The following is a 115,343-nucleotide window of genomic DNA, read 5'->3' on the forward strand; positions in this document are numbered from 1 at the left end:
CTGGCACTATAACGGCGGAGGCTGCTGTTAAAAACAGATTGGGGTCAATCCCCAGCTTTATAAATTAAAAAATTGCTGCCCATGGGTCTAAGCCCTCAATGGCCATTGGTCTTACTTTTGGTATGGGTTTTTGGTGGATTTTCAACAAATGCCCCGATCTCCCATCCTAAGCCCCAAATGCCAAAACCTATTGTAAATCTTCCAGACTACCCAAGTCATGAGGCTTGGGGAAGGCTGCTTAAAAAACATGTGGATGATTTGGGTAATGTGGACTACCCAGGATTTCAAAAGGAGGTGTCCCAATTGGATGCGTACCTAAAGGAACTCTCCCAAAATGCGCCCAATTCCGAATGGGATAAAAATCAGAAACTGGCATTTTACATCAATTTGTACAATGCTGCTACGGTAAAACTGATTATGGATCATTATCCTGTTAAGAGTATTCGGGATATTCCCAGTAGGTGGAAAAAGAAATGGATCGCATTGGAAGGCAAAGAGGTATCCCTTAACTATATCGAGCACCAGGTGTTGCGAAAAATGGGGGAACCCAGAATACATTTCGCCATAAACTGTGCCTCCTATTCCTGTCCCAAATTGCTCAACGTTCCCTTTACGGCCCAAAGCATGGAACGTCTACTTTCCAAAACGGCGATAGATTTTGTGAACGATCCCAAGAGAAATCGATTTGAGGGAAATAAAGCGCAGCTTTCCAAAATATTTAAGTGGTACAAAGGAGATTTTACGGAAAACAAAAGTTTGTTGGAGTATATCAACACGTATCTGGAGAACCCTGCTCCAAAAAGCGCCCAAATTGAATTTCTTGATTACGATTGGAATTTGAATGAAGCCAAGTAAGACCATAAGTATTGTCATTCCTGTCCTAAATGAGGAAGGTTTCATTGGAAACATCTTAGATCATTTGGCCAAAACCGGAAACTCTGGGCTTATTCAAGAGGTTATTTGCGTAGATGGCGGAAGTCAAGATAAAACCGTACCGGTTTCCGAGGCCCACGGGGCAAAAGTTGTGTTCTCAGACAGAGGAAGGGCCAAACAAATGAACTTGGGAGCCAAAAAAGCCCAGGGTGACATTCTCTATTTTTTGCATGCAGATACGTTTACCCCAAAAGACTTTGATCAAAAAATCTTGAATGCGGTGGCGGAAGGCTATGACTCGGGTTGTTTTCGGATGAAATTTGATACGAAAAATCCATTTCTTCGGTTCTTTGCTTACATGTCCCGCATAAACCACAGGCTTTGTAGAGGCGGAGATCAATCTTTATTTGTCAAAAAGGAACTGTTTCAAAAAACCAAGGGGTTCAACGAGGCTTATTACATCTATGAAGACACCGAATTCATTACACGCCTGTACAAAAAAACGGCATTCAAAATCTTACCGGATGCGGTCATTACCTCTGCTAGAAAGTATCGTGAAAAAGGGTGGGTGAAAGTACAGTTTCACTTTGGCATGATACATTTAAAAAATTACTTGGGTGCCAATCCTGATGAGCTGTATCAGTACTACAAAAAGCACATTCTTGCTTAAGTAAAAGGTCAAAGGGCTACTGCTCTATCTGCAAATCCGCATAATCCTTTAAAATACCATCCGTGATCCAGTTGGCAAATTTCCTTTTGTCCGAACGCACGGGTATGGCATCCACTGCTCTATCTTGGGAACGCTTGTTTACCGTTATCAAGCTAATGGCTGGTAAGGTATTTCTAGCTAAAAAAAGCGTGCTCTTGTCATCAAATGCCTTACTATCGATGTTAGCCTTTTTAACTGTGCTATTTGCCTTAAAAACATGCTGAAGATTCTCCGCCAAGCGCTGTCCTTGTTCACTGTTGCCATGGTGTAAGACCGAAACATCCAGATTCCCCGCCTGCAAAATACCGTTGGCCCGTATGATCAACAGCCGTTGATATTTGCCGTGGTTCTGTAGATATTTTTTATTGATGGCGTCTACATAATTCCCCAACCTCTCTTTGGGGTCCAACGGCGCAATGTTTTCACCCTGATCATCATTTCCCAAGACAAACACAGTGGCGCCTTGCTCCAAAAGTTCTGCCGCCAAGTTTTTGGCAATGTCCGCCACAAACTTATTCTGGGAGGATGTGCTGTCCTCTGTTATTAGGTAATACACGGCATTGTTCAAGGTTTTACCCTCATGTGACATGCCCCCCAACTCCTTGTCAAAAATTGGTTCTTCTGCCTGCTGTGCGGCCAAAACCCGTATCCCTTTGCTTTTATAAGAATCGTTTGTTACTGGGATTCTGTATTCTTTGCCAATCTGCAACAAGCTCCCTTCTTTGATGTTGTTCTTGTTCAGGTCAATAAAAGCTTCGTAATGTTTAACCGGGTCCAAACCTTGTTTTCGGAGCATGGAGAATATTCCATCTCCCTTTTCGGCCTTTACGGTATAAAAGTTGTCTTGGGCAAGAAGCATAGCGTTCATACCCACCCACAACAAAAGTGCTAGTAGTAATCTCATTAATCCAAATGTTGCAGGGGTGCCTCACAAATATTGGAAAAACGCTCGAAAAAGAAAAGAAATTGTAGGAAATTCTTTGTGAAAAACTAAAAATATTGCCCAATACCAAAAACGATACCCTTGGCTCCCATATTGGTAATGCCATGGCCATAGTCTATCCTAAAAATGGCATTGAAAATGCGTTTGTGCATAAACCTAACACCTACTCCAGGGTATATCCTTAGGTTTTGTTCATCACCAAAGTCACTAAAATCACCTCCGGGGTTGCGCCATGTTCCGCCGTCAATAAACACATTGCTCTGCAGCACAAACCAGTCTTTGTCTATCAAGGTATGCCTATACTCTGTATTGAGTACAATGGCCCCGGTGCCCCTATCTATGGTATTGCCCACTCCACGAATATTCAGATTGTTATCCACCGCAAAGGGAGCAAAGGGAGTATCGATATTGCTGGATAACCCCAATCGCAATCTGTTGGCCCAATTTCCCCGTTGCCCCACTCTCACGAAGTAGGTAAAATCATTGAACCCTATAACAAACTCCGGTAGCATTCCGCTGGTACTGTGCACATACTGCAGGTTTAACGTGCTTTTGAATCCAGATAAATACTGATAGTAGTAGTCTATACCATCATAATTGTAGATTAACTTCAACAGGTATTTATCAACTTCCAGGTCTTGTGGAACGTTAGGGTCGGTTTCCCCAAAAAGGTAATCGTAGTTCTCGGTGAAGAAGTTGACTCCAAATTCAAACCTGTTTCTAAAGTTAACCTCAAAGAGACCCAGCACCTCAAAAGATTTATTGTTGTATCTATAGTCGGCCGTACCTGAATCCAAAAACACAGGTTCCTGTGTTCGTAAATCCTGATAACTAATAGCCAATCCTATTTTACTGGAAAACAGATACGGGGCCCTCAGGTGGGCGCCGTAGGAATTAAAGATATCACGTTGATAAAACCCGCCTAAAGTGATGTTGTTCCCCAACAGATTAAATTCCTGCAAGCCCAAGCGGAAGGCAAACTCATCATTGTTGGAGGTATACACATTCGCAAATGGAATCAAGGTGAAGTTCTCCTCAATGCCATAAAACACATTGTATGTCCCTTCCTCCAAGGCGGGAAAAACTTGAAAATAGGCATGGGAAACGGAGGGAAGTCGCTTTAGTCGGTAAACATCCTCTTCCAGGAGGGTGGAATCCAGTTCCATTCCAGGTTTGAGCCGTACAATTTTCTTTATGAAATTGGTTTTGGTCCGCTCATTGCCTTGAATCTTAACATCCACGACATTGTTTTGAGCATATCCAGATACCGCTACCAACAAAAGCAGTATGGACAGAAGTTTTCTCACAGCGGCTTTCAAATTTTGAACTTAAATATAGGCGAATACGTCCTAAAGAGTATCACAGAATCAAAAGTATTGGGAATTAGCATCTTATTCCAGCGTAAAATTTACCTCAGCAAAGAGGTTCACCCAGTTATCTTCGCTGACCGCCAACAATGAGAAGTTGTAATTGTTTCCCAACACAAGGGAAGGCGGCTCTGTCACCGTAATATTTAGCACCACATTGTCCAATTCATAATATTGGAACATTTGATCCATCGTATAAGTTCCCGATAACAACGTATTGTTCTCATCGGAAACTACTTGGAAGTAAATTGCGGTATCGTCAAAAGCGCCATCCTCCCATGAAAAAATGGGCATGACACCGTTGTTGTCAACTGTAACATTTTGAGGCAAATATTCGGTGGGTTTGGCAAGCTGTTTTAGTCGGATTGGATTTGAAAGGTGGACTTTTCCATCTTCTTCAAAGGTGACGATGACCCACTTTTCCTGATCTGGCACAATTTCATACTTCAACAAATAACCATTGAAAACATCGATCAGTTCTGCTGCACCTTTGGTATAGTGAGAAAAATTGTTCTCATCCACCTCCAGATGCTCCGTTTCATAAAAATTTATGTTGGAAGTACCCACTCTTGGGTATAAAAATACGCTGACCACGGAGGGATCCTCGTTGCTCGCTGCACACGCAATGACATTTCCCAAAACTGTCTCTTCATCGACTAAATCGCTAGCCAAGGTTCCATCTAGCGGTAATTCTTCATTATCGGAACTACAGGAAACCATCATCAAGAAAACTGCTAAAAGACTGGAAACAAGACTTCTTTTGATCATCTATTGGGGTATTCTTTACCTAATAGTCGCCATAAAAACTACGAATTACATTTTCTGCGGGTTTGTTTTGGGGAGTGAACCGATTATCCTCGCTTCCTCCAGAATCCTTATGGTGAATAAACCATTTCCAAACAAATCCACCAGCGAACCAGTCTTCCTCCCAAAATTCCTGAAAAACGGCTTGAGTAGCATCGGCCTGGGCTTGTAAATTGACATTCATTTGGTTTCGATCCACCAACCAAGGTTTCTTGGCCGCATAATCCATACTTCTATAACCAAATTCCGTAAAGAGGATAGGTCTGTCCAAGGTTTCTGCCAAATCGGCCAATTTGGTCTTCCAAGGTTGCCATCCTGCCTTTAACCCCTCCAAACTCGGTTTTTGATCTTCCGACAGTGGGAAATAGGCATCCACCCCAATAAAATCCATTTGACCCCAAAAAGGAACCCTTGGATATTCGTCCCAATTGGCAGCATAGGTTAGTTTTCCGCTGTAGATTTTTTTAATTTTTGCTATCAAATCTGTCCAGAAAAGCGGCCTTTGTTTTACAAATTCCTCTAGTTCCGTTCCAATACAATACACCTCGGCCTTGGTTTCTTCCGCCAGTTGAGCATAAGTAAGAGCGAAATCCGAATAGGTCTCCTCAAGAATTTGCCAATCCTCTTCGGACTGCATGGCCATATCCCCGGTAAACTCTCCCCGCCAAATCCAAATTTGAGGCTTCAACATGATCTTGATGCCGTTCTTCCTTAACAGGTCTATATATTGTTTGGCTCCTCGTCTGGTCTCTCCGTACCATTGCCGTTCCGTGTCAAAAATTATTTGAGGTGAATCCAGGCTACGGGCAAACCCAAAGGGCATCACAGCAGCATAATTTGCATTGACCCTAACTACCGGCTCAACATGGGTTTGGGCAACCTTTTCACGAGATCCCACAAAACTCACCCCATTGATTTTTTCCTGCTTTTGTCCGGTACAGGACAATTGGATCAAACAAAGAAAAAGGAGTCCTAATCTTTTCATGGCCAAAAGTTAAGACTCCTAAAATAACCTTTTAGGTCATAGGTTTAAAAAATTGCGCGCAAACCAATGTTAAAAGTTTCGCCCAAACCTGTATTTTCTCCCCTAACAAAGTTGGTGTACAAGGCCTCCACGTTCAAGGCATTGGTCAATTGGTATTTTAATCCACCACCCAAAGCAGTGAAGTTTTGGGTAAAGTCGTTCCCTAAATCCAGACGTTGCGAATGCTGTGCCAAAGCCAAGACTGTAAACTTGGAACTTGGAAAATAACTTAGGAATACGCCAGGGGTCAAATTAAGACTGTTGTTGGCAAAGCTCTTGTCCTTATCCCCAAAGCTCAATTCCGAATTCAATTCGGTAAAAAGTTGCCATTTACCGCCTGGGAAAGTATGATCATAGAAAAATCGGTTTTGCCAGATGTAACCATTTTGGTCCAAGAAAACACCATTGTTTCCATTTACAGGCAGAAAATCTTCGGTCTCATTGTCAACCAAAGGAATAAAAAAGGAACTTTGGATAGAAAAATTGCTTACCGAAGCAATAGGAACAAACTTTACCGAAGGTGCAATAGAGGTGAATCCCGAACGTGCCGTTCCTGTTTCCCCGTCAAATTGAAAGACTTCCAATGCACCTCTGTCCGCAACCACATTGGAACGGAATTCAAAAATGGCCCCAACATTCCATCGTTTGTTGTTTCCAACTCCCGTATAGGCTTCCAAGGTGGACGTGAAAAATGTTTGTCTGGGCTCTGTTCCATCAGAAAATGTACTCTCTGTCTGGGTGTACAAATTGTTGAACCACTTGAGGTCCCACTGTCCTTTTCCAATGAGCTTGGAGGGCGTGTATTGTTGGATGTTACTTTGGTCTTGAGCGTTGGGATCGTTTTGCGAAAACCCTAAAAATACGCTCATGATCATTCCTCCAAAAAGGAGGTAAATTCTCTTCTTTTTCATGCTTAGTTGTTGTTATAATGGATTAATTGGTCTCGTTCAAATTCCAGTCGTATGGGTAGTATCCCACCTTGGATTTTGGGTCAAATTTTTCTTTTCGATATAGGTTTACAAAATCTATCAAAGATTTTCCCCCTTGGGTGAAGTCCCCAGTGTACCATTCAAAAATTTGGGACAGTAGTACCTTCTTCCCTTTTGCCCTTACAAAGTTTGGATTGTTCAATGCAATTTCAGTTTGTTTCTGCAATTGTGCACCCAAGGTGCTTGGTAAATATGCATTGGGTATAATGGGAGGGCATCCCAATCCTGCGCAGACCAGCACAAAGTGAAAACGTGCTTCTTTCGGAAAATTTCCACGAAGCAACTTGTTCTCAATGTCATTTAGGGTAATGTTTTTGCCTCCTACGCTATATGTTATCTTATCAAAAAAACCGCCTTTGTCCAATGGGGATTTTATGGGGTAATTGTTTACAATCCCATGGATTACTGAAAGGTTATAGGTGTTGATCCAGAAAGCTTGATAGGTATTGGCATCAGAAGTAGAAACGGTAATGTTTTGAGCCATGTCCATCAATTCATTTAATCCAGCTGGATTTGACTTAATTTCCTTGTAATTCACTCTGCCATTACTCACATGAGCATTAAAGAAAGCGTCTGCTTTGGTAAAAAAAGTTGAAATGTCCTGTGAAAAGCCTAATTGTACCACAAGAAACAGTACGGTCGAGGTCAGTGTTTTTCTAAATTCCATTTTAAGTTTTAATTGATTCAAACTTTGCTTTCTGTCGTATGCAATTTGGATGCCATACAAGCTCTTGTTGAATTTAAGGATTATTTAAGATTTTAGTAATCAAACACTTAGCCGTTCGAAATTTGGGGTCAAACCTTACCTTTTCTGTTAAAATTTAAAATCTTTCTAAATTAACCTGGGACATTAAGTTCCTATATTTAAGGACGACACATTAGCAACACCAACACAATTTCATGGAGAATATTGTCATTATTGGAAACGGAATTGCTGGTATTTCGGCAGCAAGGCACATTCGAAAACTTTCAGATAAAAGAATCATCGTAATTTCTGGGGAAACAGATTATTTCTTTTCCAGAACCGCGCTTATGTATGTGTACATGGGGCATATGAAATTTGAGCATATCCAGCCCTATGAAGATTGGTTTTGGGAAAAGAACCGCATTGAGTTGGTAAGAGGTTATGTCACAAAAGTAAATCCAGATACAAAACAACTGATCATTGATGGGTCTAGGGCCTTGCATTACGATAAGCTTATTATTGCAACAGGGTCCAAATCCAACAAATTTGGATGGCCGGGACAAGATTTGCACGGTGTCCAAGGACTCTATTCCAAGCAGGATCTCGATTTGCTCGAGGTTAACGCTCCCAACAAGGAAGTGTGCAAAAGGGCCGTAATCGTGGGTGGTGGTTTAATTGGAATTGAATTGGCCGAGATGTTGCGAAGTAGGGATATCCCAGTGACCTTTTTGGTCAGGGAAGACAGCTTTTGGAACGGGGTGCTGCCCAAGGGGGAATCCCAAATGATCAACGAGCATATTTTGGAACACCATATTGATTTACGACTAGGTGCCAATCTCAAGGAAATTGTTAGTGATGGCGATGGTAAGGTTAAATCCGTTATTGTTGCTGAAACTGGGGAAGAAATCCCTTGCGATATGGTGGGTCTAACGGCTGGTGTATCCCCAAATGTCGATTTCCTAAAAGATTCAGGAATAGAGCTGGGACGTGGAGTCAAAGTCAACCGTTTTTTGGAAACCAATGTACCAGATGTATATGCCATTGGAGATTGTGCAGAACAGCATGAAGCCATTGGCAATCGACGACCCATAGAAGCTGTTTGGTACACGGGCCGGATGATGGGTGAAACTGTGGCGCAGACCATCTGCGGGAACAAATTGGAATACAAACCGGGACACTGGTTCAATTCCGCTAAATTTTTGGACATCGAATACCAAACCTACGGCTGGGTGTTTTCAGAACGGGGAATGAAGGAAAATGAAGCCCACTTTCATTGGAGACATCCGCAAGAGAAAATATGCATCACCGTAGCTTTCAATAAAGAATCAGGTCAGTTTTTGGGCATCAATACCTTCGGTATTCGAATGCGACACCAGGTTTTTGACAAATGGTTGACCCAGGAAAAAAGTGTGGATCATGTTATAGAGCACCTGGCCGATGCCAATTTTGATCCGGAGTTTTACAAACACCATGAAACAGATATCGTTTCCAAGTTCAATTCGGACTTTGGGAAGTCCATCACACTAAAAAAGAAAAGTTTAAAAAGAATTTTTGCAATGGGTTAATAGTTGACAACTGATTGTTGTTGGTAGACCATTCGGCGCCACCACTTTCAACTTTCAACTTTTCACCTTCAACTGAAAGATATGAGCATATACGATAGAAGCATGGCCCTAACCGGGCAGCCTCCCAAAATATTGAGTAGAAACCAAAAGATCGCCACCCTGATAGGGATGGGAGGTCTTAGTATTCTACTTTTGGCAGCATTCAATGTAAGTTTCCCCAATAAAGGATTATGGCTTACTCTCTCTTTAATGGCCATTTCTGCAGGGACCATCTGGTTTTCGTGGGATGCCTATACACATAAGTTACCAGGGATTAAGAATGATGGGGTCTGGTTTAAATCCATCTCCAGTAAAGGTTTATGGGGATGGATGGCTGGAATTGCCCTGACCGGATTCTACATTGTGCTGTATTTCTATCCAGAATATTTGGGATTGGTCAAAGATGGGAACAACAAAGGTGTTATTGGACTTTTTGATCCGTTGAGCAGAATGCTCAGTGGCAACCCCGCAAGCCAGTGGTTCGTTTATGGCACCCTTTACACGGTGGCTATTTTGGCTTTTGGCATCAAATTTATGTGGAAGTACCGTCATAACAGATACGAGCGTATCCGGACCATGAGCGTTATGTTCTTTCAAACCGCCTTTGCCTTTATCATTCCCGAATTGATGGCCCGGTTAAATGGTGATAAAATTTTAAATGGTGGAAGCCTGCCCTACTACGACCTCAAAAATGTATGGCCTTTGAACTATTATAATTTTGAGGGATATCGCATCAAAGGCTTTTTAAGCTCCGGGGATATCGGTTTTGCCCTATTGATTTTCGGAATCCTATCCGTATTTGTAATCACCCCAATCTTGACCTATAAGTATGGGAAAAGATGGTACTGCTCTTGGGTATGCGGGTGTGGGGGCTTGGCCGAAACAGCTGGTGACGCCTTTAGGCACCTGAGCGATAAAAGCGTAAGCGCCTGGAAAGTGGAGCGTTGGGTAGTGCACAGCGTAGTGGTTTTTGTTACGCTGATGACCACGGCGGTTATCTATTCCTACCTCGGACATGATACCAGTAAATATTGGCTGACCAAAAGCACTTTCTTGATCGGTGTGGCGTCCTTACTGACGCTTGTTTTTGCTTGGGTGATGTTATTTAAGCGTGACGAGTTCAAAAAAGATGCAATTTATGGTGCCATTGGATACTTTGTAATCATTATGGCCCTTATCGGATTTCATTTCTTTAGTGGAGACGGCAATGTGTTCCTGTTTAAATCCGAAACCCTTCGTAAGTCCTATAGTTTCCTCATCGGAAGTATTTTCTCAGGAGTCATTGGAACTGGGTTTTATCCCATTTTCGGGAATAGGGTCTGGTGCAGATTCGGATGCCCCATGGCAGCTATGATGGGCTTTCAACAACGCCTGTTCTCCAGGTTCAGAATCACTACCAACGGGGGACAATGTATCTCTTGCGGAAATTGTTCCACCTACTGCGAAATGGGAATCGATGTACGTGCCTACGCCCAAAAGGGAGAGAACATTGTCCGATCTAGCTGCGTAGGTTGCGGAATTTGCTCCGCAGTTTGCCCAAGAGGTGTTTTGAAATTGGAGAATGGCCCATTGGAAGGACGTATTGACAGTAACCAAGTGTTGTTGGGCAACGATGTGGACCTTATGACCTTGGTGAACAAGAAATAAGATGCTTCGGTTTGCTTTTTTACTTTCCTTTCTTTTCCTGTTCGGTACGGGAAAAATGTACCATCGCGATTATTACCAGGATGGAAGGCTAAAGGCCGAGGGGTGGATCCTGGGTAATTCCAAGGAAAATTTCTGGAAACACTACCATTCCAACGGCAACCTCATGGCGCAAGGCCATTATAAAAACAATGAACGGGAAGGATACTGGTATTTTCACGACCAACTAGGTAAGCTGGAGATGGAAGGTCATTTTAAAAAAGGGGAAAAGGTAAACTGGTGGCTTTTTTATGATGAAAACGGGAAAATAAACCACAAATGCCAACTCAAGAACGGCATCAAAAATGGGTACTGCCTTAAGTATACTGACGAGGAACTTAAATCGGCAGAAAAATACAAAAACGGGAAAAAGATCAAGGAATGGTTTAGCTTTGGCAGTTTTAGAAAAGAAAATAAGCTTTCCGATTTAAAATAATGGCAGAAATCAAAGTCATCATTCCCGCAGTCAACGAAGGAGATTCCATTGGAAAAGTGGTTGGGGAATTGCCAAAATCCGTTTCCGAAATCATTGTAGTCAATAACGGTTCTGAAGATAATACGGTGGAAAATGCCAAAAAAGCAGGAGCCACTGTACTCACCGAAAACCAACGCGGATACGGTTATGCCTGTCTAAAAGGTTTGGATTATGTTGCGAAACAATCCAAACAGCCCGACGTCATCGTATTTATTGACGGAGATTATTCCGATTATCCAGAAGAATTGGATAAAGTGGTGACACCTATCCTGCAAGATGATGTGGATTTTGTGGTAGGAGCTCGAAAAAAAGCACTTAGGGAACCGGGATCTATGACCCCGCAGCAGGTTTTTGGCAACCAATTGGCCACGTTTTTAATGCGGCTGTTTTTTAGGGCAAAATTTACGGATTTGGGGCCTTTTAGAGCCATTAAATACGAAAAGCTCACAGAACTGCAAATGGAGGACAAAACCTACGGATGGACCGTGGAAATGCAGCTTAAGGTTTTGCGAAAGAAAATGTCATATGTCGAAGTACCAGTGCGTTATAAAAGAAGAATTGGTGTTTCAAAAGTGTCAGGTACGGTAAAAGGTACTATATTTGCGGGCATAAAAATATTGGGGTGGATCTTTAAATACAGTATAAAATAATATGGGACTGACAATCGCTTTTATTATCATCGCTATTTATAGTACGGCCTTAATTTTGATTTTTTTCTACAGCTTGGCCCAACTCAATCTATTGATCAATTATTTGGGCAATAAAAAGCAAAACGAGGAAGCCCCAAAATTCAATCTTCTCGACCCAAAAGAAATTCCGTTGGTGACCATCCAATTGCCCATTTACAATGAGGAATATGTAATGGAGCGGCTATTGGACAACATCTCCAAAATTGAATACCCAAAAAGCAAATTGGAAATTCAAGTGTTGGACGATTCCACGGATGACACCGTAATAGATACCGCAAAAAGAATACAGGAACTTAAAAACGCTGGGCTGGACATTCACCACATAAGAAGGGAAAACCGCCAAGGATTTAAGGCTGGAGCCCTAAAAGAAGGCTTGGAGGTTGCCAAGGGCGAATTCATTGCCATTTTTGACGCTGATTTTCTTCCAGAAAGCGATTGGTTAAAAAAGACTGTTCCCTATTTCAAGGATGAGGAGATAGGTGTGGTGCAAACCCGTTGGGGTCATATCAACAGAGACTATTCCACCTTGACCAAAATCCAGGCTTTTGCCTTGGACGCCCATTTTACCTTGGAGCAAGTGGGAAGGAATTCCAAAGGACATTTTATCAACTTTAACGGTACCGCGGGAATCTGGAGAAAAGAGTGTATTCTGGATGCTGGAAATTGGGAAGGGGATACCTTGACCGAGGATTTGGATTTGAGCTACCGCGCCCAATTAAAAAATTGGAAGTTTAAATACTTGGAGGATGTGGAAACTCCCGCCGAGCTTCCCGTTGTGATCAGTGCTGCACGTTCCCAACAGTTCCGTTGGAACAAGGGTGGGGCCGAAAACTTTAGAAAAACGGTCTGGAGCGTGATTACCGCCAAGAACATCCCTTTCAAAACCAAATTCCATGGTGTAATTCATTTATTGAACAGCTCCATGTTCCTTTGCATGTTCATCGTTGCCATTTTTAGTATTCCCATGTTGTACATCAAAAACTCCTACGGACATTTGGCCTGGGTTTTTGACGTGAACCGATTTTTCATAATCAGTACCATTATCCTGTTTATCTGCTACTGGTTTACCTTTAAGAGTATTCAAGGCAGTAGTTTTGACAAGTTTGTGGACTATATTAAACTCTTCTTTACCTTTTTCTCGGTAGCCCTTGGGTTCTCCCTCCATAATACCGTAGCTGTCTTGGAAGGGCATTTGGGCAAAAGAAGTGAGTTTGTGCGCACCCCAAAGTTCAACATCAACAATCTTACGGATAGTTGGAAAGGAAACAAGTACCTGACCAAAAAGCTGTCTCCAAACATGATTTTGGAATTTGGCCTTATGGTCTATTTCCTATTTGGAATGTACAGTGCGGTTCCTTTGAATGATTTTGGGTTGTTCCCATTCCATTTAATGTTGTTCCTCGGATTTTCCTTTGTTTTCTTTAAGTCTTTGACCTCGAAAGCTTAATCCCATGCTTTCTTATTGGAAACTGCATAAAACCCCTATCCTTTTAGGCATAGGTAGTTTGCTATTCTACGTAGTTTTCGCCCATGATCTAAACAGAGAAGATTTCCCCAAACTCCTGTCCCTATTTGCTGCACTGTTTTTCCTCCATTACAAACTCATCCAATTTGAGAAATGGAATTTTAAGTTTCTGTTGGTTGCGGGTATCTTATTTAGACTGACTTTCTTATGGGCAGAACCCAACCTTTCCCAAGATTTCTATCGCTTTATTTGGGATGGGGAATTGATCAAGAACGGAATCAATCCATACATACACCTCCCCAAAGACCTTATTTCCCAAATTGACCTTCCTATTGCCAATGCTCAAGAGCTTTTTGATGGAATGGGCAGCCTTAGTGCCAGACACTACAGCAACTACCCTCCCGTAAACCAAATTATATTTGCTCTGGCCTCCTTTTTGGGTGGGGGAAGCATTTTGGGCTCTGTTATTACAATGCGGCTTATGATTATTCTTGCCGATATAGGAATCTTGGTGCTGGGCAGGAAGCTGCTTCAAAACCTCAACCGTTCCAATCACGTGGCCTTTTGGTATTTTTTGAATCCTTTGGTAATTATTGAGCTGACGGGAAATTTACACTTTGAAGGTGTCATGCTCTTTTTCTTTATATGGGCCCTGTATTTAATCTCCAATAAAAAATGGGCGATTGCCGCCCCCATCTATGCGGCCTCCATTATGGTGAAACTGGTTCCCATCTTGTTCCTGCCTTTGTTTCTAAGATTCTTCGGATTCAGGAAAAGTGTTTGGTTCTATTTGCTGGTCGTGATTTCAAGTGTGCTCCTACTACTTCCATTTTATTCATCGGTCTTTATAGACAATTATTCCGAAACGGTAGGCCTATGGTTTTCCAATTTTGAATTCAATGCCGGATTCTATAATGCCTTAAAAATTGTGGCCGTGGATTGTTTTGATGCCAAACCCTGGGAATTGGTTAAGATTTATGGCAAATGGGTGGCTGGTGCTGTGGTGCTGGGAGCAATGCTTTTGGCACTGTCCAGAAAAAACCAAACTTCAACACCTTTGATTACCTCCATGCTGATCCTGCTCACTGGGTATTATCTCCTATCCACTACCGTGCATCCCTGGTATCTGGTCTTTTTGATGGGACTTGCCATGTTTACCAAATTCAGGTTTGCCATGCTATGGTCTTTCCTGGTAGTCTTGAGTTATTTTGCCTATTCCAATGTGGATTTCGATGAGAATCTGTGGTTGTTGGCTTTTGAATATCTGCTGGTCATCGGCTATATGATTTATGAAATTATGGGTAGAAGCGGAAAAAAGTTAGATTTCTTCAAAAAATAATGGGCATTTTAGGTCGGTTGAAATTAATTTGTACTTTTATCCCATAATGAAAGGACAAATACACATACTATCTTCTTTGGGCATCACTGCTCCCGTTCGTCCATTCGCTCCACGTCGCCGTCGCCCGTAAGGGTGCACATCAGTTATGGAAATAGGTGAGTCCATTTCCGCAGAAAACCTTCAGATTTCAAATTTTTACCTGTTTTAAACGCCATGCAATGGAAATTGTAATTGCTAACGAATCACATTTTAAGTACGCCCAGATTATCAGCGATACCATCACGGAATCAGCTAAGGTACGAGGCACAGGAATAGCCCAACGGAGTCCAGAATATATCATGAAAAGGTTGGAGAACGGGAATGCCGTTATTGCCTTGGACGACGGGAAGTTTGCTGGCTTTTGTTATATCGAAGTCTGGGGCAACAAGAATTTTGTGGCCAACTCCGGGCTTATTGTTCATCCTGATTACAGAAACCAAGGACTGGCCAAAAAAATAAAGAAGTCCATTTTTGAGCTTTCCAGACAAAAGTTCCCCAATGCCAAAATATTTGGTATTACCACAGGACTAGCGGTCATGAAAATGAATTATGAATTGGGCTATAAGCCTGTCACTTTTTCCGAATTGACTGATGATCCCGATTTCTGGAAAGGCTGCCAAACTTGTAAAAACTTTGATATCCTTACCAGGACAGAAAGAAATATGTGCTTGTGCACAGGAATGCTGTACGACCCAAAGGTCAAAAAGTCCGTATCAAAAAAAATAAATGGAAAAGCGTTTGCCCGGTTGAAGAGCATAAAAGAGCATCTTTTCCTAAAAAAGAAAACAAAATAACATTGTCTGTTCGAGCGCAGTCGAGAACAATTAGACCTCTTCTGTTTACATGGATGGCATAAAATTGAATAAAATAAAAATGAAAAAACTAGTACTAGCCTATAGCGGTGGATTGGATACCTCTTATTGCGCCAAATACCTGTCCCAAGAAGAAGGTTTTGAAGTCCATGCGGTAAGTGTGAACACGGGCGGATTTTCTGCAGAAGAAATCCAAGAGATTGAGCAAAAGGCTTTAGCACTTGGAGCTTCCACCTACACGTCCATTGATGCAGTTTCCAATTTCTATGAAAAGGTGGTCAAATATCTCATTTTTGGTAACGTATTAAGGAACAATACCTATCCTTTATCTGTTAGCGCGGAGCGAATCGTACAGGCCGTGGAAATTGTAAGTCATGCCAAAAAAATTGGCGCAGAGAATATTGCTCACGGAAGTACGGGAGCCGGTAACGATCAGGTTAGGTTTGATATGATCTTTCAAATCATGGCCCCAAATATTAAAATTATCACCCCCATAAGGGATAATAAATTATCAAGGGAAGCAGAGATAGAATACCTTCAAAAAAATGGGATTGATTACTCTTGGGAAAAGGCCAAATATTCCATCAATAGAGGTTTATGGGGCACCTCTGTAGGCGGGGATGAAACCTTGACTTCCCATCTTTCCTTACCGGAAAGCGCTTACCCTAGCCAACTGGAAAAAGAATTGTCCAAAGAACTTAAGCTCACCTTCACCAAAGGCGAATTGACCGCTGTGGATGGGGAATCGGCCTCGCCTGTGGACAATATTGAAAAACTGGAAGCGATCGCATCCAAATATGCCATTGGAAGGGATATCCATGTGGGCGATACCATTATCGGAATCAAAGGAAGGGTCGGATTTGAAGCTGCCGCACCCACTATCATCATCAAAGCACACCATTTGTTGGAAAAACACACCCTGAGCAAATGGCAGCAATATCAAAAAGAACAATTGGCCAACTTCTATGGCATGTTGCTTCACGAAGGCAACTACTTGGATGAGGTCATGCGAAACATTGAAGCTTTCTTGGCAGATACCCAAAAAAATGTTTCGGGAGATGTGTTCGTAACCCTACACCCCTATCGCTTTGAATTGGACGGAATTTCATCTCCACACGATCTAATGAACGCTTCCTTTGGAAGTTATGGGGAGATGAACAAGGGTTGGACCGCAGATGATGCCAAAGGATTCATCAAAATCCTGTCCAATCCCGGAAAAATTGCAAATCATGTAAACCAAGACCATGATTAAGGCTGGAATAATAGGAGGTTCGGGATATACCGGAGGGGAACTGATCAGATTATTGCTGAATCATCCCCAAACCGAAATAGATTTTGTGTTCAGCACTACGCGGGCAGGAAAGCCTGTGTCCTCCGCTCATCAAGATTTGCTGGGGCAAACGGATTTGCACTTTTCTGGAGCTATAAATCCTGAAGTGGATGTTGTCTTTTTGTGTTTGGGACACGGCAATTCTACCAAATTTTTGGAAGAAAATGCCTTTGCTGACCATACCAAGATCATCGATCTGAGCAACGACTTCAGATTACAGGCAGATGCCAGTTGGAATGGTAAAACCTTTGTTTACGGCCTACCCGAATTGAACAAATCCGGAATACAGTCCGCAGAGGCCATTGCCAACCCGGGTTGTTTTGCCACGGCCATCCAGTTGGGATTACTGCCCTTGGCCAAAGCAGGGTTGTTAAACAATGACATACATATTAACGCTGTTACGGGAAGTACGGGGGCTGGTGTTGGCTTATCCGCTACATCCCATTTTAGTTGGAGAAATAACAACGTTTCCTGGTACAAACCTTTTACCCACCAACATTTGGGTGAAATTGGAGAGAGCTTGGAATCCTTCGGAAATGAGGTGGGCAAACTCTATTTTTTACCCAATAGGGGCAACTTTACCAGGGGTATTTTGGCAACCGCTTACACGCCTTTTGATGGACGTTTGGAGGAAGCACAACAATTGTTCAAAGATTTTTATACTGATGCAGTCTATACCCATATCTCGGAGGAACCCATTCACCTAAAACAGGTGGTGAATACCAATCAGTGCCATATTCATTTGCACAAACACGAGGATGTGCTGTTGGTTACATCGGCCATAGATAATTTATTAAAGGGTGCTTCGGGACAAGCGGTACAGAACATGAATTTGATGTTCGGTTTGGAAGAGCAAATGGGATTACAATTAAAAGCAGGAGTGTTTTAAATAGATAAAAAATGAAAATAGCCATTATAGGAGCAGGGAATTTAGGACTGGCCATTGCCAAGGGCATTTTACACAGCAATGGGGCCACCACCATGTACCTGACCAAAAGAAACACCAGCTCCATCAAGGAGTTTGAAAAGTATGGGAATGTTGTGGTGACTTCTGACAATCATGAAGCGGTAAAGCAATCGGATATTCTAATTTTTGCGGTGCAACCTGGGCATTTTGCCAAGATTTTGGATGATGTAAAAGATCTCCTTACGGAGAACCATGTTATAATCAGTACCATCACCGGATTCAGTATTTCCAAAATCGAGGAAATTGTAGGAACGGACAAGTACATTGTACGGAGTATGCCCAACACGGCCATTTCCGTTGGAAATTCCATGACATGCATCTGTAGCAACGAATTGGGCAAGAAACGTATCGATTTGACCAAAGGTATTTTCAACCGTATGGGCCATACTTTGGAAATCCCGGAGGATTTGATGCAGGCGGCCACAGTAATCTGCGCTAGCGGCATTGCTTTTTGGATGCGTTTGATACGAGCCACTACGCAAGGCGCCATCCAGTTAGGTTTTGATGCCAAGGAAGCCCAAGAGTTGGCCATGCACACCTGTAATGGCGCAGCAAGCCTTTTGATTGATTCCGGCAGCCACCCCGAAGAGGAAATTGATCAGGTCACCACTCCAAGGGGATGTACCATTGAAGGCCTGAATGAGATGGAACACCAAGGTTTGAGTTCCTCACTCATCAGGGGAATTGTAACCTCATTTGAAAAAATCAACCAAATTAAAAAAGGATAAAACTTAGTTAGGGTGTCAGGTCGAGCGCCGTGTCTGCCGACAGGCAGGCAGTCGAGACCTCTATATCCATCGACAATAACCTCTCGACTCCGCTCGAGGGACAACTTAACAAAAATGGAACTATTTGACGTATATCCCCTATATGATGTAACTCCGGTTTCGGCCAAGGGCATTGAGGTCATTGATGACAAGGGTCAAAAATATCTCGATTTCTATGGTGGACATGCCGTGATTTCAATAGGGCACACCCATCCGCATTATGTAACGCGATTGAAAGAGCAGTTGGACAATATGGCATTTTATAGCAACTCGGTCCAAAATCCGCTTCAGCAAAAATTGGCGGACAAATTGGGCCAACTATCCGGATGTTCGGATTACAAGCTGTTTATGTGTAATTCTGGTGCGGAGGCCAACGAAAATGCCTTAAAACTGGCTTCGTTTCATACCGGAAAATCTAAGGTTATTGCGTTTAAGAATGGCTTTCACGGACGTACTTCCGCTGCTGTGGCGGCAACGGACAATCCAAATATCAATGCCCCAATCAATCAGCAACAAGAAGTCACCTTTCTTCCTTTAAACGATGCTGATGCCTTTGCAAAAGCCATTGAACATGGAGATTATTGCGCCGTTATTTTGGAAACCATCCAAGGCGTGGGCGGATTGGACGAACCCACCACCCCATTCCTTCAGTTTGTGGCTGAAAAATGCAAGCAAAATGGAGTGGTTCTGATAGCGGATGAAGTGCAATGTGGTTTTGGAAGGAGCGGGAAATTCTTCGCTTTTCAACACCACAATATCCAACCCGATATTATTTCCATTGCCAAAGGCATGGGGAACGGATTCCCGGTTGGGGGAGTGTTGATTCATGAGTCCTTCCAAGCTTCTTATGGACTATTGGGCACCACCTTTGGAGGCAACCATCTGGCATGCGCCGCAGTTTTGGCCGTGCTGGAAGTGATGGAACAGGAGCATTTAACCCAAAACGCAGCTGAACTAGGGACTTATTTTCTGGAGAAGGCCAAGGAAATTCCTGCAGTGAAAAATGTCAAGGGAAGAGGTCTTATGTTGGGTCTGGAGTTTGACTTTGAAGTGGCTTCGCTCAGAAAAAACATGATTTACAATCAAAAAGTGTTTACAGGCGGGGCCAAGGACAAGCACATATTGCGGTTTTTACCTGCACTAAATATCACCAAAAATCAAATTGACTTGTTTTTTGATGCCTTAAAAGCAGAATTGACATGAGTTTACTTTTGAATATAGAAAAGCGAAATGCCGTTTTGCAGCGAATGGGCGTACTGATACAGGAACAGGTCGAAAAGCTGATTGCGGCCAACTCAGAAGATTTAAATGCCTACGATGGTGGGGATTTGGCCATGGCGGACCGTCTAAAAGTGGATGAGGCGAAGGTTACTGGGATGATCCAATCGTTGGAAGAATTGGCTTCGCAACCTGACCCCATTGGCGTTGAGCTTTATGCCTTTACCCATGAAAACCAAATGCAGGTGAGCAATAGAACTGCTCCTTTTGGTACCGTTATGATCATCTATGAATCCAGACCTGACGTAACCATTGAAGCTGCTGGAATCGCATTCAAGTCGGGCAACAAAATCTTGCTGAAAGGGGGAAAGGAATCCCTACGAAGTAATCTGGTGCTGGTGGAGTTATGGCATCAGGCATTGGAAGAAAATGAATGTTCCAAGGATTGGGTCACTTACCTAAATTATTCCCGACAAGAAACCCAAGATTTCTTGGCCAACCCAGATCAGCAAATCGATTTGATTGTCCCCAGAGGTGGCGAACGATTGATTCAATTTGTAAAAGCACATGCCAAATGCCCAGTGATTGTGAGCGGTAGGGGCAACAACTTTTTGTATGTGGCCAAAACCGCAGATACCCAAATGGCCACAGATATCATTGTCAATGCCAAAATTGCCAAAATATCGGCATGCAATGCATTGGACAAGGTGCTTATTGATCAAGAACTGCCTAACAAGGAGGCTTTCGTTTCCGAATTGATCAACACACTTAAAAATAAACAGGTTGCTATTTATTCGGATAAGGCCATCTCGCAACATGGAGATACCGAAGTCATAACTGATGAGAAAATATGGGAAGAGGAGTTTTTGGATTACAAGATCGTGTTGGGCGAAACTTCAGGATTAGAGGACAGTATTGAACGAATCAACACCCATAGTGGAGGACATTCGGCAACCATAATTACCTCAGACCGAGAAGAAGCTTCCCTATTTATGGAATCGGTGGATTCGGCTGCAGTTTACCACAATGCTTCTACCCGTTTTACCGATGGCGGACAATTTGGCCTAGCTGGGGAATTGGCCATAAGCACGGATAAATTACACCAAAGAGGCCCTCTTGGATTAACCCATTTGGTCACCAATAAATGGTACATTAAAGGAAACGGCCAAACCAGATAATGCGATGAAGAAAAGGGTTCTCATAAAAATTGGCTCAAATACGCTCACCAAGGAAACCAATCAGATTTCCAGGGGCAAGATTGAGGATATCGGTAGGCAAATTGCCTTGCTGAAAGAGGAATATGAATTTATTCTGGTCTCTTCAGGCGCCATCGCCACCGCCAAGCAATTTGTTAAACTGGAGCACAATGGACAGGAAATTGATGTAAAACAGGCATTGGCCGCTATTGGTCAACCCCGTTTGATGCATATTTTTCAGGAGAGTTTTAGGGAATTGGGATTGTTCACCTCCCAATGTCTGTTCTCCTATTCCGATTTGGAAAATGAAAAAGCCAGAGTGAACATTGAGAACACCATCAACGTATTGTTGGCCAATGATGTAATCCCCATCATCAATGAAAATGATACTGTGGCCACGGATGAAATCAAATTTGGGGACAATGATAAATTGGCCGCCCTTACCGCAGCCTTTCTAAAAGCGGACCTCCTGTTGATTGCAACCAATACAGATGGCATTTACACCAAAGAATCCTTGGATGGAAAGCTCCCTGAAACGATTCAAGAAGTTGCTTCCATTACCGATTTGGGAAAAGAGGTAAGCAGTGTCAAATCTTCCCACGGAACAGGAGGCATGCAATCTAAAATTGAGGCCGCCAGTATTGCACAAAAAGCAGGAATAGAAACATGGATTGTCAACGGACTGAAAGATAATTTCATCATGGATAGTTTTCAGGACAAAATCCACTTTACAAAGATCAAGGTATGAAGCATTATTTGAGCATTCACGATATTGAAGACCTAGAGGCAGGGGTTGCCGAGGCCATCGAATTGAAAAAAGACCCGATCAAATTTAAATCCCTGGGTAAAGACAAAACTGTTTGTCTCCTTTTTTTCAATAACAGCCTTCGTACGCGCTTGAGTACGCAAAAAGCCGCTATAAACTTGGGAATGGAGGTGATGGTTATGAATTTCGGTAGTGAAGGTTGGCAACTGGAATTTGAGGATGGAACAATCATGGACCAAGGCAAAGCCGAACATATCAAAGAAGCTGCCCAAGTAGTGTCCCAATATTGTGATATTGTGGCCATCCGAGCTTTTGCTGGTCTGGAAAACAAAGCATTGGACGAGGCCGAGGTGGTACTTAGCGGATTTAAAAAGTATGCCACCGTTCCTGTAGTTAACATGGAAAGTTCGGTGGGTCATCCATTGCAGGCATTGGCAGATGCCATCACTTTAAAAGAGTTTGGCACCAAAACCAAGCCCAAAGTTGTACTTTCTTGGGCCCCACATCCCAGAGCATTGCCTCATGCCGTGGCCAATTCCTTTGTGGAAATGATGAAATTACAGGATGCGGATTTTGTGATCACCCACCCTAAGGGCTATGAACTAAACTCTGAAATCACCAGTGGGTGTCAGATTGAATATGATCAGGATAAAGCCTTGGAAAATGCCGACTTTGTTTATGTGAAAAATTGGAGTAGCTATTCGGATTATGGAAAAGTAGTTTCCCAAGACCCCAATTGGATGTTGACCCAAGCAAAACTTGGCACGGCCAAATTTATGCATTGTCTTCCTGTCAGAAGAAATGTGGTGGTAGCCGATGCTGTGTTGGACAGTGATCAATCCTTGGTGGTGGAACAGGCCAACAACAGGACGTATTCGGCACAAATTGTTTTAAAGAAAATTCTTGAATCCCAATAAAATGGAACTAAAGCTTAAGAACAAGGTCGGTATTGTAACTGGAGCAACCAGTGGGATGGGAAAGGCAATTGCAGAAGCCTACCACAAAGCAGGTGCCTCTTTGATCTTATCGGGTCGCAATTTGGAGCGAGGGAACCAATTGGCAGCACAACTGGAAAACAGCGTCTTTGTCCCTGGTAATGTAAATGATGTAGCTTACAACCAAAAATTGGTGACAACTGCCATGGACAGATTTGGAAGGTTGGATATTTTGTCCTTGAATGCTGGGATTCTTGGTTTGGGAAATGTGGTGGACCTTTCCGTTGAAACTTGGCGTGAGACTATCGACACCAACTTGAGTTCCATCTTTTATTGCTCCAAATTTGCCATTCCCTATTTACAAGAGGGGGAAGGAGGAAATATATTGATCAATGCATCCATTGCCGCTTTTAAGAGTTTTCCCAACCATCCGGCCTATTGTGCTTCTAAAGCGGCATCCCTAGGGTTGATGAAGCAATTGGCCGTGGAATATGCACCAAAAATCAGGGTAAATGCCATCTGTCCTGGCCCTGTGGACACCCCTCTGATTTGGGATTCGGCAAAAGCATTTGATCAGCCTGAAGTAGCAGTGGAAGATGCCAAAAATGCCACCTTGCTCAAGCGATTGGGGACTCCAGAAGATATTGCCAAATTGGCACTGTTCTTGGTTTCGGAAGATTCCTCCTGGATAACGGGCTCGGCAATGACCATTGATGGTGGAATTATAAATACATAAAATGGGTGAAAAACTTTCCATAGTAAAAATCGGGGGCAATGTCATTGAAGATCAAAACCAACTGGCCCAAACTTTGGCTCTTTTTTCCAAAATGGAGGGGCATAAAATTTTGGTACATGGGGGAGGAAAAAAGGCCACCGAAATTGGGAACAAACTGGGCATAGAGGCCCATATGATCAATGGCAGGAGAATTACCGACACTCAAAGTTTGGATGTGGCCATTATGGTGTATGCCGGATTGGTCAACAAAAAGATTGTGGCCCAACTGCAGTCCCGTGGAACCGATGCCATTGGAATGAGTGGGGCGGATGCAAATGCCATCCAAGCCCATAAAAGACCTGTAAAAGAAGTTGATTTTGGATGGGTTGGCGATGTGGATGGCGTGAATTCCAATGGGATTTTTAAGCTGTTACAAGCGGGGTTCACTCCCATTTTTTGTGCACTGACCCATGATGGCAAAGGACAATTGTTCAATACCAATGCCGATACCATTGCCGCCGAACTGGCCATTGGAATGTCAGGACTTTTTGAGACTACCTTGTTCTATTGTTTTGAGAAACAAGGTGTTCTGCGAAGTATTGAGAATGAGGATTCGGTCATTCAACACATCAACTCTAAAATCTATGCAACCTTATTGGAAGAGGGAATCATTGCCGATGGGATGCTACCTAAAATGCACAACTGCTTCCATGCCCTTCAAAATGAGGTAAAACAAGTCTGTATTGGAAACCATACCATGCTGGATGCAACAAACTCAAATTTTACGACCTTGACCCTATGAAAACCGATCAGTTAACGTTGACCCAAAAAGCAATTGAGTTGCTGAAGCAACTCATTTCCATCCCCTCATTTTCAGGAGAGGAGGATAAAACTGGCGATGCCATCGAGACTTGGCTCCAAGATTTTGGGGTAAAAACAGAACGGCAAGTCAATAATGTCTATGCTTTCAACAAGTATTTTGATGAGGCCAAGCCAACCCTGCTCCTCAACTCACACCACGATACCGTAAAACCCAATTCGGCTTATACCAAAGACCCTTTTCATCCCCATGTGGAGGACGGAAAGCTCTATGGTTTGGGCAGTAATGATGCCGGGGGCTGTTTGGTTTCCCTTTTGGCTACTTTTGTGCACTTTTATGAAGCCGAAAATCTAAGCCACAACATCATTATGGCGGCAACAGCAGAAGAGGAAAGTGCCGGAGAAAAAAGTCTTAGGGGATTATTACCTATTCTCCCCAAAATTGATGTGGCCATTGTTGGCGAACCTACCCTATTGGATTTGGCCATTGCCGAAAAAGGACTTGTGGTTTTTGATGCCGTGGTGGAGGGAACCCCTTCCCATGCGGCCCATCCCAATACCAACAATTCCATTTATAATACCATTGATGTTTTAAACTGGTTCAAAAATTACACTTTTGACAAGGTTTCGGATGCTCTGGGAGAGGTAAAAATGACCGTGACCCAAATCAATGCAGGGAAGCAGCACAATGTGGTTCCGGCCCAGGTGGATTTGGTAGTGGACGTGCGAGTCAATGATAGATACACCAATCAGGAAGTTGCGGATTTGTTGCAGCGGAAAGCCCCCTGTAAAATGACGCCTCGATCATTGCGATTGAATTCGTCTTCCATTGATCCCAAACACGATTTGGTAAAGAGCGGTATCGCCTTGGGTAGAAAAACCTACGGATCACCCACGCTGTCCGATCAGGCAGCATTGACTTGTCAATCCGTAAAATTGGGTCCGGGGGACAGTACTCGTTCCCACTCCGCAGATGAATTTATTTATGTGAATGAAATTGAGGAAGGAATTGACCTATATATCAAAATCCTAAAAGGATTTTTACAATGAAATTAAAATGTCAGTTCGAGCACCATGTCTGCCGACAAGCAGGCAGTCGAGAACTCATTAATAAGATTCCCACTTTCGTGGGAATGACAAAAACGAAACTATGAAACTCTGGGACAAAGGCTTTAGTACCGATAAAAAAATTGACCATTTTACCGTAGGCAACGATCGGGAATTGGATTTGCTGTTGGCAAAATACGATGTGATCGCATCCAAAGCCCACGCCAACATGTTGGCTCAAGTAGGCTTGATTTCCAAGGAAGAGTCAGAAGCCTTGGTAAAGGAATTGGGTGCTATTGCCAAATCCATTGATAAAGGAACCTTCAACATTGAGGATGATTTTGAGGATATGCATTCCAAGATTGAATTCCTACTTACCGAGAAACTGGGGGATACCGGGAAGAAAATCCATACCGCACGGTCAAGGAACGATCAGGTTTTGGTGGCCATGCAACTGTATTTAAAGAATGAGCTCCGTGAAATTAAGAATGAGGTGAAATCCCTTTTTGACCTTTTGATCAAGCTTGCAGAAAAGCACAAATCCATATTGCTGCCGGGTTATACGCATTTGCAAATTGCCATGCCCTCCTCATTCGGACTTTGGTTTTCGGCCTATGCAGAAAGTTTGGTGGATGATCTGTATTTTGTCCAAGCTGCTTACAGGATTGCCGACCAAAATCCCTTGGGAAGTGCAGCCGGCTATGGTAGTTCCTTTCCCATAGATCGGACTTTTACCACTAAAGAAATGGGATTCGAGACCCAGAAATACAACGTAGTTGCAGCCCAAATGGGTCGTGGGAAAGTTGAAAAGGCCACCGCCTTTGGCATTTCCAGTGTGGCCGCTACGCTCTCCAAGTTGGCCATGGACATCTGTTTGTACATGAGCCAGAATTTCGATTTTATCTCATTTCCGAATGAGCTGACCACGGGTAGTAGTATCATGCCCCACAAGAAAAACCCTGATGTTTTTGAATTGATTCGAGCAAAGTGCAACAAAATTCAGGCAGTGCCCAACCAACTGACCTTGATCACCAACAATCTCCCCAGTGGTTACCATAGGGATTTACAGTTGGTGAAGGAGGGCATTGTTCCTGCCATTCAGGATATTAAAGCATGTTTGGAAATGACCATTTTTAGCTTAAAAGAAATCCAAGTGAACCCAAACATCCTGGATGACCCCAAATACGATTATCTGTTTAGTGTGGACACATTGAATGAGCTGGTCAAAAGTGGAATGCCCTTCCGGGATGCGTACAAAACCATGGGACAGGCCATTGAGAATGGAAATTTTAAACCCAAAAGGGATATCCAACATACCCATGAGGGTAGTTTGGGGAATTTATGTTTGGAGGAAATCAAAGAGAAAATGGAAAAAGTACGCTCTTCCATCTAGTGGATTTTATCTTGACTTCACCCTTTTAAGGGTTGAGATAAAAATGTTCAGGAAATAAAGTCCTTGACCAACAACGAATAATATCAATCCGAAAAACCAGAGGGATTCAATATACTGTATCATCCTAAAATTTTCCATGGTTGGTTTTATATCCATATTGGTTGTTGCAAAGCTTAACGGAAAAAGTACAGTGAAAATCAAATGAAGCCAGAACATCCAGCCAAAAATTTCTATCATTCTGAGCTTTAGAATCCAATACCCAACTCCGCAAAGAATAAACCATGTTCCCAGTACATTGAACAAATGGGCACACGCGATGATAATGTAGGTATCATGAATATTTAAATCCAGGATTGCTTGTGGATAGACCACTGTAAACAAAACTTGTAAGGCGATTAGGAGAATTCCCAATATCCAAAATACAAGATGTGCCTTTTCCTTGATGCTATTCAAAAGAACGTTTACTTAATCATCTTCAAATTCACCACCTCTTGTTCCGTTAAATGGCGCCAATGGCCTCTGGGTAAATCCTTTTTGGTCAATCCCGCAAAAACAACCCGGTCCAATTTGGTGACGTGGTAACCTAAATGTTCAAAAATCCGACGTACAATCCGATTACGACCGCTATGGATTTGAATCCCGACTTCCCTTTTTGGAGCACCTTGGATATAGCTTACGTCATCCACTTCTACCGCTCCATCCTCCAACTCCAAGCCTGCCTCTATTTTTCTTAAATCAGAAAGGTTCAAACTTTTGTCCAAATGTACATGGTAAATTTTCCGAACCCCATGGGTAGGATGGGTCAGTTTTTTGGTCAAATCCCCATCGTTTGTGAACAACAACAATCCTGTTGTATTTCTATCCAACCGTCCAACGGGCAACAATCGATTTTTGGATGCACTGGATACCAGCTCCATCACGGTCCGTCTTCCTTTTTCGTCGTTAGTAGTGGTGATAAAGTTTTTGGGCTTGTTCAAGAGGATGTATTCCTTCTTTTCAGGATTGAGCTTTCTTCCATCAAAACGCACATCATCCGTGAGTTTCACTTTATAGCCCATTTCTGTAATCACTTTCCCATTTACCGAAACACTGCCCGCGGCTATATAGGTATCTGCTTCCCTTCGGGAACAAATTCCGGCATTGGCCACATAGCGGTTCAAACGGATTTCGTTGGGGTTGGATTTTTTTGGTGGGGTATGCGCTTTAGGCTTTGAACCGTATTTTTTGGCAAACGGTTTTCCTTTATTGCTCCCAGGTTTTTGAGAGGATCTCCTATTTCGTGGATTGTCTGATTTCGGCATCAGTCGTAAATTTTTTGCAAAAGTATATAACCTCTTTCTGTTGAGCAAGTTCTATTCCTTTTCTGAAGCCCTGAAAATGCCTTGAATAATTAGGACAGTAGATTTTCAATAAAATATTGCCAAACGTCACCTCGAGCGCAGTCGAGAGGTCATTAAAAGTCAAGACCTTAAAAGGTCTCGACTGCGCTCGACCAGACATTCATAGCCAAAAGACTAGAATTGAACTGTGCCTAATCCCTAATATCTACCGTAGATTGTCTTTCCCTATTGACGGAAAGCTTGGTCACATCAGGGCGGGAATAATGGCCAACAGGATCAAAGTTTTGGCGTTCTTCATAAACCCTATTAAAGTCCAAAGTTTGATAAATCAAGCCTTCTTGGTCCACAATGGGTTCCACAATCCATTCGCCGTCTGGGCCAGCAATACAACTGCCTCCATTGGCCAAAACCTTGGGCGCTTTTTCCAAAATCTTATCCAAGTGAGGGGTCTCCTTTGGAAAATCTGAACTGGTCATCAAAGAGGAAACGGATATGACATAACTCCGCGATTCACGGGCAATAAAACGGGTAATGTCCTTGGTATTGTGCAACCCTCCGGGCCATACCGCCACATGCAGATTTTCTCCCTGACCATAAAGAGCCGTTCTGGGTAAGGGCATCCAATTCTCCCAACAATTAAGTCCGCCTACCGTAAATTGTTTCAGCGGGTGGACTTGTAATCCATTGCCGTCACCAGGTGCCCAGGTGAGCCGTTCATCATAGGTAGGCTGTAATTTTCGGTGCACGGATTTGATTTCCCCATTTGGGTCAATGTAAACCAATGAACAGTACAAACTGTGTCCGCCACGATCCTTGGCGCGTTCCATCATTCCCAAATACAGAGCTATATTGTTTTCTCTCGCCAATGTGCAAATGGAATCCAATTCCCCTGCTTCTATTTGAATGGAATTTCGAGCGTAATGGGCATGCAGTTCTTTGTTGACTTTTAAGTCCCATGCAGCACCTTCGGTGTACGCCAACCAAAAGGGATATCCAGGCAGGAAAGCTTCGCCAAAAACCAGCAGTTCCGATTTTTCCTTGGCTGCTTCCAGAATGGTTGCTTCAATTTTCTGGATGGTAGCTTTTTTATCCAGCCAAACAGGGGCTATTTGCGCCAATGCCACCTTTAATTGATTTTCCATCACAAAATTCGGTTTATAACTAAGTCCACATCAATCAACAAAATACTGATCACTCCGGAAACAATGATGAACTTTAGAATATTATGCAGCCAAACATAGTGCTTTTTGCCACGAGCCCCCCATAACAAAATGATAAAAAGTCCCAACAGAACAATACATGCCATGAAATACAAATACATGTATCCCACGTCAAAACTTTTGATCAACAACAAGGCTGGCGCCAAGGTTAAAACAATAAGAAAACCAATAATGACCTTGGACACTTTTGGGCCATAAAGAATGGGGATGGTCTTATAATTTTGGGCCATGTCCCCTGCCATATTTTCGAGATCCTTGATCATTTCACGGGCCAAAATCAACAGAAAGAGGAATAGGGCATGTACGAATATGACCGTTTCAAAATTGCCATAGTACACAAAAACCACAAAAAAAGGAGCGATGGCCAAGGATGCAGAAACCAGATTCCCAAGCAAGGGAACCCTTTTAAGCTTATGGGAATACAACCAAATGCCAAAAATGTAGCTTGAGAAAAATAAAACCGCCCGAAACGAAATATAACTTGCCGCCAGCACCGCCAGAAAATTCAGGATAAAGTAGGTAGTGAGCTTAAATCGCTGGCTCACCAATCTATCCAGCATACTTTTCCGGGGTTTGTTAATCAAGTCTTTTTCAGCATCGTAAAAGTTGTTGATGATATAGCCACTAGCAATGACCAAGCCCGAAGCGGTCACTATCAAAAATAGATTTAGGTCCAAAACAACTTCCCGTAAGCTGGTTTGAGGGGAAAGAATAAAAATCGAAGCTAAGTATTGGGCCAGGGTAATGACCAAAATATTGTACCCGCGTACCACAGAAAACAAACTCAACAGCTTAAAAAGCAAGAGTCTATTTCTTCTACTAAGCATGACGATTGTGGTTAGAAGTTGTAAACAACTTCCAAATTGTATCCCTTGAGTGCTTTTTTGGCTTTATCCAAATCCTGGGTAAAACCCAAAATATAACCTCCACCTCCAGAACCGCAGAGTTTTAAGTAGTAATCATTGGTCTCAATTCCTTGCTGCCAAAGTTTGTGGAATTTGGAAGGAATCATGGGTTTAAAATGATCCAAAACCACATGCGATAGCTGTTTTAGATTTCCAAACAGGGATTTCATATTTCCGTTCAGGAAATCTTCCACACAGGCATCCGTGTGTTTTACAAACTGATCTTTGATCATGTTTCGGAAACCTTCCTGCTTCATTTTCTCCATGAAAATCTGCACCATGGGGGCAGTTTCTCCAGTAATACCGCTATCCAATAAGAATACCGCACCTTTCCCTTCTGTGTTTTGGGAGGGTATGCTGGTGGATTCAATATTGTCTTTGGAATTGATGAGGATGGGTAAGCTCAAATAACTGTTCAACGGATCCAGGCCCGAGGATTTACCATGAAAAAAGGATTCCATCAAACCAAAAATGGTTTTCAGCTTCAACAATTTTTCCCGGGTAAGATTTTCAAGAACTGTAATCTTATTGTTGGCATATTTATCATAGATAGCGGCAACAAGGGCCCCGCTACTTCCTATTCCATAACCTTGTGGGATGGAACTGTCAAAATACATTCCCTGGTTCACGTCCCTTTCCAACGCCTCCAAATCAAAAGAAACCAAATTCTTTTCCTTTTTCTCCAACTCGCCCAAATACCCTACAAACGCCCTAAGGCCTTCATTGGATTGTTTTGCAGATGGTGCAGGGTTTTGATCGGTCTTCAGGGCACCTTTAAAAAAGTTATAGGGAATGGAAAGCCCCTTGGAATCCTTGATGATTCCGTACTCCCCAAATAGTAAAATCTTAGAATAAAAAAGAGGTCCTTTCATGGTTGCATCTAAAGTACAAACTATTTTGTTTAATTCAACACAAAATTGGTTAAACAAAATGATTTTTCCGTTGAAATCCGGCATTATTCGCCAAATTCAGGACAAATAACGCTAAAATTTTCGCTTGATTACTTTTTAGAGATGATTAATTTTTTGGCTCCCGTCCCAATTCGATCACAAATATAGTGTCCGTTATCGCAATGGGCAACCAATTCATCCTGAACGAATTGTATGACACTCTGCTTGATGGACTCTGGATAAAGCACATGCACATTGGCCCCTGCGTCCAACGTAAAGCAAACCGGCATTCGGGTTTCCTTTCTAAAACCCCATATCTTATTGATGATTTCCAAAGTGTTCGGTTTCATTAAAATAAAATAAGGGTTGCTGCTCATCATCATGGCGTGCAGGGTCAGCGCCTCGCTTTCTACCACCTTTACAAATTCTTCCAAATCCCCTGATTCCAAAATAGACTGCAAAGAAGTCAAGTTTTGATAAGCCTGTTTGAACCGCTCTTCAGCAAATGGATGTCCGTGCATTAGATTGTGACCCACGGTGCTGCTTACCTGTTTTTCGCCCTTATCTACCAGTAAAATGGTGTCATGGTACTGTTTAAAATTATCATGGACTTTATATGGGTACCTTAAACCGAACAAATTGCTGCTTCCTTCAATAGCTTGGTGTTTGCCCCACACCACCAAATCGCCTTCCAAGCTTCTACAGGCACTTCCCGAGCCCAATCGAGCCAAAAAAGAGGCTTTTCTCATGAAAAAAGTAGGATCCATTTGAGGCTGGATTTGTCTCTCCAAGTCCATCAGACACAATGCCAAAGCTGCCATTCCACTGGCGGAGGACGCTATACCACTGCTATGGGGAAAGGAATTGGAAGTCTCTATCACGAAATGATATTTTTTCACAAAGGGCACATATTCGGCAATACGATCAAAAAACACCTCAATTTTAGGCTTAAAATCGGGCTTGGGTTTGCCATCCAAATACAAGTCAAACGAAAACTTGGAAGTTGTCTCCTTTTTTTGATATGAAAGTGTGGTCCTTGTGGCACAAGCATCCAAGGTAAAACTAATGGAGGGGTTGGCCGGGATTTGATTTTTCTTCTTGCCCCAGTATTTAACAAGCGCAATGTTACTGGGTGCTTTCCATGCAACTTTTCCCAATTCGGGTAGAGCTTCAGAATGTTTTGGCAGAAAGTCTTTTTCGGTCATTCAAAAAACTTTTGGCAAAGATAATGGAGTGCAGGGGGTTACAGGGACTTGGATTTAAATAAATTCTTATTTTAGTTGGGAATGCCACTGCCATGAAAAAAAAACTGACCTATATAATCCTATCCGTTCTAATTTGTTTGTTGATAGGTTTTCTGTCCAGTTTTGCCACCCAAAGCTCCGTCAATGATTGGTACCTTGGGCTCAACAAGCCCAGTTTTAATCCCCCAAATTGGATATTTGCCCCGGTTTGGACCATATTGTATATTCTCATGGGAGTAGCTGCCGGCATTGTTTGGTCCAAAGGGTTTCATCATATTTGGGTAAAGACCGCCCTATATCATTTTGGATTCCAGCTCTTGTTCAATGCCCTTTGGAGTATTGTTTTCTTTGGACTTAAAAATCCGTTTTGGGCCTTTTTGGTCATTTTGGTTCTTCTGACCCTGATCGCGCTAACGATCAAGTGGTTCCGTGTAGTAAGCAAGTTGGCTTCTTTCTTGCTCGTTCCCTATCTTCTTTGGGTTTGTTTTGCCACCCTTCTTAATTACAAAATTTGGGAACTGAATTAGGATCGAGCCATTTCCAGTAACTTCATCATCGTCCTATAATTTCGGGTTGTGGCCTGAACCTTCAGCTTGTTTTCAATGAGATTGTTGCTGAGTTTGGCTTTCCCATAGCCTGCCTTACAACAGAGATACACACAGTTATGGTTCACTTGAAACGCTTCATTTTCAAAATGGAGTAGATTAAAACTATCTACTAAATCTTTCTCTGGTTCGGACTTGAGCAACACAAAATACTGGCTCTTTTCCTCTTCCTCCGCAAAGGGATTTTGATCTATTATTAGTTGTAGTTCCTCCTTGGTAAGGGCCAAGGTAGGTACATCAAACCCAAAATGTTTTAGGATTGCCTTATGCACTTCAATTTCAACGTCTTTTGCCGTAAGACCTTCCTTCCGACAACTTAAATTTCCACTTTGAATATAGGTTTCTACATCTTGAAATCCAGCTAGGGTAAGGCATTGCTTTAAGTCTGCCATCTTTATTTTCTTTTGACCACCCACGTTGATTCCCCTAAGGAGTACGATAAAAGTTTTCATCTTTCTTAATATGCATATCGAAACTACACAGATTTATTTTACTAAATTCAGGGGCATCAAAAAAAAAACGTATGGACCAATATATCTTAGCCCTAGATCAGGGAACAACGAGTTCCAGAGCTGTAGTAGTTGATAAAAAGGGCACCATTGTAGCAGTAGCCCAAAAAGAATTTACACAGATTTTCCCGAAACCAGGTTGGGTGGAGCACGACGCAAAGGAAATCTGGGCTACCCAAGCAGGGATGGCTGCAGAAGCTGTTAGCCAGAAGGGATTGAAAGCGGAACAAATATCGGCCATAGGAATTACCAACCAACGCGAAACTGTAGTAGTTTGGGACAAGCGAACGGGGGAGCCTATTTACAACGCCATCGTTTGGCAGGACAAACGAACTGCCGGATATTGTGACGAGCTAAAGTCCCAGGGGAAATCAGAAATGATCAGAAACAAAACTGGATTGGTCATTGATTCCTACTTTTCAGGGACCAAGGTGAAATGGATTCTGGATCATGTGGACGGTGCCAGGGAGAAAGCCAAATCCGGAAATCTGTTAATGGGTACCATTGATACTTGGCTCATTTGGAAAATGACGGAGGGCAACTTGCACATTACAGACGTAACCAATGCTTCACGCACCCTTTTGTTCAATATCAATACCATGGATTGGGATGTAGAACTATTGGAGCTCTTTGGCATTCCCAAAGAAATGCTTCCCCAAGTAAAGCAATCCAGCGAGGTTTATGGGTACACGAGTCCCAACTTTTTTGCGTCCAAAATTCCGATAGCGGGGATTGCGGGCGATCAGCAGGCGGCTTTGTTTGGGCAAATGTGTACTCAGGAGGGTATGGTAAAAAATACCTATGGAACAGGTTGTTTTATGCTGATGAACATTGGGGACCAACCTATTGTTTCCAAAAAAAACTTGCTGACAACGGTAGCCTGGAAAATTGATGGGAAAACCACCTATGCCCTAGAAGGCAGTGTGTTTATAGCTGGTGCAGTGGTGCAATGGCTACGTGATAGTCTCAACATCATTAAGACCTCTTCCGAAGTGGAACAATTGGCGGGTTCCGTGAAGGACTCTGACGGCGTTTACCTTGTTCCTGCTTTTGCAGGTTTGGGGGCGCCCTATTGGAACCAGCATGCGCAAGGTACAGTATTCGGTTTGACCCGTGGTAGCACGGATGCACATATTGCCAGAGCCGCCTTGGACTCCATTGCCTATCAGACCATGGATATTCTAAGAGCAATGGAAGCCGATTCCGGGATTACCATAAATGAACTTAGGGTTGATGGTGGTGCAACGGTCAATAACCTATTGATGCAATTCCAGGCAGATGTACTGGATACCGTTACGGTAAGACCCAAGGTGGTTGAGACCACGGTAATGGGTGCTGCTTATTTAGCTGGATTGGCAGTGAATTATTGGAAAAGTCCCGAAGAAATTCAAGATATTTGGCAGACCGATGTTCATTTTAAACCTTCGAAGGAACGAGAAACCATTGACCAAAAAATTAAAGGCTGGTACAAAGCCATAAGAGCTTTGGAATATTGGGCAAACGAAGCTTAAAACTCAATCCTAACAAATAACCAACCCACTATATATGACTCCTTTTATTTCTGAAATTGTTGGAACCTTTCTTTTAATCCTAATGGGATGTGGCGTTAATGCCAACGTATCCCTTCAAAAAACATATGGTAGCGGTTCCGGATGGATCGTAATAACCACTGGATGGGCCTTGGCTGTATACACAGGGGTGGTCGTAGCAGGCCCTCACAGCGGTGCGCATCTGAACCCTGCGGTTACCATTGGACTTGCGTTGGCCGGTGAATTCTCCATTTATGATGTTCCCAGTTACCTAATCGCCCAACTTGTTGGAGCTATGTTGGGAGCATTTATTGTGTGGATACTCAACAAGAAGCATTTTGACGCCACGGAAGAAGGCGCTACCAAGCGTGGTGTTTTTTGTACCGCACCGGCCATTCCCAACACGGCTCTAAATCTATTTAGTGAACTTGTTGGCACTTTTGTTTTAATATTTGCTGTACTTTATTTCACGGATGCGACAAATACTTCGGATAACACCATAATTGGTCTTGGCTCTCTTGGCGCCCTCCCTGTTGCCCTGATTGTTTGGGGCATTGGACTTTCCTTGGGTGGTACTTCTGGTTATGCGATAAATCCTGCGAGGGATTTGGGCCCTCGAATTATTCATGCCTTGGTTCCCATAAAAAATAAAGGATCTAATGGTTGGGGGTATTCGTGGATACCTATTGTTGGCCCCATTTTGGGTGCCGCTGTGGCAGCCGGATTGGCCATCGCTCTCGCTTAACAGTTATTTTTTGGAACCAATGGCTTTGGCGGCAATATAAGCACCGGTCCAGGCATTTTGAAAGTTAAAGCCGCCGGTAATGGCATCAACATTGATAATTTCCCCGGCAAAGTAAAGGTTAGGGTGTATTTTGCTTCCAAAAGTCTTAAAGTTGATTTCTTTGAGATCAACACCGCCTGCCGTAACAAATTCCTCTTTGAAGGTACTTTTGCCAATTACCCTATAGGTGCCCTCTGTAAGTTCCTTGGCCAGATTTTGCAACATTTCCTTGGTCACCTCAGCCCATCTTACATTGGTCTCTATTCCTGCGGCATGTACCAATTTGGCCCAAAGCCTTTTGGGAAGATTGACGGCTCTTGTTCGAATTACCGTTTTTCTCGCCTCCACTTCCTTGATTTCCCTAAGAAATCCTTCCATGGAACCCAAAGTGTATTCCGGAGTCCAGTTGATCTTGATCTTAAAATTGTATTGGTATTCGTTCAGAATGTTGGCTCCCCAAGCTGATAACCTTAATACGGCCGGACCACTTAGCCCCCAATGGGTCACAAGCACATCGCCTTCTGCTTGTAGCACCGGTTCTTCCCTTGGAGCACTTTTTAGATTTAGGGCCACCTTGGAGGAAAATAGCTTTTTGGGAGGCACCTGTACTGAAGCAAAAGTACTTACTCCCTGGATTTCGGCCAATCTGGAATCCCGAATATTAAAGGTGAACAAGGATGGAACAGGGGGAACAATGGTATGTCCCAATTCTTCCAAAAATCTCCATGCCTTGAGACTGCTCCCAGCGGTAACCAGCAGGCTTTTGCCTTGGTAATGTTTGTTCATGGTGGTCACCTGCCATCTTCCGTTATCTTGAAGTTTTGAAAGTTGCTTTACCGCACTATTTTTCAATACTTGCACACCCAATTTTTGGGCTTCGGTAACCAAGCAATCTATAATGGTCTGGGAATCATCACTAACTGGAAAAACACGACCATCCTCCTCAATTTTGAGAGGTACGCCCCTTTGTTCAAAAAATTCCATGACATCGCCAGGTCCATGCACATGGAAAGGGCCCAATAATTCTTTCTTACCTCTTGGATAGTTGAGAATCAGCTCCCTTGGAGAAAATTCACCATGGGTCACATTGCATCTTCCCCCGCCTGAAACTTTTACTTTAGAGAGCACATTTTTTCCTCTTTCAAAAATGGCAATTTTCAATGTAGGGTCAAGCCCAGCAATATGAATTGCAGCATAGAAGCCTGCGGCACCCCCTCCAACAATGATTACATCGTACATTAATGTACCCGTTCCGGATAGTTTGTGATGATGCCATCCACTCCAAACGTCTTCATTTTCACAATATCCGAAGGTTCATTTACTGTCCATGTATAGACTTTGAATCCCTCACCTTGCATCTCTGATGTATTTTCTTCTGTTAGGGATTTAAAATTGGGATTGATGGCAACAGCATTTAGTTCTTTGGCCACGGGAATTGCTTCCAAGGGGTCGTCCTCTGTAAGGATTGCAATCTGCACATTTGGGTTCAATCTTCTAATTTCCCTTAACTCATCCCATCTAAAACTGGAAATAAGGATGTTATTGGCGGCCCAACCTCTTTCCCTTATGTAATAGTCGGTGATGAAGTTTACTCGATCAGCTGTATCTGCACCCTTTAACTCTATATTTAGTGCCACCTGGTTATTGATCAATTTGAGCACATCCTGAAGCATGGGAATACGATGGTTGCCATCCAAGATAAGCTGCTGCATATCCACAACATTATATTCCTCTATGTTGCCTCCCCCATTGGAAAGTCGCTCCACCCTTTCATCATGGAAAACCACTATCTCGCCACTCTTGATTTTAAACACATCAATTTCAATCATATCAACACCCAAATCCAATGCTTTTTGCACAGAAGCCAAGGTGTTTTCAGTTTCGTGGCCCATAGCTCCCCTATGACCTATGACCAAGGGATTGGATTCAATCATTCCGCAACTATTGATTAGAAAAATTGTAAAAGAAAGCAATAGTAAAGTTTTTTTCATTCTAAGTCATTTTAATAGCTAAAAATACGATTTGAAAATGAAATTTTAGCAGTAAATATGTTCAATAAAATCCTACAAAAAAGCATTGAAATTATGTATTCAACATTTTTGGATGTCACATTTTGTCAATATGTTAAATTTATTTTAATATTTTTATCATATTAATAACCAATAAATTAGCTCGCATGTTTTCAAAATCCAATTTACTGGCTACAGTAGTAGCTACAATTGTTATGTTTCTGCTTGGATACCTCTTATGGGGAATTGCGGCAGAGAGTCTTATGGAAGGTCATGTTATTACGAACATCTTTAAGGAAGAACCCGATTTTGTTTTTATCATTTTGGGAAATCTTGTTTCAGCGTTTGCCTTGAGCAATCTTTATGGTAAATGGGCCAGAGGCCACCACAGCGCCAAGGAAGGTGCACAATTTGGTGCCTGGATAGGACTTTTTGCTGGACTGGGAACAGCTTTAATCCAGTATGCCACTGCCAACATGATGGATTTAACCGGTCATTTAATGGACTTTGTTTTGGCCTTGGTTTACTTTGTGGTAACAGGTGTGGTTATCGCGTTGGTTTATCAAAAAACAGCCGCTAAGGAATAACGATAATTAACCGACCTTTGAACTTTGGCGGCCCACAATGTGGGCCGCTTTTTATTGAACACTAAAAATATAGGATTCCAAAGGCGGGAGTTGTAGGCTAATAAACCCACGTCCTTCTTGGATTTTTAGCGTAGCTTTTTCAATTCCATACAACTCTTCCTTTAAAGCGTAGGCAGAATTTTTCAGATGCCATTTGGCTATCACATCCTCCGGTATCTTTAAGTCCAGGGTATACGTTCTATCCTTGTCAAAATTGGATATGACGATCAACTTCTCCCCATCTTTCCATCGCACAAAAGAGAGTACTTTATGATCATATCCTTCCGTGTGGTCCTTGTTATAAAAATGGATTTCCTCATAGTCTCCCATCAGCGCATTGCTTGAGATCGTAAAATTGAGCAAGCGTTGGTAAAAGTCCCTCAAGTTTTTCTCATCCTCAGTAAGTTGCCCCCCATCAAAATGCCCATTGTTCATCCAACGCTGATGGTGCGGCACACCAACATAGTCAAAAATAGAGGTGCGACTGGGTTTTCCAAAGCCCGCATCCTCCACACCGGGTTCACCCACTTCTTGTCCAAAATAAATCATAGTTGGAGATGTGCTCAAGGTGGCAGAAACTACCATGGCGGGCTTTCCCATTTGTGAACTTCCAGCAAACTCGGGGCTTGCAATTCGTTGCTCATCATGATTCTCCAAAAAATGGAGCATGTGGTGTTCAATATCTGCCATTCCTTTTTGAACCACTGGGATATGATCCGTCCAACCGTAGCCCATCATAACATGCTTTATACTATCGTACAACTCCACCTTGTCATAGAGGTAATCCATTTTTCCTTTATGGATATAATCGCGGTACAAATCTGGGTTGTACACCTCGGCCAACAAAAAAGCATCTGGATTTTTAGTTTTAATATTGGAATTGAGGTAGCTCCAAAACTCTACAGGAACCATTTCGGCCATATCATAACGAAACCCGTCTACACCAAAGTCCAACCAATAGAGCGCAATGTCCTTGAACTTATTCCAAGAGTTGGGGACAGTTTTGTTTTCCCAAAACTGAAAGTGTTCCGCATACCCTTGTTTTTCCATTCCCATGGGGAGTTCCTCAAAATCCTTGGACCCATCGGGTCGCAAGCCATAATTTACCTTAACCGTTTCGTACCAATCGTTGAAGTGGGGTTGTGCCAATCGCGAACCGTTGCCAGTCCATTTTGCAGGGTTCTCCTCAAATTTTCCATCAGCTAAAACCGATTCCTCCCCTCCAAGAGGCAAATACCCATCTTGCCACTCGGGAACTTTAAAAGTGCTTTTGGGTATGTAGTAAAAATTATTATTGACATCATACTCCTTGGAAATATCATCATGAGCACCAAAATCCACGGTGCCTTCAGGGTTGGTCAAGCCTTGGTAGCTTCTGGCCACATGGTTGGGAACAATATCAATGATTACCTTCATTCCAGCTGCATGGGTACGATCAATAAGTGCTTTGAACTCCTCAAGGCGTGTGGCTGGATCAACTGCCAAATCCGGATTCACATTGTAATAGTCCTTTACCGCGTAGGGAGATCCTGCCCTTCCTTTGACCACATCGGGGTCGTCATTGGAAATCCCATAAGCTGTATAGTCATTGACCAAGGCATGGTGGGGCACCCCGGTATACCAAACATGTGTCACCCCCAACTTCCTGATTTCTGCAAGAGCTTTTTCCGAAAAATCATTAAACTTCCCCACCCCATTCTCTTCAATGGTTCCCCAAGTTTTGTTGGTGGTATTGGTATTACCAAAAAGGCGGGTAAAAACTTGGTAAACAACGGCTTTCTTTTTCATGCTTGGTTTTGGATTGGCTTGGTCAGGTTTGGATTCACAGGAAAGCACTGTTCCCATCAGCAATAACAGTACTATTCCCAAGTTACGTTTCATCCTTCTATCTTCTCACCCGGAACCAGTGGCACAAGCTTGCCGTTTACTTGGATTGTCAAGTTGGCTTCTCCTGTTAATTCGAAAACAGAGCTCTTTTTGGACACGGATACGGTAACAATTTGGTTCCGATAGTTAATTTTAAAGGCATAGGAATCCCACTGTTCGGGAATTTGAGGGCTAAAGGACAGCTGGTCATCTGTTATGCGCATTCCGCCAAATCCTTCTACAATGCTCATCCATGTTCCTGCCATTGAAGTAATATGCAGCCCTTCTTCCACTTCTTTATTATAGTCATCCAAATCCAACCGGGAAGTTCTCAGATAGAACCTATAGGCCTGTTCCATCCTACCCAGCTTTGCGGCTTGAATACTATGTACGCAAGGGGACAGTGAGGATTCATGCACCGTAAACGGCTCATAAAAATCGAAGTGCTTTTCCAAGGCATCTTGGCTGAAATGATCTTCGAAAAAATAAAATCCCTGAAGAACGTCGGCTTGTTTGATATAAGGTGAGCGCAAAATTCTGTCCCAACTCCATTTCTGGTTAATGGGGCGTTCCGACTTGTCCAAATCGGACACTTGCACCAAATCCTTATCCAAAAAACCATCCTGCTGTAAAAAGACTTGATGTTTTTCAGAGAATGGAAAATACATTTGGTCTGCAACCCTGGCCCAATCTGAAGTTTCTTCGGAAGTGATTTTGGTCTTGGTCTGAATTCGTTTGAAATCCTCAGGATATTCCTTTTCTACGATTCCTATTTGTTCCAAAGCATATTCCATACACCATTTAGCCAAGTAGTTGGTATACCAGTTGTTGTTTACGTTGTTCTCATACTCATTGGGTCCTGTAACACCCAACATGACATAGCGCTGTTTATCCTCAGAAAAATTGACCCGTTGATGCCAGAATCGGGCTATCCCAATCAGGACTTCCAATCCCATTTTTGGAATATAGCTGTAGTCTCCCGTAAAACGGTGGTAATTGAAAATAGCGAAGCTAATAGCTCCATTTCTGTGTATTTCCTCAAAGGTAATTTCCCATTCGTTATGACATTCCTCCCCATTCATGGTTACCATGGGATAGAGTGCCGCCCCATTGGAAAAACCGAGCTTTTCGGCATTTTCAATGGCCTTCTCCAGGTGGTTGTATCGGTACTCCAAAAGATTCCAGGCCACCCCTTGATTTTTTGTTGCCATATAGAAAGGAAGACAATAGGCTTCTGTGTCCCAATAGGTACTTCCTCCATATTTCTCCCCTGTAAATCCTTTGGGGCCAATATTAAGTCTGGAATCCTTCCCCAGATAGGTTTGGTTCAGCTGAAAAATATTGAATCGGATACCTTGTTGTGCTTTTATATCCCCTTCAATGGTGATATCGCTCATTTCCCAAATTTTGGCCCAGGCTTCCTTTTGTTTTGCGAGCAATACTTCAAATCCCAAATCGGAGCCCTGCTTTAATACCGTTTTGGCGGCATTGATCAACTGGGTTTTATCATGATTTCTTGAAACCGTATATCCCCCCAATTTGGTCAAGGTTATTTTTTCTCCCTTGGCCACCTCCTGATCAAATTCAATGGACGCATAGGTTTCATTTCTTGTTCCTGCTTTTGAGGCAACTGAATTTCCATTGTAAGCTACTTGGGCTTCCATAAAAGTACAGGTGGCAAAATTGGTCTTCATGGTGTGGGCTTCAATAAATGCTTGGTTGCCCATGACATCTAGCTTGGTAGTATTCCAAAACTTATCGTCCCAATTGCTATCCTCATTGGTAATTCCACTGTCCAAATAGGGCACAAACCTGATTTGGGAATCCTGATTTATTGGCGTAATCTCGTATTGTATGACCCCCAAAGCATCCAAATCCAAGCTTAAAAATCGGGTTGCCTTAACTTGTAGTTCAATTCCATTTGCCATTTGAGCCACAAAACTGCGCTGGTACCAGCCCTCGCGCATGTTGAGTTCCCTCTTAAAATCCTTAACGGCTCTACAAGTGTTCAAATCCAATGGGTCACCATTCACAAAAACATCAATCCCAATCCAATTGGGGGCGTTGAGAACCTTGGCAAAATACTCAGGGTATCCATTTTTCCACCATCCTACCCTGGTCTTGTCTGGGTAATACACCCCTGCTATATAACTTCCCTGAAAGGTTTGCCCGGAATAATGTTCTTCAAAATTGGCCCTTTGGCCCATTGCACCATTCCCAATACTAAACAAGCTTTCGGATGACTTAACCCGTTCTTTATCAAAGCCTTCTTCAACAATAGACCACGCGTCCGCCTTTATATAATCCTGATTCATAATCTGCGCTGATTAATTGGTAAGTAAAAGTTAGTTTTCTAATTCTGCAGCCCTAGAGCAGCTGCAAACTTAGTTAATTGTAGAATCCCTTACCACCAAAGTAGGTTCCAAAATCTTGGTCTGGTACGTTTCCTCTTCTGCTTCGCTCTCCACTTTTTCAATGAGCATCTGAGCAGAAATCTCCCCCATCTTTTGCCCGTGTTGGGCAATTACTGTTAAGCTGGGGTTGGCATATTCGGAAAGAAACCCATCCGTAAATCCAATAAAAGAGATATCCTCCGGAATTCTAAGTCCATTCCTTTGGGCCAAGCGCATGGTATACACAGCAAAAATTTCATTGACACACAGTACCGCATCCATTTCTGTGGATTCAAAAAACTGTTGAATGAGTTCTTCATCCATGTCCATGCTGGACAACTTGAGGATTCTGGATTCGTCAACTTCTAAATTATGCTCGGTTAAGGCCTTTCTGTATCCCTGGGTGCGAGCCTTGCTAACACTTAGATAATCCGCAGTGGTTATGAGCCCAATTTTTTTCCTGCCTTGATCGATCATTTTCTTGGCGGCCATATAAGCTCCAAGTTGATCGTCAATAATCACCTTATCGCATTCTACCTCATTGGTAATCCGATCAAAGAGCACGACGGGAATACCTTGTTCGGTTACCTCTTTTAAATGGTTATAGTCATTTTTTTGCTGGGTCTCTGACGCCAAAGACATGATAAAGCCATCAATACTGCCATTGGCCAACATTTCCATGTTGATCACTTCCCTGTCGAAGGATTCGTCCGAAGAACATACAATTACATTGTACCCACGTGCATTGGCATATTTCTCAATGCCTCGGATTACGGTTGTAAAAAAGTGATGGACAATATCGGGAATGACAACGCCAATATTTTTGGTTCTTTTGTTCTTAAGGCTAATGGCTATATTGTTGGGGCGATAGTTGTAAAGTTTGGCAAAAGCTTGAATCTTTTCCTTGGTATCCCTACTGATCTCCTCACTGTTCTTCAAGGCCTTTGAAACTGTGGATATGGAAACCTCCAATTCCCTTGCAATATCCTTTAATGTAATCTTTGATTTCAATGCGCGCCGTCTTTTCTTCCCAGTATTTTTTTGAAGTTAGCCAATATACATCAGATCTCAACTTTAGTCAAACTTTTTTAACAAAATTGATGGCTCGGCCCAAGGTTAATTTTATGCTAAAAAAAGCGCAAATTTCGGTAAAAAATAAAAATAGTATATTAGCTATAGGATTGCATTAACTTCCAAATCTTCACGGGAAAATTGCGAATTGACTAATTAATAGATAAAAGCTTTACCATACTCGCAAAATCCTAAAGTTATTAACACGAAACCGTTTTCGTTGCGAATCATACTCTAGCTAACTACGGATTAACTTTATTTTTATATATGTTTAACAATTGAATTGAAATTAACTAAACTTAAAATTAATTATTTATGAAGATTACGCTACTAAAAAGCATTTTGCTTTCTGGGGCATTTTTATGCTTTGGATTGGCAAAGGCTCAGACGGTATCTGGTACTGTTACGGATGTAAACGGTCCATTACCGGGAGCAAGTGTTCTTGTAAAAGGCACTACCAATGGTACGCAGACCGATTTTGATGGTAATTATACCCTTAGTGGTATTGACGATTCTTCGGTATTGGTGTTCAGCTACATTGGCTACACCACGCAAGAAATTTCCGTAAATGGACAGACTACCATTAATGTCACGCTTCAGGAAGATGCCCAGGCATTGGATGAAGTTGTAATCATTGGTTATGGTACCACTACGGTAAAAGATGCAACGGGAGCTGTAGCATCCGTAACCGCTGAGGACTTCAACGGAGGTGTAATTTCATCTCCTGAACAGTTGATTCAGGGTAAGACCGCGGGGGTTCAGATTACACAGACCAGTGGTGAACCGGGAGCCGGAGTTGAATTCCGTATTCGGGGTACAAACTCTGTGCGTTCCAACAACAATCCACTTTTCGTAGTTGATGGTGTTCCACTTGCTGGAGATGATACCTCAGCCACTGGACAGGGGAGTTTAGGTTTGGGGTCCAGTGCGGCAAAAAACCCATTGAACTTCTTGAACCCTTCTGATATTGAGAGCATCAGTATTTTGAAGGATGCTTCTGCAACTGCGATCTACGGTTCCAGGGGTGCAAATGGGGTTGTAATCATTACCACGAAGAGTGGTAAAGCTGGATCTGATGGTGTATTCGAGTTTTCTTCTAGCCTTAGTTTCTCCAAGCCTGCCAACGAGTATACCTTGTTGAACCGTGAGCAATTCCTAGCCGGTGTTGCACAATTCGGTGGGGTTGCAGCAGATCAAGATTTTGGTGCAAACACAGATTGGCAAGATATTGTGACTAGAAACGCTACTTCGCACAACCAAAACCTTTCTTGGTCCAAAAACTATGGCAAGGGTAATATCCGCGCCACTTTTGGTTACCAAGATCAGTTTGGTGTTATCGAAGAATCTTCTTTGGAAAGAATTACAGGAAGAGCCAACTGGACACACCGCTTTTTGGATGATAAGCTTAGACTTAATGTACAAGCTACCGTATCACGTGTAAATGATGAATCACCACCCATTTCCGGTAGTGCTGGATTTAACGGGGATTTATTGGGTGCTGCATATTCTGCCAACCCAACTTGGCCCACCGATGTTGATTTTGCTCCAGGTGGAGGTTTGTTAAGCCCTTCCAACTTGTTGCATGTAACTCAAAGTACAGCCTTTACCAACAGGTTCTTGGCTAACGTTTCCTTGGAATACGACTTTACTCCAGAGCTAACGGGTAAGGTAACTTATGGTTATGACACTTCTGAGTCGACTAGAAAATCCGGAATTAGCCGTGATGTAGTTGGTTTGTCCAACGGTACTAGTGGTAATGGTCGTGCCGCAGTAAACGATATCAATGTAGCCAATAACCTTTTGGAGGCAACATTGACCTATAAGAAAGAGTTGGAAAATTCTTTCCTTGATGTTCTTGTTGGTTTCTCATATCAAGATTTTGGAAGAGATGGAAGAAACATCCAAGGATGGGGATTCAATACTTCCAATCTTGACCGTATGGGAGATGATTTGGAGAGATCTGCCAATACCATTGAAGCTAACATTAGCGGAAGATATCAGCAGTACGGTATTGGAACTGGACAAAGTGAGATATTTATAAATCGACTTTTCCCCTCGCCTGTAACCGACAATATTTCTTCTGTGCTAATCGATGTGCGTTCCATTTTTACGGACACTTTCGATTTTACGGATGAGTTGCAGTCTTTCTTTGGTAGGGTAAACTACAGCATTGCAGACAAGTATTTGTTTACTGGTACCATAAGGGCTGATGGTTCTTCCCGTTTTGGTCCGGATAACCAATATGGTTACTTCCCTTCCGGTGCATTTGCCTGGAAATTACATGAAGAGGATTTTATGGGTGATGCGTTCTCAACACTTAAGCTTAGACTTAGTGGAGGTATTACTGGTAACCAAGAAGGTTTAGGGTATGGTAACTTCGTTCGTAGAGAGCGTTACACCACTAACCCTGCGGGTGATATTCAGAATGGTGGGGAAATTGCTATTCCAGGTACCCAAGCAGTATCCTTCGTAAACAACCAATTGAAGTGGGAAGAAACACTTTCCTATGGTGTTGGTCTTGATTTTGGATTTAATAACGATAGGCTTTCAGGAACAATTGATGTGTATCGCAAGGAAACAACAGATCTTCTGTTGAGTGTTCCAGCTGCGCAGCCATCTCCCCAGCCTTTCTTCTTCCAAAACTTGGATGCAACTGTATTGAACCAAGGGGTTGAATTCTCAATCGCTTATGATTTTGCACAATCAGAAGACTTTAATTTGAGCACTTCCTTCAACATTTCCTATAACGAAAACGAATTGCAGGATTTTGGAGGTCAAATTCCAGCAGGTACCATTAGAGGTCAGGGACTTTCTTTGGCATTTGCCCAAATTTTGGCAGGAGACCAGCCATTATTCTCCTATTTCCTAAGAGAGTTTGGAGGATTTGACGGCAATGGTCAGCCTATTGGTGATGTTCAAACCTTTGTTGGTGAGGATGCACTTCCAGACGTTATAGCCGGTTTCTCCTTGAATACCTCTTATAAGAACTAGGATTTCTCAGCTTTTTTCACAGGTCAATTCGGATTCTCCGTGTACAACAACACCGCGAACGCATTCTTTACTGCAGGTTCCATTGCCAACGCAAGAAACGTTACTCCTAATGTTTTGACAAGTGGAGAAGCAGGTAATGCTGCTGCCGAGGTATCTACTAGATTTTTGGAAAAAGGTGATTTTGTACGTTTCCAGAACGCATCCTTAGGGTACAATGTACCTCTAAGTGGTAACGGAGCTATTAAAAGTCTAAGGTTGTCTTTAACAGGACAAAACTTGTTCTTGATTACAGATTACTCAGGCTTGGATCCAGAGGTAAGTGTATCACCAGCTAACAATGGATTGGATCTATTGAATGGTCTACCAACTGCTGGTATAGATTTAACGGCATTCCCAAGACCAAGAACATTCACTTTTGGTGTAAATGCCACCTTTTAATTAAAAAAAATTGAATAATGATGAAAAGAAATCAATTAAAATTATGGCTATTATCCACATTCTGTGTGGTGTTTGCAATTTCGTGTACCGATCTCGAAATTGAAGAATCCGACTCTATCATTGATGAGTCTACGGCCACCGGAGGCATCTTTAATGGTGTTGAAGACCCAGCTGCATCCGTTGACAACCTTTTCAACGGTATGAACAGATTGGGAGATCAGGCCAACTTCTATGCATTGCAGGAAGTAGCTACAGATGAGCAACTGGTTCCTACCAGAGGTACGGACTGGGGCGATAATGGTATTTGGAGAACCCTTCATGCCCATACCTGGTCTCCAGGTCACCAGTATATCCTTAACGTATGGAACAACTGGAACCAGACCATTTTCCTTGCCTCTGAGGTAATAGATTCAAGAAGTAGTTCTACTGCTGAGCAGGTTGCCCAAGCAAGCTTTGTAAGAGCTTTTGCCATGTGGGTAATCATGGACATGTACGGGCAAGTACCTTTCAGACAACCAGATGAAGGTCCTGACGTTAATCCAGTTATCCTATCCAGAACGGAAGCGTATGATTTCGTTTTGAGCGATTTGGATGTTGCTATTGCAGGTCTTCCAAGTGTGGCGGCCAATGATGTTGCCAATCAAAGTAGAGGAACCAAGGCGGCTGCCCGTTTCTTAAAAGCTAGGGTTCTATTGAACTCCGGTGTTTACAGTGGATCTGGAGCTCCAGATGCTTCTGCTCTAAACGAAGTTGTTTCCCTTGTTGATGCCATTGCGGCTGAAGGCTATGCCTTGCAAGATGGTTATTTTGATATTTTCAAGGAAGATGCAGATTCCGAAACTATTTTCTGGTTGCCAACATCCGTGGGTAACAGAATCTGGAACGGGGCTCACTACAACACCGTTGCCCCTGATAACACAGGTGGTGGATGGAACGGATTTAGCACCTTGGCAGAATTCTACGATATGTTTGAAGGTAATCCTACTTCCAACAATGTTGGAGATGGCCAAGAAGAGCGTAGAGGTTGGGTGCCAGATGCATCCAATGCTGATGAAACCAATTTAGGATTCGCTTACGGATTCTTTATCGGACAAGCTTACGATGCCGAAGGAAACGCACTTAACGACCGTCCTGGTAATCCGTTGGTGTTTACCAAGGAATTGCCTGGATTGGTGGGTAACAATGAGCGTACTGGTGTACGGGTCATTAAGTACCATCCAGTTAACGGCTCCTTTACCAACCACGAAATCATCTTCAGATATGCAGATGCCCATTTAATGAAAGCTGAAGCTATCATGAGAGGTGCTGGTGGTGGTGATGCCACTGCAATGGTTAATGAGCTTCGTGCCTTAAGGGGAGCTACTCCACTAGGTTCAGTTACCGAGGCCGATATGTTGGCTGAAAGAGGTAGAGAGCTTTATGTTGAAGCGATCCGTAGAACCGATATGATTCGTTTTGGACAGTTTACCAGAGATTGGGAGTTCAAAAATGCCGAATCTGTTGGGGATGACAACAAAAATTTGTTCCCAATACCAACCAATGCCTTGCTTTCCAATCCAAATTTGGTGCAGAATCCAGGGTATTAACAATCCAAGTTTAAGTTTATCTTATAGTTTAAAGGCTGCCCGCGGGCAGCCTTTTTCTATTTCTCCTTTTCACAGGCAAAGCTCCAGAATCCCCATTACTATTAATCGGATTAATCTTTGAACGGTTAACCCTATTGGATTTTTACAAGTAGTACGTAGTATTTAAGTATGAAAAACAGCTTGTAGGAGTGAAGAGTGATGTTGGAATCTAAAACGATTCCATGGTTATCCCTAGTAAGCTTAATCAGATGATTCAACCAAGTTTAATACGAAGCTCAGCTTGCTCGTTCAATAAATGGAAGACCCTTCACCAAAAATAATTGGCAAAAGGCCTGTTAGAATTTATTTGGCAAAGTAGATATAGATGCCCACCACGATCACGCAAATGGCCAATCCTACCTGCTTCACATGTCGGTAAGGAGTAATCTCAACCTGCTTTGTATATTCTTGGACAAAGGCTTCTTTCCTTGGATAGAATTTACCAATCAATAGCATTATCCCAGCATTCAACAAGAAAAGAATTGCCATGACATGCAAATAATGGGGATACGCATCGGCCTCCACCAATCGTAGGGCTGCTTCATCCGTAACTCCAGCTGCTTTTGCAGCTTCCAATGCATTGTCCACCAATTTGGGTCCAACAATGAACTGACTGATGATATAAAGTCCAGACCCCAAGAATATGGCAATTTTAGCCGCAATGGCCGGAACCCTTTTGGTCAAGTAACCCACCACAATGATGGTCAAAATAGGAATGTTGTAGATTCCATTGATTTCCTGTAAATAATTGAACAAACTTCCGGCATTGGCGATCAAGGGTGCTATGAACATGGCAGCCAAGGCCAAACAAACCCCAAAGACTTTCCCGTACTTCACCACGGTGGACTCGGAAGCCTCCTTATTGATATGCTGCTTGTAGATATCAATCCCAAATAGGGTGACCGAACTGTTCAAAACACTATTGAAGGAGCTCAAAATGGCACCAAAAAGCACAGCGGCAAAAAAGCCAACCAAATATTTGGGTAATACCGCCCCTACCAAGGCTGGGTAGGCAATATCGCTGGACTCTAGGTTTCCATCAAAATAATGAAAGGCAATCATCCCAGGAAGAACCAGGATAAGTGGACCCAAAATCTTCAAAAACGAGGCAAGCAGTAGCCCTTTTTGCCCCTCGGCCAAATTCTTTGCCCCCAAAGCCCGTTGTATAATTTGCTGATTGGTTCCCCAATAAAATAGCTGCACCAACATCATTCCGGTAAAAATGGTAGAGAATGGAACTTCCTGCCCGTGCTCTCCCGTAGAATCAAAGCGTTCTGGGTTCGCGGCCATCAGCGTGTCCAAACCCTGAAAAACACTTCCATCCCCAATGGCCATGAGTCCAAAAATGGGAATCAAAATCCCCCCAATCATCAATCCAATAGCATTGATACTATCCGAGACCGCCACAGCTTTTAGCCCTCCAAAAACCGCATAAATGGAACCAATGACCCCAATGCCCCAAATACAAATGATCAAGGCAGTGGTGTCCGAGACATTCAACATTTCGGGAACATTGAACATTCCGCTGATCGCTACCGATCCTGAGTACAGTATTACTGGTAGCAAAACCACCACATAACCTGTCAAAAACAATCCTGAAGTAATGGTCTTTGTGGCCACATCAAATCGATCCGCCAAAAACTGGGGAACGGTGGTAAGTCCACCTTTTAGATATCTGGGTAACAAAAAAATTGCTGCAACAACCATGGCAATCGCTGCCAATGTTTCCCATGCCATCACGGACAATCCATCTTTATAGGCACTACCGTTCAATCCAACAATCTGCTCCGTGGAAAGATTGGTCAATAATAGCGACCCAGCAATAACGCCTGCTGTTAAACTTCGTCCTCCTAAAAAATAGCCATCGGATGAGGTTTCATCAGTTGAGCGCGTTGCCAAATAAGCAATGATTCCAACGAGTAGCGTAAAGCCTAAAAAAGATAAAATTCCTACCATTACAATATCTTGGTTTGTTAGTAATCCTTAAATATATTGGATTATTTGTCAATACAATAGCCCTCCAATTAAGATTCTTATCAACCGCAAACGTTTTCGCCTTAATCCCACAAAATATTAACTATTGTTACTTCTTTAATTGTCATTGGATTAGTTATCTTACCTGACCTATTATAATTGATGGATGAAGGGGATTTACGGCCTTTTTGTTGGTTCTTTTTTATTGATTCTTAGTTGCGCGGAAAACAAGTCGGAAACCCTGTTTCTAAAAAGGGGTTCCGAACGTACGGGTGTTGCCTTTAAGAACAGCTTAAAGGAATCTCCCAACCTTAATATCCTAAATTATCTCTACTACTACAATGGCGCAGGAATAGCCGCAGCGGATTTTAATGGTGATGGGTTGGTTGACCTCTACTTTACCGCAAATCAATCCGAAGATCAACTATACCTCAACAAAGGAGGGCTGCACTTTGAAAAGACCAATCACATCTCAGGAATCGATAACGCCGCAGGTTGGACCACTGGCGTTACCAGTGTGGATATTAATGGTGACGGTCTTTTGGATATATATGTGTGCAAAGTGGGCAACTATCATATTTTGGAAGGGCACAATCTACTCTATGTCAACCAAGGAAATGATGCAAACGGAGTACCTCTTTTCAAGGAAGAGGCACAAAAATACAATCTAGATTTTTCAGGCTTTTCAACCCACTCCGCTTTTTTTGACTACGATTTGGATGGAGACCTGGATATGTACCTACTAAATCATTCAGTGTATCCCAACAGAGCCTATGGGCGTGGATCGCAACGCAAGCTTGTGGATTCCCTTTCCGGAGACAGGTTGTATGAAAATACAGGGGAGCGTTTTGTTGATGTCAGTGCCCAAGCGGGAATCTTTCAAGGTAAAAGCGGTTATGGATTGGGCCTGTCCATCAGCGATGTGAACAACGATGGTTATCCTGACATCTATGTTGGAAACGATTTTTTCGAGAACGACTACCTCTATATCAACCAGCAAAATGGCACCTTCAAAGAGTTAATTTCTTCCAATGATAAAAAATTGGGCCATACCACCCATTTTTCCATGGGGAATGACATAGCGGATATCAACAATGATGGGCTCGCCGATATTTTGTCATTGGACATGCTCCCGGAAAACTTGAAAACCTACAAGACTTCTGGATTGGAATACAGCTATCCTATTTACCAACAGTATCTTAAAAATGGTTACGCACCCCAATACATGCAGAACACCCTGCATCTTAATTTGGGAAACTCAAATTTTGCAGAGATTGGAAACTTAAGTGGCCTGTCGGCTACAGAATGGTCTTGGGGAGCTCTTTTGGCCGATTTTGACAATGACGGACTCAAAGATGTTTTTGTGTCCAATGGCATAAAAGGGGCAACCAATGATATGGACTTCATCAATTTCATGTCCAACGAAAGTATCCAAAGGCGCATTGAACAAGGAATGTTACAGTCCGACATGCCTTTGATTGAAGAAATCCCTGTGAAGAAAATCCCCAACTATATTTTTCAAAATCGTGGGGAAGCCCAGTTTGGGAACATGACCAAAAATTGGATTGGAGAAGAGCCCTCCTTCAGCAATGGAAGCATTTATGCGGATTTGGATAATGATGGGGATTTGGATTTAGTGGTGAATAATGTGGATGAGGAAGCGTTTATTCTTGAAAACACCAGTCCGCCAGGTAACCATTTGACGTTGGAATTGGATGCAGGACCAAAAAACAAGTTCGGTTTGGGAACCAAGATCATAGCATTTTCCAAATCCCAGATTGTTACCCAGGAAAATTTCATCTCCAAAGGATATTTGTCATCAGTCCCACCCCGTGTGCATCTAGGTTTGGGTAAAGATTCAGTGATAGACTCCCTTCATGTTGTTTGGCCAGGAGGAGCTTATAAAACCCTCTACAATCTGTCCGTTCCCAACCAGATCACAGTGACCAAAAACGATTCGGTTGCCAATTATTATGACACCATATCACAAGTTGGCCAATCTTTATTCCAACCCATGGATTCCCTGATTGATTTTGTCCATAGGGAAACCACTTCGTTGGATTTTGACAAGGAACCCCTTGTACCTTTCGCAAACTCTAATGAAGGTCCTGAAATAGCCGTTGCCGATGTTAACCTAGACGGACTGGAGGATTTTTTCATTAGCGGAGCCAAAAAACAGGCCTCTGCCCTATACATTCAAGATGAAAGTGGAAGTTTCAAGTCGCACCAACCAGAACTTTTTACAGCGCACGCCAATAACGAAGATACCTCCCACACCTTTCTAAATGCCAATGATGATGCCTATCCCGACCTTCTTGTGGTCAGTGGAGGCAACGAATACAAAAGCGGAGTGCCGCTTCAGCCTAGACTGTACCTTAACGCTGAGGGACGGTTTCATTTAGATCACGTGCTTTTACCTTTGATAGAGACCAATGCATCCAAAGTGCTCGCGGAAGATTTTGATGGGGACGGTCTGGAAGAAATTGTTATCGTTTCTGACCAAGTGCCGTCTGCATACGGAAAAACTCCCAAACAGTTTTTTCTAAAACGTGACAAAAAAGGAAATTTCAAGGAAGTTACTCCCGAAATCATTCCTGAACTGGAGCATTTAGGAAACATCAAGGATGTATTTGCAATTGATGTGGATGCCAATGGATATTTAGATCTTGTGACAGTGGGTCACTGGATGCCCGTTTCCATTTTCTTAAACAATGGAAGTACATTCACATTGCAAAAAAATAACGGCTTGGAAAATACCCACGGCTGGTGGAATGTGGTCAAGGCGGAGGATCTAGACAATGATGGGGATTTGGATTTGGTCTGCGGCAACTGGGGACTTAACAGCAAGCTTAAGGCCAGCAGGGACAAACCCATTACCTTGTACACCAATGATTTTGACAAGAATGGCAGCATCGAACCCATTGTGACCTATTATCACCAGGACACCGAAACCCCTTTTGCATCCAAAGATGAATTGGTAAAGCAAATGCCATTTTTGAACAAGGAATTTTTACTGTACGAATCCTTTGCCAATGCTTCCATCCAGGATTTGTTCGGGAAAGACAGGCTTGAAGAAGCTGGAAACAAACAAGTGTATGAATTGGCCAGCTGCTATTTTGTAAATGACGGTAATGGGCAATTTGTCAAAAAGGAATTTCCAAGTTTGGCACAATCCTCCGCCATTTACGATATTGGCCTGGAAGATGTGACCGGAAATGGACGTAAAGAGTTGATCATCTTGGGCAACAACTATGAAATAAGTACCCAATTGGGAAGATTGGATGCCTTTCATGGACTAATTTTGCAGCAAGGTCAAGATGGAAGTCTAGAATACGTAAAACAAAGTGGCTTTAATGTTTCAGGAGCTGCTAGAACGATGAAAAAAATCACCATGGGCAAGGACTCGATTTTTATCATTGGAAGAAATAATGACACACCCATATTTTTGGCTAAAAAATAATTATGATGAAGATGAAAGCGCATGTGTTTAAAGTGGCTTGTATAGCTATATTGACAATTTCATGTACCTCCAAGGAAGAAACAGCCTCTAAGGAAGCAGAACCTTTATTTACGTTACTTTCTTCGGCCGAGACAGGACTGAATTTTGTAAACAAGGTTGAGAACCAAAAGAACTTCAATATATTCAAATACCGGAATTTTTATAACGGTGGTGGTGTTGCCATAGGTGATATCAACAATGACGGATTACCGGATGTTTACCTAACGGGCAATATGGTTCCCAATCGCTTATACCTGAACAAGGGCAATCTAAAATTCGAGGATATTTCCGAGACTGCTGGTATTATGGGTAATAAACCGTGGTCAACGGGAGTGGTCATGGTGGATATCAATCAGGATGGTTTGTTGGATATCTATGTGAGCAATGCCGGAAATCTTGAGGGCAACAACCACGATAATGACCTGTATATCAATAATGGAGATTTGACCTTCACGGAAAAAGCGCATGAATACAATTTGGCCAAAACTGGGTTTACCACCCATGCTTCTTTCTTTGATTATGATAAGGACGGAGATCTTGATGCCTATATTCTCAATAACAGCAATATCCCCGTTAGTAGCCTTGGCTATGCGGAACAAAGAGAGACACGAGCACAAGATTGGGAAGGTGTACCTCATATTTTCAGAGGTGTAGGAGACATGCTCCTTCGGAACGACAATGGAAAATATGTGGATGTAAGCGAAGATGCGGGAATTTATGGTAGCCTGATAGGATTTGGTCTGGGTGTACTGGTCACAGATTTCAATAACGACCTCTATCCCGACATATACGTCTCCAACGATTTTTATGAGCGGGATTATCTCTATATCAACCAAAAAGATGGAACCTTTACTGAAGAAATAAAAGACTGGACTTCCCATTTGAGCTTATCTGCCATGGGGATTGACATTGCCGATATCAATAACGATGGGCACAATGACATCTTTATTACGGATATGCTCCCAGAGCCTGAAGAAAGGGTGAAATCTGTAATGGAATTTGAGGGCTACAACATTTTTGAGTTAAAACAGAGCAAGGACTTCTTTCAGCAGTACATCCAAAACACCCTACAACTTAACAACGGGGATGGCACCTTTTCTGAGGTAGCCTACTATAGTGGGGTTGATGCCACGGATTGGAGCTGGGCAGGGCTTATGTTTGACATGGACAATGACGGGCTCAAGGATATTTTTGTTACCAATGGGATAAACCATGACCTCACGGATTTGGATTTTGTGGACTTCTTTGCCAATGAGATTATCCAAAAAATGGCCTTGACCGGACGAAAGGAATCCATTGATTCCATCATCAACAAAATGCCGATCAAGCCCCAACCCAACTATGCCTATAAAAACAATGGGGATATCACCTTTAAAAATGCCAACAAGGAATGGGGTTTTGAATTGCCAACACGATCCAACGGGGCGGCTTACGGGGATTTGGACAATGACGGGGATTTGGATATGGTCATCAACAATGTGAACACAGAGGCATTTATCTATCGTAACAACGCAGGTTCACAACTGGACCACAACTATATTCAACTAAAGTTCAAGGGGCCTGCCAGCAATCCCTTTGGGGTTGGAACCTTGGCCAAATTCTATTTTGATGGAAACATCATCAACCAAGAACTGATTCCATCCAGAGGTTTTCAATCTTCCATGGATTATACCATGACCTTGGGCCTTGGGAAATCGGAGAAGCTGGATTCCATCAGAATTATATGGCCAGATGAGCAAACCCAACTCTTGGAAAACGTTGCACCCAATCAAGTGGTTTCCTTGGATCATGCCGAGGCAAATATGCGATATGTCATTCCAAAAATAGACGCCAAACCTACCTTTATCAGCGAATTGGAGACCAGCAACTTGATGGCCCACCAAGAAGATCATTACAATGATTTTGATTACGAGGGATTAATCTATAAGAAGCTGTCCCAAGAAGGCCCGTCCCTTGCTGTTGGCGATGTAAATGGTGATGGCAATGAGGATTTCTTTATTGGCGGTGCCCATAACCAAGCTGGGGTTGTCTACCTACACCAAGGTCTGGGCAAGGCGGTTCCAAAAAATTCCCCTGTCTTTGAAAAAGATAAAATATATGAAGATGTAGCCGCTGCTTTCTTTGATGCCGATGGTGATGGCGACTTGGATCTAATGGTAGGCTCAGGAGGTAACCGGGTAGGTGTTGAGAGAAACTACAAACCCAGGCTTTATATCAACGATGGTGCTGGGAATTTTTCAAAATCTGAACGCGAACTTCCCTCTACTTTTAAGAACATTGCCACCATTGCTCCTTATGACTTTGACGGAGACGGGGACAATGATGTATTTATTGGTTCCCGAAGTGTGGTTGGGGTCTACGGAATCTCTCCAGACCACCTATTCCTTGAAAATAAGGGCGATGGAGTATTTGAAGACAGCACGGAACGCTTTGCTTACGATTTGAACAACGCTGGCATGATCACCGATGCCAAATGGGTCGATATAAATGGAGACAATAAAAAGGACCTGGTGGTTACCACGGAATGGGATACACCTAAAGTCTATAAAAACACGGGTAGGAGGCTTACCCAGATGAGCTCTTCCTTGGATAGTCTTTATGGTTGGTGGAACACAGTAGAAGCCGCAGATTTGGACAAGGACGGGGATTTGGACCTCATTTTGGGCAATCAAGGTCTTAATGTTCATTACAAACCCCTATCCGAAGACCAACCGATGAAAATCTGGATCAACGATTTTGACAACAATGGAACTATAGAGCAAATCGTTACCCAAAATTACAATGGTGGAGATTACCCCATTCATCAAAAAAGGGAGTTGACCGAGCAATTGGTTTCCTTGAAAAAGGAAAACCTAAAGGCTTCGGACTATGCCTCCAGAACCATCTCTGAGTTGTTTCCGAAGGAAATTCTGGACAAATCCATTGTAAAACAGGTTACTACTTCAGCCTCAGTAATTGCCATTAATGACGGAGATGGCAAGTTCACCATCCAACAATTGCCGCCAAGGGCCCAACTATCGTGCATTTGCGACATTACCTGTACGGATGTAAACAACGATGGACATTTGGATTTGGTCATGGCAGGTAACAATTTTGAGTTTAAACCCCAATTTTCAAGGTTGGATGCCAGTTATGGAAACCTGTTACTTGGCGACGGAAAATTAGGGTATGAATGGCTTAACTACGACGAAAGTGGCTTTAAAATCAAAGAAGAGGTCAAATACCTCAAACAACTAAAAGATGCCCAAGGCAGAAGATACTTGGTGGCCGCGATCAATAACGAGAAACCCAAGATATTCGCTATAAATGAATAGATTTCTATTACCCTTTTTTGGGGCTTTGTTGTTGGCAGGCTGTGGAAATGAAGGAAGCCTTTTCAAAAATCCTGACCCCAAAGATTTGGGAATCACCTTTTCCAATACCATAAAGGAGTCGGAAAACCTGAGTATTCTGGATTACCTGTACTTCTATAACGGGGGCGGGGTTTCTATTGGGGATATCAACAACGATGACCTGCCTGACGTTTTCTTTTCTGGAAACCAAGTCAAGAATAAACTTTATTTGAACAAGGGAAACCTGGAGTTTGAGGATATCTCCGAAAGTGCGGGGATTGAAGGAAACAGCAGCTGGAACACGGGTACCGTAATGGGAGACGTGAATGGGGATGGCCTTTTGGATATCTACGTATGCGCGGTGGTGGGCATCAATGGTTTTGATGGATACAACGAGCTTTATATCAACAATGGGGACAATACCTTTACCGAAAGTGCCGAAAAATATGGGCTTGACTTTGATACCTATAGCTCCAATGCCGCTTTCTTGGATTACGACCTGGACGGGGACTTAGATCTATATCTACTCAATCATGCGGTGCATACCCAAAACTCGTATGGGAAACATGAGCTTAGATATGATCGCAATTATCAAACCGGGGACAAACTACTAAGAAATGACGACGGTCTATTTGTGGATGTGAGTGAGGAAGCGGGGATTTTTGGTGGCGTCAATGGATATGGTCTGGGTTTGGCCATTTCCGATTTTAATCTGGATGGCTACCCCGATATCTACGTGGGCAACGATTTTCATGAGGACGATTACTACTATTTAAACAATGGGGACGGCACCTTTACCGAAAGTCTAAAGCAATTTTTTGGCCATACAAGCCGATTTTCCATGGGTAATGATGTGGCCGATATAAACGGTGATGGACGACCAGACCTGATTTCTTTGGATATGCTGCCCGAAGATGAAGTGGCGCTTAAATCCTCTGAGGGTGATGACAACATCCAAACTCAGAAATTACGCATAGAACGGTATGGATACCATTATCAGTTTACACGAAACATGCTCTATGTGAACCAGCCCGATGGCAACTATGCCGAGACTGCCCTCCTTAGTGGAGTAGCGGCAACAGACTGGAGTTGGAGTGCACTCTTTGGAGATTACGATATGGACGGATTTCAAGATCTCTTTGTTTCCAATGGAATTCCAAAGAGGCCCAACGACCTGGATTTTATCAAGTTTGTTTCCAGTGAACAGATCCAACAAAAAATGGACAATACCAAGCTCGTGGATCAGGAAGCCCTGGAACTTATGCCTTCTGGAAACGTAAATAATTACATTTTTAAAGGTAGCCCAGACATTACTTTTGAGAATATGGCTGGGGATTGGATAACCAAAGATACCCTCATGTCCGGGGCTACCGCAATGGGAGACTTGGATGGAGACGGCGATTTAGATCTTATTTCCAACAACATCAATGGCCCGGTTTCCGTCTACATCAACAAACAGAATGGTGGCGCTAATTTTTTGAAGATAAAGCTGGACTACAAAGAAAAAAACACCAAGGGATTCGGAACCAAGGTGTACTCCTATCACAATGGAAAACTGCAGTACAAGGAACTGTTCCCTTCCCGAGGGTTTCAGGCTTCATCCGAGCCCATTATCCACTTCGGGTACGGCAAGGCGCAACAAGTGGATTCCTTAAAAATAATTTGGCCGGATAGGACATTCCAGATCATTGAGAAACCGAGCATCAACCAAACATTGACCATCAGCCAAAAAGATAATAGCCCTTTTGAATACGGTAAGATTAAGACCGAAACAAAACCACTTTTTACAAAAGTGCCGGGCAATTTGGGCTTGGATTTTACACACGTTGAAGATAACTACACCGATTTCAATCGTGAAAAATTGATTCCCTACCAAGTTTCTGATCGGGGGCCTGCGGTAGCCTTGGGTGATCTTGACAATGATGGCAATCAAGATATATTCTTTGGTGGTTCTAAATTTACCCCTGCCCAGATTTTTGTTCAAAAGGACACCGCTTTTAGCAAAAAAAGCTTCATAAACATAGAAGCAGATTCCTTGATTGAGAACATTTCTGCTCACATTGCCGATTTCAACAACGATCAAAAAAATGATTTGTTCTTGACTTCGGGAGGTGGAGACTTTTTTGGTAAATCAAACACCTTGTTGGATGCCTTCTATATCCAGACCGATACCGCTTTTGCCCGTCAACAACTTCCAGAGATTTTTCAGAATTCCTCTGTGGTGGCGTCCCATGACTTTGACCAAGATGGGGATTTGGATGTTTTTGTTGGGGGACACACCATTACCTCCAAATTTGGGACAGAGCCCCGCTCCTATATTTTGGAAAACAAGGACGGTGTCCTTGATTTTTATCCTGGTTTTGATGGAGAGGCTTACAAGGGAATGGTAACCGACGCTCTTTGGGACGATTTTGACAAAGATGGTGCCGTAGACCTTATCGTCATTGGGGAATGGATGTCTCCAAAATTCTTGAAGAACGAAAATGGCACGTTCAAGGAAGTTGCAAATCTTGACCTGAATGGACTTTGGCAAAGCATCGCCGCTTTTGATATTGATGCTGACGGCGATATGGACTATATGTTGGGCAATTGGGGTGCCAACACCAAATTTAAAGCGTCCAAAGAATATCCCATGAAGCTTTTTGTCCACGATTTTGATGCGAACGGACAAACCGAAACCGTCACGGCCTTGGAAAAAAATGGCATATATTACCCCTTAGAGACCTTGGACGGATTGGCTTCCCAAATAGTATCTCTGAAAAAACGATTTACCAGCTATAAATCCTTTGCGGGCACCACAATGGATGGGTTATTCCCCAAAGAGGTTTTGGATAAAGCCCAAGTCTTGGAAGTACATACTTTAACCTCTGGCTATCTTAAAAATGAAAACGGAACATTTATATTCGTTCCTTTTGATGTGGAGCTTCAGCTGGCCCCCATAATGGACTTTGCAGTGGATGATTTTGATAGCGATGGCACCAATGAAGTGTTGGCCGGTGGAAATTATTTTGGGGTAAAACCCTATCACGGCCGATTGGATTCATTTCCAGGGGCTTTGATAAGTAACGAGGAGGAAGTAATTTTGGGGAATGAACTGGGATTGGATTTTAGTAAAAAATCCATTCGACATCTAGAAACACTAAGCTTAAACAATACAAAATATCTGTTGGCGGTCTTCAATGATGATAGAGCGCAAGTATACAGACTTAATAATTAACTTTGATACCATGAAAGGAAGATTTGGAACACTACTATCCCTCACCTTGGTAATTTTCTCTTGTGACAAAAAGGAGGAGGCCATTACCATATCACCAGAGGACTATCACAATTCAGTGGATAAGGTAACCGAAGTCATGATCCATGATATTTTCTCCCCTCCGGTGGCCAGTAGAATTTTTGCCTATCCCAACGTTGCAGCCTATGAAATTTTGGCCCAAAAGTATGAGGACTACAAGTCTCTATCAGGTCAGGTCCGTGATTTTACAGACATCCCAAAACCGCAGGATGCCTCTAACATCAACTATGAACTTTCGGCATTGATAGCCCATATGGACATGAGCAAAAGGCTGATTTTCTCGGAGGAAAGAATAGAGACCTATCAAGACAGCTTGTATGCCCTTTGGACCGATAAAAATGAGCGCGTTTTCAACGCATCCAAAACCTACGGCTTACAGGTAGCCGATCACATTCACGCATGGATGGATAAAGACAACTATAAACAGACGAGGACCATGCCTAAGTTCACCGTTAATTCGGATGATCCTTCGCGTTGGCAACCTACCCCGCCTGCATACATGAGTGGTATTGAGCCCCATTGGAACAAAATCCGTCCGTTTGTAATTGATTCTGCAGGACAATTTAAGCCCACACCCCCTCCCCCTTTTTCCATGGAGGAAGGTTCCGATTTTTACAAGGAGGTAAAGGAGGTATATGACATCAGCCAGGAGATTACGGCCAAAGGTGATGATTCTGAGGAAGTGGCCATTGCCCAATTTTGGGATTGCAATCCATACGTGTCCGTAACACGAGGGCATTTAATGTTCGCCACAAAGAAAATTACCCCTGGTGCGCATTGGATCGGGATTACCAAAATAGCCGCCCGTAAGACTAATTCTGACTTTGCAAAAACCGTCCACGCCTACACGCAGACATCCATTGCCATTGCGGATGCGTTCATTAGCTGTTGGGACGAAAAATACCGAAGCAATCTCATCCGCCCCGAAACACTGATCAATGAACACATTGATGACAGTTGGGAACCCGTTCTGCAAACCCCACCGTTTCCGGAATATACCAGTGGGCATAGCGTGGTCTCAGGAGCCGCTTCAGTAGTCTTAACCGACATTTTTGGGGACAACTTTGCATTTGATGACGATACCGAAGTTCCTTATGGATTACCTGTTCGTTCGTTCAATTCGTTCCGTGAAGCAGCCAGTGAAGCCGCAATAAGTAGGATGTATGGAGGGATCCACTACCGTACTGCCGTGGATGTTGGTGTAAAACAAGGAAGGGACCTGGGCAAGTTTGTAGTTGACAATCTTAATATGAACTAACTCTTGTTCCCGTACAAGAGCATGTGGATATGAAGAAGTTTCTTTGGTTCTTTTTAGCTGTCATTGTAATGGCCTTGGTTTGGTATCTCTTTCTTAAACCTTCGGACTATACCATTCGCTTTGAAGTAAAAACTTTTCCTGGAGCTATTAACCAAACCATAAAATTTTGGGACAAAACCTTGGATGCCGTAACCCCTGCAACGCAGGACGGAAGTCTTTACGAGCTGCGTCAAAAATTGCGATTTAATGACTCCATTCATACCTATGCTTGGGAAATAGTTCCCATAAACGATTCGCTCTCCAAGGTTATTGTTAATGTCAGGGACGAGCAACATAGCTTGGCCAATAAATTGCAAGTCCCTTTTGCGGATACCGATTTTGAAAAACGGTCTAGAAAAACGGTTCTCGACCTTATGGAGAACATTGAGGACCATATCAATAAGTTTAAGGTCACTATTGTTGGGGAAGACGAGATTCCTGAAAAATATTTTGCCTATGTGCCGGTGGAGGGAACACAAATTCAAAAGGCACGTGGAATGATGCAAAATCTGTCATTTGTAAGTCAAGTTATCTTGGAAAACCAAGCACAGCTCAACGGCCCGCCCATGATTCAGGTAACCGACTGGGACATGGAAACGGATAGCCTTAAATACAATTTTGGACATCCAATCATTCGCTCTGAAAAACTTCCCATGGATACCGAAATACAGTACAAGCGTATTTTCAAAAAAAGAGCCCTAAAAGCCGTCTATAACGGAAATTATATTACCTCCGACAGAGCTTGGTATGCATTGCTGGACTATGCCAAGAAGAACAACATTGAGGTTGACCCCAATCCCGTGGAAGTATTCTTTAACAATCCCAATATGGGGGGTGACGAGCTGGAATGGAAAGCAGAGATCTACATGCCCATTAAAGAAAGTAATGAATAAGGTTCCGTTTATATTACTTCTTGCCTTCCTGCACTCCTGCGCACAAAAGCCTTGGTATGGCGATCTTACCTGTCTGGGGAAACTTCCATCAAAACTGAATGAAATCTCTGGTATAGCCACAAATGACGGGACTACAATTTGGGCCATTGAGGACAATGGTAACAAAAACCAGATATACGCGGTAAACTTGGAGGCCAATTTGATCAAACAGTTCAAAATTGATAATGCCAAAAACCATGATTGGGAAGATTTGGCCAGAGACCCTGAAGGGAACATCTATATCGGGGATTTTGGAAACAACAACAACGAGAGAGAAAATCTTCGGATTTTAAAAGTCCCCAATCCGGATGATGCCACAAAGGGGAAAATCAAAGTGGAAAAAATCAAATTCCATTATCCGGAACAAAAGAAATTTCCGCCCAAAAAATCCAAGTTGCATTTCGATTGTGAGGCCTTTTTTTACCATAACAACTTCCTGTATCTCATTACCAAAGATCGCTCAAGACCCTATTTGGGAAAGGCCTATATCTATAAAGTGCCAGCGAAAAAAGGCGAGCATGCAGCAGCATTGGTTGGAGAATTTATATCCTGTACAGACCCCCTATTCTGCTCTATTACGGGAGCGGACATATCACCTGATGGTAAAAAAGTGGCCCTATTGGGTTCCGGTTTTATCTGGCTGTTCACAGAATTTGATTCAGACGATTTTACCCAAGGAAAGTTGCAGACCATAGATGTATTGCATAGAACCCAACAAGAATCGATTTGCTTCAAGGACAACAACACCATCCTAATTGCGGATGAGCAGTCCAAGACCAAGGGAAGAAACCTATACTCCTATTCCCTGGACTAGAATCCGAATCCAAGCCCGAAGGCAAAGCGCATTCCATCCGAGCTTCCAAAAACACCCAAATTAGCTGACAATATCCCGGCACCATTCACAAAAAATCCACCTCCATAGGAATTGTGCCATTTATCTGAATCTTCACCAGGAAACCACACCCGACCGTAGTCAAAACCACCAAATATACCTGGGGTAACCGGAAGTACCCCAGCCTTTCGTTTTCTAAAGCTCAATCTTAAATCCGTATTCTGGTAAAAGGCAGATTTACCCGTAAATCGCTGGAACCTAAAACCGCGTAGACCATCATTGGCTCCAATGCTGGCTCCTTGATAAAACTCAAATTCCTCTCCAAAATTGATATGTCCCTTAACTTTTGTGGCCAAGACCAATCTACCGTTGGAACACAATTTATGATCCATGGACAAACTGGGAATCAAGTACGTAAACGACCTTCCAGATTCTGTAAGGTTGGTTCTGAATCCGCCTTGGAGCGAAATACTCATCCCCAGGGTTGGGAACGCTTCGTTATCCGTATTGGAGTAGCTATACCCAGCATCCACCCCAAAAAAGCTTTGCTCGTTTTCCTCTCCATTTGCCACATAAAAACTGTTGATGAACCTGTCTTCGGTCTCTTCCACCTCATAATCTTCATAAGAAACTCCCAAACTCACCTTTGACCCCAATCTACCACGCCACACCAAGGAGGGTGCCAGTTTGATGGTACTTAGCTTCACCCGATTAAAGTCCAGTCCCAATGGGTGGTCGTCATCCAGATTTTCCGTTTCGTTCCCAAAACCAAAAAAGTTAATGGAAAAATTAGGGCTGGTGAATCGGGCATCCAATTCTAAGTTTACCCCTTCCAGCACATTGGCAAACTCGCCTTTATAACCAAAATCAAAGCCATTGGTAGCAAAATAAAAAGCTCCATTTAAAACGTGTTGCTTAGTAAATGGGTTTTGCCTAAAACCATTGTGGGTGTAGGTATTCGTGAATCCGATTCTAAAACCATCATCGGGGTTAAACCCAATGGTGGGCAAAAACTGATTGTTGCTGGCCTTAATCTTTAAGAAATCATAAGTATTTGTATCATAATCATTGATCCTATGAATATTGCCCCCAAAAGTTTCGTCGTAGGTGTTCTTTTTGGTCTTGAAGTCGTAGGTGTGAACCTTTTTGGAACCTTCGGCTACTTTGTAGACATCGTTGTTTTGTCCCCCTACAAGTCTAAGTTTAATCTCCGAAGTGGCCGTATTGACATCAAAAACATCGTCATCATCCAACGCGTATATCCAAACTTCTTTGGTATACTTTGGGCTATATGTTTTTTGAAAAAACAAATCCTTTCGCTCCCCATTCTTTATGCGATAGGCCCTTACCTCCAAGTTCCCATCATTATCCGACGTAATTTGGAAATAATCATCCTTGTCCGTTCCCGTAACCACACTGTACTTATTGATCACTCCAAAGTACTCTCGCGCCGTATCTTCCAAACTGGCCTTTCTGGATAGCAGTTTTTTCTTGATTAAGTTCACCGTTTCATCCTGTACTTCCTGTGGAAAATGGGACAAAGATTCATCGATTACGGCTTCTGTCACACGCTGTTGGATGTATTTGGCCTGTTCTACCCATTGTTCCATGGTGGTTTCGGAAAGAAGGGCCATATCCAGTGCAAATGTCCTTGGAGAGGAAGTGAACCCTTTTACACTACGGATTTCTTCCCCAAAACCTTCAAAAATACGTAAGCCAGGAACCGTTTTGGAACCAAATCCCATTACAAATCCATCCCCCCAAATGGAATAGGCCTGATCTCTATCCCTAGGTATGGGTCTATATATTTTTTTGCCATCTTCCCCATCAAACTCGGCCCAGCGCCATTGATCCACATGTCTGTCCCAATCCCCAATAAGCATATCAAACAACCTGGCCCTAACATAGGTTTCTGCGTCCAAGCTATATTTTTCATCCTTTCGTAGTTTCTGGATAAAATCATAGGTGCTTTCTATACTCTCCGTTTTGCCAAAACTTTCTATATCATGCCCTTCGGAAACGTGTTCCTCGATCATGACCAACTCGTTGCCAAACTCTCTATTGAAGTCACCCAAAGCATTCTGTTTGGGCACATAAAACAATTTGGGATTGGTATGGTATAATCCCACCGCATCGGAAAGAGGGCCCAATGTAAAGGGCGCATAGGGATGCGCTCCAGTATATAGATCCAGCAACAATCTTTCGGGATAGGAATCCTCGAACTTGCCAATGATATAGGTCTCCTGGAAGGCAATGGCCTGTAAATACCGTTCAGCGCTTTTTCTAAGGTCTCGCATCACAAACTGCCTGCCGTCCTTATGTTTGAGTCGTAGGGAATTGGATTGGTTCCCGCCGCCTTTTCGCACTACCGTCAATCCACCATAGAGGGTATCCAGCAAAACGGTTGGTGCCTCAACCGGGGTTGCGTAGTGCTTCCGGTAACGCTCTCCCCATAGCCATTTATGAAATCCGCTTTTGTCCACCTCCTCATCGGTGTACACGGTGGCTTTTTTAGCTGCTGGAAAATTATTAGAATAATTGGGTTTATCCCCTGTGCGGTTGGGGGGAAGCACCTCAGTTTGATACAGCACTCCTTCCGTTGGTTCGGCACTATGAAAATCCACATGGGAAGATCCATCTGTAAACACTTTTAAGACGGCATATCCCATTTTACCCGTTGAAAACTTGCTTCCGTTAGCCAATTTGGTTGCCCCTGTTTTTGCTCCGGAACCACTTACAATCTGAGGGATTCCTTCTTCCACAATATATTGGAGCGTATGTTCATGTCCAGATACAAAAATGACCTTATCGGAGAACTGCGAGAGCGTAACTATTCTATTTTTTAGCCGATTGTATAATTTATTGGACTGATCTTCAACAGTTGCTCCAGAAGTTTTTCGAAGCAAATTGATTGCGGTTCCCAAAATGGGAAGAGGGATGTCCCCACTCGGGGATATATGCTGCTTGAAGGAAAAATGCCCGCCATGCGATCCATAAGTGAACATGGGATGGTGCAGGGCGATTATGGTGGTTTTATCCACATTTTTTTTGATCAGACTTTCCAGTTCTTCAAAAAAACGGGTGCGACTCTTGATTTCACAATCATCATTTATCGTTGGGTGTTTGTCCCAGTCCACAAGAAACCACTCTGAATCAATGGCAATTACCAGGATATCATCGCTTATCTCAATTTTTTCTATAGGACAGCCATTGTCAGGGAGAAAAACCTTCTTGCTGTCCAGTGCTTTCTGAATGTACTTTTCCTCGCGTTCCAAACCTTTTAAGCCCTTACTGTACCAGTCATGATTCCCTGGAATAAAGACTGTTCTGCCTTTGAACCCCTCAACCGCCTTTATTTGTGCATCCAAATGGTTTTTGGCCATATCATGGCCTTTGGGGTCATCATCCTTGTCCGGAAATCCCGCAGGATAAATATTGTCTCCCAGAAAAAGGACGGTACTGTTTTTATCCGCTTGCTCCAACTGTTTTTTTATAGATTTTAAGGCAGGGTTAAGGTCACCACGTGGCGATTTTCCAGCATCACCAATCAAATAAAAGCTATGTTCAACTTCCTTGGTTGCACCTTTCTTATCTTGAACAAATGGAGAAGCATATTTTGCTTCGTAGGTAGCACAACTCGATGCCAAAATCAGCAAGAGGACAAAAAAGTATTGTTGTTTCATATCACTGAGGTTGATGCCAAAATTTTGTATTTTGGGTTGTTCAAATAATTGTTATGTCGGAAATAGTAGAAAAAGCTGAATCCTTTGTCACCGAAATTCTGGAGAATCAACTGGACCCAAAATTTCTGTACCACAACTTGCGACATACGCAGCGTGTAGTTAAAAGTACTAAAGAATTACTCAATTTCTACAATCTTGGTACGGCAGAAGAGGAAAAGCTATTATTGACTGCTTGGTTTCACGATACAGGCTATACACGCGGTTCCAAAGACCATGAGGAGGCCAGTTGTACCATCGCCTCGGAATTCTTAAAAAAGGAAAATTACAAGCCTGAAGATATAGAACAAGTATGTGCCGCTATTTTGGCCACAAAAAGGTTCCATGAACCTTCAAATCTCTCTGAAGAAATCATCCGGGATGCAGATGCCTCCCATTTTGCCAAGAAGAGTTATTGGGAAACAACAGATTTTTTAAAAGAGGAACTCAAGGAGCTTGGTATTGCCAATTATTCAGGCAAGGAATGGCGGGATATCAACATCAAAATGTTCCGCAATGAACATCAGTTTTACACGGATTATGCCAAGGAAAATTGGGAAGAGGGGAAGGAAAAAAACCTAAAACAACTGGTTAAGGAGAAAAAAACAGAGAAAGAAATCGCAAAAAAGGAGGCTCTTAAAGCCAAATACAAAAGTGAAAGCCCCGATCGTGGCATCCAGACGTTGTTCCGTGTTACCCTTAAAAATCACCTTACTTTAAGTGATATTGCAGATACCAAGGCCAATATCCTGCTATCAGTCAATGCGATTATCATCTCGGTAGCGTTATCCAACCTTATTCCAAAATTGGACAATCCTTCCAATGCGTATCTCATATTCCCAACAGCCATATTTATTACCTTCAGTGTGGTCTCCATGATATTGGCTGTTTTGGCCACACGCCCCAACGTGACCAGTGGACAGTTCACCAAAAAGGATGTTGAGGACAAAAAAGTGAACCTCTTGTTTTTTGGCAATTTTCATAAAATGAGCCTTGGGGATTACGAATGGGCCATTCAAGAACTGGTCAAAGACAAGGATTATATTTATTCTTCATTGACCAAGGACCTCTATTTCCTTGGATTGGTCTTAAATAGAAAGTACAAGATATTAAGACTGACCTATACCATCTTTATAGTGGGTATTGTTGTCTCTGTTATTGCATTTGCCCTGTCCTTTAATTTCTTGGGCGGAACAGAAAGGTTGTAATCCCCTAAAGTCTAGGATTTCAATTCTTCCATAAGATCCTCATAAGTGTAGGTCCTTTCAGATTTCTTATCCTTATCCCCAGAGTATAGAATTTCTGCCCGAATAGCTTTTAGCCCAGTAACTCCTTGTAAGCCCTCCAACTCCACAATTTCAATGTTGTTGGTAAAATAGCCTTTGGCCTTAAGGAACTTAATGTACCGCATATATTCCTTTTCGTCCTTGCGCTGACTGTAAACAATGGCCAATTTGCCCTTCTGGGTCAATCGTTCATTGGTTCCCTTGATATAGGATTTATCAATGCGTTTTTTGATTATTTCATAGCGGGCATTGTACGTCCCGTCCACATCAAAGCGTTTTTCGTCCATTCTAAAGCGAATGGCCAATGAGGTACTGTACACCAAGATCAGTGATGCCACGTCCAGTTTCACTGGCAAAGTGGGTTTTAAGGCGTAGTACTTGTCCTCCATATCGCACATTACCTGTAGTTGCCATAAACGAAGGTTACTCAGATAGAGTTCATTAAATTTTCTATCATTGGCGATGGAGCTTCCTATGTACATATTATGTTCTACCCCATCCGTTTTGTAGCGTTCAAAATAGTGAGGGAACATTTCTTGGGCCTCTACCTGCTTTTTATCCAGTAAAGCAGCCAATTGCATATTGGCCTCCATCACGCTTTGATCGTAATTACGGCGGTGATCGTAGTAGGATTCCGTTTCTTCGTCAATACTGTCCTCATACTTTTGAATGTAGGGTGCCACATCCGTATCCGTATCCTTCAAATGCTTGAAAACCGGATTGACCTCCTCCTTGACAAAGTCAAAAATGGCCTGTTCCGTATGGGTATACAGTGCTTCTTTCACTTCTTCCAAATAGGTATTTACCCGGAACATCAACTCCTCATAAATAGGAAGTTTGTGAATCTTAAAGGCCACTTCCAATACTTCATTGATCTCCGACAACTGAATCATCAAGTCTTTTTGGATGGAGAAGTTTCGTTCTTTGGACGACTCTTTAATATCTACCTGACCATATAGGGGGTATACATCCTTAAAGACGATTTCTTTAAACACCGCTTGATTACCAACCAATTCATCCGCCATAAAACGTTTGGCCTCCTCTTGGAATTTCCAATACACAGATGAATGAACTGTGGTACACTCGTGCTGGATAATGGCATCCACAAGATTTTCCTCCTCTTCTATGGAGCGAACTACTGCAGAAACGATAAAGGGCATTACATCTTCCAACTTGTTGGCATTGACACTGTTTAACTCGTTGACCGTACCGGATACCAATTCCAGCACCCCCAGGAGAACACCATCGTCAATGATAGGTGCCAAGATGGCACTTTTAATGCCTTGTGCGTGCAGGTTTTTATAGGGTTGTCCTCCCTCGGACAAGTTAAAGTACTTCTCTACGTTGGATATGGCGTAATATCCTGTTTCCTTACCTATTAGCGTATTCTTGGAGTGATCACAAAGCAAATTGTCACAAAACTCCATGTCCTTGCCCTTAAGGATATAGCTTTCTATTCCCTTCCCATAAATTTTGAGGAATCGGTTGGCCTTTGAATCATATCCCGTAAAGCCAACATTGATGTGCTTCAGGTTGAACAATGACCTAAAAGTGTCCTGAAAACTTTCCATAAAGTCCTCATTCCCCCTCTTGTTATTTCCGATCAATGTGGATTTAATTCCAGAGATGGAATGTTCCGCGGTAACGTCGAACATATTGGAAATCACAAAGCCTTTGGAAATGAAACTCCCTGGTGGAATTTTATCCTTCCAAAGCTCCAGATTGTCAAAATTGGCCAATAGTTCATCCACATCTTCCTGCGTCAAATCCTTGGCCTTTTCCGTGGGAATGATTTCCATAAAATCTGCATTGTACAGGATTCTATAGTGTCGCATTACGCCGTTGGCATCTGGGATATCATAGAAAAGTGGACGTCTAAAGTCCATTTTATATCCATAATGAAAGCTCAGTACCACCGTACATTTCATGATGTAGCTTACATCCATGGGCAGATTTCGGATTTCAAGTTCAAATCCCTTACCTGCCTCCTTCAATATCTTTTTGAATCTTTCGGACGAATTAAAAATATTATTTTCAAAAGGAGTGGAAGCCGTTTTTATCTCATTTTGGGTGAGTACCGATGAAAATGTATCTTGAAGTATGATGCCAATAATATCCTTGTGCTTATCCAACAAGGAGAGGTCGGTGAATCCATCACGAAGTTCAGGAAAAGGAGCCTGTGCATCAAGGATATATTTAGCCCTTTCCACCAAGTGCTTATCCTTGCTTTTTAGCTGCTCGTCATAATGCCCCAAAAGCTTGTTAAAGCTTACCAGATGGTGCATTGGGCTTTCTTCATTGTATTTCTGCTTCATACGCCTAGTTAGTCGAGTTTTGGAAGGTAAAGTTACAAAAAGTAAAAATGCCCCTCTGTTAAGGGATTCTTTATGTTATTGTTCCCTTTTTTTGGATATTTAGGGAAATTTGACCCATGTCCTCAAGAACTAGGCTAAACAGGGCGTACAAAAATGCCAAAACCATCCCCTTTGATGATACTTCCAAGTTCATCTTTTTTAGTGATTGCCATAGGGGGGACAACAGTTTTGCCGACGATTTTGCCAACAACAGGAACATCTACTTCCATGCGCTGAACCACTATTATCTGCAGGGATTTCAGTATTGCGAATTGGGGGATGGTGACGAACTCTGGGAAAACTTGCATTTTGAAGCCATTTTTGAGGCACATAAAAACGTGTACCAGCTCCTGCGCCAGTTTCACATGGAAAACCGACTGCATATGGTTTGGGGCAACCACGATATGGTCTACCGCCAAAAAGGCTATGTGGACAAGCACCTTTCCAGTTATTTTGAGCCTATCGAGAACAAGGACAAGGAGCTCTTTGAAGGAATCACCTATCATGAAGCTCTGGTGCTAAAACACCGGCAGACCCAGCAAGAGCTCTTTTGCACCCATGGTCATCAAGCGGATTGGTGGAACTATGTTTGCTGGCGGTTTGGACGTTTTTTGGTTCGAATCTTATGGAAACCGCTACAAGTAGTGGGCATTCATGACCCTACCAGTCCGGCCAAAAACTACAAAGAGCTGATTCGTATCGAAAAAAGAATCAAACGCTGGATTTTGGAAAACAATCTCAGGATTACCATAGCAGGCCACACCCATAGACCCCGTTTTCCAGAACCTGGCCAAATTCCATTTTTCAATGACGGGAGCTGCGTGCATCCTCGGAGTATCACTGGGATTGAAATTGAGGAAGGGAAAATTTCCCTAATCAAATGGCAGATTGCCACCAAACCTGATGGCACACTGCAAATTGTTCGTGTTTTATTGGAAGGGCCTGAGAAATTGGTGGACTACATAGACCAATAGTCAAAGTGTTAGGTTCGTCTGGCCAAGGTTTTCATCGCATTTACAAAAGTGTCCAATTCCCTTGTTGTGGTATAAATATTTGGAGTTATTCGGCAACCATGCACACTGGATTCATCAATGGCCACAGTCCAAACCCCAAACTCTTCCAGCAAGATGGTTGCCAATTCCTTTGGAGAGATGTGGGCAATTCCAACATTGCCAATGCCACAACACCTTTTGTTCTCCGCAGGGGTGTTGACAATAACATTGGGAACGTCCCTTAATGCATCGCTCCAATACTTTTGCAGGAAGCGAAGTCGGTTTTCTTTCCGTTCAATCCCTATCACATTCATATAATCCAAAGCCGCGTTGATCGCTAGATAAATATGTACAGGGTTGGTTCCTGTGTGATTTAGTCGAAGGATATCCTGGGGTTCTGTATTATGTTCAGCCAAAAGCGGCCATATTTTGGAGATTTGTTTTGGTGCTACGTGCAATAATCCGACCCCCAAGGGCGCGTTCAACCACTTATGCAGGCTGGAGCCATAATAATCGCAGCCCAATTCCGAAATGTTGACCTCAATATGTCCCACTGCATGGGCCCCATCCACCATCACCTCCACCCCATGATGATGTGCCATTTCGCAAATCTTTTTTATGGGCAGGACATGCCCAGTAATATTGATCATATGACAAACCATGAGCAGTTTGGTTCTTGGTGTGATCTGCGATTCATACAAGGCTACAAGCTCCTCATCCGATTTGGGATGGTTGGGTACGGAAACCTCTTTGCATACCACTCCGTATCGGTCTCGGATCATATAAAAATGATCGCGCATAGATCCATAATCTTGAACGGCAAAAATGGCCTCGTCCCCTTCTTTCCAAGGAAATCCCCCAATGATCAAATCCAAGGATTCTGTCGCATTTCTGGTAATGACCAAAGTTTCTGGGTCACAGCCCACAAAGTTTGCCAATCTTGCCGTAACCTTTTCCTTATTTTCCCATTGCACGGTGCGCATATAGTACGAACCCTCATAGTTTACCATTTGGGTGTACTGGTGCAGCTGTTCCATGATGGGTTTTGGGGTGATGCAGTAATACCCATTTTCCAAATTGATATAGTCCGGTTTTAGGTCAAAATCGTGCCGAATGCGTTTCCAAAAGTCTTCACTATTACTACTGGGATATGGTGGTAATTCAGAGGTTATTTCTTGGCCATTGGCAGTCATAGGCACTAAAGGAACTGCCATGGCCGCTTGACCCAAACGCTTTAAAAATTGTCTTTTTTTCATCACTTAAGGATTGAAAGAATGCATAACACCCTGCTAATGAATCAATTTACGATTTTTAACCTTTAAAATAAACCCAAGGGCTCAACCACATTTCAGAATTTTAGGTTGAAGTTGACATACATCGAAATATCCCCACATTTAACAGCGATTTACCAACTATTTGGCAGGGTATTTGTTAACTTTAAGAAAAGTTATCGACCAAGTTGCTATGAAAAAATTGGTTTTTTTCTGTTCTTTTTTTGTCTTTGGGTTCCTCATGGTCAGTGCCCAAGGGGATATTCCTACGACCAAACCACTCAAAATTGGTGAACGAAACAACTTGGATATTTTACCTAGTAATCAAGGTACTTCTCTCAGGATTCCTTCTGTTTTAGATGAGAGTTTAACATCCAAAAACGATAAGCCCGGAGTTAAAATGCTACCAGATCGCGAACTGGTGCAGGCCGGTCATGACCTTAAACTTAGCCCCAACATTGGAGAAAAGGAGAAAAAGGGTTCCAAGGAACATTTTGGCGACCAGTACTTAGGTGATATAAAAACCAAGGCCAAATTCGTGGGCATTGTATGCCGCGATCATGAATATGTGGATGGCGATCGCATCAAAATTCTATTGAACGGTGAAATCGTGGAATACAATATGCTACTTTCCGGTTCCTTCAAGGGGGTCAATATTGATTTAATTGAAGGCTTTAATAGGTTGGATTTTGTGGCCCTCAATCAGGGGTCTTCCGGGCCCAACACTGCCCAAGTGGTCGTTGCCGACGAAAAAGGGGAGGTCATTCACAACAATCGCTGGAACTTATCTACAGGATCTACGGCCAGTCTTATTGTGATCAAAGAGGAGGAATAACCTCAAGTTCAAAATTCAAGTTCAAGCTCAAAAATTCAAGTTCAAGTTCAAATACTCGTCTTGATTCTTGCTTCTTTTATCTTGTGTCTTAACAAACCCTAAGGTTTTTCCCCTGGCTTATACGTGCTTACGGCTCTTTGCTGCACATCTTCCTTGTAAAAGGCAGCATCCTTAAAATCCATATCGGCATAAGGTTGTGCCTGATCATCAAAATGTGGTGAGTCGGGATCTCCACTCTGTCCCCCGGCCAACATAGTCTTGGCTTTGACTTTATCCCCAAACTCCACAACTGCAACAAAACTATTGCCTCGGGTTCCATAGATTTTCTTGGTATTGTTATCGTATCTGGCACCGTAAGCCGCTAGGGCGCCCCATCTCCCACTGGCAAATCCAATAGGGATGCTAGGTTCCGCATCATCAAAAGCCTGTCTGATATCTCCATTGAGTCGTTGATATCTGTTTACCTCACCCCATGGGGTGTTCCAATTCCCAAAATCATTGTTCAAGCGTTCCACAGTTTCTTGGAACAGCTTCAATTTTTCCTCATCTGAAGATTCCGAACCCCAATATTGCACCAGTTGCATGGCATACAGTCCCTTTAGCCGTTCTGCTCTTTGGTAGCACAAGGTTCCATAGTAATGGGACAAAGTCATCCCTACAGATGTCTTGGAAGTTCTGAAATCCCAATTTCTTAAAACTTCAATCGGCTCCTTCAATGCCGGATTTGGGTTGGCATCATAGGCCTTGATCAATCCGGGAATCAATGCCTCAAAAGCTGGCAAATGGGGATCATGTGCCAGTTCAATTAAATTATCCAAGGTAAATCCGCTTCTATCCGTCAATAAATCAATGGCATGTACTCCCCTAAAATTTTCCTGATCCCGAGACATATATTTGGGATAGTCACCTCGTTGAGGACTATTTTCCAGAGCTGCCGTGTACGGCGTGGAATTACAGTTTTGTATCCAACCATTGTCCGGATTCAGCACCAAAATGTTTTCATCCACGGTATGCAAGCCCTTCCAATCCGTTTTGGGGTTGCTACCGTCCACAGGTTTGGTAAAATCATATATAGTATCCCTTTTTGGGATAAAATTTCCATGGAAGTACGCAATATTCCCTTCGGCGTCGGCATAAACAGTATTGTTGCTGGAGTTGGTCCGGATGTCCATCATCTTTCTAAACCCATCATAGCCATTTTGCTTGGTGCGAATGTATGACTGTTCCAAAGCCTTTACGGGTTCCCACATCATGGCCGAAGCCGTCCATTGACCATCCACTGCATGCGTAATGGGTCCGTGGTGGGTGCGATACATAGGAAAGGACTTTTCTTTCATCCGATTCCCTTCCTTGTATTTTAGAACGACGTCCGTTTTTGTAACCGGTCGTAATTCTTCCCCGTATTGATAGAACAAATTCCCATCGTTCTCAACAATCGTTTCCTTGAATTCATCCATTACATCAGTGTAGGTAGATGTGTGCATCCAACCCGTTTTTTCATTGAAGCCCTGGTACACAAAGAACTGCCCCCAAGTTACAGCACCGTAGGCATTGAGCCCTTCCTCACTGACCACATGTACTTCGCCTCTAAAATAAAAGGAAGTATGAGGGTTGATCAACAATAAGGTATTTCCGGACTCCGTTAAATCTCCAGAGATAGCAATTCCATTGGATCCTTGGGGTTCTGCCATTTCTTCTTTCTTCTGAATCTCCAATTGCTCCATCTTTGGCAGTTCCATTCCGCTTTCGTAAAAGGCCTTTATTTTTTGGATGGAAATCCGTTCAATGTCACCCCCAATAGATCCCTCACTGAAATACATCGGCATCCAAGGTTCAAAATGGGAAATCAATCGGGGTTTTACTTCTGGGTGAGTGTGCAGGTAATAGTTGATGCCATCTGCAAAGGCAATGCACAATTCCTTGAGCCATTCTGGACTCTGTTCATAGTTTTGGATTGCTTCTTCCTTGGTCATAAATAATCGGGCGCGCAGATCGCTGTACAGCCCTATCTCACCCTCAACTTCCGCCAATCTTCCCGTGGCCCAGATATAATTTTGCTCCACCCGGTTAAAGTCATCCTCGCATTGTGCATATAGCAATCCAAAAACAGCATCCGCGTCCGTTTTACCATAGATGTGGGGTACCCCAAAATCGTCCCGAATTATGGTGACGTTCTCCGCTTGGGCCTCCCATTTTTCAACTTCTGGGGATTGTTGTTGTTGGCAGGAAATTATTACCCATAAGCCTATTCCCAATATAATATTTCCAGTTTTCACTTATGCCTTCTTCAAAAATTGAGTCTTTAGAACAATATAGGACTTTCCTATTCTGCATTCCACTTCGTGGATATTGTTGGTCAATCTGATATTCTTGATAAGGTTGCCCCGCTTTAGTGTTTTGGACATCCCCTTAATTTTAAGATCCTTTGTAACGTGAACATTGTCTCCGTCTTCTAGAAAGTTCCCGTTGCTGTCCTTGGTTTCCATAAATAAGCTTTAAAAGGTGAAAATAAAGGAATTATTATTGATTTACCAACTCCCACTGGCGCCCCCACCGCCTGAGCTTCCCCCTCCCCCCGAAAAGCTACTGGAACTTCCAAAGGAAGACCCGGAACTGGATCCAAAGGAATGGGAACCTGATGACGAAAATGTCTTCCTCATATAGGTTGCGTCGTTCTTGTACAGGGAAAGTTTAAACTCCTCCTTACCCTTGAGCAGTATTTTGAGCAACGCCAGTGCCAATGTTAGAAGAAAAAAGCCTCCGATAATCCAATACACCCAAGATAAATCATCCAACAAATTTTCGTGTTCCTCCCAATGGATTCCCATATCAAAAATCATCGTGACAAAAAACAAAGGCATTCCCACGAAAATCAAAGCAAACATGGTGGGAATCATCCCAAAAAGTACCATGAAAATCCCTTGTAACAAACCCAATTTTCCAATCATCATGCCCCGAAACATTTCCACAATCCCAGTATAGGATTTGTAAAAAAGAAACCCTCCTGCAGCAACAAATATGGATAAAAACAGACCCATGAAGAGCTTTACCCAGCCATTGATATCTCCTTCCGAAGCTATTTCCTGCTTAAATTCCTCCAAGGCTTCCGGTTCATTTAAAAAGGTGATGATTTGATCAGTCGCAAGATCTATCCCAGTAAAATAGTTCTCCGCTTTAAACTCGGGTATCATGGTATTTCGAATAATCCTTGAGGCTACGGCATCGGTGATGTAAGGCTCCAATCCATAACCCACTTCAATTCTAACCTGGCGGTCATTTTTTGCAAAGACGATCAGAATGCCATTATCTTTATCTTTTTGGCCCAGTTTGTTCTGGTTGAAAGTCCCGTAGGCGTATTCCTCAATGGTTTGGTATCCCAATTCCTCAATGGTCAATACCACCAACTGATGGGTTGTTTCAGATTCAAAGTTTGTTAGCTTGGTCTTCAGTTCCTCAATTTCTTGGGATGTGAAAATTCTTGCGCTATCTGTAACAATCTGATTGAGTTCCAGATAATTTTGCTGGGCGGAACAACACAGGGAAACAAAGAAAATTAGCCCTATCATTATGTGTTTCAATGCCATAAGTACGTCCTTGAAATATTTAAATATACTATATGTTGGGCGCTTATTTTTTGCTATGCCAATTCTTTTTTATATCCCAATTGGCTCATTGAAATCAATTAACTTGCAACGGCAACAACTTTAAAATGTCAGAAAAAAGGGTAAGTGTATTAACAGCGTTCAAGACCATCATTTGGCCCAAGCGGAATCTGGTTTTCATTGGACTGGTGCTGATTGCCGTTAGCAAGGCCGCCAGTTTTGTGGCTCCCATTGCCTCCAAATATTTGATAGACGATGTTATCGTCAATAAAGATGTTGACATGCTCAAGTACTTGGTTGCGGGAGTAATGTTGGCCATCCTCATTCAATCCGTGACTTCCTTTTTGCTCACCCGAATTTTGAGTGTTCAGGCCCAATTTTTAATTTCAGAGCTGCGTGCCAAGGTCCAAAAACATGTGCTCTCGTTGCCTATCCGATTTTTTGACAACTCCAAATCCGGGGCGCTGGTGTCTCGGATCATGACAGATGTGGAGGGGGTACGGAATCTGGTGGGTACCGGTCTGGTACAATTGGTAGGTGGAATCATTACGGCTGTGGTCTCATTGATACTTTTGTTGGATATCGATGTTTTTATGACGCTTTTTACCTTCGTTCCCCTGATCATATTTGGCTTAATTGCACTGAAAGCTTTTAAAATAATCAGGCCCATTTTTAGGGAACGCGGTAAAATCAACGCGGACGTTAAGGGCAGGCTCACGGAAAGTCTAGGGGGCATTAGAGTGATTAAAGGGTTCAATGCCGAAAAACAGGAACATGTTGTTTTTGAAAAGGGGGTTGATCGCTTATACCAAAAAGTCAAAAAAAGTTTGACCACCAATGCTTTCATGACCAGTTCGTCCACTTTCCTGTTGGGCGTGGCCACCACCAGTGTAATGGGTTTTGGTGGCTATAAAATGATAGAAGGTTCGCTTTCCTTGGGTGAATTTGTAGAATTTAATATGCTTCTGGGATTTATGATCGCCCCCATTATGCAAATGAGCAACATTGGAAGCCAACTGACAGAGGCCCTGGCCGGTCTGGACAGAACCGAAGAGCTTATGAACATGGTTCCAGAAATCAATGAGGAAGACCGGACCCATATCTTGGAAGCCATGCATGGTGATATGAATTTTGAGAGCGTGTCCTTTGCCTATGAAGAGGACAAAGAGGTTTTGCACAATATCTCTTTTGAAGTTAAATCTGGGCAGGTCATTGCCCTCGTAGGCAGTTCAGGCTCAGGTAAATCAACCATAGCCGGCTTAGCGGCTAGTTTTATAACGCCAGATTCCGGAACGGTGACCATAGACGGGAAAGATCTTTCCAAAGTTGACCTAATCAGTTTTAGACAGCACCTGGGCGTTGTGCTTCAGGACGACTTTTTGTTTGAGGGAACCATTAGGGAAAACATACTTTTCCCCAGGCCCGATGCTTCTGAATCTGATTTGCAAAATGCAGTTAGAGCAGCCTATGTGGATGAATTTACGGATCGATTTGATAAGGGGCTGGATACGCTAATTGGTGAACGCGGTGTGAAGCTCTCTGGAGGCCAACGCCAACGTATTGCCATAGCACGGGCCGTTTTGGCCGATCCCAAAATCCTGATTTTAGACGAAGCTACTTCCAACTTGGATACCGAATCCGAAGCCTTGATCCAAAAAAGTTTGGCAGAGCTTACCAAAGGAAGAACCACTTTTGTAATTGCACACCGCTTGAGCACCATCAGAAAAGCCGATCAGATTTTAGTGATAGAGAACGGGTATATTATGGAACAAGGTACCCATGAAGAGCTTATTGCCGCAGAAGGAAGGTATTACAATCTCTTTACCTATCAAGCAAGGATTTGAAATAAGATTTTAGACCAAGAACGCTTCGCTTTGAGACCAAAGACCGTATGCGTAAATGTTTAATTACCTACAAAAACGGATAAAATGATTGGAGCTACGCTTCCTCAGGGGCGAGTTCCACCTCCAAACCTTCCAGTTCCGGGGTAATATGGATTTGACATCCCAATCGGCTATTGTCCTCCACAAAAAAGGCTTCGGCCAACATGGCATCTTCGTCATCTGATTTTTCGGGCAGGTCATGATCCGACTTTACATAGCATTGGCAGGAGGCACACATGGCCATTCCTCCACAAATACCAATGGTTCCTTCCGGAGCAAGTTCGTAAGAGCGAACCACTTCCATAAGGTTCATGTTCATGTCTGTTGGAGCGTCTACCTCGTGCAGCACCCCGTCCCGATCAGTAATCTTAATCTTAATATCTGACATTCTTATTCAATAGCTTTGACCACCGCCTTTGGTGCTTCTTTTTTACTTCCATCAAAACCAGTAACGCCACCCACCGTGGTATATTTCATTACATACTTTTTATCCGGATAAATCCTCTGATAGGCACTCTGACACATTAGGGTAGCCTCGTGGAATCCGCATAAAATCAATTTCAGCTTTCCTGGATAGGTATTGATATCCCCAATAGCATAGATTCCGGGAATATTGGTCTGGTAATCCAAGGTGTTGTCCACTTTGATGGCATTTTTCTCAATTTCCAATCCCCATTCCGAAATCGGGCCTAATTTAGGTGAAAGTCCAAAAAGGGGAATAAAATTATCCACCTCTAGTTCAATTTCTTCCGAATTGTCCGTTTTTCTAACAACCACCCCATTCAACTTGTCATCACCACGTAGTTCAACCACTTCGGCCGGGGTAATCAAATTGATTTTTCCCTGATTTTTTAATTGCTGTACTTTTTCAACGGAATCCAATGCGCCCCTAAATTCGTTACGTCTATGAACCAAGGTAACTTCGGATGCTACATCCGCCAAGAAAATGGACCAGTCCAAAGCCGAATCGCCACCTCCTGCAATCAGCACCTTTTTGTCCCGATAAACCTCCGGTTCCTTGATCATATAGGCAACGCCCTTATCCTCAAATTTCGAAAGATTTTCCAATAGGGGTTTTCTGGGCTCAAAGCTTCCCAATCCACCAGCTATGGCAACAACCGGGGCATTATGTTGGGTTCCCTTGTTGGTAGTGACAACAAAACTACCATCCTCCAGTTTCTCAATTTTGTCCGCCCGTTCCCCAAGGGTAAATCCAGGTTGAAACGGCGCGATTTGATCCATAAGATTATCCACCAATTCTCCGGCCAACACCTCTGGAAAGCCCGGAATATCATAAATGGGTTTTTTCGGATAAATTTCGGCACATTGCCCCCCTGGCTGCGGAAGCGCATCAATCAAATGGCATTTAAGTTGTAACAAGCCTGCTTCAAAAACAGTAAAAAGACCCGTAGGTCCCGCCCCAATAATCAATATATCGGTTTTAATCATGCAGTAATGGTATTTGGATATCCGTGCAACTTAGGGTTTAGGGAAGAGAAGAAACATGACTTCCATCAGATTAACCTACATTAATGACCTCCTCAATCTGTGGGGCATATTTTTTTATGGTCATTTCCACACCACTTTTCAAAGTCATTTGGTTGACACTGCAACCTATGCAATTTCCTTCAAGCTTCACCTTCACCAAACTATCATTGTCAATGGAAATCAACGAAATATCACCCCCATCACTTTGCAGAAACGGTCTTATCTCGTCCAAAGCTTTTTCAACGTTATTTTTTATTTCTTCCGATGTCATGCTCATTTCTTTTTAACGGCAGCACAACCCGCCATTGTTGTAATCTTGATTGCTTCTGTGGGTGGAAGGTCGGTGTTCCTACTCACCAATTCCCGAACCACATTTTTTGTCAGTTCCTCAAAGGCTTCCTCAATTGGGGTAGCCGTTTGCATGGCTGCGGGTCTTCCAACATCACCTGCTTCCCGAATACTTTGCACCAACGGAATCTCCCCTAAAAACTTGACATCCAAGTCTTCTGCCAAATTCTTGGCACCATTCTTACCAAAGATATGATATTTGTTATTAGGGAGCTCGGCAGGGGTAAAGTAGGCCATATTTTCCACGATTCCCAGTACAGGCACATTAATGGCCTCTTGCTGGAACATAGCCACGCCTTTTCTAGCATCGGCAAGTGCAATTTCTTGTGGCGTACTCACCACAACGGCACCAGTGACCGGAAGCGATTGCATGATACTCAAATGTATGTCCCCTGTTCCCGGAGGGAGATCCAAGAGCAGAAAATCCAACTCGCCCCAGTGGGCATCAAAAATCATTTGGTTCAACGCCTTGGACGCCATGGGACCTCGCCATATCACTGCCTGGTTTGGCTGGGTAAAAAAGCCGATGGACAAAAGCTTGACCCCATAATTCTCTATGGGTTTCATCTTGTTCTTGCCATCAATATTTACTGACAATGGTTTTTCAGCGGCCACATCAAACATAATAGGCATGGAAGGCCCATAAATATCCGTATCCAAAAGTCCCACCTTGAACCCCATTTTGGCCAAGGTCACGGCCAAATTAGCAGTTACAGTCGATTTTCCAACACCCCCTTTGCCAGAGGCCACTGCGATTATGTTTTGGATTCCTGGAATGGGATTCCCCTTAATTTGATTGACCTTGGGTTTAGCTGGAGCATCAACCTTTAGGTTGATTTTGATTTTGGCCTTTTCATAAACCTCCTTATGAATGATTTTCAGTATCTCTACCTCCGTTTTCTTTCTCGCCTGAAGACTTGGGTTTTTTATGGTGACATCTACCTCTACCTCATCACCAAAAACCTGTACATTGGTAACAGCACCGCTCTCCACCAGATTCTGTCCTTCCCCTGGAGCAGATATCAGTTCCAAAGCCTTAAGTATGTCCGCTTTTTTCAACTTCATTGCTCTTATTTTGATTGCAGTCGCTTAAACTGATTCTAAATTACAAAGATACGCCATGGCACTTAGACTAAGAAGTTTGTGCATTGAAATTAAAGATGGTGGGATAGCTAGGATTAATAGCTGATAGTAAATGGAAAATGGAGAGTTGAAAATGGAAAGTGGGAAATGGGTGATGGTCAATGAATTGGTTTACTGCCCTAATTGTTAACTATAAATTGTCAATTGAATCAGAGCAGTTCCTTGGCCGGATCCCAAAAGTACTTTTGAAAGTCCACAATTTGGTTGTCCTGGATCTCCAAGCCTTCATTTTCCAAAAGTTGTTGCATAAGGTTGGTTCCATCAAAATGCTGTTTTCCCGTAAGTACACCAACTCGGTTTACCACTCTATGCGCAGGAACATCTTTGGCCCCGGAGTTGTTCATGGCCCAACCCACCATTCGCGCACTGCGGGCTGCCCCCAAGTATTTGGCAATGGCCCCGTAAGACGTAACCCTTCCATAAGGAATCAGCCTGGCCACTTCATATACCTTGTCAAAAAAGTTTTTCTCTTCCATCATTATATAATCAATATTCAAATGGTTTGACACAAATTACACGAATTTCATAAACCTTGACAATGTTTTAGAAGGTCCAATACAACCGCATAAGGGAAATATGGTGCTACTTATAAAAAATCCTAAACAAGGTAATCACTAACAAAACCAACATTAAAGCGCTAAGGATATAGTTGGAGTTCCGCGAAAAGCGGTTGGTTTTGCGCTCCAATTTATTAAAATAGAAGGTATACAAATAGAGTACCGAAAAAGTTCCTGTCCCAGCTGCCAAAACAAAGGTCACAATGTCCGCGGCTTCAAACTTGATCCAGCCCGCTTCGTTCCACATGGCATTAAGGCCACTATAGTAGGGAATGGTCAACAGATTAAGTGCGGCCAACAAAACCCCCTTAAAAAAGCTGTTCTTTTTGCTCAGGTTGACATCCGTGAGCTGTTGCTCTTTTTTTCTTTTGGCCACCACAAAAAAGTAAATGGCAAAAAAGGCAAATACAAGAATGGCAATCTTTAAAAGTATGTCGATTACCTCGGGGTTTCGATATAAAAATTTGGAAATTAATACGGCTATATACGCCTGAACCATGATCATGGAAGAAACTCCCAGACTAAAAATAACCCCGTTCAACTTTCCTTTTTCAACACTGGTCTTGGCCGCGTTCATATTGAGCAAACCAGGAGGTACCGTTGCCATGAATGCCGCCGAAAAAGTGGCAAAAAAAAGAATAAGTATATGCGTCATTGGTTAGTTGATCCTAAATTGGATGTAGGTTATTGGCTTTCCTTTTTCAAGATACTGATTTTCATAGAATGTTTGAATTTCAGTTACCTCTGCAGGACTCCCTGCATTTTTGTAAACATTGTGGTTGGAATATACAATTTCATGCCCAAGACCTTGTAAAAGTCCCAAGGTATAACCATGCATAAATTCACTGTCCGTCTTTAGGTTCAATAGTCCTCCCGGCCGTAAAATCTGTTCGTATTTCTTCAAAAATTCCGGGTTGGTCATGCGATGCTTGGTTCGCTTGTATTTGATTTGGGGGTCTGGAAATGTAATCCAAATTTCGTCCACTTCATGTGCTCCAAAAAGTTGGTCCACCAATTCAATTTGGGTACGTAGGAAGGCCACATTTTGTATTTCTTCTTGAATCGCTGTTTTCGCACCCCTCCAAAAACGTGCCCCTTTTATATCAATCCCAATAAAGTTTTTGTTCGGATTTCGCCTAGCCAGTTCAACAGTGTATTCTCCCTTTCCACAACCTAATTCCAATACAATCGGATTGTCATTTTTAAAAAACGATGTCCATTTTCCCTTCCATCCAAATCCCTCCAAAATTTCATCTCTACTGGGTTGGATTACATTGGAAAAAGTCTCGTTTTCCCTAAAGCGTTTCAATTTGTTCTTACTTCCCACGGTGCTTTTTGAGCAAAATTTAATGTTTTGGCAAAACTAAGGAAATCCAAAGGCAAATTGAGTTTCATTTTTTTGTATTCATGCAAAGTTCCAAACGTATTTTGGTGGCCCCGCTCAATTGGGGACTTGGCCATGCCACAAGATGTATTCCCATAATCAATGCATTGTTGGCTGAAGGACATCAACCTTATATAGCTTCAGACGGTGTAGCACTGGCTTTGTTACAAAAGGAGTTCCCTAAGTTGACCTCTTTTGAACTTCCTTCCTACAACATTACCTATGCTGAAAAAGGGAAGAATTTCAAAATTAAAATGATATGGGATTCCCCCAAGGTCATCAAGGCTATGGCCAAGGAGAAAAAGGCCGTGAAAAAATTGGTAAAAGAACACGGATTGGATGGAATTATTTCGGACAATCGTATGGGGGCCTATTTTAAAAAGGTGCCCTGTGTTTTTATTACCCATCAGCTTAACGTGCTGTCCGGAAACACTACCTGGATGAGTACCAAAGCCCATCAGAAAGTCATTAAAAAGTTTGATGCGTGCTGGGTTCCCGATGTAAAGGGCAAACCGAATCTTACCGGAAAGTTGGGACACTTAAAAAAGGAGAAGTTCAACATTGCCTATTTAGGTCCTCTGAGTCGGTTTGAGAAATTGGAAACCGAAATGAAGTATGACCTTATGGTTCTTCTCTCCGGCCCGGAGCCCCAACGCTCATTTTTGGAGGAAAAGATCTTGAATGAACTCCAAGGTTTTGAGGGCAGGGTATTGTTTGTCAAGGGCAAAATTGAATCAGATCAGATCAGGGAGGAAATCCATACCCAAAAAGGAGTGATCACCGTGTTCAATTTTATGCAGAGCAACGAATTGCAAATTGCCCTGAACCAAAGCGAAAAAGTGTTATGTAGATCCGGTTATACCACCGTGATGGATTTGGCCAAGCTGGAAAAAAAGGCCTTCTTTATCCCCACTCCTGGACAATACGAGCAGGTTTATTTGGCCAAACGTTTGCAAAAACAACAATTGGCTCCAAGCTGCAATCAAGATGATTTTAGATTGGAAATGCTCAATCAAATTGAAGATTTTGAAGGGTTGAATCGATTTGAGACCTCAGTGAATTATTCCGAACTCTTTACTGTTTTTTCCAAGGTAAAGGAAAACTCGGAACCTACTTCCACTTCACTTTCCACATAAATTTTTTCGTCATGCGCCTCAATGATGTGCTTTACAATGGAAAGCCCAAGACCCGAACCACCTTCGCTCCGACTTCCACTCTGGTCCACCCGATAAAACCGTTCAAACAAACGCGGAATATGTTGTTTGGGAATTCCTTCTCCGTTATCCGTGACGCGGATGATGACCTTATTTTTGATCAAATTCTCCACGCTCACCTCTGTGGTTCCGTTTGGGTGGCCATATTTAATAGAGTTGACCAATAAATTGCTCACCACTTGCTGAATTTTTTCCTTATCCGCATTCACAAAAATGGGCTGGGTATATTCCATATCAAAAGTGAGTGTTATCTCTTTTTGGGCCGCCTTCATTTCCAAAAGATCAAACACATTTTGAATGAGCTCGATAATATCAAAATCTTCCCGTTCCAGTTTTAGGTCACCCACCTCCAGTTTGGTAATAAGATCCAAATCCTTAACAATGTAGATCAATCTTTCCACCCCTTTGTTGGCCCGGGTCAAGTATTTTTCCCTAATTTTTTTATCGTTCATGGCACCATCCAAAAGGGTAAGGATATAACCTTGCACCGTAAATAAGGGGGTTTTCAATTCGTGCGAAACATTGCCCAAGAAATCCTTACGATATTCTTCCCGAATTTTTAAGGTATCGATCTCTATTTTCTTATCCTGGGCAAACTTCTCAATCTCTTGGGTAAGGGTTTTCATGCTGGTGGTGACCGGTTTGGAGGAGAAGGAAGTGGATTCCAATAAGGACACATCATCGTAGATCTTCTTTATCCTTCGGTAAATAAATCGCTCCACCCTAATTTGTATGATGGAGAAGCAAACCACAAAGCACAATAATGCAAAGAGAATCGCAGGTAACCAGCTAAATTGATCGGAATAATAAAGAATCCCCCCGAAAAGTAATGTGAGTGCCGGGGTGATCAGCAGGGAGGATTTTATGGCAAAAGTGAAGGACTTCCTGAGTTGTACGGCCATTATAGGACAAACTTATACCCTACGCCCTTAACGGTTTTAAAGTGCTCATCCCCAATTTTTCCACGTAGCTTTCTTATATGTACATCTATGGTTCTACCCCCAACAACGACTTCATTGCCCCAGACCTTATCCAAAATCACTTCCCTTTTGAACACCTTACTGGGCTTGGAGGTTAAAAGTGACAGTAGTTCAAACTCCTTTCTTGGGAGAATGATCTCTTCTCCATTGTTGATGATCTTGTATTCCTCCCGATTGATGATGATGTTACCCACCTTAACAATGTCCTCGGTTTCGGCTTTCTCCTCTTTCAGCCTTCTTAATAGCGCCTTTACCTTGCTTACCAACACTTTTGGTTTGATGGGTTTGGTAATGTAGTCGTCCGCGCCTGCATCAAAACCGGCCACTTGGGAGTAGTCTTCCCCACGAGCCGTTAAAAAGGTGATGATGGTATTTTCAAGACCTGGGGTATTGCGGATGATCTCACAAGCTTCAATACCATCCATCTCGGGCATCATCACATCCAAAATGATGAGATGTGGGTTTTTCTTTTTGGCCTTGGCCACCCCTTCCACACCGTTTTTGGCAGTAAAGACTTCGTACCCTTCAGCAGCAAGATTATAGCTCACAATTTCCAGGATATCTGGCTCATCATCAACGAGTAATATCTTAATGTCCTTTGTTTTCATAAGATGGTATTTATATGGTTGATCGCCCAAATGTAAAGATAATACTATAACGCCATAAATGCTTAACGTTCATTTAATGTGGTAACATTATTGTAACAATTACCCAAAAAACACTTAACACGCGGGTAACATCGCTTTTACAGCACAGGTCTTTCTTTGCGCCATCTAGATTTAATACCTAATGAAATATATTTTATTGATTTTCACACTGTTTGTAGGGTTACAAATTAGTGCGCAAGAGACCACGGGAAGCATCGTGGGTAAATTAACAGACAAAGAATTAAACAATGAGCCTTTGGCCTTTGCCAACGTGCTAATCAAAGGTACTACTCTTGGTACCACATCCGATTTTGACGGGCTTTACGAGATTGCGGGAATCGACCCTGGAACCTACACTATTGTTTTCAGCTACTTGGGTTACGAAACCATTGAAATTCCAAATGTAGAGGTTGTAGCCGATAAGGTAACCAACATTGATGTGCCTATGAGTGCTTCCGCTGGCCTTGCCTTGGATGAAGTGGTGGTAACCACAGTTGCACGTCAGGATTCTGAGGCCGCGTTACTTTTAGATCAGAAAAGAGCGGTAGAAATAAAAACTTCCATAGGCGCGCAAGAATTGGCCAGAAAAGGTGTTGGAGATGTGGCCACGGCCGTTTCCAAGGTTACGGGGGTTTCCAAGGAAGAAGGTTCTGGAAACGTTTTTGTTAGAGGTTTGGGCGACCGATACAATGTAACCACTCTGAATGGTCTTCCACTTCCATCCAACGATCCTTCCAGAAAGAACATTGATTTGGGCATTTTTGGTACAAGCATTGTTCAATCCATCGGTATTGACAAGACCTATAGCATAGGAAACTATGGAGATTTCGCCGGTGCAAACATAGATATTGTTTCCAAAGACTATAATGGATCTGGTTTCTTGGAAGTTGGATTGCAGTCTGGAATTAACACGGTTGCCACTGGAGAGGACTTTTATTTAAACGAAGGTCCAAATTACTCTGGGTTCTATAATACAAATTCGCCAGAGTTTCCATTGAACAACTACAACTTTACCACAAGCTGGGATCGTGAAGATGGTGGAACCCCCACAAATATTGGCGGTTCCATAAGAGGTGGGAACAGTTTTAATTTAGGTGAAAACACCCGTATCAATTTCTTCGCAACTGGCTCATTCAGCAATAGATTCCAATACAGGGAAGGTATTAACAATGGAGGCGTAAACATTGGTACAGCACTGCCCAACTCCGAGTACGATTATGTTGGCTATCGATATTCCACCAATACCACAGCAATGGGTAATGTGGGTTTAAGACACAAAGACCACTCCATTAAGTACAACTATTTGTTCCTTAACACCTCAACCCAAAGACAGGACGAGTTTGAGGGAATCATAGACCGTGAAGATGACGCACCCCAAGGAGGTGGTTTTGTTCAGCGTGCCACTTTTGAAAGAAATACGTTGTTTGTCCACCAATTATTGGGCGAACATGGACTGGGAAATCGTTTTGATGTAAAATGGGGAGCAGCCTATAACTTCTTGGCCAACAAAGTACCGGACAGAAGACAAAATACCGTTCTTCCAGACAACAACAGTGAACCTAATGGACCAAAATCCTTCCGTTTGGTTTCAGCTGCCTCCAGCAATCACCGTTTTTTCCAAGATTTGGACGAGGAGGAGATTTCTGGAAACCTGGCCCTTACCTATAAGTTCAAGGCCAACGAAGACGATGATTTTGACGGTAAGTTAACTTTGGGATATAGTGGAAGGTTCAAAGATGTGGATTTTGAGGCGGAGCAGTTCAACTTCCAGATTTTGCTTAGGGATTCCAATAACAACCCGATTGATCAACCTTTGGTAGATCCTAGAAACATTGATGCCTACTTCAATCAGGAAAACCTTGTCAATGGGCTGTATCAAATAAGAACATTTAGAGGGCCTCTTTCCTTTGCAGGTGCATTGGAGCCCCAGTTCTATAATGGTAGCCAAGATATCCATGCCGGTTACGTCAATTTTGAATATAAGGTGAGCGACAAATTCACCATGCTTGCCGGGATCCGTGGAGAACAGATCAACCAATCCATCAATTGGAGTACAGTAATCCAGGGAGAGGGCAGCAATGAATTGGACAACTTTGAGGTACTGCCCTCTGTTTCCTTTAAGTATGCGTTAAACGAGAAACAAAACTTGAGATTGGCTGCAAGTAAGACCTATACGTTGCCTCAATTCAAAGAAAGAGCACCTTTCTTATTTCAGGAAGAGGTCAACCAGGATTCCTTTGGTAATCCAGATTTGCAAAGCTCCACCAACTACAATTTTGATGTTCGATGGGAATTGTTCCCATCCGCCAGCGAGGTAGTTTCTTTAACTGCCTTTGGTCGTTTCATCCAGGATCCCATCAACCAAATCACGGTAGCATCCGCTGCCAATGATATCAGTTGGGCCAATACTGGGGACAACGCAACTGCAATAGGAGCAGAACTTGAAGTACGAAAGCAACTTTTCGAAATTGAAAAAGAAACCGCAGACAACATCCTCTCGGAGAGCCTTACCGTTGGTGCCAATTTCTCCTATTTGAACACCAACCAAAAATTGGACCCCGATAAAATTGCGGAAGAAACCACATTTACGGTAAGACCCACTTTTACCGAAACCAATTTAAGTGGAGCATCTGACTTCATCGTGAATGCCGATGTAAGCTACTTTACTGAATTGAGGGAGGATAGGAATTTCCAGGCTACCATGGCGTTCAACTACTTTTCGGAGCGTGTATTTGCCCTTGGTTCAGAAGGTAGGGGCAACCTTATTGATAGGGGTGTTCCCACTTTGGATTTGGTGACCAAATTTCAGTTGAACAAGCATTTGACCTTTGGCCTGAACGCCAAGAACCTTTTAGATCCATCCGTGGAACGCTACCAAGATGATGCCAGCAGTAACATAGATCCCATTTTCGTAGAACGTGGTGTGTTGGAGGAAGAGGTAGATATCCTTACATATAAAAAAGGAATCGATTTGAGGTTATCCATGACCTATAGATTCTAAGACCAAGTGTAATTTATTAATGACCAAATATAAATTCTCAATTACTTACTTCTAAAAAACTAAAACAATGAAAAAAACGCTTTTAAAATTCATTTTTGGCCTTTCTACACTGACTTTCGTGGTCTCTTGTAGTAGTGATGATGGAGGAAGTAGCACTATTCAGGCTACTTGTAATGACAACATCCAAAATGGCGATGAAACAGGAGTGGACTGTGGAGGTTCATCTTGTAACGAATGCCCAGTGAATGCGGTAGAACTTTCCGGCGATGTTAACACAGATACTACCTTGGATGCATCTTTGGAGTACAACCTTACCGATGCCTATATTGTTAAATCGGGGTCTTCTTTGACCATTCCTGCAGGTACTACGATCAAAGCTGCGGGAGGTACGGCTGCCTTTATCGGTGTTGAAAGAGGTGCACAAATATTTATTAACGGTACGTCTTCCAATCCAGTGGTAATGACCTCAGGTGCCGCTAACCCAGCTCCAGGTGACTGGGGTGGATTGGTTATTGCTGGAGATGCTCCAACCAACAAAGGAACCGACATCACCACAGAAGTGGGTGACTTGACCTATGGTGGTAGCACGGCGGATGACAACTCAGGATCTATCCAATACCTAAGAGTTGAATATACCGGTGCAACTTTCTCCAATGACAAGGAGTTCAACGGAGTCTCCTTATTTGGTGTAGGTTCAGGAACTGTTTTCAGATACGTACAGTCCTTTAACGGAGGTGATGACGGAATCGAGTTCTTTGGTGGTTCCGTTGACGGTGACTTCTTGGTGTCCATCGGTAGCGGTGATGATTCCATTGATTTTGCTGATGGATGGACTGGAAATGGTAGCAACTGGTATATTTCCGGTGGTGCCAAAGCAGGTATTGAAGGCTCCAACAACGGAGATAATGGTGATGCCACTCCTGTGACCACAACCATGTTGAGCAATATCACCGTTGTTGGTCCTACCAACGATGAAGGTGCCTTGTTCTTCAAAGAAGGTGGTGGTAACTTTACTATCGACAACTTCTATGTAAGCAACGCCAAAATCGGTGTAAGCGTTAATGATACAGATGCCCAGGCTATTGCCCGAATTGACAATGGCGATCTTACCATTACCAACATCCAATTTTCTGATACCCCAACGGATTTTGAAGCAACAACTTATACTGGCGCCAACGACTTCTATACAGAAGGTGTAGCCACAGGTGCTGGTAACGGAGCTGCTGCCCCTAACTGGGCCGCCGGTTGGACTACTGGCTTGAGCAATAGTGGTGCAGGTACTGAAAACCTGGCCGGTGAGGTAACCGGTGATGTTGCGCTAGACGCAGCTACCGAGTACTTCTTGACCAGCGGATTCATCGTTAAATCAGGTGGATCTTTGACCATTCCTGCTGGAACAACCATTAAGGCTGCTGGTGGTACTGCTGCCTTTATTGGAGTTGAAAGAGGTGCACAAATCTTCATCAATGGCGAAGCCAACAATCCTGTGGTAATGACTTCTTCCAGTGACACTCCTGCTCCTGGAGATTGGGGTGGTTTGGTAATTGCCGGAAACGCTCCTACCAACAAAGGAAACGATATCACTACAGAGGTGGGTGACCTTACCTATGGCGGTGATGCTGCTGATGACGATTCAGGATCCATAACCTATTTACGCGTTGAATATACAGGTGCTACTTTCTCCAACGATAAGGAGTTTAACGGGGTTTCCTTGTTTGGAGTTGGTAACGGCACTACTTTTGAATATGTGCAGTCCTATAACGGTGGTGATGATGGTATTGAGTTCTTCGGCGGTACCGTAAACGGTAACTACTTGGTTTCCATTGGCAGTGGAGATGATTCCATTGACTTTGCCGATGGATGGACAGGAAACGGTAGCAACTGGTATATTGCCGGTGGTGCCAAAGCAGGTATTGAAGGCTCTAACAATGGGGACAACGGAGATGCCACTCCTGTGACCACAACCACTTTGAGCAACATTACGGTTGTAGGTCCTGTGACCGAAGGGGCCCTCTTCTTCAAAGAAGGAGGCGGAAACTTTACAATTACCAACTTCTTCACCAGCGGAGTGGATCTTGGAGTTACGGTAAAGGATACTGATACAGAAGCGGCCGTTAGAATTGAGGCGGATGCCCTATCCATTGACCCAATGCAATTTGCCAACCCTGCGACAGGCTTTGCACAAACAGATTATATTGGTGCCAACCAAGATTTTATCGTGGAAGGTGATAATACAGGAGCCGGAAACGGTGCTGACCAACCCACTTGGGCAGATGGCTGGACAACTGGTTTCTAAGATTTAAGTACAAACTTTTTTGATGTAAGAGCCCCGCTTTGCGGGGCTTTTTATTTACAATATTGTATCATTCAAATAACATAAATGTAGGCTTTTTCTGATAGTTTTAAATAACTTTAAAAACACTTCATCATGAAAAAAATCACATTTTTATTTTTACTATCAACCTTTTTATCATTTGCGCAAACACAGCAAATAGATATCATAGATTTTGTGGTAAAGGAACCTGCCAACCAAAGCTTTTCTGCCGGGACAAAATTTAATTTCGATTTCAAAATCAGAGGAGATTATTCGTACAGTTCAAACGGACATCATCAAATTGACATTGTCGTCTACAAAGGTAACTCAACAAGTTCTTCCAACAGTTTGGGAAGAATTTATTGGAACAGGGAAGATGATTATGATATAATATATCAAAATTATCATACCAAAAACATGTGGGTGACCAGTACTAAAAATTATTCCACATATCCGGGCCAACAGTTCACCATGCGGGTCAACTACGGGAATCATGAGGAGATATATCACTTTACATATCCCCTGCCAGATTTGTCCATTGATTTAAATGGTTCAGTAATTAATAGTAACTGCTCTGGATGTGATAACATCTTTAGCCAAATTGGAAGCGACAGACACTATATCAATAATCCTACAGGGATTGCCACCATAGATGTGTTTGTGCAAAATACTGGGCAAGGTGACTCAAGATCAAGTTCTATTGGCTTTTACGTGTCCGCTGACCAGAACTTTCAAAGTGGCTCCGATACACGTATCAAAACAACAAATTTCAGCTCCATAGGTTCAGGTAGTGGTAAATACGTAGGTACGACTCTTTTTACATCCGACTTCAATAGCTTTGGAGGTAATTTTTGGTTATTGATTCGAGTTGACGACAATCAAAACAATCCCGAATCAAATGAAAACAACAACGTCTTTCCTCTTCGCTTTGCCGTCAACTGATATCAGATAATCTGTTCAATAATATCTTAATAACACCATAAAATCCATTGCAATGAAAACTAAATCATTCATAAGTTGTATTTCCTTAAGCTTAGCAATACTGTTCGCATCATGTTCAGATGAAAACAACCCAACACAACAAGAGGTAGATTCTTATCCCAAAACCATTCTCGGTGCAAATGCCGCTCTAATTGAACTTGGTCATCAAAGTTTCGAAAAAAACCTGGATTTGGAATTTTTGGAGCTCGACAATCAAAATGGATTTTCTGAAAATGAACCTTTTTTGTTGTTCCCATTTTATACATCGAATTCTGAAAACTCAAATACATGGACTTCCATACCTACCATCAAATTGGAAAAAGGTTTTAAAATTGCATACACTAGACCATATAATGCAAAACTTAGCTTAGTAGTTGAAGAATCCACCAGTTCAGCGCCTTACCAAGGTTCCATTAATTTCGAAAGCCTAAATGTCATAGCCATTAAAACAAACGCTTTAAGAGGTTTAAGTCGCGACGATCTAGACGTGAGAAATTACCACGAACTTATAGATTACTTCAATCTAAAAAGATAAAGACAGCTTTAGAACTATTGGATAAAAGCCCCCTTACGGGGGCTTCTTTTTGCACTTTATCGAAAAGTGTGGGTTTTTTCCTCAAGCTTTTTCTAATCAGGAATCAATTTATTTATATTTGTGGCATAGCCTTTGTAACCAATACTTTATGAAGCACCTTTACCTCGTCTTTTTCTTTTTTGTTTGTTCCCTTGGATTCGCCCAGAGTTCCCAAGCAGGTTCAGATATTGACGGGTTTAAGTTGTACCCCAATCCAGTTACTTATGGCAAGGTCTACATTGAGACCACACAAAATGCACCCAAGAAAATTCTCATTTTTGACGTTTTGGGTACCCAAGTACTTCAAACCACTATTTTAGGAAAGGAACTCAACCTGTCCAATCTGGATAAAGGAGTGTATATTCTAAGGGTGTTTGAGCATAATAAAGTGGCCACCAGAAAGCTCATTATCAAGTAGTTTTCAAGATTTTGAGGTGCATTTCATCGGGTACACATCAAAATAACCCACTTTCCCAACACATTTCCTTGTTTCACAACATTTTATAGCCATTATTGCCTTGTTTACATACTTTTATACTGCTTATACCCAAATCAGCATGTATGAAGAAAATCTACTTTATTCTCATTATGGCTTTACCACTTTTCTCTTTCGGGCAGGAATTGGTCAGTGTAAACACTGAACAGGTACAGGAGCTTCAGGGATTTAAAATGTATCCCAATCCCGTTTATGGGGACGAGGTCTATGTTACCACTGCAACCAACGGTACCAAGCAAATTAAGATCTATGATGTGTTTGGCGAAGTAGTGCTAACGGACAGAATCTCTACCAATACACTTAACGTATCCCGATTGGTTCCAGGTGTTTATGTACTACAAGTGACGGAAGACAAAAAAACCATGACACGAAAACTGGTCATTAAATAGCCGCAACTTATACCGCCCTTCTTTAGAAGGGCATTTTTTTTGGGTACTTTTATGGCCCAATGAACAGTTCGCTATCCCAACGTATTTTTTCTATCGCTACCGATGCGGAATTTGAGGCATTGACCTTGGAAATTTTTGAATTTCAATACCAAAACAACAAAGTCTACAGAGCATATTGCGAACATTTGGGTAAATCCCTGGACAAGGTGCACTCCATTGCAGCCATCCCCTTCCTGCCGATAGAGTTCTTTAAGTCATTTACCATCACATCTTCCCATAAACCCACTGATGCCATTTTTGAAAGCAGCGGAACCACCGCTGGCTCCACCAGTAAACATTTTATTACCGATCTAAGTCTTTATCGACAAAGTTTTAGGGCTGCATTTCAGGCTTTTTATGGCGATGTGAAATCCTATTGCACTCTTGCTCTGCTGCCCTCTTATTTGGAAAGAGAAGGTTCGTCCTTGGTATATATGGTCAACGATTTGGTTGCAAGATCGGAGCATCCCGATAGTGGTTTTTATCTTGATGAACTTTCAACACTAAAAGAAAAATTGATGGCACTGGAAACTTCGGGAACCCAGACTTTGCTCATTGGTGTATCTTTTGCCCTGTTGGATTTGGCCGAACAATTCCCAATGGATTTAAAGCACACTACCATCATGGAAACGGGAGGAATGAAAGGACGAAGAAAGGAACTAATCCGGCAAGAATTACATGCAATATTAAAAGATGCCTTTAAAGTGGACACCATCCATTCGGAATATGGGATGACAGAGCTGCTATCCCAAGCCTATTCCAAAGGCAACGGGATTTTCCAAACTCCACCATGGATGAAAATTTTGACTCGGGATACGGAAGACCCATTGAGCTTACAATCCCATCAAAAAACTGGGGGAATAAACGTGATTGATTTGGCCAATATAAATTCCTGCTCCTTTATCGCGACCCAGGATTTGGGAAAAACTTTTGCCGATGGGTCTTTCGAGGTTTTGGGCCGCTTTGACCACTCTGATGTTCGGGGCTGCAACCTAATGGCCCTTTAGACTTCAAATAAAGTATCAGACCTATTCCGCTACAAGAACAAAGTAGTTCTTCTTCCCGCGTTGAAGCAACACAAACTTGTTGTTGATGAGATCTTCAATGGATATTAAGTAATCCTCCTTTACTTTTTGTTTGTTGACGGAGATGGAATTCTGCTTCAATTCCCTGCGTGCCTCTCCATTGGATCCCAAAAATCCTGTCTTGGCCGCCAAGGCTCCAATCATATCCAAGCCAGATGTCAGCTCGCTTTTGGAAACGGTGGCCTGGGGAACCCCATCAAACACATCCAAGAATGTTTTTTCATCCAAGGTTTTTAGGTCCTCTGAAGTGGATTTGCCAAAAAGAATATTACTTGCCTTGATGGCATTTTCCAAGTCCTCTTTGGAGTGAACCATGGTGGTAATCTCCTCGGCCAATTTCTTTTGCAAGGCTCTCAAATGTGGTTCTTGCTTATGGGTTTCCACAAGCGATTCAATTTCCTTTTGGGTCAAAAAGGTGAAAATTTTAATGTATTTCTCTGCATCTTCATCTGAGGTGTTCAACCAATACTGATAAAATTTATAGGGAGAAGTGCGTTCTGCATCCAGCCAAACATTCCCGCCTTCAGTCTTTCCAAATTTGGTGCCGTCAGCCTTGGTGATCAAAGGACAGGTCAAAGCAAAGCCTTTTCCGCCACCAATCCTTCTGATCAGCTCGGTACCTGTGGTAATATTCCCCCATTGGTCACTGCCCCCCATCTGAAGGGTACAATTATGGTGCTGGTACAAGTATAAAAAGTCATATCCCTGAACCAATTGATACGTAAATTCCGTAAAGGACATCCCCTCCTTGGCATCGGAAGAAAGTCTCTTTTTTACAGAATCCTTGGCCATCATATAGTTTACGGTGATGTGCTTGCCCACGTCACGAATGAAGTCCAAAAAGGAGAAATCCTTCATCCAATCGTAGTTGTTTACCAAGACAGCAGCATTGGGCGCATCACTGTCAAAATCCAAGAATCTTCCCAATTGGGATTTGATGGCTTCCTGGTTGTGCCTAAGCGTAGCTTCGTCCAAAAGGTTACGTTCGGCAGACTTTCCAGACGGGTCGCCAATCATTCCCGTGGCTCCCCCAACCAAAGCAAAAGGCTTGTGCCCGGCCAACTGAAAATGGCGCAGCATCATTACACTGACCAAATGACCAATATGTAAGGAATCCGCGGTTGGGTCTATACCTACATAAGCGGCCTGCATATCTTCCAATAAATGCTCCTCGGCTCCGGGCATGATATCATGAACCATTCCCCTCCACTGCAGTTCCTGCACAAAATTCTTTTCCATTACCATTGCTTTAGCATAGCTGCAAATATAAAATGAAGATCTTACTTACTTCAATAAATCCAATGCAAATAGGTATTTTTATCCCATGATTTTGGTTACAGGAGGTACGGGTTTAATAGGCTCCCATTTGCTATTCCAATTGGTGCAAGACGGAAAGTCGGTAAAAGCAACCTATCGTACCCAAAAATCCCTGGAAAAAGTCTCAAAGGTATTTGATTACTACACGGACCATCCAGAATCACTTTTAGACAAAATTACTTGGGTTCAAGCTGATATTACAGATGTAGGTACATTGGAAAATGCTTTTAAGGATGTTACCCATGTTTATCATTGTGCCGCATTGATCTCTTTTGACCCCAGGCAACTGGATCAGCTCATACAGGCCAATTCCGAGGCCACGGCCCATGTGGTAAATCTTTGTATTGCGAACAGGGTGAAAAAACTCTGTTACGTGAGTTCCATTGCTGCCATTGGCCCAAGTGTAAAGGGAAAGATGGCCACCGAGGAAAATGAATGGAACGAAACCAACGTTTCGGTCTATGGACTTACCAAGCATGATGCCGAATTGGAGGTATGGCGGGGAAGTCAAGAAGGTTTGGCAGTAGTTGTCGTCAACCCTGGAGTGGTTCTAGGCCCTGGTTTTTGGAAATCGGGGAGTGGTTCTTTCTTTACTTACGCGCAAAAAGGCAAAAGGCATTTTATTCCCGGAGGAACTGGATTTGTCTCGGTCAATGATGTCACGAGGGCCATGACCCAGTTGATGGATTCGGACATAAACAATGAACGCTTCATTTTAGTCAACGAGAACCTGACCTACGCCGAAATTTTTAAAAGAATATGTAATCGTCTGGGAGTACCCCCTTCAGACAAGCCCATCCCTTTTTGGATGCTGGAACTCTTTTGGCGCTGGGACGGATTGCGGAGCAAACTTAGAGGTAAAAGGCGACGACTCACCAAAAATATGGTGAAAGGCATGTATAAGAGGGAAATCTACAACAACACCAAAATAAAAAGGGCCTTGGATTTTACGTATGACAATCTAGATGAAATCTTGGATTTTTGTTGCGAGAAATTTAAATCCTAGTTCACTTCTTGCTCCTTTTTGGAAGCTTTTGAAAGGTTGGTGGAATCCCGTTTTTGCTTTCGAGCTTTTCGCATACTGTCGTTCTTTTTCATGGTAACCCCTTCCATAGCATTTTTTCTTCGTTCCAATATGCCATCCACCTCCTCGTAAATGGCTTGGTATTCCAAGGGCACGGACGCGTAATATAAATCACTCTCCACAAACTGGACACTATCTATTCCGTGTTTGTCGTACAGGTAGTCCATAATGGTGATTCCCTTGTATTCCAGAATGGGTTCCAAATTGTCGCCTCCCGCTTTGAGCAATGCCAAATCATGGAAGATTTCAACCATTTTTTCCTTGGGAATCAGGTTTTCCGGTTTTTCAATCACGGCTTCCCCACAGGCCAACAGTAGAAGCCCCAAGCAGCAAAGAAACATACGCTTCATTATCATCTATTGAAAGTTAACCTTTTAGCCTTGCGTTCGGTGCTAAAATTACCTTGGTCAAATGCCAAATGCCCATTGACAAAGGTCCGTACTATTTCAGAACCAAAAGTAACACCTTCAAACGGAGACCAGCCACATTTGTAAAGAATATTGGATTTTTTAACCAGATTTTGTGAATTCCGGTTCACTTGTACCAAATCGGCATAGTATCCCTCCCGAATAAAACCTCTTCGGTCCAAATCAAAAAGCTTTGCCGGATTGTGGCACATTTTTTCCACCATTTTTCCCAAGCCTATTTTGCCTTCTTCTTCCTTTTGCAACATGGCCAAAAGTGCATGCTGCACCAGTGGCCCTCCAGACGGTGCCTTAGTATATGGGTTGTCTTTTTCTTCCAAGGTATGTGGGGCATGATCCGTGGCCACAATATCAATTCGGTCATCTAAAAGCGCTTCCCAAAGTTTATCCCTATCCACGGCTGTCTTGACCGCAGGGTTCCATTTGATCAAGGTTCCCTTTTCTTCGTAATCCTCATCTGAAAACCATAAATGGTGAATGCAGACCTCAGCCGTGATTTTCTTGTCTTCCAAGGGAATGGTATTGGTAAACAAATCGGTCTCAACTCCGGTGGAAACATGGAAAACATGAAGTCTTGCCCCTGTCTTTTTAGCCAAAGAAATAGCCTTTGAAGAGGAAAGATAGCAGGCTTCACTACTTCGGATAATAGGATGGAGTTTTATGGGAATATCATTCCCATATTGCTGGGTGTAATGGGCCATATTGGCTCTAATGGTGCCTTCATCCTCGCAGTGTGCGGAGATCACCATTTCCGTGTTGGAAAAGATTTTTTCCAAAACCTCTTCGTTATCCACCAACATGTTCCCTGTTGAGGAGCCCAAAAACAATTTCACTCCTGAACAAGCATTTTTGTCCAGACGCTTCAATTCCTCCAGATTGTCGTTGGTACCCCCAAAAAGAAAGGAGTAATTGGCAAAGGAATCCTTAGCCGCTACGGCAAATTTTTCCTCCAGTTTTTCGATTGTTGTGGTCTGTGGATTGGTATTGGGTTGCTCCATGAAGGTGGTAATCCCACCCGCGATGGCCGCCCTACTTTCTGTGGCAATGGAACCTTTATGGGTAAGACCAGGCTCTCTAAAGTGCACCTGATCATCTATGATTCCTGGAAGCAAAAGGTCGCCCTTTACATCAATGACCTGGGCATGTTCGTCAGAGATATCTGGATCAATACGGGAAATCAATTCTCCATCCAAAAGTATGTCTGTCTCAAAAATCTGGTTTTCATTGACAACTTTGGCATTCTTTAATAAGGTCTTTGACATGCTAAAAACTCTTTTTGAAAAATATACTTCTGAACTTCATGGCAATCACTCCAAAAATGGCTTCCCTGACAATGGAAGAATTCATCTTGGATTTACCATTGATGCGATCGGTGAATATGATGGATACTTCCTCGATCTTGAATTTTTTGAGATAAGCGCGGTATTTCATTTCAATTTGAAAGGCGTAGCCTATAAATCGCACCTTGTCCAAATCAATGGTTTCCAACACTTTTCTGTGATAGCAAACAAAACCGGCCGTGGGGTCGTGCACCTTCATTCCGGTGATGATCTTTACGTAGAAGGAGGCCCCATAACTGAGCAAGATTCGGAACAAGGGCCAATTCACCACATTGACGCCTTTTTTGTATCTGGATCCAATCGCAACGTCTGCTCCGTTTAAACAAGCTCTATGCAATCTGGAAAGATCGGCAGGGCGATGGGAGAAATCCGCATCCATTTCAAAAATGTAATCGTAATCCCTTTGCAAGGCCCATTTAAAACCATGAATATAGGCTGTTCCCAGTCCAGACTTCTCTTTTCTGACTTCTAGGAACAGGCGCTCAGGAAATTGCTCTTGCAGTGTGCGTACGTTTTGTGCAGTGCCATCAGGGGAATTGTCATCCACTACCAAAACATGGAAGTTCTTTTTAAGATCAAAAACCGTTTTTATGATAGCCTCAATGTTCTCAATTTCATTGAAGGTGGGTATGATCACAATGCCATCTACCATTAGCGCACAATTAGAGTGCAAAAATAAGCTTTTCTGCTTAGCGGAAGGCTACAGTTTTAGTACTGTTCCAATTAAGGTATTTACCTTTATTTGTACCTTTGGCCCATCTAAACTCCAATTGATGACCCAAAAGTTTCCCAGGTTGTTTTATCTTCTTCTGGCCGCTCTTTTTGTTCTCAATCTCATTCAAGCATCCTTCACGGAACTCATTTTTGACGAGGCTTATTATTGGTATTATGCCCAAAGTTTGGATTGGGGGTATTTTGACCATCCACCCATGGTGGCCTTCCTGATTGAAATCAGCAGTTGGTTCTTTGATGGCGAATTGGGGGTTCGTTTCATGAGCTGCCTCCTATCGGTCGGCACCTATGTAGTTTTATGGTCGGCTATTGATCATCCCAAGAAAAAGGAGTATGTATGGCACTTCTTCCTGCTTCTTTTCTCCATGACCTTGATGAACGCCTACGGTTTCTTTACGCTGCCGGATACTCCGTTGCTCTTCTTTACAGCCTTGTTTCTGCTACTGTATAAAAAGTTTCTGGAAAACCCCACGTACTGGACAGCCATTGCACTAGGTTTGGTCATGGCCGCTTTGATGTATAGTAAGTACCATGCCGTTTTGGTGATCCTCTTTGTTTTTCTGTCGAATATAAAACTGGTGTTTAATGGAAAAGCTTGGTTGGCCGTTGTGGTGGCTCTCATTTGCTATGTTCCACATTTTATGTGGTTGTTTGAGCATGACTTTGTTTCCATTAAATACCATCTTTTTGAAAGACCCAATCAAGCCTATTCTTTTGAAAAATTTACATTGGGATACATCCTTAATCTTGTGGCTATTTTTGGTCTCTTGTTCTATTGGGTATACTTTGCCTTGATCAAGGATAAAGACTCTGATAAATTTTCAAGGGCCCTTCGCTTTCTTACGTATGGGGTTATCCTGTTCTTTTTTGTATCCAGTTTTAACCGAAGGGTACAAACCCAATGGGTTATTATCATTTCCATCCCCTTGGCCATCATTGCCTTTAAGCATCTGATTGAAAATGCCCAAAGTCGGAAATGGATGTTTAGAATGGGCATTGCCAGTGCCATTTTAATGTTCTATGCCAGGGCCTGGTTGGTTCATCAACCCCTTTTACCCATGGTTTATGAAGCCCATGGAAATAAAGCTTGGGTAAACGATCTGGATTCCAAATTGGGTGATGCCACGGTTGTGTTTGAGAATTCCTATCGCAGGGCTCCCATGTATGAGTTTTATACGGGAAAACCTTCTTTTTCCTTGAACAATGCCTTCTACAGAAAAAATCAGTATTCCATTGATGATTCCGAAGAAAGGGTAAGGGGTAAAAATATTGCCATGGTATCCATGTATCGCAAGAGTGGGGATTTCTCGTACCTCAACGCAAAGGGAACCCAGTTTTTTGGGGTTTTTATGGACAATTTTTATTCGCTACGCAAATTGGCCTGTATTGTGGAAAAGAACACGGACAACAGGGAATGGAATCTAAAGATTTATAATCCCTATCCTTTTGATGTTGCATTGGACAGTTTAACGTATCGTGTTGCCTATACGGATGCTTACAAAAAAGTGAGGGGTAGCCTACCGCTTAAGGTAGCGCCTGTAAACCCAGGCCAAACAATTCTTAAGTCGAAGGATACGGCTTATTATAAATTTCAATTCCCAAAGTCCGATAAATTGGAAAATGCGGGCTATTTTAGGATTGGGGTGGGGTACGGAAACCTAATCCCTGGACTGAATGGAACTCCCATAAAAATTGAAGATGGAACCCATTAGCAAAACGGTTGAATCATTGGATTGGATGACCATGGTGCTATTTTTTAGCATGATAGTACTTGCCTTGGGAAAATATCTGTTTCAAAATAAGTTCCTGAACTTTATGATTCTCCCTTTCAACAACAAGTATGTGGTCCTGTATAATAAAAAAGGGAGGCTTTTCAACTGGTTCCATATTTTATTGACGATTTTTCAATTGATCAATTTATCCTTGTTCCTTTTTTTGATACAAAAACTCTTTTCCCCAATGGCCCCAGAAGATTATCTGTACAATTTCTTTATCATATTTGGCGCTGTGTTGTTGTTTCAGTTACTAAAAATGTTGCTGCAACTAGGGAAAGGGATGGTTTTTAATACCCAGGGAATGGTCATAGATTTACTGTTCAACAAAACTTCCTACCTCAACCACAGCAGTTTGATCATGTTTGTGGCCAATATTGTATTGGTATACATATATAAGGACTCCCAGATTGTTATTTATGCGGCATTAATCTTAATTACTTCCATTAATGCCATAGGAATCTTCAAGCTGATGAAGAACCATCAAAAAGTCATAATTTCCCACTTTTTCTATTTTATTTTGTACCTTTGCACACTCGAAATTGCGCCCCTAGTAATAGTTGGAAGCTATCTAAAAGATTGAAAGCTTATGAAAGTAAAGACAATTTTGGTTTCCCAACCAGAACCCAAAATAGAAAATTCCCCCTATTCGCGACTCATCGAAAAAGAAAAAGTAAAGGTAGATTTCAGACCTTTTATTCATGTTGAAGGAGTTCAGGCAAAGACCGTAAGGCAGCAAAAAATTGATCTCAACAATTTTACCGCCATTATCTTGACCAGCAGAAATTCTGTGGATCATTTCTTTAGAATAGCAGAGGAAATGCGCTTCAAGGTGCCGGATACCATGAAATATTTTTGTCAGTCCGAGGCTGTGGCCTACTATCTTCAAAAATACGTTGTATACCGAAAGAGGAAAATATACGTGGGCAAGCGAACCTTTCCGGAACTGGTTCCCTTGATCAAAAAATACAAGGACGAAAAGTTCCTTTTACCTTCATCTGATACCTTAAAAGCAATTGTACCCCAAGCCCTTGACGAATTGGGAGTGGATTGGAAAAGAGGGATTTTTTACAAAACGGTTATCAGTGACCTTTCCGATCTAAGGAATGTTTATTATGATGTTTTGGTATTCTTTAGTCCATCGGGTATTGAATCCTTGTTGAAAAACTTCCCTGATTTTGAACAAAAAAATACTCGCATTGCGGTATTTGGAAATAGCACGGTAAAGGCCGCCACTGAAGCTGGTCTTCGAATAGACATTCAGGCTCCTACTCCTGAAACGCCGTCCATGACCATGGCCCTTCAGAAGTACATTACCAGTGTGAACAAATAGAAAAATTCCATTTTTAGCATAAAAAAGCCCCGATGTATCGGGGCTTTTCTTTTAGAAGGTATATCGCTGTGGGCCGCCTCGCCTTATTTCTTCGCTGGCATAGGCCTCAAACTTTTTAAAGTTTTCCCTAAAAGCATTGGTCAGCTTAAAGGCTGTTTTATAATAAGCCTCATCATTGTTCCATGTGGCCCGAGGACTCAACACGCTGGTAGGCACCCCAGGGCATTCCCGCGGTTGTGCAACACCAAAAACCGAGTGGATGTGATACTTGTCATAGCTATAGAGCCCCAGCTCACCACTTAAGGCAGCACTGATCATGGCTCGGGTATATTTCAGCTCCATTCGTTTGCCCACCCCGTAAGGACCTCCGGTCCATCCAGTATTGATAAGCCAAACGTCCACTCCTGATTCCTGCATTTTTTTGCTCAACATTTCCGCATAAACTGCAGGGTGCAACGGCATAAAAGGAGCTCCAAAACAGGCAGAGAATGAAGGCTGTGGTTCAACCACCCCAGCTTCGGTTCCGGCTACTTTTGCCGTATATCCTGAAATAAAGTGGTATGCCGCCTGGGCGGGAGTTAATTTTGAAATGGGAGGCAAAACCCCAAAAGCATCGGCTGTTAAAAAGAAAATGTTCTTCACATTCTTCCCGATGGAAGGTTGCTGGATATTTTCAATATGATAAATAGGGTAGCTTACCCTTGTGTTCTGTGTAATGGAAGTGTCTGCAAAATCAACAACTCCTTGATCATCCAAAATCACGTTTTCCAAAATAGCACCTTGTTTTATTGCACCGTATATTTCCGGCTCCTTTTCCGCAGAAAGATCAATCACCTTGGCATAACATCCGCCCTCAAAATTGAATACTGTATTCTGGGCCGTCCAACCATGCTCGTCATCTCCGATCAGTTTACGGTTGGGATCTGTAGAAAGCGTAGTCTTGCCAGTCCCGGACAAGCCAAAGAACAAAGCAGTGTCCCCATCTTCCCCAACATTGGCAGAGCAATGCATTGGCAAGGTGTTTTTAAAGACCGGTAAAATGAAGTTCAATGCAGAAAAAATTCCCTTTTTGATCTCTCCAGTGTATCCGGTTCCGCCAATAAGGGCGATTTTTCTTGAGAAATTGAGAATGGCAAAATTATGCTGCCTTGTTCCATCAATTTCGGCATCTGCCATAAAGCCCGGCGCGTTTACCACGGTCCATTCAGGGTCAAAGGATTCCAGTTCCTCAGCGGTTGGTCTAATAAACATATTGTACGCAAACATGTTGGACCAAGGATACTCGTTTATTACCCGAATGTTGAGCTTGTAGTCATCCTCCGCGCAGGCATAACAATCCCGAACAAAGAGTTCCTTTTCGTTCAGATAATTAATGACCTTGTCATACAATTTGTCAAATTTCTCCGGTTCAAATGGGATGTTGATGTTTCCCCACCAGATTTTTTCCTCGGTAATGTTGTCTTTAACGATAAATCGGTCCATAGGTGACCTTCCGGTAAACTCCCCAGTATTGACCGCCAAGGCCCCGGTAGAGGCTTCCTTTCCCATTTCCTTTTCTATCGTCAACCCATGTAACTCCTTGGGTGACAACTGATAATGCACATTGTTGTGCGCTATTCCATACTGCTTTAACGAAATCGATTTCGTAACTGGTGTATAGGTATCCATTTTGATGTTTTAAAATTGGTACAAAGCTAGAAAAATCTAACTGCTACCAAACCAATTTTGTGATTAATTCCCTTATTTTTTAGCTAAAATGCAATACCCTAGAAAGCTCCAGGCAAATATGAGAACAGTGCCTCCTAGTGGGGTCAATAGCGCAATGGTTTTGAAGTCAAAAGCCACCAAACTATTAATGGACAATAAATAGATGGAGCCTGAAAAGAGAATGACCCCGATAATAACCAGCCTGAAAACCATTTTTAGCTTTTTAAGATTCAAGGCATTCCATGTCCCCAAGAAAAGAAGCAAAAGGGCGTGGTACATTTGATAACGCACCCCGGTCTCAAAACTATCCACCGCATCCGCTGGCACCAATTTTTCCAGCCCATGGGCACCAAAAGCACCCAATACGATGGCCAATAAACCCATTACAATTGCACCCAACAATATTGTTCTGTTCATAACTTTATAACTATGTTTTTTTAGAAATATAACAATTTGATACCTTAGTAGCCGTTTTAATCAAAAGTAACCAAATCGTATGGTCCGAACTATTTTGGTCGTTGGAGCCGGCAAATCAACCTCATATTTGTTAGATTACCTTCTTAAAAAATCAACAGAAGAGCAACTTAGGTTGATTATAGGTGATCTACGTCCAGAAAATATCCCAGCAGATATTGCATCCCATCCCAATTGCGATGTCATCCAACTGGATATCCTTAATGATGATGCCAGAAAAAAAGCCATTGAAGTCTCTTCTTTGGTGATTTCCATGCTTCCGCCTAGCATGCACATCAAAATTGCCCAGGATTGTATCCTTTACAAAAAGCATTTGGTTACTGCTTCCTATGTCAGCAAGGAAATTGAGGCTCTGGATGCCGAAGCCAAGAAAAATGGACTGGTCTTCATGAACGAAATAGGATTGGACCCCGGCATTGACCATATGAGTGCCATGGAGGTGATAGACCGTATTAGGGACAAGGGTGGAAAAATGCTGTTGTTCGAATCTTTTACCGGAGGTCTGGTTGCTCCGGAAAATGACTCCAACCTTTGGAGCTATAAGTTCACCTGGAATCCACGTAATGTGGTGGTGGCGGCCCAAGGCGGTGCAGCTAAATTCATTCAAGAGGGATCCTACAAGTACATCCCCTATCAGAAAATTTTTAGGAGAACAGAGTTGGTTGAAATTGAGGGTTATGGTGATTTTGAGGTGTACCCTAATAGAGATTCCCTCAAATATCGGGAGGCCTATGGCTTACAAGATGCCTTGACACTTTTTAGAGGTACCATGAGGCGCGTTGGCTTCTCCAAGGCATGGCACATTTTTGTGATGCTGGGCATGACGGACGACACTTATGTGGTTGAGAATTCCGAAGGGATGTCTTACCGTGAATTCGTGAATTTGTTCCTTCCTTATTCGCCCACAGATTCGGTGGAACTGAAGCTGCGTCACTATCTAAAAATAGACCAAGATGATATCCGATGGGGAAAATTACTGGAACTCAATCTGTTTGATGATTCCAAGAAAATCCCTTTAAAAAATGCCACTCCGGCCCAAATGCTGCAGTATATTTTGGAAGATAGCTGGACCTTAAATCCAAACGAAAAGGACATGATCGTGATGTATCACAAATTTGGATACGAGTTGGACGGTAAAAAGAAGCAACTGGATGCTAATATGGTAGTGCTTGGCGAGAATCAGACCTTCACTGCTATGGCCAAGACGGTGGGCTTGCCCGTTGCCATGGCAGCACTGCAAATACTAAACAAAAAAATTGTCACTCCTGGGGTTCAAATTCCTATTGCCAAGGAAGTGTATCGTCCCATACTGGAAGAACTCAAATCCTATGGCATTCATTTTAACGAATACCAAGTACCGTATTTAGGGTATAATCCAGATTCCATAGGAAATTAGGCATTTGTTGTTTTTAGGTATCTTTAGTTTCAAATAAGAAGCTTTTGATGAGAAACACAAACAAATCCGTTAAGATTGACGGTATAGATAAAAAAATCCTAAGGTTTTTGATGGAGGATGCACGCAAACCCATTTTGGAAATTGCAAGAAGTATTGGCATTTCCGGGGCAGCAATTCACCAGCGTCTTCGCAAACTGGAAAGTTCGGGACTTTTGTCGGGTTCCAAATTCGTTATTAATCCTAAGGTATTGGGATACACTACCATGGCCTACATCGGAATTTTCCTGGATAAAGCCATGTCCAATCCGCAAGCTGTAAAAGAGCTGGAAAAAATCCCTGAAGTACTGGAATGCCATTATACTACTGGAAATTGGTCCATCCTCATTAAAGTTTTGTGTAAGGATAATGAGCATTTGATGACTGTACTCAATAAAAAAATCCAACAAATTGAAGGAGTGTCCCGAACAGAAACTTTTATTTCACTCCACCAGCAAATCGACAGACAGATTTCCATTTAGGTCATTCATGAAACAATTTTTGTTTGCTTTTTTATTGGGACTCTCCATGTTCTTTTCATATGCCCAGCGCAGTTATGATCCCAAGATATATTCACACCAAATTCAGGTACAGCATGATAATGACTTCCTGGCATTGACAGATCGCTACTACTCTTCCGGGCTGTTTATATCGTATCGAAAGTTGTTATCAAAAGGGATTTTTGGCGGGGATGAACAACTTGGTTTCAAACTAGGACAGGAGGTGTATACGCCGTCGCAAACCCAAAGTACCAATACAAACGTATTCGATAGGCCTTATGCAGGATTTACGGGGATTTGGACCAACTGGTCGCTAGGCAACCTAAATCAGTTATTTGAAGTGGAGTCCCTTTTTGGTTTTGTGGGGCCTGATTCTGGAGCGGGAGGATTGCAACGCTGGTACCACAGGGCCATTGCCATTTCGGATTCGCCCATTTGGGTGGAGGAACTGCGGAATAGTTTTCACACCAATCTATATGCCACCTATACCAAGGAATGGGAACTTGCTCCCAACCCTTTTGGTATCAGGTTGGCCGCACAACCAAAATTAGCCGTTGGATCTCGGGATGTTTATGCCAGTAGTGAGGCCATTTTTCACTTTGGCAGGCGAAATCCGATGGGCGAGAGCATTGCATTTAACCGCTTGGGCAGTAATGCCAGGGAAATCTACTTTGCCCTAAGATTCATGTACAGGCAGGTATTTTACAATGGCCTGATAGAAGGTAATTTGTTTGGTGACAACTCGCCTGTATTGGGTGTTCCAAAGGACAGCCTCTTCCGTATCGGGTTTGATTTTAACCATCGTTTTGATATGCATGATTACCGATTTGGGATTCGATATAATACAGCGGAAACTCCCAGCTCCAAATCCCATGCCTATATTGTGCTGGCCTATAGCCGCAGTTGGTGAGAGGAAACTGCCCTTCACATGAAAGTATTTGTATTCAATCTAAATAAAGATTACTTTTGCTCTTCCATGAGGGTAGTGTACCAATCCACATATTATACCTTGTACCAATCTGAAAGCGAGCGCTGCTTTTATGTTGATTTTGTGCAGAAGACTGTAAAGATGTCCTTTTGTCAACTATTGGCTCTTCGACATAAAGTACTGTCCATCCCCATTGAAAACCACTTTGACAGTGACCTGAACAAACACGGTTTTGAACTTTTGCAACTCTGCAACAAAGAACACCTCTTTATTCTCAATACCCTGGAGGTATTGGATCTAAAATCACTTGTTGACCAAGGATTTGTTTTGCTTGGTGTATCCGCCAAATCGGAAGCCCTCTCCGTATAGACTTTGAGTCGCTTATTTTTATTCAATCTAAAACTCCTTATAAATAAAGGACTTGGCCCATTAGCTAGTTTAATTTCCATACTTTTATAGTAGGATAATGAATTATTGACGATAAATCCATTAAGATGAAAGATATAGCTAGACAAGCAATGAGCATAAAGGTAGAATCCATGGATATGCTCAACAGCCAAATTAAGATGGAAGCACATGCCTCGGCCACCTATTTGGCCATGGCTTCTTGGTGTGAACAAAATGGTTTTTTTACCAGTGCCAAGTTCTTTTTCAAACAGGCCGAGGAAGAACGCGAGCACATGATGAAAATATTCAATTTTTTGATTGATGTAGGTGGAAGTCCTTATTCTCCTGAGGTGACCAATATCAATCACGATTACTCCTCTATTGTGGATGTTTTTGAGCACACATTAGATCATGAGATTGCCGTGACCAAATCCATTCACAATATTGTGATGAAAGCCAGAGAACTAGGTGACCTCACTACCGAAAGATTTTTGGACTGGTTTGTCATGGAACAGGTGGAAGAAGAAAACACGATCCGTGATATTCTGGATATGATCGCAGTGACCGGCACCGAAGGTGTGGGATTACAAGTTATTGATGATCATGTTGGGAATTGGATCAATTAACTAAATAATTTACCAAAAAGGAAACGGAGCCAAATGGCTCCGTTTTTTATTTTATGCTTTTATGCAAGGTTAGTCCCTTCCACCAAAAACCTGAAAAGCCCAGTACACGAGGGAAGCCAAGGCACCCAAAGCCGCTACCAAATAAGTTCTTGCCGCCCATTTCAAAGCGTCCTCGGCCCCAGCATATTCCTGTTGGCTCACCATATTCTTTTGCTTCAACCAGGCCAAAGCCCTGTTGCTGGCATCATATTCCACTGGAAGGGTGATAAAACTGAAAATGGTGGCCATTCCCATCATCACCAAGCCCGCCACCGCAATATAAAATCCTATTCCACCTGCTGCGCCAGTAGCCGCCATAAGGGCTATACCACCAAACACAATCCATGTGGACATTCCTGAGGTAACACTCACCACGGGAACCAGTTTGGATCTCATGGTCAACCATTCGTACGCCTGGGCATGTTGCACCGCATGGCCCACTTCATGTGCTGCCACAGCTGCAGCCGCAGCGTTTCTTTGGCTATACACACCTTCACTAAGGTTAACGGTCTTGTTTTTAGGATTATAGTGATCCGTCAACATCCCTGCTGTGGAAATAACCTTCACATCGCGGATGCCGTGATCATCCAACATCTTTTGTGCTATCTCCGCCCCACTCATTCCATTTCGAAGATGCACTTTGGAGTATTGCTTAAACTTGCTTTTTAATCGGCTGCTTACAATCCAACTGATCAAAGCTATTCCACCGATTAATATATAGTATGTCATCATAGTTTCCTGTTTTTAGTCTTATAAAGATATCAACTCTAAAGCAAAAATCCAGCCAATCTGGAAAGCTGTCAATTTACTGACAAAATGTACGCAGGATAAAAAAGGAGGCTATTTGTGTCGCAGTTTAAGAAGCAGCATACACACCACTAAAATACCGGTAATGGCATTGGCCAAAATAATGGCCAGGCTTTCATGGCGAATACCATAGTACAGCCACAGTATAGTTCCAACAAGGAACGCTCCATACATGGTAAAGGAAATGTCTCTAGTAGATTTGGTTTTCCAGGTCTTATATACCTGTGGCACAAAGGCACTGGTGGTTAGGCTGGCGGCGACCAACCCAATAATTTCAATGGTATCCATTATTGGTTATTAGGATATGGGTTATGAACACTACGGTTAACCCACAATATTTACAATCTTGCCCGGCACAACAATTACCTTCTTGGGCTCCCGTCCATTCAATTGGGCCTGGGTTTTTTCATGGGCCATGACCACTGCCTCTATTTCATCCTTACCCATATCCAACGGCAGTTCCAGCTTAAATCTCATCTTGCCATTAAAGGAAATGGGATATTCCTTGCTGTTTTCCACCAAATGCTTTTCATCAAATTTGGGGAATGCAGCTGTTGAAATGGATTCTTGATGTCCCAATTTTTCCCATAGCTCCTCTGCAATATGAGGCGCATAGGGTGATACCAAAATAGCCAAAGGCTCCAATATGGCCTTGCTTTTACACTTTTGTGCAGTCAACTCATTCACACAAATCATAAAAGTGGACACCGAAGTGTTGAAAGAGAAGTTCTCTATATCTTCTTCTACCTTTTTGATGGTCTTGTGCAGGGTTTTGAGATTGTCAGCGGTTGGTTCCGCACCATCTTCAATGGATAAATACAACTTCCAGAGCTTTTTTAGGAACGAATGTACTCCAGTTATTCCAGCGGTGTTCCAGGGTTTGGATTGTTCCAAGGGGCCCAAGAACATTTCATAAAGTCGTAGCGAGTCTGCTCCGTATTCTTCGCAGATGTTATCTGGGTTGACCACATTGTATTTGGATTTGGACATTTTTTCAATCTCCCGGCCCACAATGTACTTCCCATCTTCCAAGATAAACTCCGCGTCTTGATAATCGGGTTGCCATTTTTTGAAAGCTTCAATATCCAGTTCATCTGAAGCATTCACCAAGGTAACATCCGCATGGATTGGAATCACATTTTTTCCATTGGTCAATCCTTTGGAATAAAGTGTGTTGGAATCCATATCCTTGTAAACAAAGGCACTCGTTCCCGTAATCATCCCCTGGTTGATCAGTTTTTTGGCATATTCCTTTTTGGGGGCAATCCCTTTGTCAAACAAGAACTGCTGCCAAAAACGGGAATACAACAGGTGACCCGTAGCATGCTCACTCCCTCCTATATACAGATCCACATCCTGCCAATATCCAATGGCTTCCTTTGAATAGATAGCCTCATTGTTTTGTGGATCCATGTAGCGGTTAAAATACTGGGAACTCCCTGCCCAACCCGGCATGGTGTTCAATTCCAGTGGATAGATGTCGTCATGCTGAACTGGTTTCAGCATCTCATTCTCCTTGTCTGACCCTTCGACTGCGCTCAGGGTGACAAGGTCATTGGAAACGACTTTATTATTCTTCGTATCCCACGCCCAATGCGTAGCATTGCCCAAAGGTGGTTCCCCTGTTTCTGTGGGCAGGTACTTTTCCACTTCTGGAAGTTCCAAGGGCAGGTACTCATCAGCAATCATCTGGGGCATTCCGTCCACATAATAGACCGGAAAAGGTTCTCCCCAATAGCGTTGTCTGCTAAACACGGCATCCCTAAGGCGGTAGTTTATTTTACCCTCTCCCTGTCCAATTTTTTCCAATTCGTCAATGACCTTTCTAGTGGCTTCCTTAAAATTCAGCCCGTTTAAGAAGTCAGAGTTGCCAATAATGGTATTGGCCTTATCGGCAAAAGCCTCTTCGGAAATATCCACTCCATCAAAAATATTGGGAATGGGAATATCAAAATGTTTGGCAAAATCGTAATCCCGTTGATCCCCACAAGGAACGGCCATAACAGCTCCGGTTCCATAGCTGGCCAATACGTAATCCCCAATCCAGATCGGAATGGGTTCTTTGGTAAACGGATGCTCTGCATAAGCCCCGGTAAATACCCCGGAAATGGATTTTACATCGGCCATCCGGTCTCTTTCTGAACGTTTTGCCGTGGCTTCCACGTAGGCCTCCACTTCTGCTTTTTGTACTGCTGTGGTAATCTTAGCTACCAGTTCATGCTCCGGAGCCAAGGTCATAAAACTGGTTCCAAATATGGTGTCTGGGCGTGTGGTAAATACTTCAATTGCAAAAGACTTCTCGACTGCACTCGAAGTGACATTTTCATTAGGAATGACATTAAAGGTAACGGAAGCTCCTTCGGAACGGCCGATCCAATTGGTCTGCGAATCTTTTAGCGGTTGGGGCCAATCAATGGTGTCCAATCCATCCAACAAACGTTGGGCATAAGCGGTGATCCGCATGCTCCATTGGGTCATTTTTTTACGAATCACCGGGTGTCCTCCCCGTTCCGAAACCCCATTCACAATCTCATCATTGGCCAAAACCGTACCCAATGCGGGGCACCAGTTCACCTCGGTATCCGCCAAATACGTCAATCTATACTGTAAAAGTATCTTCTGCTTGGTCCTATCCGAAAATCCAATCCAATCCTGTGATTCAAAATCTTGCACATCATCATCACAAACCGCCTGGACTTTGGTGTTTCCTTCTTTCTCAAAGATGGAAATCAAAGTGGAAATATCTTCAGCCTTATCGGATGTTTTGTTGTACCAAGAATTAAACAACTGGATAAAAACCCACTGGGTCCATTTATAGTATTTAGGGTCGGATGTTCGCACTTCCCTACTCCAATCAAACGAAAATCCAAGTTGGTCCAACTGCTCTCGGTATCTTTTGATGTTGGCCTCTGTGGTTATGGCGGGATGCTGACCAGTTTGTATGGCGTATTGTTCGGCGGGAAGGCCAAAGGAGTCGTAACCCATGGGATGTAGTACATTAAACCCATTGTGCCTTTTGTAGCGGGCATAGATGTCACTGGCAATATACCCAAGAGGGTGCCCAACATGCAATCCCGCCCCAGATGGATAAGGAAACATATCCAAAACATAGTATTTGGGCTTGTCGGAATTGTTGGAGGCCTTAAACGTTTGGTTCTCGGCCCAGTATTTTTGCCATTTGGCTTCTATCTCCCTGAAATTGTAATCCATGGTCTTCGCGTCATTTTCGAATTGCAAAAATAGCTTTAATCCCCTAATTACGATTTACTTTTCTATTTTTACATACTGATTTTCCCATATGAGCCAATATATTGAACGATATCAGCGCAGAAGGCTAATTTCCTCATACTTTTCAGTGGTTTTGAGCATTGCCTTGGTGCTATTTTTAGTAGGGGTTTTAGGACTACTGGTCTTGAACACCAAAAAACTGGGGGATCATTTTAAGGAACAGATCACCATTTCCGTATTCTTAAAGGATAATGCCAAAGCTGTGGAAATTGAGCAGTTGCAAAAAAGTTTGGCCTTGGCAGACTATACAAAATCCGCCCATTATGTTTCCAAAGAAGATGCCGCAGAACAGTATAGCGAGGATATTGGGGAGAATTTTGTGGAATTTTTGGGATATAATCCACTAAAAAATTCGATAGATGTCAACCTTAAAGCAGATTTTGTTTCTCCCACCCAGATAGAGGAAATCGCATCGGACATCAATACCAAAACCTATGTGGAAGAGGTGAGCTATGACAAACCACTTATTTCATTGCTAAACGATAATGCCCGTAAAATCAGTATTTGGATTTTGGTGGCCAGTGCTGTGTTTACCGCTATAGCGGTCTTATTGATCAACAGCTCCATCCGGCTTTCCATTTACTCCAAACGATTTATCATTAAAACTATGCAAATGGTTGGGGCCACAAAAAAGTTTATTAGAAAACCCTTTATCTGGCAAAACATTAGATTGGGGATGTTGGGAGCCACCTTGGCACTGATTGCCTTGGG

99 protein-coding genes (2 of these 99 cut by a window edge) are annotated in these 115,343 nt (G+C 42.7%); 56 read left to right on the forward strand and 43 right to left on the reverse strand.

The annotated features are described in order from the left end of the window. From arsM to ACO6S0_RS15215, 3 genes are all read left to right on the forward strand, one after another. On the forward strand, window positions 1-31 hold the 3' end of the coding sequence (arsM, locus tag ACO6S0_RS15205; protein WP_420400980.1) for an arsenosugar biosynthesis arsenite methyltransferase ArsM. It extends 935 nt beyond the left edge of the window; the window shows 31 of its 966 coding nt (coding positions 936-966); its start codon lies off the left edge, out of view; it ends in the stop codon at window positions 29-31. A 146-nt stretch (window positions 32-177) separates the two neighbouring features. Further along, complete coding sequence (locus ACO6S0_RS15210) at window positions 178-855, forward strand: DUF547 domain-containing protein (protein ID WP_422349171.1); 678 nt, start codon at window positions 178-180, stop codon at window positions 853-855. Next, complete coding sequence (locus ACO6S0_RS15215) at window positions 842-1,543, forward strand: TIGR04283 family arsenosugar biosynthesis glycosyltransferase (RefSeq protein ID WP_422349172.1); 702 nt, start codon at window positions 842-844, stop codon at window positions 1,541-1,543. Before ACO6S0_RS15210 ends, ACO6S0_RS15215 begins: the two co-directional genes overlap by 14 nt. 16 nt (window positions 1,544-1,559) lie before the next feature. Here ACO6S0_RS15215 and ACO6S0_RS15220 read toward each other — a convergent pair whose 3' ends face one another. From ACO6S0_RS15220 to ACO6S0_RS15245, 6 genes are all read right to left on the reverse strand, one after another. Further along, a complete protein-coding gene (locus ACO6S0_RS15220) occupies window positions 1,560-2,486 on the reverse strand; it encodes a hypothetical protein (protein ID WP_422349173.1) in 927 nt (308 codons plus the stop codon). 86 nt (window positions 2,487-2,572) lie between these two features. Beyond that, the gene (locus ACO6S0_RS15225) at window positions 2,573-3,832 is read right to left on the reverse strand and encodes a POTRA domain-containing protein (RefSeq protein WP_422349174.1); all 1,260 of its coding nucleotides are present in this window, start codon (window positions 3,830-3,832) and stop codon (window positions 2,573-2,575) included. 84 nt (window positions 3,833-3,916) lie between these two features. Beyond that, window positions 3,917-4,660, reverse strand: a complete 744-nt coding sequence (locus ACO6S0_RS15230; RefSeq protein ID WP_422349175.1) for a hypothetical protein — start codon at window positions 4,658-4,660, stop codon at window positions 3,917-3,919. Between the two features lie 19 nt (window positions 4,661-4,679). After that, window positions 4,680-5,681 (reverse strand): glycoside hydrolase family 113, encoded by a 1,002-nt coding sequence (locus ACO6S0_RS15235; RefSeq protein WP_422349176.1) that lies wholly within the window; start codon window positions 5,679-5,681, stop codon window positions 4,680-4,682. Between the two features lie 44 nt (window positions 5,682-5,725). Continuing rightward, the gene (locus ACO6S0_RS15240) at window positions 5,726-6,631 is read right to left on the reverse strand and encodes a hypothetical protein (RefSeq protein ID WP_422349177.1); all 906 of its coding nucleotides are present in this window, start codon (window positions 6,629-6,631) and stop codon (window positions 5,726-5,728) included. A gap of 22 nt (window positions 6,632-6,653) precedes the next feature. Beyond that, a complete protein-coding gene (locus tag ACO6S0_RS15245) occupies window positions 6,654-7,376 on the reverse strand; it encodes a DUF547 domain-containing protein (RefSeq protein WP_422349178.1) in 723 nt (240 codons plus the stop codon). A 233-nt stretch (window positions 7,377-7,609) separates the two neighbouring features. Here ACO6S0_RS15245 and ACO6S0_RS15250 point away from each other — a divergent pair, with 233 nt between their 5' ends. The 18 genes from ACO6S0_RS15250 to argH all read left to right on the forward strand — a co-directional run bounded on the left by ACO6S0_RS15250 (window position 7,610) and on the right by argH (window position 26,653). Then, complete coding sequence (locus ACO6S0_RS15250) at window positions 7,610-8,959, forward strand: NAD(P)/FAD-dependent oxidoreductase (protein ID WP_422349179.1); 1,350 nt, start codon at window positions 7,610-7,612, stop codon at window positions 8,957-8,959. A gap of 81 nt (window positions 8,960-9,040) precedes the next feature. Continuing rightward, window positions 9,041-10,645 carry a 4Fe-4S binding protein gene (locus ACO6S0_RS15255; RefSeq protein WP_422349180.1) on the forward strand — a complete coding sequence of 535 codons (1,605 nt, stop codon included), beginning with the start codon at window positions 9,041-9,043 and terminating at the stop codon, window positions 10,643-10,645. A 1-nt stretch (window position 10,646) separates the two neighbouring features. Then, complete coding sequence (locus tag ACO6S0_RS15260) at window positions 10,647-11,117, forward strand: toxin-antitoxin system YwqK family antitoxin (protein WP_422349181.1); 471 nt, start codon at window positions 10,647-10,649, stop codon at window positions 11,115-11,117. Then, window positions 11,117-11,806: a glycosyltransferase family 2 protein gene (locus tag ACO6S0_RS15265; RefSeq protein ID WP_422349182.1), complete on the forward strand. Its 690-nt coding sequence runs from the start codon at window positions 11,117-11,119 to the stop codon at window positions 11,804-11,806. Before ACO6S0_RS15260 ends, ACO6S0_RS15265 begins: the two co-directional genes overlap by 1 nt. 1 nt (window position 11,807) lies before the next feature. Continuing rightward, window positions 11,808-13,292, forward strand: coding sequence for a cellulose synthase family protein (locus ACO6S0_RS15270; RefSeq protein WP_422349183.1), 1,485 nt, complete (start codon window positions 11,808-11,810; stop codon window positions 13,290-13,292). 4 nt (window positions 13,293-13,296) lie between these two features. Beyond that, window positions 13,297-14,649: a polyprenol phosphomannose-dependent alpha 1,6 mannosyltransferase MptB gene (gene mptB, locus ACO6S0_RS15275; protein WP_422349184.1), complete on the forward strand. Its 1,353-nt coding sequence runs from the start codon at window positions 13,297-13,299 to the stop codon at window positions 14,647-14,649. Window positions 14,650-14,867: 218 nt separating this feature from the next. Continuing rightward, window positions 14,868-15,482 (forward strand): GNAT family N-acetyltransferase, encoded by a 615-nt coding sequence (locus tag ACO6S0_RS15280; RefSeq protein WP_422349185.1) that lies wholly within the window; start codon window positions 14,868-14,870, stop codon window positions 15,480-15,482. Window positions 15,483-15,561: 79 nt separating this feature from the next. Next, window positions 15,562-16,752: an argininosuccinate synthase gene (locus tag ACO6S0_RS15285; protein ID WP_422349186.1), complete on the forward strand. Its 1,191-nt coding sequence runs from the start codon at window positions 15,562-15,564 to the stop codon at window positions 16,750-16,752. Then, complete coding sequence (gene argC / locus ACO6S0_RS15290; protein WP_422349187.1) at window positions 16,745-17,719, forward strand: N-acetyl-gamma-glutamyl-phosphate reductase; 975 nt, start codon at window positions 16,745-16,747, stop codon at window positions 17,717-17,719. The genes ACO6S0_RS15285 and argC overlap by 8 nt, the downstream gene beginning before the upstream one ends. Before the next feature lie 11 nt (window positions 17,720-17,730). Beyond that, window positions 17,731-18,525 carry a pyrroline-5-carboxylate reductase gene (proC, locus tag ACO6S0_RS15295; protein ID WP_422349188.1) on the forward strand — a complete coding sequence of 265 codons (795 nt, stop codon included), beginning with the start codon at window positions 17,731-17,733 and terminating at the stop codon, window positions 18,523-18,525. A 114-nt stretch (window positions 18,526-18,639) separates the two neighbouring features. Further along, window positions 18,640-19,767, forward strand: a complete 1,128-nt coding sequence (locus ACO6S0_RS15300; protein ID WP_422349189.1) for an aspartate aminotransferase family protein — start codon at window positions 18,640-18,642, stop codon at window positions 19,765-19,767. Beyond that, window positions 19,764-20,960 (forward strand): glutamate-5-semialdehyde dehydrogenase, encoded by a 1,197-nt coding sequence (locus tag ACO6S0_RS15305; protein WP_422349190.1) that lies wholly within the window; start codon window positions 19,764-19,766, stop codon window positions 20,958-20,960. The genes ACO6S0_RS15300 and ACO6S0_RS15305 overlap by 4 nt, the downstream gene beginning before the upstream one ends. A gap of 4 nt (window positions 20,961-20,964) precedes the next feature. Next, complete coding sequence (gene proB / locus ACO6S0_RS15310; RefSeq protein WP_422349191.1) at window positions 20,965-21,726, forward strand: glutamate 5-kinase; 762 nt, start codon at window positions 20,965-20,967, stop codon at window positions 21,724-21,726. Next, window positions 21,723-22,661: an acetylornithine carbamoyltransferase gene (locus ACO6S0_RS15315; RefSeq protein ID WP_422349192.1), complete on the forward strand. Its 939-nt coding sequence runs from the start codon at window positions 21,723-21,725 to the stop codon at window positions 22,659-22,661. The genes proB and ACO6S0_RS15315 overlap by 4 nt, the downstream gene beginning before the upstream one ends. A gap of 1 nt (window position 22,662) precedes the next feature. Beyond that, window positions 22,663-23,415, forward strand: a complete 753-nt coding sequence (locus ACO6S0_RS15320; RefSeq protein WP_422349193.1) for an SDR family NAD(P)-dependent oxidoreductase — start codon at window positions 22,663-22,665, stop codon at window positions 23,413-23,415. A gap of 1 nt (window position 23,416) precedes the next feature. Then, entirely contained in the window at window positions 23,417-24,196 is a 780-nt protein-coding gene (gene argB, locus ACO6S0_RS15325; RefSeq protein ID WP_422349194.1) for an acetylglutamate kinase, read from the forward strand. Continuing rightward, the gene (locus ACO6S0_RS15330) at window positions 24,193-25,263 is read left to right on the forward strand and encodes a M20 family metallo-hydrolase (protein WP_422349195.1); all 1,071 of its coding nucleotides are present in this window, start codon (window positions 24,193-24,195) and stop codon (window positions 25,261-25,263) included. Before argB ends, ACO6S0_RS15330 begins: the two co-directional genes overlap by 4 nt. Before the next feature lie 100 nt (window positions 25,264-25,363). Beyond that, window positions 25,364-26,653 (forward strand): argininosuccinate lyase, encoded by a 1,290-nt coding sequence (gene argH, locus ACO6S0_RS15335; protein WP_422349196.1) that lies wholly within the window; start codon window positions 25,364-25,366, stop codon window positions 26,651-26,653. A 6-nt stretch (window positions 26,654-26,659) separates the two neighbouring features. Here argH and ACO6S0_RS15340 read toward each other — a convergent pair whose 3' ends face one another. The 6 genes from ACO6S0_RS15340 to ACO6S0_RS15365 all read right to left on the reverse strand — a co-directional run bounded on the left by ACO6S0_RS15340 (window position 26,660) and on the right by ACO6S0_RS15365 (window position 32,213). Next, on the reverse strand, window positions 26,660-27,106 hold the full coding sequence (locus ACO6S0_RS15340) for a hypothetical protein (RefSeq protein ID WP_422349197.1): 447 nt from the start codon (window positions 27,104-27,106) through the stop codon (window positions 26,660-26,662). A gap of 8 nt (window positions 27,107-27,114) precedes the next feature. After that, window positions 27,115-27,954, reverse strand: coding sequence for a pseudouridine synthase (locus tag ACO6S0_RS15345; protein WP_422349198.1), 840 nt, complete (start codon window positions 27,952-27,954; stop codon window positions 27,115-27,117). 230 nt (window positions 27,955-28,184) lie between these two features. Then, window positions 28,185-29,135: a carbon-nitrogen hydrolase family protein gene (locus ACO6S0_RS15350; RefSeq protein ID WP_422349199.1), complete on the reverse strand. Its 951-nt coding sequence runs from the start codon at window positions 29,133-29,135 to the stop codon at window positions 28,185-28,187. Further along, window positions 29,135-30,040 (reverse strand): geranylgeranylglycerol-phosphate geranylgeranyltransferase, encoded by a 906-nt coding sequence (locus tag ACO6S0_RS15355; RefSeq protein ID WP_422349200.1) that lies wholly within the window; start codon window positions 30,038-30,040, stop codon window positions 29,135-29,137. The genes ACO6S0_RS15350 and ACO6S0_RS15355 overlap by 1 nt, the downstream gene beginning before the upstream one ends. 11 nt (window positions 30,041-30,051) lie before the next feature. After that, window positions 30,052-30,990 carry a mevalonate kinase family protein gene (locus tag ACO6S0_RS15360; RefSeq protein ID WP_422349201.1) on the reverse strand — a complete coding sequence of 313 codons (939 nt, stop codon included), beginning with the start codon at window positions 30,988-30,990 and terminating at the stop codon, window positions 30,052-30,054. Between the two features lie 128 nt (window positions 30,991-31,118). Continuing rightward, window positions 31,119-32,213, reverse strand: a complete 1,095-nt coding sequence (locus ACO6S0_RS15365; RefSeq protein ID WP_422349202.1) for a diphosphomevalonate/mevalonate 3,5-bisphosphate decarboxylase family protein — start codon at window positions 32,211-32,213, stop codon at window positions 31,119-31,121. A 92-nt stretch (window positions 32,214-32,305) separates the two neighbouring features. On the opposite strand from ACO6S0_RS15365, the gene ACO6S0_RS15370 reads away from it, so the two are divergent. After that, on the forward strand, window positions 32,306-32,779 hold the full coding sequence (locus ACO6S0_RS15370) for a TspO/MBR family protein (protein ID WP_422349203.1): 474 nt from the start codon (window positions 32,306-32,308) through the stop codon (window positions 32,777-32,779). On the opposite strand, the gene ACO6S0_RS15375 is transcribed toward ACO6S0_RS15370, so the two are convergent. After that, a complete protein-coding gene (locus tag ACO6S0_RS15375) occupies window positions 32,776-33,309 on the reverse strand; it encodes a DUF1697 domain-containing protein (RefSeq protein ID WP_422349204.1) in 534 nt (177 codons plus the stop codon). The genes ACO6S0_RS15370 and ACO6S0_RS15375 overlap by 4 nt on opposite strands. Before the next feature lie 71 nt (window positions 33,310-33,380). On the opposite strand from ACO6S0_RS15375, the gene glpK reads away from it, so the two are divergent. Further along, window positions 33,381-34,877, forward strand: a complete 1,497-nt coding sequence (gene glpK / locus ACO6S0_RS15380) for a glycerol kinase GlpK (RefSeq protein ID WP_422349205.1) — start codon at window positions 33,381-33,383, stop codon at window positions 34,875-34,877. 34 nt (window positions 34,878-34,911) lie between these two features. Further along, complete coding sequence (locus ACO6S0_RS15385; protein ID WP_422349206.1) at window positions 34,912-35,640, forward strand: MIP/aquaporin family protein; 729 nt, start codon at window positions 34,912-34,914, stop codon at window positions 35,638-35,640. A gap of 3 nt (window positions 35,641-35,643) precedes the next feature. Here the strand turns inward: ACO6S0_RS15385 and ACO6S0_RS15390 are convergent, their stop codons facing one another. Together ACO6S0_RS15390 and ACO6S0_RS15395 are read right to left on the reverse strand one after the other, a co-directional pair. Continuing rightward, window positions 35,644-36,918 (reverse strand): NAD(P)/FAD-dependent oxidoreductase, encoded by a 1,275-nt coding sequence (locus ACO6S0_RS15390; RefSeq protein WP_422349207.1) that lies wholly within the window; start codon window positions 36,916-36,918, stop codon window positions 35,644-35,646. Further along, entirely contained in the window at window positions 36,918-37,670 is a 753-nt protein-coding gene (locus ACO6S0_RS15395; RefSeq protein ID WP_422349208.1) for a glycerophosphodiester phosphodiesterase, read from the reverse strand. The genes ACO6S0_RS15390 and ACO6S0_RS15395 overlap by 1 nt, the downstream gene beginning before the upstream one ends. A gap of 185 nt (window positions 37,671-37,855) precedes the next feature. Here ACO6S0_RS15395 and ACO6S0_RS15400 point away from each other — a divergent pair, with 185 nt between their 5' ends. Next, window positions 37,856-38,275 carry a hypothetical protein gene (locus ACO6S0_RS15400; RefSeq protein ID WP_422349209.1) on the forward strand — a complete coding sequence of 140 codons (420 nt, stop codon included), beginning with the start codon at window positions 37,856-37,858 and terminating at the stop codon, window positions 38,273-38,275. Window positions 38,276-38,326: 51 nt separating this feature from the next. Here the strand turns inward: ACO6S0_RS15400 and ACO6S0_RS15405 are convergent, their stop codons facing one another. From ACO6S0_RS15405 to ACO6S0_RS15415, 3 genes are all read right to left on the reverse strand, one after another. Then, the gene (locus ACO6S0_RS15405) at window positions 38,327-40,195 is read right to left on the reverse strand and encodes an alpha-amylase family glycosyl hydrolase (protein WP_422349210.1); all 1,869 of its coding nucleotides are present in this window, start codon (window positions 40,193-40,195) and stop codon (window positions 38,327-38,329) included. Then, window positions 40,192-42,495, reverse strand: coding sequence for a glycoside hydrolase family 65 protein (locus tag ACO6S0_RS15410; protein WP_422349211.1), 2,304 nt, complete (start codon window positions 42,493-42,495; stop codon window positions 40,192-40,194). Before ACO6S0_RS15410 ends, ACO6S0_RS15405 begins: the two co-directional genes overlap by 4 nt. Window positions 42,496-42,564: 69 nt before the next feature. After that, window positions 42,565-43,584, reverse strand: coding sequence for a LacI family DNA-binding transcriptional regulator (locus ACO6S0_RS15415; RefSeq protein ID WP_138837661.1), 1,020 nt, complete (start codon window positions 43,582-43,584; stop codon window positions 42,565-42,567). Between the two features lie 375 nt (window positions 43,585-43,959). On the opposite strand from ACO6S0_RS15415, the gene ACO6S0_RS15420 reads away from it, so the two are divergent. The 3 genes from ACO6S0_RS15420 to ACO6S0_RS15430 are packed head-to-tail and all read left to right on the forward strand — an operon-like array spanning window position 43,960 to window position 48,659. Then, a complete protein-coding gene (locus ACO6S0_RS15420; protein WP_422349212.1) occupies window positions 43,960-46,635 on the forward strand; it encodes a SusC/RagA family TonB-linked outer membrane protein in 2,676 nt (891 codons plus the stop codon). Between the two features lie 39 nt (window positions 46,636-46,674). Next, window positions 46,675-47,073: a hypothetical protein gene (locus tag ACO6S0_RS15425; protein WP_422349213.1), complete on the forward strand. Its 399-nt coding sequence runs from the start codon at window positions 46,675-46,677 to the stop codon at window positions 47,071-47,073. A 17-nt stretch (window positions 47,074-47,090) separates the two neighbouring features. Then, complete coding sequence (locus ACO6S0_RS15430; RefSeq protein ID WP_422349214.1) at window positions 47,091-48,659, forward strand: RagB/SusD family nutrient uptake outer membrane protein; 1,569 nt, start codon at window positions 47,091-47,093, stop codon at window positions 48,657-48,659. Window positions 48,660-49,001: 342 nt separating this feature from the next. On the opposite strand, the gene ACO6S0_RS15435 is transcribed toward ACO6S0_RS15430, so the two are convergent. Beyond that, the gene (locus tag ACO6S0_RS15435) at window positions 49,002-50,654 is read right to left on the reverse strand and encodes a solute:sodium symporter family transporter (protein WP_422349215.1); all 1,653 of its coding nucleotides are present in this window, start codon (window positions 50,652-50,654) and stop codon (window positions 49,002-49,004) included. A gap of 184 nt (window positions 50,655-50,838) precedes the next feature. Between ACO6S0_RS15435 and ACO6S0_RS15440 the strand changes: the two genes are divergently transcribed. From ACO6S0_RS15440 to ACO6S0_RS15465, 6 genes are read left to right on the forward strand one after another with little or no spacing between them, the layout of a single operon-like run. Beyond that, on the forward strand, window positions 50,839-54,132 hold the full coding sequence (locus ACO6S0_RS15440; protein ID WP_422349216.1) for a VCBS repeat-containing protein: 3,294 nt from the start codon (window positions 50,839-50,841) through the stop codon (window positions 54,130-54,132). 11 nt (window positions 54,133-54,143) lie between these two features. Next, window positions 54,144-57,485, forward strand: a complete 3,342-nt coding sequence (locus ACO6S0_RS15445; RefSeq protein ID WP_422351836.1) for an FG-GAP-like repeat-containing protein — start codon at window positions 54,144-54,146, stop codon at window positions 57,483-57,485. Further along, a complete protein-coding gene (locus tag ACO6S0_RS15450) occupies window positions 57,478-60,720 on the forward strand; it encodes a VCBS repeat-containing protein (protein WP_422349217.1) in 3,243 nt (1,080 codons plus the stop codon). The genes ACO6S0_RS15445 and ACO6S0_RS15450 overlap by 8 nt, the downstream gene beginning before the upstream one ends. A 10-nt stretch (window positions 60,721-60,730) precedes the next feature. Further along, on the forward strand, window positions 60,731-62,056 hold the full coding sequence (locus ACO6S0_RS15455; RefSeq protein ID WP_422349218.1) for a vanadium-dependent haloperoxidase: 1,326 nt from the start codon (window positions 60,731-60,733) through the stop codon (window positions 62,054-62,056). A 29-nt stretch (window positions 62,057-62,085) separates the two neighbouring features. Further along, window positions 62,086-62,988 (forward strand): GyrI-like domain-containing protein, encoded by a 903-nt coding sequence (locus tag ACO6S0_RS15460; RefSeq protein ID WP_422349219.1) that lies wholly within the window; start codon window positions 62,086-62,088, stop codon window positions 62,986-62,988. Further along, entirely contained in the window at window positions 62,981-63,841 is an 861-nt protein-coding gene (locus tag ACO6S0_RS15465) for a hypothetical protein (protein WP_422349220.1), read from the forward strand. Before ACO6S0_RS15460 ends, ACO6S0_RS15465 begins: the two co-directional genes overlap by 8 nt. On the opposite strand, the gene ACO6S0_RS15470 is transcribed toward ACO6S0_RS15465, so the two are convergent. After that, complete coding sequence (locus tag ACO6S0_RS15470; RefSeq protein WP_422349221.1) at window positions 63,838-67,542, reverse strand: metallophosphoesterase; 3,705 nt, start codon at window positions 67,540-67,542, stop codon at window positions 63,838-63,840. The genes ACO6S0_RS15465 and ACO6S0_RS15470 overlap by 4 nt on opposite strands. 53 nt (window positions 67,543-67,595) lie before the next feature. Here ACO6S0_RS15470 and ACO6S0_RS15475 point away from each other — a divergent pair, with 53 nt between their 5' ends. Further along, window positions 67,596-68,786 carry a Pycsar system effector family protein gene (locus ACO6S0_RS15475; RefSeq protein WP_422349222.1) on the forward strand — a complete coding sequence of 397 codons (1,191 nt, stop codon included), beginning with the start codon at window positions 67,596-67,598 and terminating at the stop codon, window positions 68,784-68,786. Between the two features lie 11 nt (window positions 68,787-68,797). On the opposite strand, the gene ACO6S0_RS15480 is transcribed toward ACO6S0_RS15475, so the two are convergent. Further along, complete coding sequence (locus tag ACO6S0_RS15480; RefSeq protein WP_422349223.1) at window positions 68,798-71,179, reverse strand: GAF domain-containing protein; 2,382 nt, start codon at window positions 71,177-71,179, stop codon at window positions 68,798-68,800. A gap of 116 nt (window positions 71,180-71,295) precedes the next feature. Here ACO6S0_RS15480 and ACO6S0_RS15485 point away from each other — a divergent pair, with 116 nt between their 5' ends. Beyond that, the gene (locus ACO6S0_RS15485) at window positions 71,296-72,192 is read left to right on the forward strand and encodes a metallophosphoesterase (protein WP_422349224.1); all 897 of its coding nucleotides are present in this window, start codon (window positions 71,296-71,298) and stop codon (window positions 72,190-72,192) included. Window positions 72,193-72,200: 8 nt separating this feature from the next. Here the strand turns inward: ACO6S0_RS15485 and ACO6S0_RS15490 are convergent, their stop codons facing one another. Continuing rightward, complete coding sequence (locus tag ACO6S0_RS15490; protein WP_422349225.1) at window positions 72,201-73,466, reverse strand: aminotransferase class V-fold PLP-dependent enzyme; 1,266 nt, start codon at window positions 73,464-73,466, stop codon at window positions 72,201-72,203. A 208-nt stretch (window positions 73,467-73,674) separates the two neighbouring features. On the opposite strand from ACO6S0_RS15490, the gene ACO6S0_RS15495 reads away from it, so the two are divergent. Beyond that, window positions 73,675-74,316 (forward strand): hypothetical protein, encoded by a 642-nt coding sequence (locus ACO6S0_RS15495; RefSeq protein WP_422349226.1) that lies wholly within the window; start codon window positions 73,675-73,677, stop codon window positions 74,314-74,316. Window positions 74,317-74,414: 98 nt separating this feature from the next. On the opposite strand, the gene ACO6S0_RS15500 is transcribed toward ACO6S0_RS15495, so the two are convergent. Genes ACO6S0_RS15500 through ACO6S0_RS15510 form a run of 3 tightly spaced genes read right to left on the reverse strand, consistent with a single transcriptional unit; the run spans window position 74,415 to window position 77,900 of the window. Then, window positions 74,415-76,550: an acylase gene (locus ACO6S0_RS15500; RefSeq protein ID WP_422351837.1), complete on the reverse strand. Its 2,136-nt coding sequence runs from the start codon at window positions 76,548-76,550 to the stop codon at window positions 74,415-74,417. 42 nt (window positions 76,551-76,592) lie between these two features. Beyond that, window positions 76,593-76,802 (reverse strand): alkylphosphonate utilization protein, encoded by a 210-nt coding sequence (locus ACO6S0_RS15505; protein ID WP_422349227.1) that lies wholly within the window; start codon window positions 76,800-76,802, stop codon window positions 76,593-76,595. A gap of 42 nt (window positions 76,803-76,844) precedes the next feature. Next, on the reverse strand, window positions 76,845-77,900 hold the full coding sequence (locus tag ACO6S0_RS15510) for a TPM domain-containing protein (RefSeq protein WP_422349228.1): 1,056 nt from the start codon (window positions 77,898-77,900) through the stop codon (window positions 76,845-76,847). 125 nt (window positions 77,901-78,025) lie between these two features. Here ACO6S0_RS15510 and ACO6S0_RS15515 point away from each other — a divergent pair, with 125 nt between their 5' ends. Then, window positions 78,026-79,762 carry an ABC transporter ATP-binding protein gene (locus tag ACO6S0_RS15515; RefSeq protein ID WP_422349229.1) on the forward strand — a complete coding sequence of 579 codons (1,737 nt, stop codon included), beginning with the start codon at window positions 78,026-78,028 and terminating at the stop codon, window positions 79,760-79,762. 94 nt (window positions 79,763-79,856) lie between these two features. On the opposite strand, the gene ACO6S0_RS15520 is transcribed toward ACO6S0_RS15515, so the two are convergent. The 7 genes from ACO6S0_RS15520 to trmB form a co-directional block, all read right to left on the reverse strand. Beyond that, window positions 79,857-80,189, reverse strand: coding sequence for a ferredoxin (locus ACO6S0_RS15520; RefSeq protein WP_422349230.1), 333 nt, complete (start codon window positions 80,187-80,189; stop codon window positions 79,857-79,859). A gap of 2 nt (window positions 80,190-80,191) precedes the next feature. Then, a complete protein-coding gene (locus ACO6S0_RS15525) occupies window positions 80,192-81,250 on the reverse strand; it encodes an NAD(P)/FAD-dependent oxidoreductase (protein ID WP_422349231.1) in 1,059 nt (352 codons plus the stop codon). Window positions 81,251-81,320: 70 nt separating this feature from the next. Next, entirely contained in the window at window positions 81,321-81,560 is a 240-nt protein-coding gene (locus tag ACO6S0_RS15530) for a NifU family protein (protein ID WP_422349232.1), read from the reverse strand. 2 nt (window positions 81,561-81,562) lie between these two features. After that, a complete protein-coding gene (locus tag ACO6S0_RS15535) occupies window positions 81,563-82,702 on the reverse strand; it encodes a P-loop NTPase (protein ID WP_422349233.1) in 1,140 nt (379 codons plus the stop codon). Window positions 82,703-82,929: 227 nt separating this feature from the next. Next, window positions 82,930-83,256: an MGMT family protein gene (locus ACO6S0_RS15540; RefSeq protein ID WP_422351838.1), complete on the reverse strand. Its 327-nt coding sequence runs from the start codon at window positions 83,254-83,256 to the stop codon at window positions 82,930-82,932. A gap of 106 nt (window positions 83,257-83,362) precedes the next feature. Further along, entirely contained in the window at window positions 83,363-83,992 is a 630-nt protein-coding gene (locus tag ACO6S0_RS15545; RefSeq protein ID WP_422349234.1) for a LysE family transporter, read from the reverse strand. 3 nt (window positions 83,993-83,995) lie between these two features. Beyond that, window positions 83,996-84,664, reverse strand: a complete 669-nt coding sequence (gene trmB, locus ACO6S0_RS15550; protein WP_422349235.1) for a tRNA (guanosine(46)-N7)-methyltransferase TrmB — start codon at window positions 84,662-84,664, stop codon at window positions 83,996-83,998. A gap of 80 nt (window positions 84,665-84,744) precedes the next feature. Between trmB and ACO6S0_RS15555 the strand changes: the two genes are divergently transcribed. Continuing rightward, window positions 84,745-85,857, forward strand: coding sequence for a glycosyltransferase family protein (locus ACO6S0_RS15555; protein WP_422349236.1), 1,113 nt, complete (start codon window positions 84,745-84,747; stop codon window positions 85,855-85,857). On the opposite strand, the gene ACO6S0_RS15560 is transcribed toward ACO6S0_RS15555, so the two are convergent. Both ACO6S0_RS15560 and ACO6S0_RS15565 read right to left on the reverse strand, forming a co-directional pair. Further along, on the reverse strand, window positions 85,782-86,837 hold the full coding sequence (locus ACO6S0_RS15560; RefSeq protein WP_422349237.1) for an ATP-binding protein: 1,056 nt from the start codon (window positions 86,835-86,837) through the stop codon (window positions 85,782-85,784). The two genes, ACO6S0_RS15555 and ACO6S0_RS15560, sit on opposite strands and share 76 nt — an antisense overlap. After that, the gene (locus ACO6S0_RS15565; RefSeq protein ID WP_422349238.1) at window positions 86,837-87,523 is read right to left on the reverse strand and encodes a response regulator transcription factor; all 687 of its coding nucleotides are present in this window, start codon (window positions 87,521-87,523) and stop codon (window positions 86,837-86,839) included. The genes ACO6S0_RS15560 and ACO6S0_RS15565 overlap by 1 nt, the downstream gene beginning before the upstream one ends. A 181-nt stretch (window positions 87,524-87,704) precedes the next feature. Between ACO6S0_RS15565 and ACO6S0_RS15570 the strand changes: the two genes are divergently transcribed. The 7 genes from ACO6S0_RS15570 to ACO6S0_RS15600 all read left to right on the forward strand — a co-directional run bounded on the left by ACO6S0_RS15570 (window position 87,705) and on the right by ACO6S0_RS15600 (window position 96,363). After that, window positions 87,705-90,563 (forward strand): TonB-dependent receptor domain-containing protein, encoded by a 2,859-nt coding sequence (locus ACO6S0_RS15570; RefSeq protein WP_422349239.1) that lies wholly within the window; start codon window positions 87,705-87,707, stop codon window positions 90,561-90,563. A 67-nt stretch (window positions 90,564-90,630) separates the two neighbouring features. Further along, window positions 90,631-92,859 (forward strand): hypothetical protein, encoded by a 2,229-nt coding sequence (locus ACO6S0_RS15575; RefSeq protein ID WP_422349240.1) that lies wholly within the window; start codon window positions 90,631-90,633, stop codon window positions 92,857-92,859. 132 nt (window positions 92,860-92,991) lie between these two features. Then, complete coding sequence (locus ACO6S0_RS15580; RefSeq protein ID WP_422349241.1) at window positions 92,992-93,819, forward strand: CARDB domain-containing protein; 828 nt, start codon at window positions 92,992-92,994, stop codon at window positions 93,817-93,819. Between the two features lie 52 nt (window positions 93,820-93,871). Next, window positions 93,872-94,393 (forward strand): hypothetical protein, encoded by a 522-nt coding sequence (locus ACO6S0_RS15585; protein ID WP_422349242.1) that lies wholly within the window; start codon window positions 93,872-93,874, stop codon window positions 94,391-94,393. A gap of 148 nt (window positions 94,394-94,541) precedes the next feature. After that, entirely contained in the window at window positions 94,542-94,850 is a 309-nt protein-coding gene (locus ACO6S0_RS15590; protein ID WP_138837605.1) for a T9SS type A sorting domain-containing protein, read from the forward strand. A 143-nt stretch (window positions 94,851-94,993) separates the two neighbouring features. Beyond that, on the forward strand, window positions 94,994-95,317 hold the full coding sequence (locus ACO6S0_RS15595; protein WP_138837602.1) for a T9SS type A sorting domain-containing protein: 324 nt from the start codon (window positions 94,994-94,996) through the stop codon (window positions 95,315-95,317). Between the two features lie 59 nt (window positions 95,318-95,376). Then, a complete protein-coding gene (locus ACO6S0_RS15600; RefSeq protein ID WP_422349243.1) occupies window positions 95,377-96,363 on the forward strand; it encodes an acyl transferase in 987 nt (328 codons plus the stop codon). A 21-nt stretch (window positions 96,364-96,384) separates the two neighbouring features. Here the strand turns inward: ACO6S0_RS15600 and tyrS are convergent, their stop codons facing one another. Continuing rightward, the gene (tyrS, locus tag ACO6S0_RS15605) at window positions 96,385-97,680 is read right to left on the reverse strand and encodes a tyrosine--tRNA ligase (protein WP_422349244.1); all 1,296 of its coding nucleotides are present in this window, start codon (window positions 97,678-97,680) and stop codon (window positions 96,385-96,387) included. 85 nt (window positions 97,681-97,765) lie between these two features. On the opposite strand from tyrS, the gene ACO6S0_RS15610 reads away from it, so the two are divergent. Continuing rightward, window positions 97,766-98,764 (forward strand): NAD-dependent epimerase/dehydratase family protein, encoded by a 999-nt coding sequence (locus ACO6S0_RS15610; RefSeq protein ID WP_422349245.1) that lies wholly within the window; start codon window positions 97,766-97,768, stop codon window positions 98,762-98,764. Here ACO6S0_RS15610 and ACO6S0_RS15615 read toward each other — a convergent pair. The 3 genes from ACO6S0_RS15615 to ACO6S0_RS15625 are packed head-to-tail and all read right to left on the reverse strand — an operon-like array spanning window position 98,761 to window position 101,259. Continuing rightward, window positions 98,761-99,192, reverse strand: coding sequence for a DUF4296 domain-containing protein (locus tag ACO6S0_RS15615; RefSeq protein ID WP_422349246.1), 432 nt, complete (start codon window positions 99,190-99,192; stop codon window positions 98,761-98,763). The two genes, ACO6S0_RS15610 and ACO6S0_RS15615, sit on opposite strands and share 4 nt — an antisense overlap. 2 nt (window positions 99,193-99,194) lie before the next feature. Continuing rightward, window positions 99,195-100,529 (reverse strand): dihydroorotase, encoded by a 1,335-nt coding sequence (locus tag ACO6S0_RS15620; RefSeq protein WP_422349247.1) that lies wholly within the window; start codon window positions 100,527-100,529, stop codon window positions 99,195-99,197. 1 nt (window position 100,530) lies between these two features. Continuing rightward, on the reverse strand, window positions 100,531-101,259 hold the full coding sequence (locus ACO6S0_RS15625) for a polyprenol monophosphomannose synthase (RefSeq protein WP_422349248.1): 729 nt from the start codon (window positions 101,257-101,259) through the stop codon (window positions 100,531-100,533). A 121-nt stretch (window positions 101,260-101,380) separates the two neighbouring features. Here ACO6S0_RS15625 and ACO6S0_RS15630 point away from each other — a divergent pair, with 121 nt between their 5' ends. The 3 genes from ACO6S0_RS15630 to ACO6S0_RS15640 are packed head-to-tail and all read left to right on the forward strand — an operon-like array spanning window position 101,381 to window position 104,444. After that, complete coding sequence (locus tag ACO6S0_RS15630; protein ID WP_422349249.1) at window positions 101,381-103,051, forward strand: ArnT family glycosyltransferase; 1,671 nt, start codon at window positions 101,381-101,383, stop codon at window positions 103,049-103,051. Next, window positions 103,038-103,694 (forward strand): DUF4271 domain-containing protein, encoded by a 657-nt coding sequence (locus ACO6S0_RS15635; protein WP_422349250.1) that lies wholly within the window; start codon window positions 103,038-103,040, stop codon window positions 103,692-103,694. Before ACO6S0_RS15630 ends, ACO6S0_RS15635 begins: the two co-directional genes overlap by 14 nt. A 6-nt stretch (window positions 103,695-103,700) precedes the next feature. Beyond that, window positions 103,701-104,444, forward strand: a complete 744-nt coding sequence (locus ACO6S0_RS15640; RefSeq protein WP_422349251.1) for a uroporphyrinogen-III synthase — start codon at window positions 103,701-103,703, stop codon at window positions 104,442-104,444. Between the two features lie 51 nt (window positions 104,445-104,495). On the opposite strand, the gene pckA is transcribed toward ACO6S0_RS15640, so the two are convergent. Both pckA and ACO6S0_RS15650 read right to left on the reverse strand, forming a co-directional pair. Next, window positions 104,496-106,112: a phosphoenolpyruvate carboxykinase (ATP) gene (pckA, locus tag ACO6S0_RS15645; protein ID WP_422349252.1), complete on the reverse strand. Its 1,617-nt coding sequence runs from the start codon at window positions 106,110-106,112 to the stop codon at window positions 104,496-104,498. 72 nt (window positions 106,113-106,184) lie between these two features. Next, a complete protein-coding gene (locus ACO6S0_RS15650; RefSeq protein WP_422349253.1) occupies window positions 106,185-106,568 on the reverse strand; it encodes a DUF423 domain-containing protein in 384 nt (127 codons plus the stop codon). A gap of 79 nt (window positions 106,569-106,647) precedes the next feature. Here ACO6S0_RS15650 and ACO6S0_RS15655 point away from each other — a divergent pair, with 79 nt between their 5' ends. From ACO6S0_RS15655 to ACO6S0_RS15675, 5 genes are all read left to right on the forward strand, one after another. Beyond that, window positions 106,648-108,021: a saccharopine dehydrogenase family protein gene (locus tag ACO6S0_RS15655; RefSeq protein WP_422349254.1), complete on the forward strand. Its 1,374-nt coding sequence runs from the start codon at window positions 106,648-106,650 to the stop codon at window positions 108,019-108,021. Between the two features lie 47 nt (window positions 108,022-108,068). Next, window positions 108,069-108,539 (forward strand): Lrp/AsnC ligand binding domain-containing protein, encoded by a 471-nt coding sequence (locus ACO6S0_RS15660; RefSeq protein WP_138837573.1) that lies wholly within the window; start codon window positions 108,069-108,071, stop codon window positions 108,537-108,539. A 7-nt stretch (window positions 108,540-108,546) separates the two neighbouring features. Further along, the gene (locus ACO6S0_RS15665) at window positions 108,547-109,467 is read left to right on the forward strand and encodes a lipid A-modifier LpxR family protein (RefSeq protein WP_422349255.1); all 921 of its coding nucleotides are present in this window, start codon (window positions 108,547-108,549) and stop codon (window positions 109,465-109,467) included. 18 nt (window positions 109,468-109,485) lie between these two features. Then, window positions 109,486-109,854, forward strand: a complete 369-nt coding sequence (locus ACO6S0_RS15670) for a hypothetical protein (protein WP_422349256.1) — start codon at window positions 109,486-109,488, stop codon at window positions 109,852-109,854. A gap of 125 nt (window positions 109,855-109,979) precedes the next feature. Further along, entirely contained in the window at window positions 109,980-110,498 is a 519-nt protein-coding gene (locus ACO6S0_RS15675) for a ferritin (RefSeq protein ID WP_422349257.1), read from the forward strand. Between the two features lie 69 nt (window positions 110,499-110,567). On the opposite strand, the gene ACO6S0_RS15680 is transcribed toward ACO6S0_RS15675, so the two are convergent. The 3 genes from ACO6S0_RS15680 to ACO6S0_RS15690 form a co-directional block, all read right to left on the reverse strand. After that, window positions 110,568-111,269, reverse strand: coding sequence for a zinc metallopeptidase (locus tag ACO6S0_RS15680; protein WP_420401066.1), 702 nt, complete (start codon window positions 111,267-111,269; stop codon window positions 110,568-110,570). A 108-nt stretch (window positions 111,270-111,377) separates the two neighbouring features. Further along, entirely contained in the window at window positions 111,378-111,632 is a 255-nt protein-coding gene (locus ACO6S0_RS15685; RefSeq protein WP_422349258.1) for a SemiSWEET family sugar transporter, read from the reverse strand. Between the two features lie 36 nt (window positions 111,633-111,668). After that, window positions 111,669-114,554: a leucine--tRNA ligase gene (locus tag ACO6S0_RS15690; protein WP_422349259.1), complete on the reverse strand. Its 2,886-nt coding sequence runs from the start codon at window positions 114,552-114,554 to the stop codon at window positions 111,669-111,671. Between the two features lie 88 nt (window positions 114,555-114,642). Here ACO6S0_RS15690 and ACO6S0_RS15695 point away from each other — a divergent pair, with 88 nt between their 5' ends. Next, window positions 114,643-115,343, forward strand: the 5' portion of a protein-coding gene (locus ACO6S0_RS15695) for a cell division protein FtsX (protein ID WP_422349260.1). Its footprint extends 178 nt past the window's final position; the window shows 701 of its 879 coding nt (coding positions 1-701); the start codon lies at window positions 114,643-114,645; its stop codon lies off the right edge, out of view.

It is taken from the genome of Flagellimonas sp., assembly GCF_965233845.1.
Classification (GTDB): Bacteria; Bacteroidota; Bacteroidia; order Flavobacteriales; family Flavobacteriaceae; genus Flagellimonas.

Excerpts from the sequence above, each read along its gene's own strand:
- ACO6S0_RS15315 (WP_422349192.1), top strand. The coding sequence starts at position 21,723 with ATGAAGCATTATTTGAGCATTCACGATATTGAAGACCTAGAGGCAGGG.
- ACO6S0_RS15430 (WP_422349214.1), top strand. The coding sequence starts at position 47,091 with ATGATGAAAAGAAATCAATTAAAATTATGGCTATTATCCACATTCTGT.
- ACO6S0_RS15655 (WP_422349254.1), top strand. The coding sequence starts at position 106,648 with ATGGTCCGAACTATTTTGGTCGTTGGAGCCGGCAAATCAACCTCATAT.
- proC (WP_422349188.1), top strand. The coding sequence starts at position 17,731 with ATGAAAATAGCCATTATAGGAGCAGGGAATTTAGGACTGGCCATTGCC.
- ACO6S0_RS15520 (WP_422349230.1), bottom strand. The coding sequence starts at position 80,189 with ATGTCAGATATTAAGATTAAGATTACTGATCGGGACGGGGTGCTGCAC.
- ACO6S0_RS15615 (WP_422349246.1), bottom strand. The coding sequence starts at position 99,192 with ATGAAGCGTATGTTTCTTTGCTGCTTGGGGCTTCTACTGTTGGCCTGT.
- ACO6S0_RS15535 (WP_422349233.1), bottom strand. The coding sequence starts at position 82,702 with ATGAAGTTGAAAAAAGCGGACATACTTAAGGCTTTGGAACTGATATCT.
- ACO6S0_RS15220 (WP_422349173.1), bottom strand. The coding sequence starts at position 2,486 with ATGAGATTACTACTAGCACTTTTGTTGTGGGTGGGTATGAACGCTATG.
- ACO6S0_RS15465 (WP_422349220.1), top strand. The coding sequence starts at position 62,981 with ATGAATAAGGTTCCGTTTATATTACTTCTTGCCTTCCTGCACTCCTGC.
- ACO6S0_RS15595 (WP_138837602.1), top strand. The coding sequence starts at position 94,994 with ATGAAGAAAATCTACTTTATTCTCATTATGGCTTTACCACTTTTCTCT.
- ACO6S0_RS15215 (WP_422349172.1), top strand. The coding sequence starts at position 842 with ATGAAGCCAAGTAAGACCATAAGTATTGTCATTCCTGTCCTAAATGAG.
- ACO6S0_RS15235 (WP_422349176.1), bottom strand. The coding sequence starts at position 5,681 with ATGAAAAGATTAGGACTCCTTTTTCTTTGTTTGATCCAATTGTCCTGT.
- ACO6S0_RS15590 (WP_138837605.1), top strand. The coding sequence starts at position 94,542 with ATGAAGCACCTTTACCTCGTCTTTTTCTTTTTTGTTTGTTCCCTTGGA.
- ACO6S0_RS15330 (WP_422349195.1), top strand. The coding sequence starts at position 24,193 with ATGAAAACCGATCAGTTAACGTTGACCCAAAAAGCAATTGAGTTGCTG.
- ACO6S0_RS15300 (WP_422349189.1), top strand. The coding sequence starts at position 18,640 with ATGGAACTATTTGACGTATATCCCCTATATGATGTAACTCCGGTTTCG.
- ACO6S0_RS15475 (WP_422349222.1), top strand. The coding sequence starts at position 67,596 with ATGTCGGAAATAGTAGAAAAAGCTGAATCCTTTGTCACCGAAATTCTG.
- ACO6S0_RS15625 (WP_422349248.1), bottom strand. The coding sequence starts at position 101,259 with ATGGTAGATGGCATTGTGATCATACCCACCTTCAATGAAATTGAGAAC.
- ACO6S0_RS15265 (WP_422349182.1), top strand. The coding sequence starts at position 11,117 with ATGGCAGAAATCAAAGTCATCATTCCCGCAGTCAACGAAGGAGATTCC.
- ACO6S0_RS15525 (WP_422349231.1), bottom strand. The coding sequence starts at position 81,250 with ATGATTAAAACCGATATATTGATTATTGGGGCGGGACCTACGGGTCTT.
- ACO6S0_RS15540 (WP_422351838.1), bottom strand. The coding sequence starts at position 83,256 with ATGGAAGAGAAAAACTTTTTTGACAAGGTATATGAAGTGGCCAGGCTG.
- ACO6S0_RS15620 (WP_422349247.1), bottom strand. The coding sequence starts at position 100,529 with ATGTCAAAGACCTTATTAAAGAATGCCAAAGTTGTCAATGAAAACCAG.
- ACO6S0_RS15570 (WP_422349239.1), top strand. The coding sequence starts at position 87,705 with ATGAAATATATTTTATTGATTTTCACACTGTTTGTAGGGTTACAAATT.
- pckA (WP_422349252.1), bottom strand. The coding sequence starts at position 106,112 with ATGGATACCTATACACCAGTTACGAAATCGATTTCGTTAAAGCAGTAT.
- ACO6S0_RS15680 (WP_420401066.1), bottom strand. The coding sequence starts at position 111,269 with ATGATGACATACTATATATTAATCGGTGGAATAGCTTTGATCAGTTGG.
- ACO6S0_RS15485 (WP_422349224.1), top strand. The coding sequence starts at position 71,296 with ATGTCCTCAAGAACTAGGCTAAACAGGGCGTACAAAAATGCCAAAACC.
- ACO6S0_RS15375 (WP_422349204.1), bottom strand. The coding sequence starts at position 33,309 with ATGAAAACTTTTATCGTACTCCTTAGGGGAATCAACGTGGGTGGTCAA.
- mptB (WP_422349184.1), top strand. The coding sequence starts at position 13,297 with ATGCTTTCTTATTGGAAACTGCATAAAACCCCTATCCTTTTAGGCATA.
- ACO6S0_RS15385 (WP_422349206.1), top strand. The coding sequence starts at position 34,912 with ATGACTCCTTTTATTTCTGAAATTGTTGGAACCTTTCTTTTAATCCTA.
- ACO6S0_RS15305 (WP_422349190.1), top strand. The coding sequence starts at position 19,764 with ATGAGTTTACTTTTGAATATAGAAAAGCGAAATGCCGTTTTGCAGCGA.
- ACO6S0_RS15600 (WP_422349243.1), top strand. The coding sequence starts at position 95,377 with ATGAACAGTTCGCTATCCCAACGTATTTTTTCTATCGCTACCGATGCG.
- ACO6S0_RS15240 (WP_422349177.1), bottom strand. The coding sequence starts at position 6,631 with ATGAAAAAGAAGAGAATTTACCTCCTTTTTGGAGGAATGATCATGAGC.
- ACO6S0_RS15560 (WP_422349237.1), bottom strand. The coding sequence starts at position 86,837 with ATGGCCGTACAACTCAGGAAGTCCTTCACTTTTGCCATAAAATCCTCC.
- ACO6S0_RS15350 (WP_422349199.1), bottom strand. The coding sequence starts at position 29,135 with ATGGAAAATCAATTAAAGGTGGCATTGGCGCAAATAGCCCCTGTTTGG.
- ACO6S0_RS15630 (WP_422349249.1), top strand. The coding sequence starts at position 101,381 with ATGACCCAAAAGTTTCCCAGGTTGTTTTATCTTCTTCTGGCCGCTCTT.
- ACO6S0_RS15440 (WP_422349216.1), top strand. The coding sequence starts at position 50,839 with ATGAAGGGGATTTACGGCCTTTTTGTTGGTTCTTTTTTATTGATTCTT.
- ACO6S0_RS15610 (WP_422349245.1), top strand. The coding sequence starts at position 97,766 with ATGATTTTGGTTACAGGAGGTACGGGTTTAATAGGCTCCCATTTGCTA.
- ACO6S0_RS15690 (WP_422349259.1), bottom strand. The coding sequence starts at position 114,554 with ATGGATTACAATTTCAGGGAGATAGAAGCCAAATGGCAAAAATACTGG.
- ACO6S0_RS15320 (WP_422349193.1), top strand. The coding sequence starts at position 22,663 with ATGGAACTAAAGCTTAAGAACAAGGTCGGTATTGTAACTGGAGCAACC.
- ACO6S0_RS15400 (WP_422349209.1), top strand. The coding sequence starts at position 37,856 with ATGTTTTCAAAATCCAATTTACTGGCTACAGTAGTAGCTACAATTGTT.
- ACO6S0_RS15685 (WP_422349258.1), bottom strand. The coding sequence starts at position 111,632 with ATGGATACCATTGAAATTATTGGGTTGGTCGCCGCCAGCCTAACCACC.
- ACO6S0_RS15230 (WP_422349175.1), bottom strand. The coding sequence starts at position 4,660 with ATGATCAAAAGAAGTCTTGTTTCCAGTCTTTTAGCAGTTTTCTTGATG.
- ACO6S0_RS15480 (WP_422349223.1), bottom strand. The coding sequence starts at position 71,179 with ATGAAGCAGAAATACAATGAAGAAAGCCCAATGCACCATCTGGTAAGC.
- ACO6S0_RS15635 (WP_422349250.1), top strand. The coding sequence starts at position 103,038 with ATGGAACCCATTAGCAAAACGGTTGAATCATTGGATTGGATGACCATG.
- ACO6S0_RS15580 (WP_422349241.1), top strand. The coding sequence starts at position 92,992 with ATGAAAAAAATCACATTTTTATTTTTACTATCAACCTTTTTATCATTT.
- ACO6S0_RS15545 (WP_422349234.1), bottom strand. The coding sequence starts at position 83,992 with ATGACGCATATACTTATTCTTTTTTTTGCCACTTTTTCGGCGGCATTC.
- ACO6S0_RS15660 (WP_138837573.1), top strand. The coding sequence starts at position 108,069 with ATGAGAAACACAAACAAATCCGTTAAGATTGACGGTATAGATAAAAAA.
- ACO6S0_RS15490 (WP_422349225.1), bottom strand. The coding sequence starts at position 73,466 with ATGAAAAAAAGACAATTTTTAAAGCGTTTGGGTCAAGCGGCCATGGCA.
- ACO6S0_RS15250 (WP_422349179.1), top strand. The coding sequence starts at position 7,610 with ATGGAGAATATTGTCATTATTGGAAACGGAATTGCTGGTATTTCGGCA.
- ACO6S0_RS15565 (WP_422349238.1), bottom strand. The coding sequence starts at position 87,523 with ATGAAAACAAAGGACATTAAGATATTACTCGTTGATGATGAGCCAGAT.
- ACO6S0_RS15405 (WP_422349210.1), bottom strand. The coding sequence starts at position 40,195 with ATGAAACGTAACTTGGGAATAGTACTGTTATTGCTGATGGGAACAGTG.
- ACO6S0_RS15450 (WP_422349217.1), top strand. The coding sequence starts at position 57,478 with ATGAATAGATTTCTATTACCCTTTTTTGGGGCTTTGTTGTTGGCAGGC.
- ACO6S0_RS15210 (WP_422349171.1), top strand. The coding sequence starts at position 178 with ATGCCAAAACCTATTGTAAATCTTCCAGACTACCCAAGTCATGAGGCT.
- ACO6S0_RS15670 (WP_422349256.1), top strand. The coding sequence starts at position 109,486 with ATGAAAGTATTTGTATTCAATCTAAATAAAGATTACTTTTGCTCTTCC.
- ACO6S0_RS15665 (WP_422349255.1), top strand. The coding sequence starts at position 108,547 with ATGAAACAATTTTTGTTTGCTTTTTTATTGGGACTCTCCATGTTCTTT.
- ACO6S0_RS15435 (WP_422349215.1), bottom strand. The coding sequence starts at position 50,654 with ATGGTAGGAATTTTATCTTTTTTAGGCTTTACGCTACTCGTTGGAATC.
- ACO6S0_RS15260 (WP_422349181.1), top strand. The coding sequence starts at position 10,647 with ATGCTTCGGTTTGCTTTTTTACTTTCCTTTCTTTTCCTGTTCGGTACG.
- ACO6S0_RS15650 (WP_422349253.1), bottom strand. The coding sequence starts at position 106,568 with ATGAACAGAACAATATTGTTGGGTGCAATTGTAATGGGTTTATTGGCC.
- ACO6S0_RS15365 (WP_422349202.1), bottom strand. The coding sequence starts at position 32,213 with ATGACCGAAAAAGACTTTCTGCCAAAACATTCTGAAGCTCTACCCGAA.
- proB (WP_422349191.1), top strand. The coding sequence starts at position 20,965 with ATGAAGAAAAGGGTTCTCATAAAAATTGGCTCAAATACGCTCACCAAG.
- ACO6S0_RS15395 (WP_422349208.1), bottom strand. The coding sequence starts at position 37,670 with ATGAAAAAAACTTTACTATTGCTTTCTTTTACAATTTTTCTAATCAAT.
- ACO6S0_RS15370 (WP_422349203.1), top strand. The coding sequence starts at position 32,306 with ATGAAAAAAAAACTGACCTATATAATCCTATCCGTTCTAATTTGTTTG.
- ACO6S0_RS15360 (WP_422349201.1), bottom strand. The coding sequence starts at position 30,990 with ATGAAAGGACCTCTTTTTTATTCTAAGATTTTACTATTTGGGGAGTAC.
- ACO6S0_RS15355 (WP_422349200.1), bottom strand. The coding sequence starts at position 30,040 with ATGCTTAGTAGAAGAAATAGACTCTTGCTTTTTAAGCTGTTGAGTTTG.
- ACO6S0_RS15245 (WP_422349178.1), bottom strand. The coding sequence starts at position 7,376 with ATGGAATTTAGAAAAACACTGACCTCGACCGTACTGTTTCTTGTGGTA.
- argB (WP_422349194.1), top strand. The coding sequence starts at position 23,417 with ATGGGTGAAAAACTTTCCATAGTAAAAATCGGGGGCAATGTCATTGAA.
- ACO6S0_RS15445 (WP_422351836.1), top strand. The coding sequence starts at position 54,144 with ATGAAAGCGCATGTGTTTAAAGTGGCTTGTATAGCTATATTGACAATT.
- ACO6S0_RS15460 (WP_422349219.1), top strand. The coding sequence starts at position 62,086 with ATGAAGAAGTTTCTTTGGTTCTTTTTAGCTGTCATTGTAATGGCCTTG.
- ACO6S0_RS15515 (WP_422349229.1), top strand. The coding sequence starts at position 78,026 with ATGTCAGAAAAAAGGGTAAGTGTATTAACAGCGTTCAAGACCATCATT.
- ACO6S0_RS15575 (WP_422349240.1), top strand. The coding sequence starts at position 90,631 with ATGAAAAAAACGCTTTTAAAATTCATTTTTGGCCTTTCTACACTGACT.
- ACO6S0_RS15470 (WP_422349221.1), bottom strand. The coding sequence starts at position 67,542 with ATGAAACAACAATACTTTTTTGTCCTCTTGCTGATTTTGGCATCGAGT.
- ACO6S0_RS15585 (WP_422349242.1), top strand. The coding sequence starts at position 93,872 with ATGAAAACTAAATCATTCATAAGTTGTATTTCCTTAAGCTTAGCAATA.
- ACO6S0_RS15410 (WP_422349211.1), bottom strand. The coding sequence starts at position 42,495 with ATGAATCAGGATTATATAAAGGCGGACGCGTGGTCTATTGTTGAAGAA.
- ACO6S0_RS15640 (WP_422349251.1), top strand. The coding sequence starts at position 103,701 with ATGAAAGTAAAGACAATTTTGGTTTCCCAACCAGAACCCAAAATAGAA.
- tyrS (WP_422349244.1), bottom strand. The coding sequence starts at position 97,680 with ATGGAAAAGAATTTTGTGCAGGAACTGCAGTGGAGGGGAATGGTTCAT.
- ACO6S0_RS15345 (WP_422349198.1), bottom strand. The coding sequence starts at position 27,954 with ATGCCGAAATCAGACAATCCACGAAATAGGAGATCCTCTCAAAAACCT.
- glpK (WP_422349205.1), top strand. The coding sequence starts at position 33,381 with ATGGACCAATATATCTTAGCCCTAGATCAGGGAACAACGAGTTCCAGA.
- ACO6S0_RS15420 (WP_422349212.1), top strand. The coding sequence starts at position 43,960 with ATGAAGATTACGCTACTAAAAAGCATTTTGCTTTCTGGGGCATTTTTA.
- ACO6S0_RS15495 (WP_422349226.1), top strand. The coding sequence starts at position 73,675 with ATGAAAAAATTGGTTTTTTTCTGTTCTTTTTTTGTCTTTGGGTTCCTC.
- ACO6S0_RS15510 (WP_422349228.1), bottom strand. The coding sequence starts at position 77,900 with ATGGCATTGAAACACATAATGATAGGGCTAATTTTCTTTGTTTCCCTG.
- ACO6S0_RS15555 (WP_422349236.1), top strand. The coding sequence starts at position 84,745 with ATGCAAAGTTCCAAACGTATTTTGGTGGCCCCGCTCAATTGGGGACTT.
- ACO6S0_RS15285 (WP_422349186.1), top strand. The coding sequence starts at position 15,562 with ATGAAAAAACTAGTACTAGCCTATAGCGGTGGATTGGATACCTCTTAT.
- ACO6S0_RS15280 (WP_422349185.1), top strand. The coding sequence starts at position 14,868 with ATGGAAATTGTAATTGCTAACGAATCACATTTTAAGTACGCCCAGATT.
- ACO6S0_RS15255 (WP_422349180.1), top strand. The coding sequence starts at position 9,041 with ATGAGCATATACGATAGAAGCATGGCCCTAACCGGGCAGCCTCCCAAA.
- ACO6S0_RS15530 (WP_422349232.1), bottom strand. The coding sequence starts at position 81,560 with ATGACATCGGAAGAAATAAAAAATAACGTTGAAAAAGCTTTGGACGAG.
- ACO6S0_RS15270 (WP_422349183.1), top strand. The coding sequence starts at position 11,808 with ATGGGACTGACAATCGCTTTTATTATCATCGCTATTTATAGTACGGCC.
- ACO6S0_RS15505 (WP_422349227.1), bottom strand. The coding sequence starts at position 76,802 with ATGGAAACCAAGGACAGCAACGGGAACTTTCTAGAAGACGGAGACAAT.
- ACO6S0_RS15675 (WP_422349257.1), top strand. The coding sequence starts at position 109,980 with ATGAAAGATATAGCTAGACAAGCAATGAGCATAAAGGTAGAATCCATG.
- argC (WP_422349187.1), top strand. The coding sequence starts at position 16,745 with ATGATTAAGGCTGGAATAATAGGAGGTTCGGGATATACCGGAGGGGAA.
- ACO6S0_RS15390 (WP_422349207.1), bottom strand. The coding sequence starts at position 36,918 with ATGTACGATGTAATCATTGTTGGAGGGGGTGCCGCAGGCTTCTATGCT.
- ACO6S0_RS15455 (WP_422349218.1), top strand. The coding sequence starts at position 60,731 with ATGAAAGGAAGATTTGGAACACTACTATCCCTCACCTTGGTAATTTTC.
- argH (WP_422349196.1), top strand. The coding sequence starts at position 25,364 with ATGAAACTCTGGGACAAAGGCTTTAGTACCGATAAAAAAATTGACCAT.